Here is a 115,343-nt window from a genome sequence, read left to right as displayed (position 1 = left end):
ACCTTAATGAAAATATTAGCTACACTTCATAATGCAGATACTGGTAAAGTAATGATTTGTGGCTTGGATGTTGAAGAACGTGCAAAAATCCGTGATAAGATAGGATATTTGCCGCAGGATTTTACAATGTATGGAACTATGAGTGTTTATGAAGTTATGGATTATTTAGGTACACTTGCAGGATTAAAAAAGAAAGAAAGAGCTCTTAGAATACCTCAAATGCTTGACAAAGTAAATTTACAGAATAATTATAAAACAAAGGTAAAAGCCATGTCTGGTGGGATGAGAAGAAGGCTGGGCATTGCTCAGGCATTGCTAAATAATCCACAAGTATTAATTGTAGATGAACCTACTGCGGGGTTAGATCCAGAAGAACGTGTGCGTTTTCGTAATCTTCTATGTGAGATAGCAGATCAAAGAATTGTAATTCTATCAACGCATATTGTGGGTGATATTGAGGCCACTTGTGAAAATATTGCAATTTTACATGAGGGAGAATTATGTTTTTCTGGAAAGGTAAGTGAACTACTTAATATAGCGAAAGGAAAAATTTATATTGCAGAGATTTCTAAGTTAGAATTAGAAGAAATGAAAAGTAAATACATAGTAACAGGAATGTTGACTAAGGGAAGTAAAGTTGAAGTACGTTTTGTTTCTGAAGATAATTCTTTTCCTTATGCAAGGTCTGTTGAACCAAATGTGGAAGATGCTTATCTCTATCTGATGAATGGGAAGGAGAAGGTTTAAATGTTTATGAGTTTATTTTTAAAAGAATGTAAGATATGGTGTAAAAGTATATTGTTTTATGCATATATTATAATTCTATTCTTTTTTTATGTTACACAAATGAGATCAGAATCAGCAATAAAGAGACCTAGACCTGGAGAAAAGGAATATGGAATTACATACTCAGAAAACAATTCAGATATAATGAATGGGACACTTAAAGTACTTCTTAATGAATATTATAATAATAAATTTGTGACTTATCCGATGGGGTTTTATAAACCAGTAATACTTTCTGCAAATGAAATAAAACAGGTAGAAAAAAATATTAGCAAATTAACAGGTATTACTGAAAAAGATTGGAAAGAAAAATTAGATCATTATTATGAAAGTAAAAATATAAAATGGTCATTTTATATTACAAAAGATATTGGTTACAATGAATTCTTGTCAATTATGTCTGATTTAGAAAAGGTAATAGGGAAAGGAAGTAAATATAGCGCAAAGGCTCTGAAAGGAAATGCAAAAATAGCAAAGACATATGAACAGGCGCTGAAGGAATATGATGAATTTTTGAAAAAAGATAAAGTGACGAGAGCATATGCGAGAGTATTTAGCGATTATATGGGAATAGTTTTGGCAATTCTACCTGCTTTTTTTGGAGTGGCAAGAGTACTGCAAGATAAGAGAAGCAATGCTTCTGCTGTTATATATTCAAAAAAATGCAGCTCTATTATTATTGTACTTTCAAGATGTTTGGCTATAATAGTTATGTTATTTATACCTGTTTTAATTCTTTCTTGTTTTTCCTTGGTTGAATCTTTATATATTGCAAAAACGATGGGGGCGGCCCCTGATTATTTTGTCTATTTAAAATTTTGTATCGGATGGCTTTTACCGATTCTTATGTTTGTATCCATGTTATCCTATTTTATTACAGAATTAACAAATAGTATATTAGCATTATTAATAAATAGTGGAATTTGGTTTGTTTCAGTATTTTTAGGATTCGATTCCCCATTGATTTCTGTAGGATGGAATCTAGTTCCTCGATTTAATATAATAGGCATGCATGGAATGTTTCAAGAAATATTTCCGCAGCTTGTAAAAAATAGAATTTTATATTCTATACTTGGAGTTTTTATGATATTGATAAGTATTCTTATTTATTCTATAAAAAGAGAAGGGGGTCATAAGTTTTATGGAAAGATATCTCAAAATTTCAATAATCAATCTTAAAATAACTTTTTTACCTCATATATTAGTTATACTATTTATGTGTTTTATAGCACCATTTATTATGGGGGTACAAAATTTGCAGCCAGATCAAGTAGCGAAAATCGTAGAGTCTTATCTTTCCCTTTTTGGTATCATTCTTTTCCTTCCTGTTTTTATACCTGATATGAATAATAATATTAGAGATTTGATTGCTTCCAAAAAAGAGTCAATGATTACTCATCACTGCATTAGAGTAATGGAAGCATTAATATTATTATTTTTAGTTGGAATGCTATTTTTATTTTATTTAAAAAGTGGTGATTGTAGATTTTTAATTGAGAAGATGTCATATTCACTTATAGCAAATTCTATATTTCTTGGAGGAATGGGAATGCTCGTGTTTGCTATTTCAAATCAAGTAGCCTTTGCTTACATGATACCAATTACTTATTATATTATTTGTTATGGTTCAGGAAAAAAATATCTTGGTAACTTCTATCTGTTTACTATGCAGTATGGTAGTTTTCAGGAAAAATACTATATTTTTGTACTAGGACTCATAATGATAACTACAGCAATTATTGTACGAGATGTAAAATTTAATTTAAGAAAATACAAATAGAAAAGTAAAGTTACTATCTTCTATATTCATACTGAGTCTTGCAAATAACTCTAAGTTTGGTATAATAAGAACAGAGTTAGAATGTATAGAGATTGAATCGTGGGAGGTCATTTATATGGCAAAAGAAGATAGGAATACTTATATGATCCAGGAAAACAACTTGGGTGAAGTTCAAATAGCAGATGAAGTAGTAGCAATTATAGCCGGCTTAGCAGCGACAGAGGTAGAAGGCGTAAGTTCCATGGCAGGAAATATAACCAATGAATTAGTTGGAAAACTTGGGATGAAGAATTTATCAAAAGGTGTGAAAGTGGACGTAGTGGATAGTACGATTAATGTTGAACTTGCTTTGAATTTAGACTATGGATACAGTATACCAGCCACATCAGAAAAAGTACAAGAAAGAGTCAAATCTGAAATCGAAAATATGACCGGACTTGAAGTTGCAGATGTTAATATACGCATAGCTGGAGTAGCAATGGAGAAAAAATAGAAAATAAAGCTTTTTTCAAACATAAAAATATAGTATAATATGGATGTCTATGCTTAGACATCCTTTTTTTAAATTGTAGGAATAAAATTAGAATAGAGTATTTTAATCGTTTGAGAAAAAGGAAAATGGGAAAGATAGGGAATAGATGGCTTGTGCGCTCAGCGCGAAAGGGTGGAATTATGACTAGAAGAGAAATTAGAGAACAGATCTTTCAAATGTTATTTCGAATTGAGTTTCATAAAGAAGATGAAATGCCGGAACAACTTCAATTATTTTTTGAAGCAATAGGACAGATAGAAGAGGGCGATCAAAACTATATGGAGCAGAAATACAGTGAGATTGTTAAAAAATTAGAAGAAATAGATGATGGTATTAACCAGATTGCAAAAGGCTGGCAGACATCAAGGATGTCAAAAGTTGATCTGACCATTATACGTTTGGCTGTATATGAGTTGAGATATGAAGAAGAAATACCGGTCGGAGTTGCAATTAATGAGGCTGTTGAGATTGCTAAAAAGTATGGAGGGGAAGATTCTCCTTCATTTATAAATGGAATTTTGGCAAAGTTAGCATAGGAGAATATTTATGCAAAATGTATATTCTGTAGGGCAGGTAAATAAATATATCAAAACTATGTTTGAACAGGATTTTTTTCTAAAACGTATTTATATTAAGGGAGAAGTGTCCAATTGTAAATATCATTCTACAGGTCATATTTATTTTACTTTGAAAGACGAGACCGGTTCAATGGCAGTTGTAATGTTTGCAGGTCAAAGAAAAGGGCTTGCTTTTCGCTTAACTGAAGGACAGAAAATAATAGTTCTGGGAAGTGTCAGTGTATATGAAAGAGATGGGAAGTATCAGTTGTATGCACAGGAAATAGTATTAGATGGTATTGGAGCGTTATATCAGAGGTTTGAACAACTGAAGCAGGAATTAGAAGAAATGGGGATGTTTTCTGTAGAATATAAAAGACCTATTCCAAGATTCATCAAAAAGCTTGGCGTTGTAACAGCACCTACCGGTGCTGTGATTCATGATATTAGTAATGTAGCTTATCGCAGAAATCCTTATATTCAGATTATTTTATATCCGGCATTCGTACAAGGTGAAGGAGCGAAAGAAAGTATAGTAAAAGGGATTCAGAAGTTAGATCAAATGGGGCTTGACTGCATTATTGTCGGTAGAGGCGGCGGTTCTATTGAGGATTTGTGGGCATTTAACGAAGAGTGTGTGGCCAGAGCTATTTTTGAGTGTACGACACCTGTTATATCAGCAGTAGGTCATGAGACAGATGTTACAATTGCGGATTATGTTGCCGATTTAAGAGCACCTACCCCATCTGCAGCTGCAGAATTGGCGGTATATGATTTACAATTATTACAACAGTTTTTAATAGAAAAGTCTTTTGAATTCAAACGCGCATTACAAGATAAGATTAAAATGGAAAGAAAAAGAATAGAAAAATATGAAATGCAATTTAAGCATTTGAGTCCTCAAAGCAAAATTCGAGACAAACGACAATATTTAATGAATCAGGAAGAGAAAATAAATATTTGTTTTCAGAAAATTTTACAAAACAAAAAGCACCGGCTTCAAATTTATATAGAAAAGTTTAAGGGGTTATCACCTCTTGATAAATTACAACAAGGATATTCATTTGTTGAGAATCATGAGCACCATGCAATTTCACGAATTGGGCAGGTTCAGATTGGCGATTCTTTACAAATACATGTATCGGATGGAACAATTAAAACTCAGGTTGAACAGATAGAAGCCGTAAGAAGGGAGCTATAGACGTGAGTAAAAAGAAAATAGAAGAAAAAACGTTAGAAGAAGCATTTGAGGAATTAGACTCTATGATAGAAGAATTGGAAGACAGTGATGTTTCGTTAGAAGATTCTTTTATGATTTATCAAAGAGGTATGAAGCTTTTAAAAGACTGTAATGCGAAGATCGATACCGTAGAAAAGAAAATGCAGGTACTGACTGAAAATGGTGAATTAGAAGATTTTTAAGAATCTCGATAGAAGGTGGAACAGATGGATTTTAAGAAAGAGTTAGAATTAAGAGTTCAAAGAATTGAAGAAATCATAAAAAAGTATCTTCCGAAAGAAGAAGGATATCAGAAAATCGTTATTGAGGCAATGAATTATAGTATTTTAGCCGGTGGAAAGAGACTGCGTCCAATGTTGATGCAGGAAACTTATTTTTTGTTTGGCGGAAAATCTGATGTCATTGAACCATTTATGGCGGCAATGGAAATGATACATACTTATTCCCTTGTTCATGATGATTTACCCGCAATGGACGATGATGATTATAGAAGAGGAAGAAAGACTACTCATCTGGTATTTGGAGAGGCAGTAGGGATTTTGGCAGGAGATGCTTTATTGAATTACGCGTTCGAGACAGCTTTGACAGCATTAGAGAAGGAACCAAATACGGTTACTGTGGGCAAAGCATTAAAAGTATTGGCCTCCAAGGCTGGGATTTATGGTATGATTGGAGGGCAGACAGTAGATGTACAGTCAGTAGATCAGCAGATAGACAAGGAGAAAATAGATTTTATCTACGAATTAAAGACCGGAGCCTTAATTGAAGCCTCTATGCTGATAGGTGCTATATTAGCCGGTGCGACCAAAAATGAACAAATAATTATACGTGAAATTGCGAAAGATATTGGTCTTGCATTTCAAATACAAGATGATATCTTAGATGTAACGAGTACAACAGAAATATTGGGTAAACCAATTGGAAGTGATGAAAAAAACAAAAAAGCAACTTATGTAACATTAATGGGGTTAGCTCAAGCTCAAGATGATGTGAGTGAAATTTCAAAAAGGGCAATCAGAAAAGTGGATTCTCTTGTTGTAAAAAATGAATTTCTGACTGAATTAATAAAAGAATTAGTCAGTAGGGAAAAATAACAGAGGAGTTGGCGGATGATATTAGATAGAATACAAAGAGAGAACGATATAAAAAAGATCGGTGCTGATGATTGGAATCCTCTGGCAGAAGAAATCAGAGAATTCTTAATTAATCATATCAGTACTTCAGGTGGTCATTTAGCATCAAATCTCGGCGTGGTGGAATTGACCATGGCGATGCATTTGGTTTTCGATTTGCCCAAAGACAAATTGATTTGGGATGTTGGACATCAGTCATATACGCACAAATTATTAACAGGAAGAAAAGATAAATTTGACAAACTACGTAAATTTGGAGGCATGAGTGGTTTTCCAAAAAGAAGTGAAAGTCCTTGCGACAGTTTCGATACGGGGCACAGTTCTACGTCCATTTCAGCAGGTCTTGGATATGTAGCAGCCAGAGAACTTTTAGGTGATAAGAACCGTGTTGTTTCAGTAATAGGTGATGGTGCACTTACTGGAGGTATGGCTTATGAAGCTTTGAACAATGCATCACGCTTAAAAAGTAATTTTATTATTGTACTAAATGATAATAATATGTCTATTTCAGAAAATGTTGGAGGAATGTCTCAATATCTAAGTAATATACGCACAGCAGAAGCATATACAGGATTTAAAACAGGTGTTGAAAAGACTTTGTCCAAAATTCCTGTGTATGGAGACAAGGTCATTCATCAACTTAGAAAGACCAAAAGTGGAATCAAACAATTGATGATACCGGGCATGCTTTTTGAAAACATGGATATTACTTATCTCGGGCCGGTGGATGGTCATGATATACCTGGTCTGATTCGAATTTTCAATGAAGCCAAAAAAGTGAATCGTGCAGTCCTGGTTCATGTTTTGACAAAAAAAGGAAAAGGTTATTCTCCAGCAGAGAGACATCCTGCAAGATTTCATGGTGCGGAACCATTTGAAATAGAGACAGGATTACCTAGTAAAAAAAGGACGAAAGCAAATTATTCAGATATATTTTCGACTGTGATGAGAAAATTTGGGGATAGAGACCCCAAAGTAGTTGCTGTTACCGCAGCTATGCCTGATGGAACCGGACTAAAACGTTTTAAAAATATGTTTCCGGAACGATTTTTTGATGTTGGAATTGCAGAAGAACATGCAGTTACATTTGCAGCAGGTCTGGCGGCTGCAGGACTGAAGCCTGTGGTAGCTGTTTATTCTTCGTTTTTACAACGTGCGTATGATCAAATTGTTCATGATGTTTGTATTCAAAATCTACATGTAATCTTTGCGGTTGATCGGGCAGGATTAGTAGGCAGTGATGGAGAGACGCATCAAGGCATATTAGATATATCATTTCTTTCCAGTATTCCCAATATGACATTATTAGCTCCTAAGAATAAATGGGAATTATCTGATATGCTGAAATTTGCGGTCGATTTTAACGGACCAATAGCAATTCGTTATCCCAGAGGAGAAGCTTATGATGGATTAAAAGATTTCCGCGCACCTATAGAATTAGGTAAAAGCGAAATTCTCTATGATGAGTCCGAAATTGTTCTAATAGCTGTTGGCAGTATGGTTAAAATAGCAGAAAATGTAAGAAAAGAACTAAAAGATATTGGTTATCAGTGTTCTCTTGTTAATGCTAGATTTGTCATGCCTTTAGATGAAACGATGGTGAAAACAGCAGCCAAAGAACATAACTTGATCGTGACGTTGGAAGAAAATGTATTAAGTGGGGGATTTGGTGAAAAAGTCTCTGCTTATGTTGCTGCTTGTAATTTTCCGACAAGAGTAATATCCGTTGGAATTCCGAACGAATATGTGGAACATGGAAATGTTGATATTTTACGTAAAGAATTAGGAATTGATGAACCTTCAATAACAAAGAGAATCATTACAGAATATTTAGGAACTCAGGTGTATTAAATGAAAGAAAGATTAGACGTATTACTAGTAAAAAGACAGTTAGTACAATCAAGGGAAAAAGCAAAGGCAATTATAATGTCAGGAAAAGTTTTTGTTAATGGTGAAAGAGAAGACAAAGCAGGTACTTCCTTTGATGAAAAAGTAGAGATAGTAATAAAAGGAAATACGTTGAAATATGTAAGCCGTGGTGGTTTGAAATTAGAAAAGGCCATGAAGTTTTTTGGTGTAGAAGTAGATCGAAAAGTATGTATGGATGTTGGGTCTTCAACAGGCGGATTTACAGATTGTATGCTTCAAAATGGAGCTTTAAAAGTTTATGCTGTAGATGTAGGTCATGGTCAATTGGATTGGAAATTGAGACAGGATGAGAGAGTCGTTTGTAAAGAGAAAACGAATATCCGTTATGTTGTTCCGGAAGATATAGGAGAAAAAATCGAATTTGCTTCCATTGACGTGTCTTTTATTTCATTAACAAAGGTATTACTTCCGGTAAAAAATCTGTTACATGACAATGGACAGATTGTTTGTTTAATTAAACCACAGTTTGAAGCCGGAAGAGAAAAAGTTGGAAAAAAGGGAGTTGTTAGGGATAAGACAGTCCATCAAGAGGTAATTGAGATGGTTGTTTCTTACGCGGTTAGTATAGGATTTGAAATACTTAATCTTGATTTTTCGCCTATTAAAGGACCGGAAGGAAATATAGAATATTTACTAAATTTACAAAATCATTCTGATGAAAAGATATATGAAAATACAGCTGTTTTTATAAGAGAAATCGTTGAAAAAGCGCATAATGCCTTAGATTGAGGTAAAACCTACTTACTAATTGGAGTGTGAAAAATGAATTGTTTTTATATAATTCTCAATACAAATAAAGAAAAAAGTTATGAATTAGGAAAAAGTATTCAACAATATTTAGAACAAAAGGGAAAAACTTGTTTCATACATGAAAAGGGAGAGGATTCTGCCAATAATAAGTTTAAATATACAGATGCAAGCAGAATTCCCAAAGATGTCGAAGCAGTTCTGGTTATTGGTGGAGATGGAACTGTTATTCATGCTGCCAGAGATATAAATCACAGAAATCTTCCATTGATTGGAGTCAACCTTGGTAGAATAGGATATTTATGTGATTTGGAAGAATCAAATATATATTCCGCTTTGGATGCTATGATGGAAGAAAATTATATAATTGAAGAACGTATGATGCTGGAGGGAATTGGTCATAGAGGAGAAGAAGTGTTGGTACACAATGACGCATTGAATGATATTGTCATTCATCGAATGGGGCATTTGCGCATTATGAATTTCATTATTTATGTGAATGGTGAACACCTAAATACATATAGTTCTGATGGAATTATTATTGCAACACCAACAGGTTCAACAGGATATAGTATGTCAGCGGGTGGTCCAATTGTAGAACCCAATGCAAAAATGATAATGATTACACCGATTAGTCCACATGCATTGAATAGAAAAAGTATAATATTAAGTGCGGATGATGAAATTGTTGTTAAGATTGGAAAAAGAAGAAAGGAAGAAATTGAAGAAGCAGAAGTCACTTTTGATGGAGCTGAATCAGTGAAACTTTTTTCAGGTGATTGTATCAAAATAAAACAATCTTCACAGTGTGTTAAATTTTTAAAAACCAGTAAAGTCAGTTTTTTAGAGACATTAAGAAAAAAGATGATGGAATGTAAATAAAAATAATTTGAAAGGAGAAATTGATGAAATTAAAGCGTCATACAAAGATAATTGAATTAATTAACAAATATGACATTGAGACTCAAGAAGAATTGGCAGAAAAACTAAATCAAGAAGGATTTAATGTGACTCAAGCAACTGTTTCAAGAGATATTAGAGAATTAAAATTGACGAAAGTAACGATTGATAAAAAACAGAAGTATGTTATTTTACAAAATCAAGAAGCAGGAATGAGTGAAAAATTTGTTCGTGTACTGAAAGACGGATTTCTTTCTATGGATATGGCTCAGAATATTTTAGTAATTAAAACCGTATCAGGAATGGCGATGGCAGTAGCAGCTGCTTTAGATGCAATGCAATGGAATGAAATTGTTGGATGTATTGCTGGTGATGATACAATTATGTGTGCGATTAGAAGTGTTGATGATACTTTATATGTAATGGAAAAAATCAGAAAGGTTACGGAAGAATAGGAGGAAATTTCAGGACATGTTATTAAATTTGCATGTAAAAAATTTAGCTTTAATTGAAGAAGCAGATGTGTATTTTGATGAAGGACTAAATATTCTAACAGGAGAAACCGGAGCAGGGAAATCAATTATTATCGGTTCAATTAATATAGCCCTGGGAGGAAAAGTACCCAAAGATATTGTTGGAAAGCATGGAGATTCTGCCTTTGTTGAATTGATATTTCAAATAGATAATTCATCTGAAAAAGAGTTACTTCGAAAGATGGAAATTGAGTTAGAGGACGAACAAATCATATTGTCCAGAAAAATAACGAATGGTAGAAGTGTAGCCAAAATTAATGGAGAGAGCGTACCTGCTTCTAAGTTAAAAGAAGTTGCAGAAGTATTAATTGATATACATGGACAACACGATCATCAATCACTCTTACATAAGTCAAAGCATTTGGAGATTCTAGATGAATATGCAAAAAATGATATTGTTAGCATTAAGTCAAAACTACAGCATAAATATGCTTCTTATATAGAGTTAAGGCAAAAGTTAGACAAATTTTCTGTGAATGAAGAAGAACGTATTCGTGAGTTATCTTTCTTAGAATATGAAGTTGAAGAAATTCAAGAAGCCAATCTTTTGCCAGATGAGGATAAACAACTTGAAATTCAATATCAAAAAATGACGTATGGGAAAAAAATTTTAGAAGCGGCAAATACTATTTATAATCAGACAGGATATGATAATCCGCATGCTGCGGGGGATCTTATAGGAAAAGCATTACGAGAGCTGAATAGTATAGTAAATTATGATACGGAATTGGAATCAATGGAAGAGCAGCTTGAAACGATTGAAAGTCTGCTTAATGATTTTAATCGTGATATCGCTGATTATATGAGTAGAATGGAATTTGGGGAACACGATTTTAATGAGACCGAGAAGCGACTAAATCTTATCAATCATTTAAAATCGAAGTATGGAGATAGTATTTCTGAAATTATCCAATCTAAAACTCAAAAAGAAGAACGAATAGAAGAGTTAAAGAACCACGATATATTATTAAAAAAATATCGTGAAGAATTAGAAACACTTCAAGAGGATTTGCAAATAGAATCCGAAAAGTTAACAGAAGTAAGAAAGAGATATGCAAAAAAATTAATGTTAGAAATACAAGATTCTTTAAAAGAACTGAATTTTATCGATATTCAATTTGATACGGTATTTGAAAAAATGGATCATTTCACAAAAAACGGAAATGATATTATGGAATTTATGATCTCTACAAATCCTGGAGAAGATTTAAAACCATTGGCAAAAATAGCTTCTGGTGGTGAAATGTCAAGAGTAATGCTTGCGATAAAATCCGTTCTAGCTGAAAATGATAATATACAGACATTGATTTTTGACGAAATCGATACTGGTATTAGTGGTCGGACAGCACAAATGGTTTCAGAAAAAATGGCGGTATTGGGAAAAGCGCATCAGATTATTTGTATTACGCATCTGCCTCAGATTGCAGCAATGGCAGATACTCATTTTTGTATTGAAAAAGAATCCTTAAATCATATGACAAGTACCAAAATTAAAAAATTAGAAAAAGATCAGGCAGTAAAAGAACTTGCAAGAATTCTTGGAGGAGCAGAGATTACAGAAACGACGATCAGAAGTGCAAAAGAAATGAAAGAATTGGCAGAACGTACAAAAAAAGGCTAGAGTGAAATATAAAATAATTCATATACTAAAAGAGATACATAACATGTATTTCTTTTTTTTATTAGATAATAAGAACGGAAGTGAAGTAAAATGGGAAAATTTCATCTTAAAAAATTAAGTTTTAGCCTTTTTATAATATTACCAACCATAATGATGTTGAGTTATCATCTTATAAAGAGAAGTATACCTGAGTCAATTAAAATTGTTGTAGGCGAAGAAGAAGCGCTGAATTTTGGTCTGCCTATTAATGGTGTTTTTCAAAAATCCATTAAGATACAAGATGACTTTATGGAGAATGAAAAAGTAAAAGAGGTTAATACGAATACGACTGAAAAATTGAATTCGTCTAAAATACATTTAAATTTATCTGCGGTTAAAGTGAAATCAAATCAAGTCGGTTCTTATTCCATGGTATGTAATTTGTTTGGGATTCTACCGCTAAAAGAAGTTAATGTTGAATTCGTCGAATCAAAGCAAGTAATTCCGTGTGGGATACCAATAGGCATTTATGTAGAAACTTCTGGTGTATTAGTTATCGGTACAGGAAAAATACATGGAATAGACGGAATAGAATATGAACCGGGAAAAAATATTGTAAAAAGTGGTGATTATATCGAATCTGTTAATAAAGAAGCAGTAAAAGATAAAAATGATTTGATAAGTAAAATTAATGATTGTGGAAAAAAAGAAGTAGTTTTAGGGATAAGAAGACAAGGAGAAGAAATAAATATTAGAGTAAAGCCAGTTGAAGTAGAAGCATCCAAATATCAATTAGGTATTTGGGTCAGAGATGATACACAGGGAATTGGAACACTAACTTATATAGATGAAGCAAATCGCTTTGGTGCATTAGGTCATGGAATTAATGATGTTGATACAAGTCTGTTAATGGAAATACAAGATGGGACATTATATAATGCCCAAATAACTTCGATTGTGAAAGGTGAAAATGGAAGTCCGGGAGAACTTGCAGGAACTATATTATATCAAAATGCTATGGTCGTTGGTAATATAATAAAAAATACATCGAAAGGTATTTATGGATGTGTGCGCTCCATGCCACAGGAATTAAAATATGCGAAGAAGTTGGAAGTTGCCTATAAACAAGATATAAAATTAGGGAAAGCTACGATTCGATGTGCAGTTAATGGTGTTATTAGAGATTATGAAATAGAAATTATTCATATTAACCATAGTGAAGAAAATACGAGTAAAGGAATTGAATTTAAGGTAACTGATCCGGAACTTATAAAAGAAACAGGAGGAATTGTACAAGGTATGAGCGGAAGTCCTATCATGCAGAATGGTAAAATAATTGGAGCTGTTACTCATGTGTTTGTACAAGATTCTCAAAAAGGTTTTGGTATTTTTATAGAAAATATGCTAGAAGAAACTCAATCTTTAGAGTAATAAAATACAAAAATTGTCGACAAAATCCGCCAATAAATAATAGACTGACTGTGCTATAATTGTAGAAAACTCTGATTCTCAGGAAAAGAACGAAAAATTGACTTGAAAAAGTTTATATATGTCGAAAATATTAGACAAATATGGCTTGATTATGAGAAATATAATCTTTATAATACAAGTAGTTTTTCAGGGGAGCTGAAGAATTATATATCTTAAAAGTATGAAAGAATAAATGGCATTGAAAGGAGACAGAATGGGGTCTATGGAGAAATTGAATATTGCGATTGCTGACGACAATGAAAAAGTATTAGAATTACTAGATGATATTATAAGTACAGATAAGGAACTTGAAGTTGTAGGTAAAGCACGAGATGGGGAGGAGGCATATAATATTATAAAGAGCAAGCAGCCAGATGTTGTACTATTGGATATTATTATGCCAAAATTAGATGGACTAAGTGTGATGGATAAAGTTAATCATGATATGAGCATTCAAAAAGCTCCGGAATTTATCATTATAACTGCAATCGGACAAGAAAAGATTACGGAAGATGCTTTTAATCTGGGAGCTAATTATTACATTATGAAACCATTTGATAATGATATGATATTAAATAGAATCAAAATGGTTCGAGGTAAAATAGGTAAGGCAGCGATAGAAACCAGAAAGATTAAAGCTTATGAGAATAAACAGGATTATCTTGAAAGAAATCTTGAAAATGACGTAACAAATATTATACATGAAATAGGAGTACCTGCTCATATTAAAGGATATCAATATCTAAGAGATGCTATTATGATGTCAGTTAATGATATTGAGATGTTAAATTCCATTACAAAGATCTTATATCCAACCATTGCTAAGAAACATCAGACAACACCAAGTCGTGTAGAACGTGCTATAAGACATGCGATAGAAGTCGCTTGGAGTAGAGGAAAAATGGATACGATCGACGAACTGTTCGGATATACAATTAATAATGGAAAAGGTAAACCAACAAATTCTGAATTTGTTGCATTAATTGCTGATAAGATAAGATTAGAATATAAAATGAGATAGAAAGGTTCTGGTTTTCTGAATTTCTTGAAACATTTAGTCTCATTATGATATAATATCCCTAAAATACGAGCGATAAAAGCTAGGAGGGAATCTTAATGAAGAAAATTTTATTTGTGGCTTCAGAAGCAGTACCATTTATGAAAACAGGTGGTTTGGCAGATGTAGTTGGATCTTTGCCAAAGTGTTTTGATAAAGAGAAGTATGATGTCCGTGTAATGATTCCGAAATATATGTGTATGTCAGATGTTTATAAAAGTCAAATGCAGTATAAAACACATTTTTATATGGATTTGGCATGGCGGAGACAATATGTTGGCGTATTAGAGATGGAATATGATGGTGTCAGATTTTATTTTATAGATAATGAATTTTATTTATCAGGACCAAGACCTTACGAAGCAGTCAATAGAGATATTGAAAAGTTTGCATTTTTTTGTAAGGCATCACTTTCCGCATTACCTAGTTTAAATTTTCAACCCGACATTATTCATTGTCATGACTGGCAGACAGGTTTAATCCCAGTTTATTTAAAAGATGTGTTTCAAAACGATTCGTTTTATAGGAACATAAAGTCCATATTCACGATACACAATTTGAAGTTTCAAGGAATTTGGGACGTTAAAACAGTAAAAGATATAACAGGTTTATCTTCTTACTATTTTGCTCCGGATAAATTAGAAGCTTATGGGGACGCTAATTATCTTAAGGGTGGTATTGTTTATTCTGATATGATTACGACTGTAAGTAATACATATGCTCAAGAGATAAAAATGCCCTTTTATGGTGAAGGACTTGATGGTCTGATTAATGCAAGAGCTGGATATTTAAGAGGAATTGTTAACGGAATTGACTATAAAGAATATAATCCGGAGACTGATTCATTTATAGTTAAAACTTATAATGCAAAAAACTTTAGAAAAGAAAAGATAAAAAATAAAAGAGCTTTACAGGAAGAACTTGGTCTAGAAATTAATGATAAAAAGTTTATGATTGGTATTGTATCACGTTTAACAGAACAAAAAGGTTTTGATTTGGTAGACTGTATCATGGATGAGCTTTGTCAGGAAGATATTCAAATTGTAGTATTAGGAAATGGTGATGAAAAGTATGAAAATATGTTTCGTCATTATAATTGGAAATATCCTAATAAAATATCTGCTAATATTTATTATTCTGAAGCTTTATCACATAAAATTTATGCGTCGGTGGATACATTTCTAATGCCATCTTTGTTTGAACCATGTGGTTTAAGTCAATTAATGAGTTTACGCTATGGAACTGTACCGATTGTACGGGAAACAGGTGGATTAAAGGATACGGTTGAACCATATAATGAATTTGAGAGTACTGGAACAGGTTTTAGCTTTGCTAATTATAATGCTCATGAAATGTTAAGTACGATTCGTTATGCGCGTGATATTTTTGTTAATAAAAAACGTGAATGGAATAAAATTATTGATAGGGCAATGGAAGTGGATTTTTCATGGAATGCATCAGCGCGCAAATATGAAGAGATATATGATTTTTTATAAGAACGGTTAAAATTTGATATAAATATTTGAATAGAAGCCTCCTTGATTGGAATACTAATAAGGTAAAAAATTAGATTCAACAAGGAGGAATTTTCTATGTCTGATTTAACAGAATTAGAATTACAAAATCTTCGTCATTTAATAGTAGGCTATGAATTGACACAAGATAAAATGCAAGATTATGCACAAAGAGCACAAGATCAACAAGTAAAACAATTTTTTCAAAAAGCAGCTCAGTCATCACAGCAAACGAAACAACAATTGATGAGATTTTTGTAGGAGGTCATAAAAATGCAAGAAAAAACAATGGTATCAGATGCACTAATGGGAATTAATAGTGAGTTAAAAATGTTTGGTGATTTTATTCCACAAACAGAAAATGTAGAATTGAAACAAACATTAAAACAAATACGTAATCAATGTGAAAGTTCACAAGAAGAAATTTATCAAATAGCTAGAAGCAAACAATATTATATTCCGGCAGAAAAAGCAACGCAAGAAGATATTGCACATGTACGTTCAATTTTTTCTCAGCCATCAATGATGTAAAATTATTTATGAAGGAGTGGCTAAATGCTATTCCTTCATAAATTTTATATTGACATCTCAAATCTTTATTCAGATAACGAAATTCCATTGATACTAGGTTCGATCGTAAGTGAATAATTGGTATAATAAACAACAAATCCTGGTTTTCCGCCATTAGGTTTTTTAATATTTTTTTTCAAAGAATAATCAATTTCAACTTTAGAATTTTTACGTGCAGATGAATAGTAAGCTGCTAGCTTTCCTGCTTCTTCAAATGTACGGTCAGGAATATCATTTCCATTTGATTTTAAAATAACATGAGAGCCGGGTATTCCTTTTGCATGAAACCACCAATCATTTCCAGAGGCGAATTTAAAGGTGAGTTCATCATTTTGAAAATTATTTTTCCCAACATAAATGTGGAATCCGTCTGAAGATATATAATGAAAAGGCTTGCTTTTCGTTTTTATTTTTTTATTAGAATATTTTCTTCTAATATAGCCTGAATCCATCAGTTCTTCTTTTATTTCTATCAAATCATCTTCAGTAAGTGCGATTTCCAATGAATTACTAATAGTTTCCAAATGATAAATTTCATCCTTTGTATCTGAAATTAAACTTGTCAATGCTTCAAAGGTGCGTTTCATTTTGTTGTATTTATCAAAATATTTCTTTGCATTTTCTTTTGGTGTTAATAGAGGGTCTAATGGTATTTCAATCATTTCATTTGTGTAATAATTTAAAGCTTCAAAATTAGAAGCATTTTCATCTAATTCATAACCATAGGTATTTATTAACTCTCCATATAGTTTAAAAGTATCTCTTTTTTGCGTATCTCTTAATTGCTTTTCCTGTAAAACATATTTTTTTCGACTACGGTCTAATGCTGTACTTACAATTTTTCGAAGATCAGAAGATTTTTGACGAATTCTAGTAATTATGTTTTTTTCAGCATAATATTGTTCCAAGACCTGAGATATTTTTTTGAATTGTTTTGTATGGTATAGGTTGTATTGAGTCAAAGGAATAGCAGAGAATTCTATAGGTTCATTTTCTTTATAAATAATATTGGGCTCAAAAGCTTCATTTTTGACAATTTCCAAGGCCCATTGAAAATGGTTATATAAATGCAGTTTTTCATTATCATCTAATGATTGAGCTGGTTTTTCAGAATCAATAGATGCACGATAACATATTTCTTCAGCGATGACTGGACTTATACCAGTAAAAGAGGTATAAAGAGTTTTTGAAGTTTTCAAAGCCTTTGTATAAACGCATTGAAAAAAAGCATCTTTTGTTATTGTCAAAGGATTTAATTTATTCATTGTATCTGGTATGAAATATGGTCTGCCGGGCAATACTTCACGAACAGAACTCATATTTGCTGAAATATGTTTTATGCTATCAAGAATTAAGCCGTCTTCGTCACAAAATATAATATTACTATGTTTCCCCATAATTTCTACAATAAGAATTTTTTTACATAAGTCACCAAGTTCATTAAAATGCTCAATTTCAAAATTGATAATTCTTTCCATACCGGGTTGATTAATACTAACAATTCTTCCATTAGCAATATGTTTACGTAAAAGCATGCAAAAATTTGGAGCTGATAACGGGCTGGGTTTGTTTTGATCTGTCATATAAATGAGAGGCAGAGATGCACTTGCAGATAAAAGTAAACGAACTTGTCCATTTTTACCTTTGATCGTAAGTAATAATTCATCTGTTTCAGGTTGTGCAATTTTATTTATTCTTCCATTCATTATTTCGTTATTTAATTCGAATACGAGATTAGAAATAACAATTCCATCAAATGCCATAAGTGTTTTCTCCTTCCAGGATTTATTACATTATTATTATAGCGGTTATTAGGGAAATTACAACTGAATTATTTAGAAAGTAAGAAGTGTATATACTCTTAAAGATTGACGAAACGGAATAAATCATCTATAATAATTAAAGACTTTAGTTGAATTTACAAGCGAAGGGAAATATGCCAAAAGGCGTGGACAGAAAATATGATTAAAAGTATGACAGGTTTTGGAAGATGTGAAATTTCAGATGAAAGCAGGAAGTTCTCTGTTGAGATCAAAGCAGTGAATCATCGGTATTTAGATATGAATATTAAAATACCCAAGAAGTTAAGTTATTTTGAATCTTCCATACGGAACTTATTGAAAGAATATATTCAAAGAGGAAAAGTAGACGTTTTTATTACTTATGAAGATTATACAGAAAATAATATTGTGATTAAGTATAATAAAGATCTTGCAGCAGAGTATTATAAACATTTAAAACAGATGGCACAGGATTTTGATTTGGAAGATGATTTGAAAGTTTCCAAATTATCGCGTTATCCTGAGGTTTTTACTTTAGAAGAGCAAAGTGCAGATGAAAAAGAATTGTGGGAAGTTTTAGAGAAAGCACTTCGAGGAGCTGCGGTACAATTACTAGAGACTAGGATTAAAGAAGGAGAGAACCTTAAAAAGGATTTAATAGTTAAATTAGATGAAATGACAGCTTATATTGAATTTATTGAGAAGCGATCTCCTGAAATAATAAAAGAATATCGCCAGAAGTTAGAGGATAAGATTCAAGAATTAATAGAAGACAAGACAATGATAGAAGAAAGCCGTATAGCAACAGAAGTTACTATATTTGCAGATAAAATTTGTGTAGATGAAGAAACGGTACGATTAAAGAGTCATATAGATTCGACCAAGAAAACGTTAGAATCAGATGATGGAATTGGAAGAAAACTTGATTTTATCGCGCAGGAAATGAACCGAGAAGCGAATACCATTCTTTCAAAAGCAAATGATTTAGAGGTATCGAATATTGCGATTGATTTAAAAACAGGAATTGAAAAAGTCCGAGAGCAGATTCAAAATATTGAATAGGAAGTGGAAGAAATTGACTAAGTTAATGAATATTGGTTTTGGAAATATGATAAATACAGATAAAATCATTACAATTATTAATTCAGATTCTTCCCCGGCAAAGAGAATGGTGCAAAAGGCAAAGGAAGAAGAGCGTATAATCGATGCTACGCAGGGTAGAAGAACCAGAGCAGTACTATTGACAGATAGTAATCATATAGTTTTGTCAGCATTACAGCCTGACACGTTAGCAGGAAGATTTAACAGCAAAGAGAGTGTATTAGAAGTGAAAGGTGAAGAAAATGAATGAGCAAGGTGTTCTTGTAATCGTTTCAGGATTTTCAGGTGCAGGGAAAGGTACATTGGTAAAAGAACTAATGAATAAGTATCCTGATCAATATGCGTTATCCATATCTGTAACTACCAGAAGACCTCGCGAAGGAGAACTTCATGGGAATGATTATTTTTTTGTATCTCAAGAAGAATTCCAAGAAATGATTTCTAAAGATGAATTGATAGAATATGCACAATATGTAGATAATTATTATGGTACCCCTAAAAAATATGTTTATGAAAAAATGAAAGAGGGAAAAGATGTTATCTTAGAAATAGAAATTCAAGGTGCATTAAAAGTAAAAGAAAAGTACCAGGATGCAATATTATTATTTGTAACCCCTCCAAATGCAATAGAGTTAAAAAATAGATTGGTTGGAAGAGGAACAGAAGATATGAATACTGTAGTGAAACGCTTTAAAAGAGGGTGTGAAGAAGCAGAAGGTATTGAAAATTATGACTATCTGGTTGTAAATGACAAATTAGAGGATTGTGTTTCAAAAGTTCACAGTATTATACAGAACGAACATAGCAAGGCTTTTAGGAATAAAGAGTATATAAAAAAAATAATAAAAGAATTAAATAATATTTTGGAAGGAGAAATATAAATATGTTACATCCATCTTATACAGACTTAATGAAAGTAGTAAATCGTGAGGTAGAGATAGGCGAGCAGCCCGTAGTCAATAGCAGATATTCAATTGTAATTGCTACTTCGAAAAGAGCGCGTCAGTTAATTGGTGGTGAAGAAGCATTGGTAATGGAAAAAGGAAAAAAACCATTATCAATAGCAATTGAAGAATTAAATTCTTCTAAGGTTAAAATTGTAAGTGATGATGAGCATAAAAAAGAAGAATTATTCGTGAATGAAGATGCTGCTGCTATTCATGATTACGATACTATAGAAGATTAAGAGTTTTAAGAGACTGCATTAGGCAGTCTCTATTTTTATCTTTAACTTATTTAGTTATTCTACAATTGATAGCTACGTATTACCATTTTATTGGTAGTATCTAAAATAAAAAAAGTATCACGAGGAATATTGTATAGATTTATGGTGATATTCTGAAAATATGGGAAATTATAGAGGGGTTTTGTTTGAAATGTCAAAAAAATAGAAAATTTAACGAAAGTTTTGGTGAAATAGATTGAAAGGATAAAAATAATTTGTTATAATGTAAACTACATAATTGAGTGTATAATTTAAAGGACGGAGGATTATTATGAAGAATTCAAACAGTCTAACCAAAGCTAAGTCAAAAAAGGAGGAGCGAGAAAAGCTGAAGTTTGAGAAGAAGAGAAAAAAAGAGGTAAGGGTTAAAAAGAAAGCTGTTGAAGGAAATATAGATAAAAAATTTGGTAAGAAAGATGAGGGTAATTTCCTATCAAAAAGTATTGGAAGAAAGATTAATTTTTTGTTTTTTGGAACTTTTTTGACAATGATGGTACTTATTTTAGTTCTTACAGTAAATGCAATCAGTTATATGACTCAATATAGAGATTTAATTGGTAATCTGTCCAAAATTTCAGATATAAAAGAACAAGTAGAAACGGTGCCAACTTCGATAATAAGTAAAGCAGTTGAAGGAGTATCCCTTGAAGAATCAGGGCTGGAAGATCACTTGAAATTAGTAAAAGATAATCTTGCAAGCATTGAGAGCAATGTTGATTTAGACAAAAATGCAGCTGAAGCGGCACAAAAAGAAATGAAAGAAGAATCAGCAGAAGATTCAATAGCAGAATCTGCAGCAGTGAATGCAACGGATGAATCTGATGCTGCATTTAAGAAGAATATGTCTTCTAAGTTTTTAGAATTAAAACGTTTAGTAGAAACTTATCAAGAATTGGGTAATGCAGTTGTCAGTAGTGTAACAGATGGAACAATCACGACAAAACAACTTTCAGATCTTTCCAAAATGGAAAAGATAGGTAAAAGTATATCGAGTAATATATTAGAATTTACGGATTTCCAATTGGTTCAAAGTACTAAAATTGCAATGGATATTCAATCAAATTTTGTGGCTAGGATTTCTTTAATGATAACAATTATAGTAATTGTTGCAATAGTTGGTATAATATCCGTATATGCCGTTGGAAAGAGTATTACAAAACCAATTAACCGGTTAAAAGGAGGAATCGCAGTTATTGCTAGCGGAGATTTGACAGGAGAAGCGATTCAAGTACAGAGTAATGATGAAATACGAACATTGACGGATTCTTTTAATAATATGAGCCAGAGTTTAAAACGTATCATAAAAAATGTAGTGGAAACGACTTCTAAAATTGATGCTTCCATGAAGATAGTTTCACAAAGTATTGAGGAAAATGCTAAGAACAATGAAGTGATTGCACATGCAGCAGAGCAGATGAATACAAGTATTGTCTTACAAAATGAAGAATCGAAAGAAACAATGGATAAAGTTCTTAAGATGGATTCAATTTCCAAACAGATTACGAATCGTGCAGAACGTATTGAAAAAAGTGCAGAACGTTCCAAAAAAAATGCCGAAGATGGAAATCATAATATTGTATCATATGTTGAACAATTAGACGATGTGAATCAAGTAATGAATAATGTAGCAGCGGTCGCTGAGAACTTAAGTGAACGTACAAAAGAAATGAATGCTATCTTACACTCGATCTCAGAAATTGCATCTCAAACTAATTTACTTTCTTTAAATGCAAGTATAGAAGCTGCAAGAGCCGGTGAGTCAGGTAGAGGATTTGCGGTTGTAGCTTCAGAAATCAGTAAGTTAGCTGGAGATTCTGAAAGTGCAGCACAAAAGATTGGAAATATTATTAGTGAAGTACAAAAAGAAGCAGCAGATATGAGTGCAAAAATGCAGGAAGGTCTAACGCAACTTAGTCATGGAAATGATATGGCTGATCGTACCAAAGATAGTTTTAATATTATTAAAGAAGGCACGATATCTGTAAATAATGAAATTCAAGAGATTATAGCAGATATCGAACATTTATCAAATATAATTTCGGAAGTAACAGAAAGAGTTCGTTCTATTGATGAAGCAAGTGATGTAAATGTAACAGTAACTGGTGAAATTAGTTCTTCTATTACGGAGGAAACAGCAAATTTAGAGGAAATTACTTCTACAATGATGCAGTTGGCAGAGTTAGCGCATGGATTGGAAATTGTAGTGGAAGAGTTTACCATTTAAGGTCTGAATTTTCAAAAGGGTTGCAACAGCAACCCTTTTTGTGTTTTAATAGTAATGTTCAAGGTAATGGAAAACAGTGGAGGTAATTATGAAATTATTATTTATATCGCTAGGTTGTGACAAAAATCTAGTTGATACAGAAGAAATGCTGGGATTATTAGCAAGAGAAAAATTTTCATTTACAGATGATGAGTCTCAGGCTGAAGTTATTGTAATTAATACGTGTTGTTTTATTAATGATGCAAAAGAAGAGAGTGTTAATACAATATTACAAATGGCTGAATATAAAAAATATGGAAGATGTAAAGCATTAATTGTGACCGGCTGCCTGGCACAGAGGTATAAAAAAGAGATTCAAGAAGAGATAAAAGAGGTTGATGCTATTTTAGGAACGAATTCATATGAAAAAATTGCGGAAGTAATTAAGAATGCTTTAAATGGACAAGGAACATGTATTTTCAATGAGTTGGAAGGTTTTCCAATGATACCAAATAGCAAGCGTCAGATAACAACTGGTGGACACTACGCTTATATGAAGATAGCGGAAGGGTGTAATAAACATTGTACGTATTGTATCATACCGCAAATCCGGGGAAAATATCGGAGTGTACCAATTGAAAAATTACTTTTACAAGCAGAGGAACTCGCAGAACAAGGAGTGAAAGAACTGATTTTAGTAGCTCAGGAAACAACATTATATGGGATAGATCTATACGGAGAAAAAACATTGCCCAAACTGTTACATGAACTTGGAAAAGTAAAAGGAATTCGATGGATTCGGATTTTATATTGTTATCCCGAAGAAATAACCGATGAGCTTATCCAGACAATCAAAACGGAGCCTAAAGTCTGTCATTATTTAGATTTGCCGATTCAACATGTAAATGATGAAGTTTTAAAACGAATGGGAAGAAAAACGAATAAGAGTCAAATAATAGAAATCGTTAAGAAATTAAGAGAAGAAATTCCGGATATTTCCATTAGGACTACTTTAATATCGGGTTTTCCAGGTGAAACGGATGAACAACATGAAGAACTAGTAGAGTTTGTTGATGAAATGGAATTTGATCGTTTAGGAGTATTTACCTACTCAGCAGAAGAAAATACACCAGCCGTTGAAATGAATGGTCAGATAAATGAGGATATCAAAGAAACTCGTCGGGATGAAATTATGCAGCTGCAGCAGGAAATCGTCTTCGAAAAAGACCAAGAAATGATAGGAAAAGAACTTTGGGTAATGGTAGAAGGTAAAGTCGCCGATGAGAATGCTTTTGTTGGCAGGACTTACAAGGATGCACCAAATGTTGATGGATATATTTTTGTAAACACTGAGGAAGAACTGGTAACAGGTGATTTTGCAAGAGTGAAAGTTACAGGTGCATTAGAATATGATTTGATAGGAGAGATTATAAATGAATTTACCAAATAAATTAACTGTGATAAGAGTAGTGATGATTCCATTTTTTGTATTATTTATGCTTACAAATTTAGCTGGAGAGGGAAGTAAATTCATAGCTTTAGGGATATTTTGTATTGCTAGTTTTACTGATTTTTTAGATGGATATATAGCAAGAAAAAACAATTTAGTTACTAACTTTGGAAAGTTTATGGATCCATTAGCAGACAAGCTGCTTGTATGTTCTGCAATGATTTGTCTTGTGGAAATTGGAAGACTTCCGGCCTGGATTGTAATAATTATTATCAGCCGAGAATTTATTATTAGCGGTTTCCGTCTCGTAGCTTCTGATAATGGAATTGTAATAGCAGCAAGTTATTGGGGCAAGTTTAAAACTGTGTCTCAAATGTTTATGATAATTGTTCTGATTTTAAATTTAAATCATTCAATATTTGAAACAGTTGAAATTGTATTAATTTATACTTCTTTAGTATTAACAGTACTTTCACTGATTGACTATATAGCAAAAAACAAAAGTGTATTATTTAACGGAAATATTTAGGAGTTCAACTTATAAGGAGAAAAACAATGATAGTAGAATTGATTTCAGTAGGAACAGAAATTTTATTGGGGAATATTGTAAATACCAATGCTGCATATTTATCCGAAAAGTGTGCGGTTCTTGGATTGAGCCAATTTCATCAAAGTGCTGTAGGTGATAATCCAAAACGGTTAGAGGATGCAATTATATTAGCCCTTTCTAGGGCAGATATTCTAATATTATCAGGAGGTTTAGGTCCTACTAAAGATGATTTGACAAAAGAAACGGCAGCAAAAGTAATGAACAAAAACCTAGTACAAGATATACATACAAAAGAGCGTATTCAAGAATATCTTCAAAAAGTCATTCCGAATCATATGGTTACGGAAAACAATTGGAAACAGGCGATGGTTCCGGAAGGTGCAATCATAATAGACAACCTTAATGGAACAGCACCTGGCATCATAATGGAAGATAACGGAAAGCGGATCATACTACTTCCTGGTCCTCCAAATGAATTAATACCTATGTTTCAAGAAGATATTGTACCATATCTTAATAAATTGCAGCCGGAATTAATTTATTCTAAAATGGTGAAAATTTGTGGTCTGGGTGAAAGTTATGTTGAGACCCAAATTATGGATCTAATAGAAGAACAAACGAATCCTACCGTTGCTCCTTATGCAAAAACAGGGGAAGTGCATCTAAGAATAACAGCAAAAGCTCGAAATGAAGAAGACGCTATGAAATTAGTTGCTCCAGTGGTAACAGAATTAAAGAAGAGATTTCAGGATGCTGTTTTTACCACAGAAGAGAGAGTTACTTTAGAAGAAGCTGTCGTAGAGCTATTAAAAGAAAGAGAACTTACAGTTACCACTGTGGAATCCTGTACAGGCGGATTGTTAGCAGGGAAAATTATAAATGTGGCAGGCGTATCAGATTGTTATAAAGAAGGCTATATCACATATTCAAATGAAGCTAAGAAAAGATTGGTGAATGTTTCTGAATCCACATTAGCTGTAGCAGGTGCCGTAAGTGAAGAGTGTGCAAAAGAAATGGCTATTGGTGGCGCTCAATCAGCAAATGCAGATGTATGTATTGCAATAACAGGAATAGCAGGTCCGGATGGTGGGACACAAGAAAAACCGGTAGGACTTGTATATGAGGCTTGTTACTATAAAGGCAATGTAGAGGTTAATAAATTTTTATTTAAAGGAAATAGAGATAAGATACGTGAACAGGCTGTGGTGAAGGCTTTAACATTATTAAGAAAAAATATTATAGAGAATAAATGAGATAAAAATACGCTATCGAATTCCTACATGTAATCTAAGAATTCGATAGCGTATTGATATTTTATAATAATGTCTCAATTTCTAAATTTCTTTCTTTGGCCAAATCTATAAAAGTACTATTACTTTCAATAATAGGATGGCTAAGATCTAAACGGTTGATAAAAACGATTTTTCCAATACGTCCATCATTTAAGCGAACCGTATAGCCGATATAGGTTTGAACTAATTTTTCTATAAAGGTCATTAATATCTGAACGTTGTATTTTGAAAAGCCCTCTTCTTCATATAATTTAATTACTTTGAAGGGGCAAAGGCCTTCACGATAAACACGATTGGCGGTCATAGCTTCATAGGTATCTACGATAGTAATGATTTGAGAAAAGAAAGGAAGGTTTTCTCTTTTTTTTCCTAATGGATAACCGGAGCCATCTGCTTTTTCATGGTGTAATAGAGCACTGGCTTTGATTCGGGGATCAATTTCTTTATCTTTTAACAGGGCATATCCATAAGTAGTATGTTGCTTTATTAAGTCGAATTCTTCGGGTGTCAGCTTCCCGGGTTTTTGAAGAATTTCCTGTGGAATCAATAATTTACCTATATCATGTAATAATCCGCAAGAGGTTAATACTTTTAGGTCTCTTTCTGATAAATGAAGCCATTTTCCAACAATATTTGCAATGATAGAAACATTTAAAGAATGAGCATAAGTGGAATCATCCAAATGACGTATATTAAGCAACAAATCAAATATACCAAAAGTAGTATCTATACTATTTACCAAAGTAATAGGAGTGGTTAATAATGCATCAATATCAATAGACGTAGAAGAGGAATTTACAATGTCATTCAATTGCATTTCAAAGTTTTTCATGTGGTTAAAATACACTTTATGGAATTCAGCAAATTCTTGACTTTCTTTTACTCTTTCTAGATAAGATGTGGGTTCCATGCCTATTTTTATTGGATTTGAAGTAATGTGGTCTGGTCTTTCCGGTACCTCTACAAAAACGGAATCTATTTGATATTGATTAAGTTTTTCTATTAAATAATGACTCAAAATCGTCCCACTATTCATAATAAGTTGTCCGCTTTGTGTACAAACATCACTAAACAGTATCATTCCTTCTGATAAATCTTGAACTCTCAATTTTTCCTTATACATATTGAGTACACTCCTTAATTAGAGATTAAAAAATACTAAAAAACAGTTTTTTAGTAAAGATATATACTATTTTATATAAAGTGTTAAAAGATGTCAATCAATATCGTTATGATACACTTAAAATATAGATAATGAAAGGTTGAATTTGTTGCATAAATTGATTACAATAGAACATGATTTAAGAATGAGAAGGATAAAAACAGGAAAGTGAGGAATCATAATTTGGTTGAAACATGTAATAATTGTGTTCAAAAGGATAAAATCAAAAGAAAGCATAGAGATGAAATAGAAATGAAAGATTTAATTACTCGTTTGAATCGAATCGAAGGACAAGTCAGAGGAGTCAAAAATATGGTGGAAGAGGAACGGTATTGTGTTGATATTTTGACACAGGTTTCTGCAATTCAAGCTGCACTTAATTCGTTCAATAAAAATCTTTTAGCAAATCATATTAAAAGTTGTGTTGTAGAGGATATTAAGTCAGGTAATCATGAAGTTGTGGATGAATTATGTAATACGATTCAAAAACTAATGAAATAATTTAGTAGTAAATGTATATCGCCACATAGTGACTATCGAATCATTATGTGGCGATCTGTATCTGATTTTAATTAATATTAATTGTCATCGTCCTGTTCATCCATTGTGAAAACCTGACGTTTTCTGGCAGTTTCGTCACTTTCAAGATACTCATCATAAGAAGTGATTTTATCAATCATAGAACCGTTTGGAAGTATTTCCATAATACGATTTGAAGTAGTCTGAACAAACTGATGATCATGTGAAGCGAATAAGACAACTCCAGAGAATTTTATCAGACCATTGTTAAGAGCTGTAATTGATTCCATATCTAAGTGATTGGTAGGTTCATCCAAAATTAATACATTGGATCCGGATATCATCATTTTAGACAACAGTACACGAACCTTCTCACCACCGGAAAGTACTCGCATTTTCTTAACTCCGTCTTCTCCGGCAAACAGCATTCTTCCCAAGAAACCTCTTACATAAGTTGCATCTTTAATTTCAGAGAACTGAGTCAGCCAATCTACAATAATTAAGTCGGTGTCAAAAATTTCAGTGTTATCTTTTGGGAAATAAGATTGAGAAGTTGTTATTCCCCATTTATATGAGCCTTCATCGGGTTCCATTTCACCTGCAAGAATTTGAAAAAGAGTAGTTTTAGCAAGTTCATTTCCACCTACAAAAGCAACTTTATCGTCATGCCCTATAATAAAGGATAGGTTATCTAATACTTTTACACCATCAATTGTCTTAGAAAGATTTTCAACAGTCAGTACTTCATTTCCGATTTCTCTGGCAGGACGGAAATCGATGTATGGATATTTACGGCTTGAGGGTTTGATTTCGTCTAATTCAATTTTTTCCAGAGCACGTTTTCTGGAAGTTGCCTGTTTAGATTTAGAAGCGTTTGCACTGAATCGGGATATAAAATCTTGTAATTCTTTGATTTTTTCTTCTTTCTTTTTATTCGCTTCCTTCATCTGTTTGATTAATAATTGACTGGATTCGTACCAGAAATCATAGTTACCGGCATATAACTGGATTTTTGCATAATCAATATCGGCAATATGTGTACATACTTTATTTAAGAAATAACGGTCATGGGATACTACGATAACAGTATTTTCAAAATTAATTAAAAACTCTTCCAGCCATGAAATAGCATCTAAATCTAAATGGTTAGTAGGTTCATCAAGCAGAAGGATATCCGGATTTCCAAATAGTGCCTGAGCCAATAACACTTTTACTTTTTCATTACCATTTAATTCTTTCATGATAGAATAATGTAAGCTGGTGTCTATTCCTAATCCATTTAAGAGCATTGCTGCATCAGATTCAGCTTCCCATCCATTCATATCAGCAAATTCGCCTTCTAATTCACTGGCACGGATTCCATCTTCGTCAGAAAAATCTTCTTTTGCATAGATCGCATCTTTTTCTTTCATAATTTCATAAAGACGTGCATTCCCCATAATAACAGTATCTAATACTGGAAACTCATCATATTTAAAATGGTCCTGCTGCAAAAAAGACAAACGTTGTCCGGGCGTAATAATTACTTCACCGTTGGTTGGTTCGAGTTGTCCGGAGAGTATTTTTAAAAAGGTAGATTTGCCAGCTCCGTTCGCACCTATTAATCCATAACAGTTACCTTCGGTAAATTTTATATTTACTTCTTCAAATAAAGCTTTTTTTCCAATTCGTAATGTAATATTACTTGTACTTATCATCTTTTATACCTTTCTTTATTAAATGTAGATTTGTTATTTTATATCACTTTTATATTTTACAGAAAAATAAATATTTTGCAATAGGTAAATATAGAAGCTTTTCGTGTATAAAAATGTGAACAAAGTAAAAAAATAGAGATATTAACTTGACCTTTTCTCAAGATGTTATATTATAATATTAAGGCAAATAAATAGCTTAGATAAAATAATGTTATTTTATAGGTTCAATTTTGTGCTATTTTAACTATTTTTAAGGAGGAATTAAAGTATGGCAAGAAAAATGAAAACCATGGATGGAAACCATGCAGCAGCACATGCATCTTATGCATTTACTGATGTTGCGGCAATCTATCCAATTACTCCATCATCTGTTATGGCTGAAGCAACAGATGAATGGGCGACGCAAGGAAGAGAGAATATCTTTGGACAACAAGTACAAGTAACCGAAATGCAGTCAGAAGCAGGTGCGGCAGGTACGGTTCATGGTTCTTTGGCAGCGGGAGCTTTAACCACAACTTTTACAGCATCACAAGGTTTACTTCTTATGATTCCAAACTTATATAAAGTTGCAGGTGAACAACTTCCAGGTGTATTTAACGTATCTGCACGTGCGATTGCAAGTCATGCGTTGAGTATTTTTGGAGATCATTCTGATGTTTATGCATGCCGACAGACTGGTGCTGCTATGCTTTGTGAGTCAAGTGTTCAGGAAGTTATGGATTTAACACCTGTTGCACATTGTGCAGCAATTAAAGGAAGAGTTCCTTTTATCAACTTCTTTGATGGATTTAGAACATCTCATGAAGTACAAAAAATTGAAGCTTGGGATTATGAAGATTTAAAAGAAATGGTAGATATGGATGCCATTAATGAATTCCGTAAAAAAGCATTAAATCCAAATCATCCAAGATTAATGGGTTCTGCTCAAAACCCTGATATTTTCTTCCAGGCAAGAGAAGCTTGTAATCCATATTATGAAGCATTACCAGGTCTTGTTCAGGAATACATGGATAAAGTGAATGCTAAAATTGGTACAAACTATAAGTTATTTAATTATTATGGTGCACCGGATGCAGAGCATATTATCGTAGCGATGGGTTCTGTATGTGATACAATTGATGAAACGATTGATTACTTATTGAAGGCTGGCAGAAAAGTTGGTGTTGTAAAAGTTCGTTTATACAGACCATTTTCAGCTGAAGCATTAGTTGAAGCAATACCGGATTCTGTAAAACAAATCTCAGTATTAGATAGAACAAAAGAACCAGGTGCTTTAGGCGAGCCATTATACTTAGATGTTGTGACAGCGTTAAAAGGTACAAAATTTGATCAAATTCCAGTTTTCACAGGTCGTTATGGTCTAGGATCAAAAGATACGACTCCTGGAGCAATTATTTCTGTATTTAATAATAATTCTAAAAAAGTATTTACAGTAGGTATCAATGACGATGTTACAAATCTTTCTTTAGAAATCACAGAAAATCCAGTAACAACACCAGAAGCAACAATCAACTGTAAATTCTGGGGACTTGGAGCTGACGGTACGGTAGGAGCGAATAAGAACTCTATTAAAATTATTGGTGATAATACAGATATGTATGCGCAAGCATATTTTTCATATGATTCAAAGAAATCCGGTGGTGTAACAATTTCCCATTTACGTTTTGGAAAAGATCCAATTCGTTCCACATATTTGATTTCAAAAGCAAATTTTGTTGCTTGCCATAATCCATCCTATGTTGATAAATATAACATGGTTCAAGAACTTGTTGATGGAGGAACTTTCCTTTTGAACTGTTCTTGGGATATGGAAGGTCTAGAAAAACATCTTCCAGGACAAATGAAGCGATACATTGCAGAACATAACATTAAGTTCTACACGATTGATGGTATCAAGATCGGTAAAGAAATTGGACTTGGAGGACGTATCAATACAGTACTTCAATCAGCATTCTTTAAACTTGCAAACATTATTCCTGCTGATAAAGCAAATGAATTGATGAAAGCAGCTGCAAAAGCATCTTATGGTAAAAAAGGTGACAAGATAGTACAAATGAACTATGATGCGATTGATCGTGGAGCAGAAGATATTGTTGAGATTAAAGTTCCGGAAAGCTGGAAAAATTCAGGTGATCAGGACTTAGGCAGAACTGCTGCAGGAAAGAAACAAGATGTTGTTGAGTTTGTTAATAAAATTCAAATTCCAATCAATGCACAAGAAGGTGACAAACTTCCAGTATCAGCATTTAAAGATTATGTAGATGGTTCTACACCATCAGGATCTTCTGCATTTGAAAAACGTGGTATTGCTGTTGATATTCCTGTTTGGGTGCCAGAAAACTGTATTCAATGTAATTTCTGTTCTTATGTATGTCCACATGCAGTAATTCGTCCAGCTGTAATGACAGAAGAAGAAGCAGCAAAGGCTCCGGAAGGAATGAACAAACTTCCTATGACCGGTATGGCGGGACTTCAGTTCGCAATTTCTGTTTCTGCTCTTGATTGTACCGGATGTGGTTCTTGTGCGAATGTTTGTCCAGGTAAAAAGGGTGAAAAAGCTCTTGTTATGAAAAACATGGAAGAGAATGTTAAGTCACAAGAATATTTTGACTTTGGATTAGAACTTCCTGAAAAAGGAGAAGTAATCGATAAATTTAAAGCTACAACTGTAAAAGGAAGCCAATTTAAACAACCATTACTTGAGTTCTCAGGAGCTTGTGCAGGTTGTGGTGAAACTCCATATGCAAAATTGATTACACAATTATTTGGAGATAGAATGTACATTGCAAATGCAACAGGATGTTCTTCTATTTGGGGTAACTCTTCACCATCTACACCATATACAGTAACTTCAGAAGGAAAAGGTCCGGCTTGGTCTAACTCCTTATTTGAAGATGCGGCTGAATTTGGTTATGGAATGTATTTAGCGCAAAAGGCATTAAGACATTCATTAAAAAGTAAAGTAGAAGAATTATCCAAAACTGCAGGAGAAGATGTGAAAGCTGCAGCGAATGAATATTTAGATACATTTGATATAGGAGCTGAAAATTCAGCAGCTACAGATAAACTTGTAAAAGCAATTGAAGCTTGTGGATGCGAAGAAGGAAAAGATATTGTTAAAGATAAAGATTTCTTGGCTAAAAAATCACAATGGATCTTTGGTGGAGACGGATGGGCTTACGACATCGGATTCGGTGGTGTTGACCACGTATTAGCAAGTGGTGAAGATATCAATATTATGGTATTTGATACTGAAGTATATTCTAATACCGGTGGACAATCTTCAAAAGCTACTCCGGTTGGTGCTATTGCTCAATTTGCAGCAGGTGGAAAAGAAGTAAAGAAAAAAGATTTGGCTAGCATTGCTATGAGTTATGGTTATGTATATGTAGCTCAAATTGCTATGGGTGCAGATTACAATCAAACAGTAAAAGCGATTGCTGAAGCAGAAGCATATCCGGGACCATCATTAATCATCGCATATGCTCCATGTATTAACCATGGTATTAAAGCTGGTATGTCAAAAGCTCAAACAGAAGAAAAGAATGCTGTTGAATCAGGTTACTGGCATATGTTTAGATATAATCCAGCTTTAGCGGTTGAAGGTAAAGCTGCATTCACATTAGACAGCAAAGCGCCTACAAAAGATTTCCAAGAGTTTATTAATGGTGAAGTTCGTTATAACGCACTTGCGCGTTTCAATCCGGAAAGAGCAAAAGAATTATTTGCAAAATCTGAGAAAAATGCAAAACAACGTTATGAATATTTACAAAAACTTGTAACATTATATGGTGAATAATAAAAATTAGATTGTTAATAAGATGATTATTAGCCAACATCAATACGGGGCTATCCTAAATTGATGTTGGCTAATTTTTTAAGGAGGTCATGGAATGGAAGTAAGTGCTGCCATTATTTTTTCAGCAGAGATTTTAGGGGTTATTGCATTTGCAGTTTCAGGCGCATTGTTAGCAATTGAAAAGAAATTAGATTTATTTGGAATTATTTTTCTTGGAATTACTCCTGCAGTAGGAGGAGGAGTGATGAGAGATTTACTTTTAGGAGCTGTTCCTCCCTATATGTTCCGAAATCCAATTTATGTATTCGTTGCATTTTTGACAGCGATTTTGGTGTTTTTTATTAAAGTTTATATAAGAAAAAATTCAGATAGAATCCGATTGATAACATATCAAATCATTAATATAATGGACGCAGTAGGTCTTGGAACATTCGTAGTAGTTGGTGCAGATACAGCAATACATGCCGGTTTTGGAAAAAATGGATTTTTAGTAGTTACAGTTGGAGTGATTACGGGTGTTGGTGGTGGAATATTGAGAGATTTGTTTATTGGTCATATACCCCATATTTTTCGAAAGCATGTGTATGCTATTGCCGGATTTGTTGGAGCTTTTTTGTATTATTATATGTATATTCTGGATTTGAATCCGATATTTGCGATGTTTATTGGAATTTCGATTGTAATTTTATTGAGATTGATGGCTACTTATTTCAAGTGGAATCTTCCCAGAGTACCGATTGAAGATGAACGCAGGTAATATATCTAAGAGGATTTTTATATGCAAAAAAGAACAAATTCAAGGAAAAAAAGGTCTATAAGTGGTGAATGCTACGTGAATAAAATAAAAAAAGTAGAGAGGTTCTTTGCATAATGCACAAGAACCTCTTTCTTATTTAAAGATTCAATGATATAATAAGCGGTATGATTATGTAAAAATAAGGATACAATAGTGTGATGGTAAATTATGAAGCTATTTGTATTAAGGAGGGATTATATGGATATCAAAAAAGTAAAAGAATATCAATTACTTGAAGAAAAAACGATTCACGAAATTAATTCAAAGGGATATTTATTAAAACATAATAAAAGTGGAGCAAGAGTAACAATCATATCCAATGATGACATTAATAAAGTGTTTTATATTGGATTTCGAACTCCGCCAGAAGATAGCACAGGAGTAGCGCATATTTTAGAACATTCTGTTTTGTGTGGTTCTAAAAAATTTCCATTAAAAGATCCTTTTGTTGAATTAGCGAAGGGCTCTTTAAATACATTTTTAAATGCGATGACGTATCCGGACAAAACAGTTTATCCTGTAGCAAGTTGTAATGATAAAGATTTCCAGAATTTAATAAGTGTCTATATGGATGCAGTGTTTTATCCGAATATCTATAAAAAAGAAGAGATATTTCAACAAGAAGGCTGGCATTATGAGTTAGAATCTGAAAAAGATCCTCTAAAAATTTCAGGAGTCGTGTACAATGAAATGAAAGGTGCTTTTTCTTCTCCGGAAGGAGTATTAGAAAGAGAAATATTAAATTCACTGTTCCCGGATACATCTTATGCAGTAGAATCAGGTGGAGACCCGGAAGTAATACCAGAATTGACTTATGAACAATTTTTGGATTTTCACAAAAAATACTATCATCCAACCAATAGTTATATTTATTTATATGGAAATATGGATATAGAAGAAAAATTAAAGTGGTTGGATCAAGAATATTTAAGCGAATATGATATTGCAGTTGTAGATTCAGAAATCAAATTACAAAAGCCATTTGAGAAAACAAGTGAGACACAAAAATTATATTCAATAACAAGTACAGAATCAGAAGAAGACAATACCTATCTTTCCTTTAATAAAGTTATTGGAACCAGTTTAGATAAGAAACTTTATCTTGCGTTCCAGATATTGGAATACGCTTTATTAACAGCCCCAGGTGCACCATTAAAGAAAGCATTATTAGACGCCAAAATTGGAAAAGATATTATGGGGTCTTACGATAATGGAGTATATCAACCTATTTTTTCAATTATAGCTAAAAATTCAAACTTAACTGATAAATATAGATTTTTAAGTATTATTGAAGATACTTTAAAAACGCAAGTAAAAAATAAAATTAATCGTAATGCATTAAAGGCTGGAATTAATTACTATGAGTTTAAATATAGAGAAGCTGATTATGGGAACTATCCGAAAGGCTTGATTTATGGTTTAGAGTGTTTTGACAGCTGGCTTTATGATGAGATGAAGCCATTTCTACATTTAGAATCTAAAGAAACATTTGATTTTCTAAAAAACCAATTAGAAACGGATTATTTTGAAAAGTTGATACAAGAGTATTTAATTGATAATACTCATGCCTCTGTTGTTATCGCTAAGCCGGAAAAAGGGCTAACAGCAAAAATGGAACAAGAGTTGGAACTTAAATTAGAGAAATATAAAAGTAGTTTAACGAAAGAGGAAATCAATCAATTAATTGAAGATACGAAAAACTTAAGAGAATATCAAGATGAACCTTCTTCAAAAGAAGATCTTGAAAAGATTCCATTATTAGAGTTAAAAGATATAAGAAAAGAAGCACTACCACTTTCAAATAATGAAGTTGATTTAGATGGAATAAAGGTATTGCATCATAATATTCCCACAAATGGGATCGGGTATATTAAACTATTATTTGATGCCAGAAATATTTCTAAAGAAGATATCCCATATCTGGGTATATTGAAATCTGTTTTAGGATATGTTGATACGAAAAATTATGAATATGCGGAATTATCCAATGAAATAAATATGAATACAGGAGGATTTTCTGTTGGTATCGGAACATTTACGAATGTGAAGGATTTAGGAGATTTTGAATTCAGGCTTGAAGTCAAAGTGAAAGCGTTTTATGAAAAATTGGATGTTGCTTTCAAAATGCTGAAAGAGGTTATATTTACTTCTAAATTAGAGGATGAAAAACGACTATATGAAATAGTAGCACAGTTGAAATCAAGATTACAAATGAGTATGAATACTTCAGGTCATTCAATTGCTTCTGTAAGAGCGATGTCTTATTTTTCAAAAACAGCATTGCTGAATGATATGACTAGTGGTGTGGCCTTTTATCGTGTCATTGAATCCATTGAGAATGATTTTGAAGCAAAGAAAGAAATTCTTATTTCTAAATTAAAAGGTCTGGTAAAACAACTTTTCACGCCTGATAATTTATTGATTAGTTTTACGGCTGAAGAAGAAGGATTCAAACCATTTGAGGCTGAAGTAAAAAGTTTAAAAGATGAATTGTATGAACCATGTGATGATAAAAAACCATTTGAATTACTCTGCAAGCAAGAAAATGAAGGTTTTAAAGCATCTTCGAAAGTACAATATGTTTCTATGGCAGGAAATTTTATACAAGCAGGTTTTTCTTATACTGGTGTCATGAAAGTATTAAAAATTATATTAAGTTATGATTATTTATGGATGAATGTCAGAGTAAAGGGTGGAGCTTATGGATGTATGAGTGGTTTTACCAAGGCAGGAGACAGTTATTTTGCTTCCTATAGAGATCCGAATCTCGAAAAGACGATTGAAACCTTTTTAAATACACCGGAATATTTAAAGAATTTTCAAGTTGGAGAAAGAGATATGTTAAAATATATTATCGGAACGGTTAGTGATTTGGATAATCCACTTAATCCGGCAGCACAAGGAAGTCGTTCTTTATCATCCTACTTAAACAATATTACTTATGAAGATATTCAAAAAGAAAGAGATGAAATACTTGGCACAACGCAGGAAGATATTAGAAAACTTACGGATATCGTAAAAACTGTAATTGAACAAAATAATTTGTGTGTGATAGGAAATGAAGAAAAACTAGAGGAACAAAAATCTTTATTCCAGAAGTTAGAAAACTTGTATACCACATAATAAAAGATAATAAAAACGAAAGAGAGAGAAAAATGGAAGTTTTAGAATTACCAAATTTTGGGTTACTTAGTATAATTCCCCCTTTAGTGGCGATTGTATTGGCATTAGTCAATAAAGAAGTGATATCTTCTTTAATTGTTGGCATATTAGCAGGGGCGTTGATTTATTCAAAAGGAAATATCATAGAAATGATAACGATAACATGTCAAGTTATGGGAGAAAAGATAGGTGGTAATGCTTATATCTTGATATTTTTAGGATTATTGGGAGCAATCGTAATTGTTGTAACAAAAGCTGGAGGCTCAGCGGCATATGGTGATTGGGCAGTTAAGAGAATCACAACAAGAAGAGGGGCATCGTTGGCAACAATAGTTCTAGGGTGTTTGATTTTTATTGATGATTACTTCAATTGTTTAACAGTTGGAACTGTTATGAGACCAGTGACTGATAAACATCGGATTTCAAGGGCCAAATTAGCTTATCTTTTAGACGCGACCGCAGCCCCGGTTTGTATTATTGCACCAATTTCAAGCTGGGGAGCATCGGTTGCTACTTATATGCAGCAATCAGGATGTAAAAATGGAATGATAGCTTTTATTACTACTATACCGTATAATTTGTATGCAATTTTGACAATTGTTATGATAATTATTGTTTGTGTTACAAAGTTAAACTTTGGTCCTATGAAAAAATTTGAAAAAAATGCGATTGAAAATGGGGATGTTTTTTCAAATAAAGAGCAGGCTGAAGAGGAATATAGTAGTTCAAATAATGGAACGAAAGGAAAAGTATATGATTTAGTTATTCCAATTGTTACATTAATTATTGCTACAATTCTGGCTATGATTTATACAGGAGGAGGGTTCACTGGTAAGTGTTCCATTTCAGACTCTTTTGGGAATTGTGATGCGCCTTTATCGTTGGTTCTGGGTAGTTTCATTGCACTAATTATTACCTTCATATTATTTATTCCTCGAAAAATCATAAGTTTTACTGATTTTATGGAAGGGATAACAGAAGGTATTAAATCGATGGTTCCGGCTTTTACTATTTTGATTTTGGCATGGACGATCAGTGGTATCTGCAGTAAGGATTATTTAAATACAGGAGGCTTTCTTGGAAATTTAGTTAACGAATTTTCTTTTCCTGTATTTATTCTTCCTGCATTTATATTTATTGTTGCAGGATTTTTGGGATTTGCAACAGGAACATCTTGGGGAACGATGGCAATACTGATTCCTATTGGAGCTGCTATTACTTCAACATCAAATACAGCTGATTTGTTATATCCGGTATTGGGGGCAATTTTAGCAGGAGCGGTATATGGTGATCATATTTCACCGATATCAGATACTACGATTCTGTCTTCAACAGGGGCCGGATGTAACCACATAGACCATGTATCTACACAAATAGTTTATGCGACAGTTGTAGCGGGCTGTTGTCTGGTTGGATTTTTATTGTCCGGACTTTTATTTAATCCATATGTTTCATTACTTATATCAATTATACTAATGATACTTGTATTATATATTATTCATAAATTTAAAGGAAGTAATAAAGATATTGATTACTCAAAAGTGAATTATTAGAATTAGCACGTACAAAAGGAGAACATATGAATTCAAATTTTAAATCAGGCTTTGTTACATTAATTGGTAGGCCTAATGTAGGAAAATCTACATTAATGAATACGCTGATTGGACAAAAGATAGCTATTACATCAAAAAAGCCTCAAACGACCAGGAACAGAATACAAACCGTCTATACTAGTGAGCAGGGACAAATCGTATTTGTAGATACTCCCGGTATCCATAAAGCGAAGAATAGACTTGGAGAATATATGGTCAATACTGCCGAGAGGACTTTGAATGAAGTTGATGTGATTTTGTGGTTAGTAGAGCCATCTACTTTTATTGGAGCGGGAGAAAAGCATATTATTGAAATGCTTAAGAAAGTAAATACACCGGTTATATTAATTATTAATAAAATAGATACGGTGAAAAAAGATGAGATTTTAGAATTTATTGATACCTATAGAAAAGTCCTTGATTTTCAAGAGATTATTCCGATTTCTGCCTTAAGAAAAGAGAATACGAGTGTAGTTATTGATATGATATTTAAATATTTACCTTATGGACCGCAGTTTTTTGATGAAGATACCATTACGGATCAGCCTGAGAGACAGATTGTAGCAGAAATTGTCCGTGAAAAAGCATTACATGCATTAGATGAAGAAATTCCTCACGGTATAGCTGTATCTGTGGATAAGATGAAAAAACGGAGCAGGGCTAAAATAACGGATATTGAGGCTACAATAGTCTGCGAAAGAGAATCTCATAAAGGAATTATTATTGGAAAAGGCGGAGCAATGCTGAAAAAAATAGGCAGTAATGCTCGTTATGAAATAGAACGTATGCTAGATACTCAAGTGAATCTACAGCTTTGGGTCAAGGTGAAGAAAGATTGGAGAGACAGTGATTTTTTAATTAAAAATTTTGGTTACAATCAAAAGGACATTTAAGATATGGAAAATATTATTCAGTATAGCTCCTCTAATATCGGATAACCTAATTGCATAGGAAAAGATGAAAAAAGATAACAGCAAGTCAAAGTGCAAGGGGGATTCATTATGCAAAAGGACGAATACTGGAAGCAATTTGTGACCACTGGAAAAGTGTTTGATTATCTAAGCTTTAAAGAAAATGAAAAAGAGAGAAATAAATCTCAACGAGGCGATGTAAGTTATGGGACAACCTATAGTTGTGACCGGAATGGTACTATCAGCGATTCCAATCGGGGACTATGATAAGAGAGTTGTATTATTAACAAAAGAAAGAGGTAAAATTACAGCATTTGCAAAAGGAGCACGTAGACAGAATAGTCAGCTTTTGGCGTCTATGAATCCTTTTGCATTTGGTGAATTTGAATTATATGAGGGTAGAACTTCATATAATGTAATGAAATCTGAAATATCTAACTATTTTTTAGATTTATTAAAGGATATTGACAGTGCTTACTATGGGTTTTATTTTTTAGAGTATGCAGATTATTACGGAAGAGAAGGGAATAATGAAATTGAAATGCTCAAATTACTATATCAATCTTTAAGGGCATTAACAAATCAAAATGTGAAAAATGCTCTGGTCAGGAGAATTTTTGAACTGAAAGCATTAGTGATTCAAGGAGAATATCCTGAAGTTTTTCAATGTGTAAATTGTGGAAATAAAGAGCAATTAGATGGGTTTAGCAGCGAGAGGGGCGGAAGAATATGTAATGACTGCATAAAAGAGATAAAAGATTACATAAAGGTAGATAAATCGACTTTTTATACAATGCAATTTATTATTACAACGAAAATCGAATCTTTATATACATTTACTGTCTCAGATGGGGTATTGACGCAATTAGAGGAAATAATGAATCAATTTTGTAAAAAGTATGTCGATAAAACTTTTAAATCATTAGAGCTCATACAAAAAGAATCTCCATTTATTAGTTGAAAAACTAAAAAGACAAAGGTATAATGAATTAGGTTAATAATATTAGGAGGAAGAATGTATGAGGAAAATTATCTCAAGTATGTTATGCATACTATTTGTTTTTGCGCTCTCTTCTTGTGGCCTTTTTTCCGGACCGGATACAAATACTGTTTTTGTTAAAAATGATGGGACCATAATAGGCACGCTTGTAGAAACCTTTGACAAAAAATATTACGATAAAAAAGAATTAGAGAATTATATTAAAGATCAAATAAATGATTATGAAAATTCGGCTGGAAAAAATACAGTAAAATTAAAATCATTTAAAGTAAAAGAAAAAAAGGCGAAAGTGGAGATTCAGTATGAAACAGCTAAAGATTATAAAGAATTTAATCATATAAATTTTTTTGCTGGGACGATTAAAAAAGCACTAGAAGCTGGTTATGCATTCGATAAAGAATTTTTGGAAGTGGTGAACGGAGAAATTGGGGAAGCTGTAAATACAGAGCAAATCAAAGAAGATGAAAAATTAAAAGTAATTATTACAGAAGAGATCGGTGATATTAAGACATCAGGAGATATTATATTTGTAGGCAGTATACATGCAAAAATAAAAGCCAAAGATGTAGTAAGCATCAAAAAAGTGAAAGATTCCAATGAGGAGCCAGATGAAGAAAAAATGCTTACATATATTATTTACAAATAAAGATTGTGAGGAATTGAAATGGAAAAGACAATGGAAAAAGTAGTTGCATTAGCGAAAGCAAGAGGATTTGTATATCCGGGTTCTGAAATATATGGCGGTTTAGCAAATACATGGGATTATGGAAACCTTGGAGTAGAGTTGAAAAATAATGTAAAAAAAGCTTGGTGGAAAAAATTTATTATGGAAAATCCTTACAACGTGGGTGTGGATTGTGCCATTTTAATGAATCCTCAGACATGGGTGGCTTCAGGACATTTAGGAGGATTTTCAGATCCACTTATGGATTGTAAAGAATGTCATGAAAGATTCCGGGCTGATAAGATTATCGAAGATTATGCTGCAGAAAATAATTTTGAATTAGAAAGTTCTATCGATGGATGGACACAAGAACAAATGAAAAGTTACATAGAGGAACATAATATAAGCTGTCCAACATGTGGAAAGCATAATTTTACCGATATCCGCCAATTTAATTTGATGTTCAAAACTTTTCAAGGGGTTACAGAAGATGCCAAGAATACAGTTTATCTAAGACCTGAAACTGCGCAGGGTATCTTTGTAAACTTTAAAAATGTGCAAAGAACTTCAAGAAAGAAAATACCATTTGGGATTGGTCAAATTGGAAAATCATTTAGAAATGAAATAACTCCTGGGAATTTTACTTTCCGTACAAGAGAGTTCGAGCAAATGGAATTAGAGTTTTTCTGTGAACCAGATACAGATTTAGAGTGGTTTGCGTACTGGAAAGAGTTTTGTATCAATTGGTTAAAAGAACTTGGAATGAAAGAAGAAGAAATGAGAGTTCGTGATCATGATGCAGAGGAATTGTCTTTTTATAGTAAAGCTACAACCGATATTGAATTTTTATTCCCATTTGGCTGGGGAGAGTTGTGGGGTATAGCTGATAGAACAGATTATGATTTGACGCAGCATCAAAATACATCTGGTGAAGATATGTCTTATTTTGATGATGTTAAAAAAGAGAAATATGTTCCTTACGTTATTGAACCTTCTTTAGGAGCCGATCGTGTAGTTTTAGCTTTCCTTTGTGGAGCCTATGATGAAGAAGAATTAGAAGGCGGTGATGTCCGTACTGTTCTTCATTTCCATCCTGCATTAGCTCCGGTAAAAATTGGAGTACTTCCATTATCTAAAAAGCTTAATGAAGGTGCAGAAAAAATATTTAATGAATTATCCAAAGAATATAATTGTGAATTTGATGATAGAGGAAATATAGGAAAACGTTACAGAAGACAAGATGAAATCGGAACACCATTCTGTGTTACTTATGATTTTGATTCAGAAGAAGATAATGCAGTTACAGTCAGAGATAGAGATTCTATGGAACAGGAAAGAGTGAAGATTGAGGATTTAAAAGCTTATTTTGCGGAAAAGTTAGCATATTAATTAAAGGATAAAATACTGTCACATTTTTGAATGAGACAGTATTTTTTTGCATTTTTCAAGGAAAAAGAGTACCGCCTGAGGACGATACTCTTTTCTACTGATTACTTATAACATGATATCGATATTTGGTTTAACTACTTTATATACGGGTAAGTATTTAACACCCCAATAAATCGCAGAAATACGAGAAGACATATATATATCAATTGATTTGTTGCGTACTCCTGTATCTTCTGCTACATATGTTTTTCCATTAATTTTAATTTTAGTCCCTAATGGAATTACTTTCGGATCAACTGCTATTGTATGATTTGATTTTGGATAAACGCCGCTTGCTGTAGGATTTCCTGTCCAGCAATATGCAGTAATTTTAAAAGTTCCCAGTTTCTGATAAGAACTCTTTTTTATTTTTTTCAAAAGTTTTTTTGCTTTACTACCAACGATTACAGTATTTTTTTTAACATATCCGGTTTTTTTATCATATTTCACTTTGTACCAGCCATTCTTATTTTTGCTAAGCACCGTACATGATTTATATTGTTTTATTTTACAAATAGTTTTGGAACGTGAGGAAGGTTTTTTCTTTAATCTGCTAGCGGATACAGTAACAGCTGCTCTTTTATAACTCTTTTTTTTCGCTGCCTGTGTATTCATTGGAAAAATTAGTATCATACTCAGGCATAGGAATAATGTTACCAAAATATTTTTTAAAATAATTTTTTTATTATAATTCATAAAATCTCCTTTAATATTTATTTTAAAATTATTACAAAGATATTACGCTTGTTACAAATTTATTATAAACATAAGTAGAAAATATGTCAATAGCTTTTGGAGTAATAAAATTCACAATTCTTGGCAAATCTGTTATAATATAGTGGTTTAATGGAAAAAATTATGTAACCTACAAACATTTGGTTTGAAAAGTGTAATTTTTAAATTTTCATGACCTCTATACAATTTTGAAAAGAAAGAAGGAATAGAATGACTAAGGTTGATATTATTTCAGGATTTTTAGGAGCAGGAAAAACAACATTAATTAAAAAATTAATTCAAGAGGCTTTTAAAGGAGAGAAAATTGTATTAATTGAGAATGAGTTTGGTGAAGTTGGTGTCGATGGAGGATTTTTAAAAGATGCCGGAATCCAAATCACAGAATTAAATGCCGGATGTATTTGTTGTACATTAGTAGGAGATTTTGGAACAGCGTTACAAGACGTATTGGATCAGTTTCATCCTGATCGAATCATTATTGAACCATCAGGGGTAGGGAAACTTACAGATATTGCAAAAGTAGTTATGAAAGTGAAAGAAACGAATGACATTAAATTAAATAGTATGGTAACTGTTGTAGATGGAACAAAGGTAAAAATGTATATGAAAAATTTTGGGGAATTTTATAATAATCAAATCGAACAGGCCGATTCGATTATTATGAGCAGGACTCAAAAGATGAAAGAAGAACGTCTGGAAGAGAGCGTAAATTTAATAAAAGAGCATAATCAGAATGCAACGATCATGACAACTCCGTGGGATCAGATCAGTGGTATAAAGATCTTGGAAGCAATGGAGATGAATCGTTCATTAGAGCAGGAATTACTTGAAGAAGTTTCTTCAAGTTGTAATCATAATCACGAAGAAGAACATGAACACGAGTGTTGCAGCCACCATGAGCATAAGGAGGATGTACATCAGGAGAATAACTGCGGCTGTCATGATCATCATAAAGCGGATGAAATTTTTACGAGTTGGGGAAAAGAGACACCTCGCAAATATAAAGAAGAGGAAATAATTGGTATCTTAAAGACTTTAAGTAACTCAGATGAGCTAGGTACTATTTTAAGAGCGAAAGGCATTGTACAAAGTGATGCAAATAGTTGGATATATTTTGACATGGTACCGCAAGAGTATGAAGTACGTAAGGGAGATGCAGATTATACAGGACGTTTATGTGTAATCGGATCTAAGTTACAGAAAAATAAACTAGATGAATTGTTTCAGCTTTAACAGGCAGAAGGAGTGGAAGTGAAGTGGAAATTCCTATCTATTTATTTACCGGTTTTCTTGAAAGTGGTAAAACAACAGTCATAAAGGAAACACTGAAAGATCCCGAATTTGTTAAGGGGATAAGAACTCTCTTAATTATTTGTGAAGAGGGGGAAGTCGAATACGATAACGAATATTTAAGGGAAAATAATATAGACACCTATTGGATAGAAGAACCTGAACAATTCAACGAAAACTTACTATTTGGTTTAGAACTTAAATATGAACCGGATCAAGTTTTAATTGAGTATAATGGTACTTGGGATTTGGAACCAATATTAGACGCAGCTATGCCAAAAGGATGGGTGATAGGAGAAATTATTTCTCTTATTGATGCCACTACATTTGATATATATCTTAGTAATATGCGATCAATGATATTAGAACAGCTATTTGATTCGGATTTAATTATCATTAACCGATGTAATGAAACTACGCCTAAATCCAAATTTCGTCGCAGCATCAAAGCAATCAACCGAAAAGCACAGATTGTTTATGAATTAGAATCAGGGGAGATTGATAATTCAATGGAAGATATATTACCATTTGAGACGGAAAAAGATTCCCTTGTTATTGATGATGATGATTATGGAATATGGTATTTAGATGCTTTGGATTATCCACAAAAATATATTGGTAAAAAAATAACATTTCGAGCTATTCTATATAAAAAGAAGGAATTAGACGAACGTTCATTTATTCCGGGAAGATTTGTTATGGCTTGTTGTGAAGATGACGTTACATTTTTTGGGTTCCTATGTAAAAGTGAACAAAAAGTTGATTTTCGTCATAGAGACTGGGTTAGAGTTACAGCAGAGTTTCGATATGAATATGTAAAAGAGTATAAAGATAAAGGTCCGGTATTGTATTTACAGAACATAGAATTAGCTGATAAACCAATTGAAAAATTAGTTTATTTGAATTAGTGTAAACGTCATTAAGTTAAGAAATTATAGTTATAATTCTTTAGATATGAGAACATAAGAAGAGAGTGCTACAGTTCGTCTAAAAAAATTAGATTTTATAGTGTAGTACTCTCTTTTTATCTCTAAAAGCTTTTGGAATTTCATTAATTTATTTTACAGCCAAAAATTTTACAACAGTTGAATACGATGTATGTGGAGAATAATCTATGATTGTTACTTTTACTCTCATTCCATGGTCTGCGGCATAAAGAACTTCAGTTTTAGATACTGCTGATGCTGATAAAGCAACAGCAATCATTGCTAGTGTTGCATGTGGACTCGTAAGCCCCAGAAGTCCTTCAATAATTGTAGCAGAAGGACTTGTCACAGCTCTCATTTTTTTCGCCATGTTTGCTACAGCTTTTTTTGACAAATAGTAGGTTCCTAAAACAGTATACGAACTTTTTTTTGTTGTTTTGGTGGTATAGCTACTTGCATATGCAGTTGTTGGTATTAATCCAGTCATACTAATAGAAATAACTAATAATAAACTTACAATTACATTTACCCTTAAGACTTTTTTTAACATAAACGAATCTCCTTTACTTTTTTTCTACATTATACAAATATTTTTTTGGGGGTTCAAGTTATTTTATTTTAATTTTTGCTTAATATATTTTTTTGACATATTGTTAACATTTGCAAAAATGAAAAATAAGAGGATTTGCAATAATAAATAATCTATTGGTATTTAATTAGTTTCCGGAGGCGTTGTTAACAATAAAAATTTGGTAATTTTATATATTGACGAAGATTTCGAAAGATGCTAGTATATTTCTAGAACAAGATACAACATGATGTGGTGGCCAGAATAAAAAACACCAAATATTGTGCTCGTGTATAAGGATAAAAAGTGAATTAGGAAAGAAAGCAGGGATTAGTATGAAAGATAATCAGGTCTATGTCATTAAAAAAGATGGTACAAGAGAAGAATTTAATGTACAAAAAGTAATTGTAGCAGTGAACAAATCAGCTTATCGCGCGTTGGTAAAATTTACTCAAAATGATTTTGATTATATTTGTAAATTTGTAGAAGAAAAAGTCAAAGAAATGAATCTTACAGAAATACAAATTTCTCAAATGCATAATATTGTTGAAGGAGCTTTAGAAAAGGTAAATCCTATTGTAGCGAAGAGTTATAGAGACTATAGAAATTATAAGCAGGATTTTGTTCAAATGCTGGATGAAGTATATAAAAAGAGCCAATCAATTATGTATATCGGAGATAAAGAAAACAGTAATACAGACAGTGCTTTAGTTTCTACTAAGAGAAGTTTGATATTTAATCAATTAAATAAAGAATTATATCAAAAGTTTTTTATGACTACGGAAGAAATACAAGCATGTAGAGATGGTTATATTTATGTACATGATATGTCATCCAGACGTGATACAATGAATTGTTGTTTGTTTGATGTCAAATCTGTTTTGACCGGTGGCTTTGAAATGGGGAACCTTTGGTATAACGAACCAAAAACACTGGAAGTAGCTTTTGATGTAATTGGTGATATTGTTTTAAGTGCAGCCAGTCAGCAGTACGGAGGTTTTACTGTTCCCTGCGCCGATATATTGTTAGAGCCATATGCAGAAAAATCATATGATAAATATATTAAAAAGTATAACGAAATGGGTGTAAGGAAAGAAGTTGCTGAAGAAGAGGCATGGAAAGATGTAAAAAAGGAATTTGAGCAGGGATTTCAAGGCTGGGAATATAAATTTAATACAGTGGCATCCAGCCGGGGTGATTATCCATTTATAACTGTAACGATAGGAACAGGAACAGGGAAGTTTGCCCAAATGGCTTCGATTTGTATGTTGAACGTTAGAAGAAAAGGTCAAGGAAAGAAAGAATGCAAAAAGCCAGTACTATTCCCCAAAATTGTATTTTTATATGATGAGAACCTGCATGGACCAGGAAAAGACTTGGAAGAAGTTTTTGAAGCAGGTGTACAATGTTCCAGTAAATCGATGTATCCGGATTGGTTAAGTCTCACTGGCAAAGGTTATGTTCCAAGTATATATAAAGAATATGGAGAAATAATAAGCCCGATGGGATGTCGTGCATTTTTATCTCCTTGGTTTAGAGAAGGTGGAATGTACCCAAAGGGAAAAGAGGATTGTCCCGTATTTGTAGGAAGATTTAATATTGGTGTTGTAAGTTTACATCTTCCAATGATATATGCCAAAGCGAAGCAGGAGAATAAAGATTTTTATGAAGTATTGGATTATTACTTGAACTTAATTCGACAACTGCATATTAGAACTTATGCATATTTAGGAGAGATGCGCGCTTCTACCAATCCATTAGCGTATTGTGAAGGTGGATTTTATGGGGGACATTTGAGTTTACATGATAAAATAAAACCACTACTGAAATCTGCCACCTCGTCCTTTGGGATTACAGCTTTGAATGAACTACAACAGCTTCATAACCAAAAATCGTTGGTGGAAGACGGGAAATTTGCTCTTGAAGTTTTAGAACATATTAATAAAAAAATAAATGAATTTAAAGAAGAAGACGGTAACCTATATGCTATCTATGCAACACCGGCAGAAAATTTATGTGGATTACAAATAAAACAATTTCGTAAAAAATATGGCATTATTGAGAATGTCTCAGACCGTGAATATGTCAGCAACGGATTCCATTGCCATGTAACAGAAAATATTACACCAATAGAAAAACAAGATTTGGAATATCGTTTCTGGGAACTTTCGAATGGTGGGAAGATACAATATGTAAAATATCCGATTGATTATAATTTAGAAGCAATTCGGACATTAATTCGCAGAGCTATGGATATGGGTTTTTATGAAGGAGTGAATATGTCTTTGGCATATTGTGACGATTGTGGTTACCAACAGTTGGAGATGGATGTATGTCCCAATTGCGGTAGTAAAAATTTAACGAAAATTGATCGAATGAATGGCTATTTATCCTATTCAAGGGTAAAAGGCGACACAAGATTAAATGAAGCTAAAATGGCGGAAATTGCTGAAAGGAAAAGCATGTAAATGAGATACCATAATATAACAAAAGATGATATGCTCAATGGAGAGGGATTACGTGTAGTTTTGTGGGTGGCAGGATGTTCTCATTCCTGTAAGGAATGTCAAAATCCTATCACATGGGATCCCAATGGGGGTTTACCATTTGATGATAATGCAAAAGAAGAATTATTTAAAGAATTAGATAAAGATTATGTTTCGGGCATTACATTAAGTGGAGGAGATCCATTATTTGTTGAAAATAGAAATAAAATTACAGATTTAGTAAAAGAAATAAAAAGGTGTTATCCAAATAAAACAATATGGATGTATACCGGATTTCTTTGGGAAGAAATTTCGGATTTAGAAATAATGAATTATATTGATATTTTGGTAGACGGTAAATATGAGTGTGATAAGAGAGATACACAATTACATTGGAGGGGAAGTACCAATCAGAGAGTCATTGATGTTCCCAAATCGATTCAAAATCATAAGAAGGTTTGTTCTACGAAAGCTTGACATGCGAAATCAGGTTTTGTAAGATAATAGTCAGATAGAGTGTACGAATAAATAAGCAATGAAAAAGGAGATAAAATGAAACGAATTGCAAGATTTCATAAAGTAAGTTTTCAACAATTTAAAAATGCATGGATTGATACTTTTGGAGCTGAAAGTGAAGAACAGGTACAAAAAATATATGATCAAATTCAATGTCCGAAAAGAGCAACGTCAGGCTCTGCGGGTTATGATTTTTATGCACCCGTTGCATTTACTATAGTCTCAGGTGATACAATTAAAATTCCAACAGGTATAAGGGTTGAGATGGAGACCGGATGGGTACTGAAATGTTATCCAAGAAGTGGTCTGGGTTTTAAATACAGATTGCAATTAAATAATACAGTTGGTATTATAGATAGTGACTACTTTTATTCAGATAATGAAGGTCATATTTATGCAAAATTAACGAATGATTCTAATGAAGACAAAATTTTGGAAATAAAGACTGGAGAAGGATTTATGCAGGGAATTTTTGTAGAATATGGAATTACGATTGACGACGATGTGACAACAGAACGCAATGGCGGGTTTGGAAGCACTACAAAGAAGTAGTTGAAAAAAAGCAAAGGAAAAGGAGAAGGAAAATGAAAGATCAAAACTGTGCTTATTGTATGGAAGGGGAATTAGTAGCAAAATTTGGAATTAAAATATGTGATTTAGATTCCAGTAAGTTGTATTTATTCAAAGAACAAAGTCATAAAGGAAGAGTGATTTTAGCTGCAAAAGACCATCATGCAGATATTACCAAACTTTCTGATGAAGAAAGAAATGGATATTTCGCAGATATGAATAAGGTTTCAAATGCACTGCAAAAGGCTTTTCATCCGGATAAGATCAACATTGGAGCTTATGGAGATACAGCAGGTCATATGCATTTTCATTTGGTTCCCAAATACAAAGATGAGTTTGAATGGGGAGTTACATTTGCAATGAATCCGGATAAAGTATACTTAAGTGATGAAGAGTATACTCAAGTTATTCAAACAATTAAAGAAAATATATAGAAAATGAAAATAATGAAAACTCTTTGTATCTACAATTGTTAGAGCAAAGAGTTTTTCAATACTTGTATATGTATAAGTGAGAGAAATTCGGCAAAGTGGTTGACAAAATTGAAAATTAGTCATATACTTTGAAAGGAAAAAAATAGTTTGATAATCAAAATAATTGGAGCGAATATGAAAACAAGAATAATAGGAACAGGAAGTTGTCTTCCTCAGAAAATAGTTACAAATACTTATTTGGAAACAATTATGGATACGAGCGATGAATGGATTCGTTCAAGAACAGGTATTGGAGAGCGAAGAGTTGCAGTTGAAGAGACTACAACGACTATGGCTGTAGAGGCTTCTAGGCTGGCATTGAAAAATGCTGATATTTTGCCGGAAGAGATAGATCTTATTATAGTAGCAACAGTATCTGCTGATATGCTAATACAGAGTACAGCATGTCAGGTACAATGTGAAATAGGTGCTGTTAATGCTACTGCTTTTGATATTAATGCAGCATGTTCAGGATTTGTATTTGCACTTAATACGGCAAATTTATATATACAGAGCGGAATCTATCAAACCGCATTGATTGTAGGGGTAGAGACATTGTCAAAACTTTCGGATTGGAATGATCGATCAACTTGTGTGTTGTTTGGAGATGGTGGTGCTGCCACTGTTGTACGAAAAGATGAAGTAGGAATTTTACAATGTGTTCAAGGATCTGAAGGAGCAAAAGGAGAGGTATTGACTTGTAAAAGCCGTCCTGTTGAGAATCTTTTTTTGAAAAGTTCTGAAAAGATTGATTATATCAAAATGGATGGGCAGGAAGTGTTTAAATTTGCAGTAAAAAAAGTACCTCAAATTATTCTTGAGGTTTTAGAAAAAGAAGGATTACGTGTTGAGGACATTGATTGGTTTGTTTTGCATCAGGCGAATATAAGGATTATACAATCAATCATGAAGCGTTTAAATATTCCGGAAGAAAAAATACCGGTCAATGTAGATAGGTGTGGAAATACTTCGGCAGCAAGTATTCCGATCGTATTAGATGAAATGAACCAAAAAGGTATGTTAAAACCTGGACAAAAAATAGTAATGGCAGGTTTCGGTGCAGGTTTGACATGGGGGGCAACTCTGTTGGAGTGGTAATCATTGAAAAAAGAATAAATAAGTGATAAGATAAAAAGAAAAATCCAGGAGGTTTAGGATGAAGGATTATGTTATTACTACGGATACAAATGCTGATTTACCTAATTATTATATAGAAGAAAATGAGATTGGTATTTTATCTTTATCGTATACAATTGATGGAGTGACATATGATAAAGATCATGAGCTTCCATATGAAGAATTTTATTCTAAGATGAGAAATGGGTCCATGCCAACGACCTCTCAGGTCAATCCCCAAGCAGCAAAAACAATTTTTGAAAATATAATAAATGAGAAAAATGTTGATATTTTGCATATCGCTTTTTCTTCGGGATTAAGTGGTAGTTATAACAGCGCTAGATTAGCAGCAGAAGAGGTAATGGATGAAAATTCAAATAGTAAGATTATAGTAATAGATTCTCTTTCTGCTTCTTTGGGACAAGGTCTACTGGTTCATAAAGCATTAGAGCATAAAAAACAGGGACGGACAATAGAGGAAACAACGGATTGGATAAAAGCTAACATAAGACATATATGTCATAATTTTACAGTCGATGATCTGCAGCATTTATATCGTGGCGGAAGAGTTTCTAAAGTACAAGCTGTTTTAGGAACCATGGCGAATGTTAAACCAATCTTATATGTGAATGATGAGGGACATCTAGTACCAAGTGGCAAAGTACGAGGAAGAAAAAAATCTCTGATCACCCTTGTAGATAGCATGGAGAAACAGATAGGCAGCTATCAAGACAAGAATGATATCGTATTTATCAGCCATGGTGATGCCGAAGAGGATGCTCAATATGTGGCTGATATGGTAAGAGAAAGATTTGGAATTAGTTCCTTTTTAATTAATTATGTAGGCCCTTCTATAGGAGCGCATTCAGGACCTGGTACGATTGCATTGTTTTATATGGGCGAATCCCGTTAGCAAATTTATAGAGGAAAGAAATAAAAAACTGGTGTATACCTATTCATAGGTTTACATCAGTTTTTTTATTGAAGATTTTGATGAATTCAGGATATTAAAATAGTGCACAATATTAAATATAATTTTTTGTTTAAAGAGAGGTGAAATATACGGAGAAGTTTACCGAAAGATTGCTAGAAGAACTTAATAGTGAAACCGTATTTACAATTCCTGTATTTAATGGAATTTCTATTTCTGAATCTGTAGTAGTAACTTGGATTATTATGGTAATGTTGATACTTATATCAATACTTATAGTAAAGAATTTAAATATACAAAATATTAGTAAAAGGCAGATTATATTAGAAGAAGTAATAAATAGGATTAATGAATTTTTGTATGGAATTTTAGGAGATGCTGGGAAACAATATATTCCTTATTTAGTTATCATTCTATTTTATTTAGTATTTGCTAATACAATTGGAATATTAGGATTTAAGCCGCCCACAAAAGATTTGAATGTAACAGCAGCATTATCATTGATGAGCATTATTCTGGTCGAGTATGCTGGAATACGAAAAAAGGGAGGTAAGAAATGGATAAAATCGTTTACAAATCCAATTGCAATTATAACACCTTTTAATATTTTGGAAATATTTATTCGACCATTATCACTTTGTATGCGGCTTTTTGGTAATATATTAGGTTCGTTTGTTGTAATGGAATTAATTAAAATTTTAATACCGGTCGTTATTCCGGTTCCATTTAGTTTATTTTTTGATATCTTTGATGGAGTAATTCAGGCTTATGTATTTGTATTTTTAACTTCGTTATTTATAAAAGAGGCTATTGAGTAAAATGAAAAGGAGAAAATTTATGGGTTCAACATTAATCGCAATTGGAGCAGGTATCGCTGTATTGACAGGAGCTGGAGCAGGAGTTGGTATTGGGATTGCTACATCTAAGGCTGCTGAAGCTATTGCAAGGCAGCCAGAAGCGGAAGGAAAGATTAGTAGAAATCTTTTATTAGGCTGTGCACTGGCAGAAGCTACAGCGATTTATGGATTCGTCATTGCTGTATTGATCATTGTGTTTCTACAATAAAGGAGTTTATAAGGTAAAAAAGTTAGAAAGGATAGATAAAGAAAGTGATAAGATTAGATTATTCAAATGTAATTTTTACCATAATAAATTTATTGACCCTTTATTTTTTGATGAAAAAATTTCTATATAGTCCCGTTATGTCTATTATAGAAAAGAGAAAAGAGTTAATTAATCAGCAAATTGAAAATGCAGAATTAGTTGAAAAACAAGCTTTACAAATGAAAGGTGAATATGAAGAAAAATTAAAGTCTTTAAAAGATGAATCAATTGTAATATTAGATAATGCAAAGGCGAAAGCAGAAAAAGAATATAAATTTATAATAGAGAAAGCTAATATTGAGTCAGACAAAATTATTGAAGAAGCAAAAAGTATGGCTAATATTGAACATAAAAAAATATTGAAAGAGGCAGAAGCAGACATAACCAAACTTGCTATGCTGGCAGCAGCAAAAATAATTGGAGAACAATTCCATGAGCAGGAAAATCAAGCACTTTATGATCAATTTATAGTAAAAGCAGGTGAATTAAATGACAAAAACAACAATTGATTATGCAAAAACACTGTATGGATTATCTGTTCCCAAAGAAATGATTCAGCAAACAATTGACATTTTAGAAGCAGTTCCTCAAATAAAAGAAAATTTCATAAATAATGATATTCCTATTGAGAAAAAACATAATATTATTGATAAAGTGTTCCCAAAGAATATGAGAGATTATTTAAAGATACTCTGTGATAATCAAAATATGGATATTTTTGATGATATTATTAAAGTATACGAAGGAATGAAAGAAAAAGACAGTAGTAAATTAATAGCGACTATTTATTATACGGTTTATCCAAATATAGAACAAATAAATAAAGTGAAAGAATTTTTATGTAAAAAATTTCAAAAAGAATCAATAGAAATGAAGTTCATTGAAGATAAAAGTCTTATTGGTGGATTTAAAATCCGTATTGGTAATCAAGAGTACGACTGGAGTATGATAGGTCGCCTGAAAAGTATGGAACAAAAACTTACTTCAAAAGGGAGTTCGTTGAATAGTTCGGATGAGATTATTACAATACTAAAAAGTGAAATTGCAGCAACAGAGTTTGATCTAAAGAAACATGAAATAGGAATTGTCAAATGGATCGGTGATGGGATTGCTGTTGTTGATGGATTGGATCATGTAATGTATGGGGAAATTGTTATCTTTGATACTGGAGTAAAGGGTATGGTCCAAGATATCAGAAGAGAGGAAATTGGATGTATTTTGTTTGGAAGAGTTATAGGGATGAAAGAAGGGACTCGAGTCATTCGTACTGGGAAAATGGCTGGAATCCCAGTAGGGGAGAATTTTATCGGCAGAGTAGTAGATGCCCAAGGAGCGCCTATTGATGGGAAAGGTGAAATAACTGCTGCTGACTATCGATTCATAGAAAACGAGGCTCCGGGGATAGTGGAACGAAAGTCTGTCAGTGTTCCATTAGCAACTGGTATTTTATCTATTGATGCGATGTTTCCAATTGGACGAGGCCAAAGAGAGCTAATAATAGGTGACCGTCAAACTGGAAAATCTTCAATTACAATAGATACAATTATAAATCAAAAAGGGAAAGATGTTATTTGTATTTATGTTGCAATTGGACAAAAGAAATCAACTATTTCAAAAACTGTTTCTACATTAAAAAAATATGGAGCTATGAATTATAGTATTGTTGTATCCTCTACTGCCAGCGAACCGGCATCCCTACAATATATTGCACCTTATTCAGGTACTGCTCTGGCTGAGTATTTTATGTACAAGGGGAAAGACGTGTTGATTGTTTATGATGATTTATCAAAACATGCAGTTGCTTATCGTGCATTGTCATTATTATTAGAGCGGTCTCCTGGCCGTGAAGCCTATCCGGGCGATGTGTTTTATTTACATTCCAGATTATTGGAACGCTCAAGTTGCTTGAGTGAGGAGTATGGGGGAGGTTCCATTACAGCTCTGCCGATTGTGGAGACTCAGGCAGGAGATGTATCTTCATATATTCCTACAAATGTTATTTCTATCACAGATGGACAGATTTTTTTAGAAAGTAATTTGTTTTTTTCTGGTATGCGTCCTGCGGTTAATGTTGGCTTGTCAGTTTCACGTGTAGGAGGTGCAGCACAGACTAAGGCTATGAAAAAAGTTTCAGGCAGTATCCGCATTGATTTGGCTCAATATCGAGAGATGGAGATATTTACTCAATTCAGTGCAGATTTAGATACAGTCACACAAGAACAATTGCAATATGGAAGAGGATTAGTGGAACTATTGAAACAACCATTATATCAGCCTTTAGAACTACATCAACAGGTCATTACTTTGTGCGCTGCGAATAAAAGATTATTTGTAGATATTGAAATAAGCAAACTAAAGGAGTTCTTGAAGGATATCTTGGTTTATTTTGATACCATGTATCCTGAAGTTGGAAAAGAAATTGAAGAAAAAAAAGAATTAACGGATGAACAAATTCAAAAAATATTAGAAATCATAATAGAATATAAAAGCAGGTACTGATTATGGCAAGTTCAAAAGAAATAAAAGACAGAATAGGCAGTATACAAGATACTATGAAAATTACAAATGCCATGTATTTGATTTCTTCTTCAAAAATGAAAAAAGCGAAGAAAAATCTTGCTGATACAGAGCCTTATTTTTTTGGAATTCAAGATGTGGCAAAAAGAATTTTGAGGCATGCTCCTGATTTAGAGAATATTTATTTTGATCAGCGAATGAATATAAGAGATGAAGAAAGAAAGATCGGGTATATTGTAATAACAGCAGATAAAGGTTTAGCAGGTTCCTATAATCATAATGTAATTAAGACAGTTCTTGAACAGTATAAAATCCGGAAAACAAAAAAGAACTCGTTATTTGTATTAGGAGAATATGGAAGACATTATTTTGAAAAGAAAGGATATATTATAGATCATTTATTTCATTATACCGTACAAAGTCCAACGATGCATCGAGCAAGGGTCATTGCGGAAAAAATGGTGGATTTATATTTAAATTATAATTTAGATGAAATCTATTTAATTTTTACTAAAATGATAAATGCATTACATTCAGAAACGCAGGTATTGCCATTACTTCCGCAAAAAAAATATAGTTTTAGTGAAGAATCTACAGATAATCTTAGGGAAGAGTCATTTTTTTATCCAAATCCTGATAGTGTAATGAATAGTATTATTCCTGACTATATTTCAGGTGTTATTTTTGGTGCATTGGTAGAAGCTTATACAAGTGAACAAAATGCAAGAATGATAGCGATGGAAGCAGCAACTAGAAATGCAAATGAAATGTTAAAAGAATTGTCCATCAAGTATAATAGAGCGCGGCAGGCTGCAATCACTCAGGAAGTTACGGAAGTAGTCAGTGGTGCGAAGACAAAGAATCGCAAGAAGTAATAAAGTAGAGAGGAGGGCTCTCACAATAGTGAGTTTATCATTATGAATACTGGAAAAATAGTACAAGTTTTAGGATCGGTTGTGGATGTCGAATTTGATAGCAATGTTCTTCCCTATATCAATGATGCGTTAGTTGTTGACAATGGCAAAAAACGTAGTGTTATGGAGGTCTCACATCATATAGGGCATAATACAGTGAGATGTATTATGCTGGATTCCAGTGAGGGTCTTGGTAAAGATATAGAAGTATCCACTGTTGGATCTGGTATTAGAGTGCCGGTAGGTAAGTGTACTCTAGGACGAATATTCAATGTAATTGGAGAAACCATTGATGGTGGGGAACCATTAGAAGCAAAAGAGTTGTGGAATATTCATAGAGAGGCACCTTCATTTGAAGAACAGAGTTCTAAAGTAGAGATGTTAGAAACCGGAATCAAAGTGATCGATTTACTTGCTCCTTATGTAAAAGGTGGAAAGATTGGTTTATTTGGTGGAGCAGGTGTTGGAAAAACAGTATTGATTCAAGAGTTGATTCGCAATATTGCTACAGAACATGGTGGTTATTCAATTTTCACCGGAGTAGGAGAACGTTCGAGAGAAGGAAATGATTTATGGAAGGAGATGAAAGATTCTGGAGTTTTAGAAAAAACAGCATTAGTATTTGGGCAAATGAATGAACCGCCGGGAGCACGTATGAGAGTTGCTGAAACCGGTTTGACCATGGCAGAGTATTTTCGCGATATACAAAAGCAGGATGTATTATTATTTATTGATAATATTTTTCGGTATGTACAAGCAGGTTCTGAAGTTTCTGCTCTATTAGGACGTATGCCTTCGTCAGTTGGATATCAACCAACTTTGGCTACGGAAATAGGTGAATTGCAAGAACGTATTGCCTCTACTAAAAATGGTTCTGTCACTTCAGTTCAAGCGGTATATGTACCAGCAGATGATTTAACAGATCCGGCGCCTGCGACTACATTTGCACATCTGGATGCAATTACTGTATTGTCTAGAAAGATTGTCGAGCAGGGAATATATCCTGCAGTAGATCCGTTAGAATCCAATTCAAGAATCTTAGAAGAAGATATTGTAGGTAAGGAGCATTATGAAACAGCTAGAAAAGTACAAGAGACTTTGCAAAGATATAAAGAACTTCAAGATATTATTGCAATACTGGGCATGGAGGAAATTTCAGAAGAAGATAAATTGGCTGTCTATCGTGCCAGAAAGATACAAAGGTTTTTGTCGCAGCCTTTTTATGTGGCGGAAAATTTTATTGGTACTCCAGGAAAATATGTGCCGATAGAAGAATCAATTCGTGGTTTTAAAGCCATTGTAGAAGGAGAGATGGATGAATATCCAGAAGCTGCTTTTTTTATGGTCGGAACACTTGATGACGTTTTTCATAAGGCTAAAAGTATCCATTCTATAGATGAATAAGGAAGGAAATAATCGTGATTTCATTCAGTTTAAAAGTAATAGCAAGTGATAAAGTTTTTTTTGATGGAAAATGCGATATACTAATCGTACCGGCAATAGATGGAGAAATGACTGTGATGGCAAATCATGAAAATATGGTGATAGCTTTGGATACAGGTGAAATAAGAATTATGAAAGAGGATGAAACTTGGATACATGCAGTCATAGGAATTGGTTTTGCTGAAATAGAAGATAATATTACTACTATAATTGTAGATACAGCAGAATATCCGGAAGAGATAGATGTAAAGAGAGCGTTGGCTGCGAAAGAAAGAGCAGAGGAGCAGTTACGTCAAAAAATGAGTACACAACAGTATAAGCATTCCAAAGCTTCTTTGGCTCGTGCAATGTCTAGATTGAGGATTACTAAAAATTTATAATATCTGTGATGGTAAGAAATAAAAAATACACGTGCATGACGTGTATTTTTTGGTGTGTGAACTATATAAATTATCTTGAGGCCTTAATTAGTAAATATTTGAGTCCAGTAGTAGTAGCCATCCTTTGTTTTTGCAATTCCCACTCCAATTTTTGAATAAGAATCACTTAACATATTTTCACGGTGGCCGGTGGACTGATACCAGTCATTGACAACTTCTTTAGCGGTAAATTGATAACACGCAATATTCTCACCTAATATTCGATAATCAATATTATTTGCTCTAACTAAACTACCTACTGTAGTACCATTTGGTCTGGTGTGAGACAGGTCATTGGTTTTTGCCATTTCTAAAGAACGGTAGGATGCAATGTAAGTAAGATTTGAATTGAGTTTAAGTTTGGCTTTTCCATTTTTAACACGATATTGATTCGTGTATTTTAAAACATCATGAATAAAATTATTATAGGAATCGATATTGTTATCAATCTTTCTTTCGAAAGAAGATTTCGAAGCTTTCTTCTTTTTAGCTGCTTTTTTTACTGTGATTTTGCATTTGGCTTTATAACGTCCGGCTTTTACTGTTATAGTTGTTTTGCCAACAGCTTTTGCTGTGATTTTTCCTTTACTATTTACAGTAGCTACTGATTTTTTAGAAGAGTACCATTTAACTTTCCTATTAGTTTTATTAACAGCAAGCTTTAAAGTTGCTTTCTTTCCTTTTGTTAAAGAAAGTGTTTTTTTCTTCAGTTTTAACTTTCTGGAGTTAACTACCGTTTTTTTTGTAGATGCAGCATAAGTTGTAATATCTGGTAACGAAGTACCAGTAATTAAAATCAGAGTTAAAACAACAAAAAATAATCGTTTAAACCGTTTCATTTCGATTCCTCCATTCTATTTGATGGCCAATCATTGGGTTCAAACGAGTTGTTTAAACACCGAAGAATTGGCAACCGGCTGTCATACCTTATGGCTTAGACCCTATGGCTTTGTGTCCCTGCTTTTCAACAGGTTTACCTTTTCATTCTTACATTTTATTTATAAACAAAGAAAAAAATCCTGTCAGCATTTGCCAAAGGACTTCGGAATACGACTAAATAAAATAAATAGAAGGCAACCGGCTGTCATACTATTGAGATAGTTTAGACCCTTGGCTTTGCGTCCTTGCTTTTCAACAAGTTTGCTAAATCTTTATTTAGTACTATAATATACTTAATTCATTAGAAAAGCAATAGCCAAAACCAAATTAGTACTATTTTCCTATTGAATCTTATCAATTAGTAAAATTTTTCTCTATAATTAATAATTGGAAAAATAATATTAAGAAAAGGTTTACATTATATTTTATAAATGTTATATTATTTACGGATAGTATTCCGAAAAGAAACTATACCTTAATAATAGTAATTAGATTAATGTAGACAGCTCATATCCAGTTGGAATGAGACTCATAATCCCTCCGGACATAGGAGGTGATCGGTTGAATATAAGTAAAAAGATAGGATTTATTGGAGCTGGAAAAGTAGGATTTTCTTTAGGCAGATATTTAGTGGAAAATCACGAAGGCGTTATGGGATATTATAGCAAGAATCCGGATTCAGCCAAAGAAGCAGCAGAATTTACAGATACAATTGTATATAAAGAAGTGGAACATATTGTGGAGGATTGTGATATACTCTTTCTTACCGTTCCAGACGGAATCATTACAAAAGTATGGGAAGAAATGAAATTGCTGTCTATAGAAGGGAAAATTATTTGTCATTGTAGTGGTTCTTATGCATCAACCATCTTTTCGGAAATTAGTCAATGTAAGGCATTCGGCTATTCGATCCACCCGCTCTTTGCTATTCATAGCAAACGTAATTCTTACAAAGAGCTTTCTCAGGCACTATTTACAATTGAAGGCAGTAGTACATATTTGAATTATTTTGAACAGATGTTTCAAAGGTTAGGAAATCAAGTACAAATAATTCAGGCACATGATAAGGCGAAATACCATGCTGCAGCAGTATTTATGAGTAATTTCGTAGTTGCATTGGCTTCATGTGGACAGAATCTGTTGCAGCAATGTGGTTTTGAAAAAGAACAGGCTCTTAGTGCGTTAGCACCTTTAATGAAGAACAATGTGGAGCATATTATCGAAAATGGAGTGATTTCTTCACTGACCGGTCCTGTTGAGAGGAATGATGTTGAAACGATCCGTAAACATCTTCAGGTGCTGGAAGGAGAAGAAAAAGAAATTTATAAAAGATTATCGACCATTTTGATTAAAGTAGGAATGGAAAAGAATGCTCAATTGAATTATGAAGAAATGGAAAATGAGTTAGCATGAAACCTGGCATTACGAGATATTTTTTTGTGAGTGAAAGGAGTATATGATGAAGAATACAATTACAACAATTCAAGAACAAAAAAGAAAGAAAGACAAAATATCAATGCTTACCGCATATGATTATTCAATGGCAAAATTAATTGATAGTGCAGGAATCAATATGATTCTAGTTGGAGATTCTTTAGGGAATGTTATGCTAGGATATGAAAATACAATAGCGGTCACAGTAGAAGATATGATATACCATACCAAGTCCGTAGTTAGAGGAGTGAAAGATGCTATGGTAGTGACAGATATGCCATTTATGTCATATCAGGCTTCCGTTTATGATGCTGTTGTGAATGCAGGTCGTATTATGAAGGAAGGTGGAGCAGCAGCAGTGAAGCTTGAAGGAGGAATAGATATAGTGCCTCAAATTAAAGCCATTGTGAAAGCATCCATTCCAGTCGTGGCACATATTGGTCTGACACCACAGTCTGTTCATGCGTTTGGTGGCTATAAAGTACAGGGAAAAGAAGAAAAAGATGCGAAGAGGTTAATAGAAGATGCAAAGGCAGTGGAGGAAGCAGGTGCATTTTGCGTTGTCCTAGAATGTGTTCCTGCTAAATTAGCGAAATTGATATCGGAATCCTTAACAATTCCTACAATAGGAATAGGTGCTGGAGCTGGATGTGACGGTCAGGTATTGGTATATCATGATATGTTAGGAATGTTCTCTGACTATAAACCTAAATTTGTTAAGAATTTTGGAGATGTTGGTAAAGTTATGAAAGAAGCATTTCATAAATATATTCAAGAAGTCAAAGATGAAGTATTTCCTGGGGCAGAACATGAGTATGCAATAGCAGATGAAGTGATCGATAAATTGTATTGATAATTGAAAAGCGAGGAAAAATAATGGAAGTTGTATCAACGATCGACCAAGTGCGGGAAAGAATAAAGCAATGGGGAAACGAAGGAAAAACAATAGGATTTGTACCGACTATGGGATATTTACATGAAGGTCATGGGAGCCTGATTCAAAAAGCGGGAGAAAATGATAAGGTCGTAGTTAGTATTTTTGTAAATCCCATGCAATTTGGACCTAATGAAGATTTAGCAAATTATCCAAGAGATTTTGAAAAAGATAAAATATATTGTGAGTCATTAGGTGTAGATTTAATTTTTCATCCGGATCCAAAAGAAATGTATAGTGAGCGTTTTTGCACTTATGTAGATATGTCAATACTGACGGAAGAATTATGCGGTAAAAGCAGACCGGTTCATTTTCGTGGGGTATGTACAGTAGTTTCCAAATTATTTCATATTGTACAACCGGACAGAGCTTATTTCGGTCAAAAGGATGCACAGCAGTTAGCAATTATAAAACAAATGGTAGAAGACCTAAATATAGATGTTGAAGTAATAGGATGTCCAATTATTAGAGAGCGTGATGGTCTGGCAAAAAGTTCGAGAAATACTTACTTAAATAAAGAAGAAAGAGTAGCTGCCTTAGTATTGAGTCAAGCTGTTAAAATAGGAGAAGAGTTAGTTCTGAATGGAGAGAAGGACGCAACTCTTATAAAAGAGACGATGATAGCCAAAATTGAATCAGAACCATTAGCAAAAATAGACTATGTAAAGATTGTAGATGGATTAACGATGCAGCCTGTAGAAAGAATTGAAAAGACTGTATTGGCAGCGCTAGCTGTCTATATAGGTAAAACCAGATTAATTGATAATTTTATCTTTGAAATATAGTGAGAGGAGATTTCGTTGTGCAATTTACAATGTTAAAAGGAAAAATTCATAGAGCAACAGTAGTTCAAGCAGAATTAGATTATGTAGGCAGCATTACAATAGATGAAGATTTATTGGACGCAGCCGGAATTTTAGAATATGAACAGGTGCAGATTGTTGATATTAACAATGGCAGCCGGTTTGAAACATATACCATCGCAGGAGAACGTGGAAGCGGATTGATTTGTTTAAATGGAGCAGCAGCCCGCTGTGTTTCAGTAAATGACAAAATTATAATTATGTGTTATGCCAATGTTGATCAGGAAGAAGCAAAAACATTAAAACCTAATGTGGTCTTTGTAGATGATAAAAATCATATTGTTCGTGTTACAAATTATGAGAAGCACGGATTATTGAAAGACTTGTAATACCAGCAAAAGGGAGTGGATAAATGTTAAGAGATAAAACGATAGTACTTGGTGTTACCGGAAGTATTGCAGCTTATAAATCTGCAAATTTAGTAAGTCTTTTAATTAAGATGCAGGCACAGGTACATGTTATAATGACACAAAATGCAACACAATTTATTAATCCAATTACGTTTGAAACACTTACGAATCATAAATGCCTTGTAGATACTTTTGATCGCAATTTTGAATTTCATGTCAATCATGTAGGATTGGCCAAGAAAGCTGATCTAGTTATAATAGCTCCAGCATCAGCTAATGTAATTGGAAAATTAGCTTTTGGTATAGCAGATGACATGTTGACGACAACTGTTATGGCATGCAATTGCAAAAAACTGATAGCACCGGCAATGAATACGAATATGTATGAAAATCCTATTGTTCAAGATAATATAAAAAAATTGCAGGATTACGGATATGGAGTAATAGATTCTCAAATAGGCTTGTTGGCCTGCAGGGATATTGGAAAAGGAAAAATGGCAGAACCGGAAGACTTAGTTGAAGCTATTTTAAAGGAAATAGCTTTTGAAAAAGATTTTAAAGGTAAGAATGTATTAATTACTGCAGGACCTACGCAAGAGGCTATTGACCCGGTAAGGTTTATCAGTAATTATTCAACCGGAAAAATGGGATATGCAATTGCTAAAATGGCGATGTTGAGAGGAGCGAATGTTACTTTAATTAGTGGACCGACATCAATACAGACTCCTCCTTACGTAAAAGTGATTCCAATAAAATCTGCGCAGGATATGTTTCAGGCTGTGAAAGCAGAGTCCGATAATCAGGATATCATTATCAAAGCAGCAGCAGTTGCTGATTACCGACCTAGTCATGTCAGTCAAGAGAAGACGAAAAAAACAGATATTGATATGGAACTCCAATTAGAAAGAACACAAGATATTTTATTACAATTAGGAAAAGAAAAAAAGAAACATCAATTCTTATGTGGTTTTTCTATGGAAACAGAAAATATGCTCGAAAATTCCAGACAGAAATTGGTCAAAAAGAATTTGGATATGATTGTAGCCAATAATCTGAAAGAACAGGGTGCAGGATTTGGAACAGATACGAATAAAGTGACCTTAGTTGCAAACGATATGGAAAAGGAACTTCCGCTTCTATCAAAGGAAGAAGTAGCAAATCAGATTCTGACCGAAATTATTAACAGATTAAATTAAGGATAACAATCTTCGATGGCTCCTTCATCATGAAGGGGTTCATTTATTTATAGGAGTAGAATAATGAAAACATTAGTAATAGCAGAAAAGCCCTCAGTGGGCAGAGATATAGCAAGAGTATTAAATTGTACTAAGAAACAAAATGGATGTATCGAAGGGAATCGATATGTTGTCACATGGGGATTAGGACATTTAGTAACTTTGGCAGCGCCTGAAAATTATGATAAGAAATATAAAGTATGGAAAATGGAAGATATTCCGATTATGCCAAATAAATTTGAGATTGAAGTTATCAAACAGACTGCCAAGCAATATGGAGTAGTGAAACAATTAATACATCGAAAAGATATTGAGAATATAGTCATCGCTACAGATGCAGGTCGTGAGGGTGAACTTGTTGCAAGATGGATCCTTGAAAAAGCAAAGAATCAAAAACCTTGTAAGCGTCTATGGATATCATCAGTAACCGATAAAGCGATAAAAGAAGGTTTTTCTAAACTAAAAAGTGCGAAAGAATATGAGAATTTATATTATGCTGCGGTTGCAAGGGCAGAAGCTGACTGGCTGGTAGGTTTGAATGCTACGCGTGCATTGACATGTAAATACAATGCACAATTATCTTGTGGAAGAGTTCAGACGCCGACTCTCTCTATGATTGCTAAAAGAGAAAACGAGATTAAAAATTTTAAACCTGAAACATATTATGGGATAACTGTTCAATCAAATGGAATTGTGTTTACCTGGCGAGATGAAAAAAGCGGAAGTTATCGTTCATTTTCAAAAGAGAGAATGGAAGAGATTTTAAATAAGATAAAAGAGGATTCTATAAATATTATTAAAGTAGATAAAAAAGATAAAAAAAGTTATGCACCGTTACTTTATGATTTAACAGAACTTCAGCGCGAGGCAAATAAACGGTTTGGATATTCGGCTAAAGAAACTTTAAATATTCTTCAGCGCCTTTATGAAAATCATAAAGTTTTAACTTATCCCCGAACAGATTCCAGATATATTACAACAGATATAGTGGAAACATTAGAAGAAAGGATAAGAGCTTGTGCCATCGGGCCTTATAAAAAAATGGCAGGTAATTTACTTAAAAGTCGACCAATAGAAGGTAAAAAAGCATTTGTTAACAATAGTAAAGTATCGGACCATCATGCAATTATACCAACAGAACAATATCCTGAATTTATCCATATGACAAATGAAGAGAAAAAACTATATGATCTTGTAGTAAAACGTTTTTTAGCTGTATTGTATCCTCCATGTGAGTATGTAGAGACCGTTTTGATAGGTGTAATTTGTGGAGAAAAATTTTATGCGAAAGGAAATGTTATTATAAAAAATGGATGGAAAGAAGTTTATCATAGTATTGAAGACGATGAGATAGAAGAACCGAAAGGATTAAAAGAACAGAAACTCCCTTTGGTAGAAGAGGGGCAAACCTTGAAAGAAGTAAAAGTTAAATTGTCGGAAGGTCAAACGAAACCACCGGCTAAATTTAATGAAGCTACATTGCTTTCTGCTATGGAAAATCCCATTAAATATATGGAATGCAAGGATCAACAAATGGCTAAAACATTAGGTGAGACGGGCGGTTTAGGAACAGTAGCCACCAGAGCTGATATTATTGATAAATTATTTTCTAGCTTTTTTATAGAAAAAAAGGGTGAAGAGATCAGCGTGACTTCAAAAGGAAAACAATTACTTGATTTAGTACCGGAAGATTTGAAAAAGCCAGAACTAACAGCAAAGTGGGAAATGAATTTTTCTCAAATTGCAAAAGGACAATTAAAGAGTTCTATTTTTATGAATGAAATAAGAACATATACTTTAAATATTATTGAGCAGATAAAGTTTGCAGAAGGTATTTTTAGACATGATAATTTAACAAATAAAATCTGTCCTCAATGCGGAAAACGTTTGTTAAAAGTAAATGGTAAAAATTCTAAAATGTTAGTTTGTCAAGATAGAAATTGTGGGTACAGAGAGACGATATCAAGAATAACAAATGCCAGATGTCCGGTCTGCCATAAAAAAATGGAGATGGTAGGAAACAAAGATGAAGGATTATTTGTATGTGTGTGTGGTCATAAAGAACGTCTATCCAAATTTCAAGAGAGGCGAAAGAAAGAAGGCGCTGGTGTATCGAAAAAGGATGTAAAACGATATCTAAATAAGCAAAAAGATGAGCCTATTAATAATGCATTTGCGGATGCTTTAAAAAGGATGAAATAGGAATAATTATCTAATATATGAACGAAAGAAAGTGTGGAAAAAACAATGAGTAACCTTGAAAACAATTTATCAGAAGGAAATGTAGTCAAACAGTTATTTTGGTTTTCTTTTCCGTTTTTGATATCAAATTTAATACAATCACTTTATAATGTGGCAGATATGCTGATTGTAGGAAATTTTAGTGGAACCAATAGTCTGTCAGGAGTTACAATAGGAGGACAGATTACTTTTATTTTGACAAATATAATTGCAGGTCTTTGTACAGGAGGTACTGTTTTAGTAGCTCAATATTTAGGTGCCAAAGACAGAGAAGCAGTGAAAGAAAGCATAGCTACTTTACTTACGACATTATTATTAGCTGCTGTTGGAATTACGATTATTATGTTGCTGTTGAAAGAACCTATTTTAAATCTTTTACAGACACCATCAGAATCTTATCAGGAAAGCAATCGATATTTATTAGTTACTGTTATTGGAATTGTTTTTATATTCGGCTATAATGCTTTAAGTGCGATTATGCGTGGTATGGGAGATAGTAAAAGGCCGTTCTATTTTGTTTTAATAGCATGTATTACAAATATAATATTAGATATAGTATTTGTTGCTGTCTTTCATATGGCGGCCTTAGGGGCAGCGATTGCTACTGTTATTTCACAAGCATTAAGTATGATATTATGTATTATATATTTAATAAAGAATAAATTCCTATTTGATTTTAAAATAAAATCTTTTCGTCTGTATAAAGACAGAATGATTAAATTAATAAAAGTCGGTTTACCTAATGCGATACAAAATGGAATTGTTGGTGTATCATTTTTATTTTTAACAGCATTAGTAAACATCATTGGAGGTGTCAATGCTTCAGCAGCAGTTGGAGTAGTTGCTAAGATTAATGGATTTGCAATACTGCCCGCTATAGCCATGAGTTCTTCTATTTCTGCGATGTGTGCACAGAATATTGGAGCAAACCGATGGGATAGGGTTGAGAAAACATTTAAAGTTGGAACGTTGATTGCAATAGGTATAAGCTGGGTTATTTTTGCTGTTGTAATGATTTTTCCAGAACCGATTCTAAAGATTTTTGATAGAGACAATCAAGCAATGATAGACTGCGGTGTTACATATATACGTACTTATAGTTTTGATTATATATTTGTACCAATCATTTTTGGATTAAATGGTTTATTTATTGGTGCTGGACATACGACATTTTCACTGATTAACAGTATCTTATCGTCAGTCGGTTTACGTATACCCGCATGCATTATATTTGGTCTCTTATTTCAAATGGGATTAAGCGGTGTAGGACTGGGAGCGCCTGTTGCTTCCTTTGGGGCAATGCTGTTGACACTCTGGTATTATTTTTCAAATAAGTGGAGAAAATCAACAGTAATTGACTCTTTGAATGAAGAATAATGTTGCAAACATTAGAAAAAAAGGCTATAATTTAGTTGCTGTGAAAATTATAACAAAATGAATGTTTAGATAAAGGAGTAAAAAAATGAGTAAAAGACCAACTGTTTTAATGATTCTAGATGGATATGGATTGAATTCGAAAAAAGAAGGAAATGCCATTGCATTGGCTAAGAAACCAGTTATGGATAAGCTGATGGAGGAATATCCCTGGGTTAAAGGAAATGCATCCGGACTTTCCGTAGGATTACCGGAAGGACAAATGGGTAATTCTGAAGTAGGACATTTAAATATGGGTGCCGGTAGAATTGTATATCAAGAATTGACAAGAATTACAAAGTCAATTAGTGATGGAGATTTTTTTGAAAATGAAGCTTTATTGACTGCTGTGAATAATGCAAAAGCAAACAAATCTGCGCTTCATCTTTATGGTTTAGTATCAAATGGCGGTGTTCATAGTCATAATACTCATATTTATGGATTATTGGAACTTGCAAAACGGAATAATTTAGATAAAGTATATGTACATTGTTTCTTAGACGGTCGTGATACAGCACCTCAGTCAGGAAAGGACTTTGTTCAGGAATTAATTGATAAAATGAATGAAATCGGCGTAGGGGAAGTTGCATCTGTAGCTGGTCGTTACTATGCTATGGATAGAGATAATCGTTGGGATAGAGTCGAGAAGGCATATCATGCTTTAGTGGATGGAGAAGGAGTGAAAGCTTCTGATGCAGTGGATGCAATCCAAAAATCTTATGATAACGAAGTATATGATGAGTTTGTACTTCCAACAGTCATTGAAAAAGATGGTAAACCTGTTGCGACTATTAAAGAAAATGATTCAATCATATTCTTTAACTTCAGACCTGACAGAGCAAGAGAAATTACAAGAGCATTTTGTGATGATAATTTTGAAGGCTTCAAAAGAGAACAAAGATTAAAGCTTACATATGTATGCTTTACAGAATATGATATCAGTATAACAAATAAATATGTAGCTTTTCATAAAGTAGAGATTAAGAATACACTTGGAGAATTCCTTGCTGCCCATGGATTAAAACAAGCCAGAATTGCAGAAACAGAAAAATATGCACATGTTACATTCTTCTTTAATGGTGGAATAGAAGAACCAAATAAAGGAGAAACTCGTATTCTGGTCAAATCTCCTAAAGTTGCGACCTATGATTTACAACCGGAAATGAGTGCATGTGAAGTAGCAGACAAAACGATTGAAGCAATGAAATCAAAAGAATATGATGTTATTATTGTTAATTTTGCGAACCCTGATATGGTAGGACATACAGGGATTGAAGCGGCAGCTATTGCAGCGATTGAAGCAGTTGATAATTGTTTAGGCAGAGTGATGGATGCATTAAAAGAAGTAGATGGTCAAATGTTTATCTGTGCAGATCATGGAAATGCAGAACAGTTAGTAGATTATGATACAGCAGAACCGTTTACTGCACATACAACGAATCAGGTACCTTTTATTTTAGTAAATTATGACAAAGAGTATAAACTTAGAGAAGACGGTTGTTTAGCAGATATTGCACCTACTATGATTGAAATGATGGGAATGGAACAACCAAAAGAAATGACTGGAAAATCTTTGTTAATGAAGACGGTTTAAAATATTGAATGATATTCCAAATATTCCTACCAATAATTTAGTATAAGATAATTAGTTATATCAAATAATAATTGCGTACAAAAGATAAAGAAAACAGAGGTAATGAAGGCTTTCATGTCTTCATTACCTCATTGTTTTTTTTAGGAGGAAAAACATGAATTTATTTGATATTGTAGGTCCTGTTATGGTTGGACCATCAAGTTCACATACAGCAGGAGCAGTTAAAATTGGTTATATTTCATACCGGCTTTTAGGTGAGGATATTAAAAAAGTGAATGTTCTATTCCATGGTTCTTTTGCATTGACCGGAAAAGGTCATGGTACAGATCGTGCAATTATAGCTGGATTATTAGGCATGCAGCCTGATGATGAACGTATACCTTATAGTTTTGAGATAGCAAGAGAAAATGAGATTGAGATTTTTTTTGGTACAATTGTCTTAAATCAGATGCATCCTAATACAGTAAAGTTAGAATTAGAAGGAAAGACTGGAAAGAGGTTGGATATTGTAGCTTCCTCAACAGGTGGCGGTCGAATAAAAATATGTCAAATTGATGGAATAGAAACTAATTTTGGAGGTAATTATCCTACATTAATTGTTCATAATATAGATCAGCCAGGACATGTAACTGAAGTAACTTCAATGCTTGGACATAAATCTGTAAATATTGCTACGATGCAGTTGTTTCGAGAGTCAAGAGGAGGAAAAGCTGTTATGGTAATTGAATGTGATCAAGAAATTCCAATAGAATCTGTTAAATGGTTAGAACATTTGGAAGGTATCATCAAAGTAAGTTATTTGAGTTTGGAGGAATAATATGAGTTATCATTCACTTGAAGAAATAATAGAAAAAGCACAAAGAGAAAAGAAAAAGTTTTGGGAAATCATTTTGGAAGATGATATGAATGAAAGACAAGTAACAAAAGAAAAGTCAATGAATAAAATGAAAAAAATGCTTGTTGCAATGAGAGAAGCTCATGAAAATTATGACAAAGATTTGATCTCGTCTAGTAAGCTGGTAGGCGGAGATGGGCATAGAGTGAAAGAAGCCAGAGAAAAGGGAATGTTAATTTGTGGGGATTTTATTGGAGCTGTTATGGAAAAAGCTATTAAAATGGGAGAATCTAATGCATGTATGCGTCGAGTGGTAGCAGCTCCAACAGCAGGTTCTTGTGGAGTGATACCAGCAGTGCTTTTAAGTTATGATGAATTTTATCTAGTAGAGGAAGAAAAATTAATTGAGGCATTATACGTAACAGCCGGAATAGGTCAAGTAATAGCTAAAAGAGCCTTTATAGCAGGGGCCATGGGCGGATGTCAGGCAGAAATTGGATCAGCCAGTGCAATGGTAGCCGGTGCTGTTGTATACTTAAGAGATGGTTCATTAGAACAAATAGCAAACGCAAGTGCGATAGCATTGAAAAATTTGTTAGGACTTGTTTGTGATCCTATAGGAGGATTGGTTGAGGTTCCATGTGTAAAAAGGAATGTAATAGGAGCAGTTAATGCATTAACTAGTGCCGATTTATCATTAGCAGGAGTTGTAAGCAAAGTACCAGCAGATCAAGTAATCGATGCGATGGGAGACATTGGTTCCAGAATGCCCGCTTCTCTGAAGGAAACCAGTGAAGGGGGGCTTGCCATAACTCCCACTGGGCTTGAAGTTGCAAAAAGATTAGAAGAGGCATAATATCGTAAAATTTTGGTAAACATATAGGTGAATGAAAGCTAGAAAAGAAAAGGAGAATCTATATGTATCAATCATTATCTATTACGAAAGTACACGCAAGAGAAATATTAGATTCAAGAGGAAATCCAACAGTAGAAGTAGAAGTTGTTTTAGAGGATTTGATTTCTGCTATTGCATCAGTTCCTTCAGGAGCATCGACTGGTAAGTTTGAAGCTGTTGAATTAAGAGACGGTAAAAAAAGATACCTTGGGCTTGGTGTACAAAAAGCAGTTGAAAATGTAAATAAAAAATTAGCAGATATATTAAATGGAAAAGATGCTTTGAAACAGATTGAAATAGATCAACTGATAATTAAAGCAGATGGAACGGAAAATAAAGAAAATCTGGGTGCAAACGCTATGCTTGGCACTTCAATGGCTGTTGCAAAAGCGGCGGCGAAAGCATTATCGATACCATTATATCAATATTTAGGTGGAATAGGTGCAAGACAGCTTCCGGTACCTATGATGAATATTTTAAATGGAGGAAGGCATGCAGATAATACAGTTGATTTACAGGAATTTATGATTATGCCGATTGGCGCTAAAGATTACAAGTCCTGCCTGCAAATGGGTGTGGAAGTCTATCACAATTTAAAAACAATTCTGAAAAAACAGAATCATTTTACTGCAGTTGGAGATGAAGGAGGATTTGCTCCCAATTTAGCGGATTCAAAAGAGACACTTTCAATTATTATGGAAGCGATTGTGGCGGCAGGATATGAACCGGGTAAAGATATTGTGATTGCACTTGATGCAGCTGCAAGTGAATTGTATCAAGAAGATAAAAACCAATATTATTTCCCAGGCGAGAGTCAGGTTCAGGGAAGTGAAGTTGTTAGGAGCTCGGAAGAGATGATTCAATATTATCAAGAGTTAGTTAATTCTTTTCCTATTGTATCTATTGAAGATGGATTGCATGAAAATGATTGGGATGGCTGGAAAGAATTGACCAATCGCTTAGGAGCAAAGGTTCAATTGGTTGGAGATGATTTATTTGTTACAAATGTAAAACGTTTAAAATATGGTATTGAGAGACAGGTCGCCAATGCAATTTTGGTTAAAGTAAATCAGATAGGGACATTAACAGAGGCTTTTGATACAGTTGAAACTGCGCATAAAGCAGGTTATCGGTGTGTTATTTCACATCGTTCAGGAGAAACAGAAGATTCAACTATTTCTGATATTGCAATTGCAGTTAATTCGGGACAAATAAAAACCGGTGCCCCATGTCGAGGTGAAAGAACAGCAAAATATAATCAGTTATTACGAATTGAGGAAGAATTAAATGGAATAGACCGTTTTGTAAATCCATTTGCAAAATAAATTGCATTTGCTAGGAAAAAAGTAGTAAATCCAGAAAATAATAGTTGAAAAAGAGTACCTGCTGTGTTACAATACAGTTTGTATTGTAATAACCGTAGGAGGTGTGATATGGGCGTTTTAAGAACAATTTTGACTGTATTATTTGCGATAGATTGTATCGCGTTAACTATTATTGTATTACTTCAAGAAGGTAAATCAGCAGGACTTGGAGTTATTAGCGGAGCAGCAGAAACTTATTGGAGCAAGAATAAAGGGCGTTCAATGGAAGGTGCACTTGTTAAAATAACTAGAATTTTAGCAGTTGTTTTTATTGTATTAGCAGCTGTGCTTAATATTTCCAGTCTCAAATAGTTTGAACGAAAAGCAGAGTTCAGACTTTTTATAGAGTATTATTATATATAATACATTGCAGATTAAAACACTCTTGAATAAGAGTGTTTTTCTTCTATTATAATATAAGAAGCTTGGTCGTGTGATTCTGAAAAGTAGAATCTTTGAAAAGAAAGGTGGTATCAGGTATGACACCAGAAGTTCTTAAAAGCAGAAAAAAAATAATATATGATTTTATCTGTGATGATCTTTATGTACCGATGAAAATTAAAGAAATGGCAATATTGTTAAATGTCTCCAAAGAAGAAAGAGATAATTTGAAAATTATTCTGGATGAATTAATAGCTGAAGGGAAAATAGAACTTTCTAAAAGGGGAAAATATTCAAAAGCTTCTAAAAAATATGTAGAAGGAACATTTATCGGACATCCAAAAGGATTTGGTTTTGTAGAAGTGGAAGGTCAGGATGAAGATATCTTTATTTCAGAATCTCAAGTGAATGGTGCACTTCATCATGATAAGGTGCAGGTGACATTATTACCGGTCACAGGAGGAAAAAGAAGAGAAGGAACTATTGTAAAAATAATATCTCATGAAATAAAAGAGGTTGTTGGTACCTTTGAAAAAAGCCAAAATTTCGGATTTGTCCGCCCTGATAATCTACGTTTTACGAAAGATATTTTTATTCCTATGGAACGTTCTAAAGGAGCTGTTACTGGACATAAAGTAGTTGTAGAACTTACATCTTATGGAGATAACGATAAAAAACCGGAAGGAAAAGTAGTAGAAATTATTGGTCACATTAATGATCCGGGAACGGATATTATGTCTATTGTAAGAGCTTATGAATTACCGGTAGAATTTTCTGAAAAAGTAATGAATCAGGTAGAGCGGGTATCCAATGAAGTCAGTGAAGTAGATAGAGTAGGACGTATGGATTTACGTGACTGGCAGACAGTAACGATTGATGGTGAAGATGCAAAAGACTTAGATGATGCGATTACCATTACGAAAGAAGGAGATAACTTCATTTTAGGTGTTCATATTGCGGATGTGACAAATTATGTACAGGAAAACAGTGCCTTGGATCGAGAGGCTTTGAAACGAGGTACCAGTGTTTATCTTGTGGATCGAGTAATTCCTATGCTTCCACACAAACTTTCTAATGGAATCTGTTCTTTAAATGCCGGAACGGACCGTTTAAGTTTGAGTTGTATTATGACAGTAGATTTGAAAGGAAATGTAATCGACCATAGAATTGCCGAAACTGTAATTTGTGTAGATCAAAGGATGTCTTATACCGAAGTTAGAAAAATACTACATGACAAGGATGAAGAAAGTATTGAGCGCTACAAAGATTATGTTCCAATGTTCGAACGGATGGAGGAACTTGCCGGTATTTTAAGAGAAAAGCGCTGGAAACGAGGTTCGATTGATTTTGATTTTCCGGAAACTAAAATTATTTTGGATAAAATGGGAAAACCAATTGAAATTAAACCTTATGAAAGAAACGTGGCAACTAGAATCATTGAAGATTTTATGCTTTTGGCAAATGAAACGGTAGCTCAGGATTATTTTTGGCAGGAAATACCTTTTGTTTATCGAACGCATGATAAGCCGGATTCTGAAAAAATAATGAAATTGAGTACTTTTATCAACAACTTCGGTCATGTAATTCATATATCACAAGATGAAATACATCCCAAAGAATTACAAAAGTTGTTAAAAAAAATCGAGGATACACCGGAAGAAGCATTAATCAGCCGATTAACATTACGTTCAATGAAGCAGGCGAAGTATACCGTAGAAAGCACAGGACATTTTGGTTTAGCGACACCATACTATTGTCATTTTACTTCACCAATCCGACGTTATCCGGATTTGCAGATTCATAGAATTATAAAAGATCAACTCCGTGGAAGAATGAATGAAAATACAATCAGCCATTATGAAAAAATACTTCCCGAAGTTGCGAAGCATTCAAGCGCAATGGAACGCCGTGCCGATGAAGCGGAAAGGGAAACAGAGAAGCTTAAAAAAGTTGAATATATGTCAGAACATATTGGGGAAAGTTTTGAAGGTGTCATTTCTGGTATTATGAACTGGGGCTTGTATGTAGAATTACCAAATACGATAGAAGGTTTAATTCATATAACAAATTTAAAAGATGATTATTACTATTATAATGAAGGAACTTATGAAATGGTAGGGGAACGTACCCGAAGGGTATTTAAACTTGGAGAACAGGTAGTGGTAAGAGTGCTAGGAGTAGATAAGTATCAAAGAACCATTGATTTTGAGTTAGACGATGAAACTCAAGGACTTGAAGTGAAAGAAAGCATAGAAAATTGAGGTGGGGAATATGGCGAAGGATAGTATTAAATTAGTTGCGAATAATAAAAAGGCCAGACATGATTATTTTATTGAGGATACCTTTGAAGCAGGAGTTTCTCTTCATGGCACAGAAGTGAAATCGCTAAGAATGGGTAAGTGCAGCATTAAAGAGTCTTATGTAAGAATTGAGAATAATGAAATGATTATTTACGGTCTTCACATCAGTCCTTACGAAAAAGGAAATATTTTCAATAAAGATCCATTAAGACCAAAAAAATTACTTTTGCATCGATTTGAAATCAATAAAATTGCAGGAAAACTTGCTACGCAGGGATATACGATTGTACCTTTACAAGTGTATTTTAAAGGAAGTCTTGTTAAAATAGAAATTGCTCTGGCAAAAGGTAAGAAACTTTACGACAAACGACAGGATATTGCAAAGAAGGACCAAAAGAGAGAGGCGGAAAGAGATTTCAAAATTAAAAATCTTTAAAAAATTATCTTGACTTTTCTTTGTCCGTCTCTTATAATTATCTTCACGAGTGTACCACTGATATATAATATTAGGGGTTGTACTGGTTTCGACGGGGATTTTGCAATTACGGAAGCCATTCGCGGGCCCAGACCGCGTCAGTAAATGGGAAAATAAATATAAACGCAGAAGATAATTTAGCGTACGCTGCCTAGTGGCAGCAGTCGGCCTTAAGTCACTCGCTGCTTAAGAGTCCGGCTTCGAACTTGCGAGGCACTTTATTTTCAAAGCTTTGAGGAAATAAAAGAACTGATGAAGCTACTGAAACTTAAAGCCTGTCATTAGGCGTTAAGTAGAGGGAATGATAAAATAATGACTGTAATGGGAGATGCTGTAATGAATGGATTTTCGGACAGGGGTTCGATTCCCCTCAGCTCCATTTGAGTTAGAGGAAAATATCAAAGTGTAGAAGTGCTTGAAACCACTGTAATACAAGGGTTCAGGCATTTTTTGATTGATTCAACTTCGAGATGTAAAAAGATCAAAATAAATCGTTATGCGTTATGGCTATTAACTTTAGCACATTGCCAGAAATGTTTCTCTATAAATACTGATTATAGAGAATATTATTTTAAACTTTATGAAGAATTAGGATTAAATAGCATCTCATTTTTAAATGAATATAAAAATAAATTTTTAATATAGGTGGTGTAAAATTGAAACTTACATATTTTTTACAAGGTTTTTTATTTGGTATAGCATATGTTGCACCAATAGGAATGCAAAATGCATATGTTATTGATACAGCTATTCATAAAAGTAGAAGCATTACTTTAAAAACAGCTCTAATTACTATTTTTTTTGATATTACATTAGCATTAGCATGTTTTTTTGGAGTTGGCTTTTTCCTGGAAAAATCTATACTTTTAAAAAATATTATACTTGCTTTAGGTTCTATTTCTGTTATATATATAGGGATATCACTAATTAAATCTGTTCCTGATGACTTAAATGAAACCCAAATAAATGAATCTATTTCAAAAATAATAATACAATGTTTAATTGTAACATGGTTTAATCCACAAGCTATAATTGATGGGACTCTGCTACTAGGAGGAATACGGGCAACATTAGTTAATAATATCTCAAACTTTTTTATATTTGGAACAGCTCTTGCATCTACTGCATGGTTTTTATCACTTTCAACAATTGTTTCTTTTAATAAAAATAGATTTAATAAAAAGATATTAAGAATTATAAATTTAATATGTGGTACTATTATATTATTATATGGAGTGAAGTTAGCATATAGCTTATTTAAACAATTTTTTTAAAAAACAATATTTTACGATATATGTATGAGGGGATATGGGATGAATGACAGATTTTTGAAACAGATTAATATAGATTGGGAAAAAATTGAGTGTGGTAATTATTTACGAGAAATTTCGTCTTTGAATAGTGTTGATACAGTTTCATTTGATAGCAATATTACATTTTTTGTTGGTGAAAATGGAACTGGAAAATCTACTTTATTGGAAGGCATAGCAGTAGCTTATGGATTTAACCCAGAAGGTGGAAATAAAAATTACAATTTTTCAACATATGACTCACATTCTGGGTTGCATGATGCTATTTCGCTGGTAAGAGGTGTGAAAAGACCTAAAAGTAGTTATTTTTTAAGAGCTGAAAGTTTTTATAATGTAGCAAGTAAAGCAGAAGATTATCGTGGTGGTGATTCAATTGAGGCATTTTATGAAAGATATGGTGGTAAATCTTTGCATCAACAATCTCATGGAGAAAGTTTTTTAGCATTAATTCAAGGGAATTTTAATGAGCAGGGCTTTTATATTTTAGATGAACCTGAAGCTGCATTATCACCTCAAAGACAATTAACTTTATTGATTGAAATGGATCGATTAGCAAAGAAAGGAGCTCAATTTATTGTTGCGAGTCATTCGCCAATATTATTGGGAATACCTGATGCAATCCTATTATCTTTCGATAATGGAAAAATACATCCGTGTCAGTATGTAGATACAGAAAGTTATCAAGTGATGGAGATGTTTATAAATAATAGAGAATATTTTCTCAGTCATTTATTATCGAAGGATTATATAAATTAAATACGAAAAGAAATATTTGTATAAAGTGTTCATGACACAAATTAGCTGAACGCATAGGGGCTGTTGTTAAACTAACGAATATTGTTAGTGCTTCTACAGTCTTACTTCTATATATAAAAATCTAAACTAGAAAAAAAATTATACTTTATGACGAATCAGAAGGAAAATATTTAATATCGTACAATTCTAATGTCGATAATAAGAAGTTGTAAAAACTGAGATACTGTTTTATTATATTTTATGGAAAATTATATTAAATTAATAAAATAGAAGGAGGAGACATATAAGGGGAAAGAGACAAGATATGGGTAAGTACATAAAAAAATTAATAATGGAGGAATTTATAGTGAAAAGATTTAAAATTTTTTTTATACTATTAGTATCAACACTTTTATTTTCAAGTATGTCAGTTTTTGCATCAGAAGGTAACAATGAATTTTCTTCTAATAAGCAATATAAAATAATAAATGAAAATACAGGTCTTTGTCTAGATTCAAATGATTTTGAGCCATATTTTTATCCTGTAAATGGAATTTATCCTAATATTTATTGTTTAAAATCTAAATATGTGTCTAAAGAATCTCAAAAATGGAGGTTGGAATCCCAATCTGATGGTTCTTACTACATAGTGAATGAAGGAAATAAGAAATTTATTAATAATGCTGGTGTACTATCTAATGGATATGATTATATCTACGGGAATTCTACAGGTTCTTTAAAATTTAAATTAGAAAAGCAAAAAGATGGAACATATTTAATAGCTAAGAGTATGGATCAAACGGTGCTTGGATATACAAATGTGTTGCATGATAATAAACAGACAAAATATATTAAATTTCTGAATAGGAATTATGGAAGTGGAACAGAGTTAAAATGGAAGATAGAATCAGTTTCTGGTTTTGAAGAGGAATTTAATGATAATTCACTAGTAGAAAACCTTTATTTGGGTGGTTATAAGTGGGATATACAAAATGGTGTAGCAAGAGGCACAGTTAGTAACGGAAAACCCAATATTTATTATTATAGTAATGTAAATATGAATGGTTCTTATTCTGATTTTGAATTTGCAACAAGAATGAAACTGTTCAATACAGATATATATATGTATTTAAGAGGTAATACGATTAAATTAACGGAGGCAACATTTTCTAATGGTAATAAAGGTCTTTTAATAGAAACAGCAAATGGACAATATTTAACGGATGAGATTAGAGATTTTAATGATTCTAATAACTTTTTTAAACTAGCTGTAAAAGTTATAGGCAAAAAGATGGACGTAATTGTAAATGATAAAGTTGTTAAAAGCATAGACAATGTTCCTCTTGGAACAGGGGATATTCGTATGATTCCTGTTTTAAAACATGATGGATTTATAGAGATTGATTATATTCATATATATTAAAAGAATATGTAAAAAATACTTACTACCATATTAAAATATATGGTAGTATTTTAAGTTCAACTAAATATTTTGAATTTTACAATTATTATGTTACAATAAAAAAATATAAACGAAGGAGGATGAAATGCGAAAAATAAGTAAAGTATTAGTTTTTGTATCAATAGCATTTATTTTGACAGGATGTTCTAAGGAGAAAGAAAAAAATGATACAAACATTCCGGAAACGATAAAAGAAATTTATGAAGCCAAGAATCCACATATTGGTGATAATAGTGCTGATAGCAAATTGGTAGAGTTATTGATGAATTACTATAAAATTAATGATAAATATACAATTGAGTTAATAACGGATAAAAGACCATATATTTTAATTTTACATTTCGATTCTGAACCGGATAAAATTAAAATGTTGGACATATCATCATGTTTATTAGCTTTAGTTGATAATTGTAATGAAGTTAGATGGGATTATGAAAAGAATAAAGAGTTAAACACTGAATACGTTAAAGTTAAAGAAAGCGATGTAAATAAAAATTTAGATATGAAAAGTGTTAAAGAGTATAGTCAGTCTCTAGAGAAATTTAATTTATTATTAGAAAAATTAGAAGATAATTAACTATATTAATTTACATATAAGCTATAAAAAAATAAGGGAAGCCCCGAGTTTTTCAACTCGGGACTGTGTAAAGTATGTATAGTCATATAATGACTATGTGCATTATTAGTATACATTAAAATGTTAATTATGTAAAGGGAAAAATAAAATTTATTTTATAAATAATTTTAAAAATCTTATTGTGCTTTGAGTAATAAAAAGTTGATTAGTAATAACTAAATGTTTATTATTAATCAACTTTCTTTTTGTCTTTTCGGTCTGCATTTTTGAATTGGCACTGATATTAAGGGTGGTTTGCAAAAAATATCTGAATTCATAAAATATTAAGTATTCATGTATTGCACATACAATTATGTAACCCTATACTTAATATAATATTAACTGTAAACTTTTAATTCTATGTAAGATAAGAAAGTAGGTGAACTATAAAGAAAAGCAGATAACTTTGTTAACAGATTATAAGGATGAAGAGGTGCAAAATGAAGAAAGATATATTAATAAAAATAGTTTTATCTATGTTGGTGTGTTCTCTTATTACACCTTTAACAGCTAATGCTGCTGAAATTAATAAAACAGATTATCAAGAAAACAGGAATGTTATAATCGATAGCAATTCAGAAAACTCAAAAGTAATATGTAATGAATGTAATGGATTAAAAAACCCCGCAATAGATAATCTTAAATCAATACCTGGGAAATGGATACAAGCATCCGATGGGAGATGGTGGTACAAACATAATGATGGCACTTATACCACAAATGGCTGGGAATATATTGATGGTAAATGGTATTATTTTAATGCGGAAGGATGGATGAAAACTGGCTGGGTTAAAGTGAAAAATGAATGGTATTATTTAGAAAGTAACGGAGCAATGCGATTGACAGATTTATTCCAAAATGGCAGTACATATACTTTTTCAACTTCAGGCTCTCTTAATTCTACGATTTTAGGAGTTGAGCGTCAACGGCAGGAAAAAGATAATTGGTGTTGGGCAGCATCTGCAGTGATGGTAGGCAGATATGACCTACCGGCAGAGAAACAGACAGTGAATCAAACTAAAGTAGTATTAGAGGTAAAAGGAGAGGTTGTAAATGAAGGAGGATCAGGGGAAGAAGAAGCAAGAGGTATCAATATTTCTTCACGAAACACGAAAAATGCAACAGCAATAAATTCTGCGCTATCTTTTAATGACATATTGAATACAATAGATAACAGGCATCCTTTTATAGTTAGAATGAAATGGAATTCTGGTGGTGGACATGCTATTGTATGTGGTGGCTATAGAATCTCTGATAATAATATTTGGATAACTGATCCATGGGACCAAACAGCAAGTCAATATTATTCTTATAGTGGTATGACTCAGGGAATGACGATTGCTACAGGTACTGGAAGATATACAGGTTCTGTAACTTACTAAATACCAATTCATTGAAAGAAGGGACAAATAGTGAAGAAAAAATTATGCAGTATAATCGGCTTAACAGTAATAACCTTTTTTATAACGGCATTCATGTCAAAGCCCGTATATGCTTATTCAATAGAAACTTTAAATGATAGTTCGGATTTTCATGAAATAAAAAAAATGGAAGACGAAATAATGAAAAATGCAAGGGGTTTTTTCGCTGATGAAGCAGAGAATATAGATTTTACAGTAGATTATTCTCATGCTGTAAAAATATATGTAGATACTAATATTTTTGAAAATAATACAATAACACAAGATATTGTAAGTAATACAATTAAACAGGCTGTATATATTTGGGAAATACCGGTTAAAGTTGCAGAAGATGAATATGTAATTTGTACAGTAAGTCGAAAACCCCCAATAGAAAATGAGGTAAAGCAAGAATTATTAAATAATGGTACTTATACAGAGGAAGAAATACAGGAAGCAGAAGCAAAAGTTGGACAATGGATGATAGCGGCTTCCTCTTATGATAAAACAAAGAAGGATTATATAAGTGAGATAGAAAAGGTATTAGGAGAGTCTTTTAATAAAGAAGATAAGAAACATCTCTATCTTCTAGGTGGAACACCTAATATGAGAATGCCATTTGGCTTGTTAGAATCAAATCAAAAGTATAGCATTATGACACTGGATTTAATAAAACCAGATACAGATTCAAGTTCTAATGCGCGTAATTTGAAGGAAGATTTACAGACCAATACAATATACAATTTTATTAAAGTGAAAAAATGGGTTTCTAATTTGCCACCAGAAAATGCAGGAGATAGTGGATATGCAAAACAGATAACAAAAAAATACTTTGCTATTCAAGATACAAAATCATCAAAAATTCCTATAATAATGGGATTAGTGCTTATGATAATTGTAGTAATCATAATCTTTTTATATCTTAAACAAAAATTAATACATAGCAAAAGGTAATTTTTAAATAGTTTTAATAGATAGAATTAAAAAAATGATTTGAGAAGTCATCAATAGTAAAAAAATGAGGCTTCTCAATTTGTTTATCTAAAAAGCAAATTGAGAGAATAGCATTAGGTAGTGGTTTTAAGAAAAAGCGACAGTTTTGTTTTGTATTACCTTCAAACACAGAAATGTTTTCTTTATCTATTTGGATTGAAAAAGAATCTAATGGAATACTTAACCCTTTTCCTTTGAATTTTATGTAACTTTCTTTTAAAGTCCATAATTTATAGAAAGATTCTTTTCGGAGTAGATCTGGTTGATTTTTTAGATATTGGTTCTCTATCTCTGTAAAAAAATGTTCTGCAATGTCTTCATCAACATGAGAAATTTTCTCTACATCAATACCAACTTCATAATCAGAAACTGCACATGCGATCCAATTACCTGAATGGGAAGCATTAAAATGTATATTTGGAAACATTAAAAATGGTTTTCCATAATCATTTTGATAAAAATGTAAGTGTGAATTCGGAATATCTATTTTTTGATTAACAGCATATCTAACAAGAAGATCAGCTAATAGAGATCTTTCCATATCAGCATAATTTCTATACTTCATAATTCGCTTCTTTTTTTCTTCCGATATAAAATTATATAAAAATACATACTCATTCGTATCAAGTAGTCTGTTTCGTTCTATCACATAAATCTTTAACATTTAGGTCTCCTTTAATCTGTAATTGAAATTATATTTATATTAACCGATTGCGGATAGTGTTTCAACTCTATTTCTTATATAATTATGTTATTTGTTAGTTTGAACTAATAACCTGAATTTGATATAACAAATAGTACTAATATATAGAACGAATTTATTCCTAACATCTGCATATAATATAAAGCGTATTATATTAAACTTATAGAGGTGTTTATTATGGGAATTATAAGTTGGATTATTATTGGAGCATTAGCTGGTTGGCTTGCTAGTATAATCACTGGAAATAATAAAAATATGGGGGCAGGTAAAAATATACTTGTTGGAATTGTAGGAGCATTTATTGGAGGTTTTTTATTAAATCTGGTTGGAGGTATTGGAATAACTGGATTTAATCTTTGGAGCCTTTTTGTATCCGTGATTGGATCTGTGATTTTATTAGTAATCATTAATGCACTAACAAACAAAAGTAAGATTTAATAGTAAAAGAGAGTTTCAGATGAGGCTCTCTTTTTTAAGCTTAACAATTAATGATTTTTTTGTTATAATATAGCGATAAGTGTAAAATTTGTAAAATACTAAATGCAAAAGGGGATATTATGAAAGAAAAGATTAAGATTCTATTTGTAATTTATTATTTAGGAAGCGGTGGTGCTGAAAAAGCATTAATAAATCTGCTTGATATGATAGATTACGAACGATACCAAGTTGATGTTTTGTTATTTAAACAGGAAGGTCTATATTTAGATCAATTGAATCCTAAAGCAAATTTACTACCAATTATTCCTGAGTTTGAAAAAATAGACTCCAATAAAAAGTATATAAAATGGGCTTTAAAGAATGGAAAGCCTATTAGTGCTTTAAAAAAAGTTTATTATTTTTATTGTTGGAAAAAAGGAAAAAATATTGACAGACAAGAATGGGAATTATGTTGGAGTAAAATACCGTCTCTCAAAAAAGAGTATGATGTTGCTGTAGGTTATATGCAGGGACTACCAATACGCTATGTTGCAGGAATTGTTAAAGCTAAAGTTAAATTTGGCTGGATTCATAGTGAATATGAAAAGATTTCTAAAAATATTAATTTTGATCGATATTTTTTTCAAAGGTTAAATTATATTATTAGTGTATCAGATAAGTGTACCAATAGTATTTGTAAGTGTCTTCCTGAGTTTAAAGATAAAACATTTACGTTACTGAATTTGATGTCTTCAAAATTAATTAATGAGAAAGCAAACGTAGGAGAAGGGGATACAGACAAATTTGATGGAATTAGATTATTATCTATTGGCAGATTAGAAAAAGTTAAGGGATATGAAATGGCAATCGAAGCATGTAGTATTCTAAAACAAAAGGGACATAAAATACGATGGAATGTTATAGGGATTGGAGGACTGAAGAATGAACTATTAACTCTTATCCGTCAGTTTAACATAGAAGATTGCTTTATTTTAATTGGAGAAAGAAGTAATCCATATCCATTTATAAAACAAGCGGATATTTATGTGCAGACATCTCTATTTGAAGGGAAATCAGTAGCAATTGATGAAGCTAAAATATTACGAAAAGCAATATGTGTAACAAATTTTAATTCCGTATATGATCAACTTGAACATGAAAAAACTGCAGAAATCGTAGAGAAAAACCCACAAGCAATCGCAGCAGGTATAGAAAAACTTATAAAAAATCCAGATTATAGAGAATTATTAAGTCAAAATCTTGCAATGGAAAGAGATAATTCGAACGAAGAATTGTTGAAACATTATGAATTGTTTGAAAGAGATTTGTAATGATTTTTATATTTCAAATTTATATGGATAAACCATTAATTATTTTTGACAAAATGTGGAAAAGTAGATAGAATAGTAGAGGTATGTCTAATATGAATATAAAAAAGGAGAAAATAATAAATTAAATTAAGAAGAAAAATTACTTATTGAAGAAAAGGATGGAATATGTTATGGGGTGTATTAATATAAGTGAATTAAGAAATGACTTTAGGTATTTTCGTAGAAAACTAGAGAGAAAGATAGCTCCAATTGCTACTTTAAAATATGATTTTAACAAATGCATGAAAAAAGATTTAGGAAAATTAGATTTAAGTAATGTAAGATCGTTTTCAGAAAAGATTAATTGGATAAAAGTATATGATAATAATCCGTTGTATGTAGAATGTACTGATAAATACAAAGTGAGAAATTATGTGAAAAAATGTGGTTTAGAAGAAATTTTAAACGATTTATATGAAGTTTATGACTGTGTAGATGAAATCAATTTAGATAAATTGCCGGATAAATTTGTTTTAAAAGCAAACCATGGGTGCGGCTGGAATATTATTTGTTCAGACAAAAAACAACTTGATTGGAGTTTGGCAAAAAAGAAATTAAAAAAGTGGATGAAAATGGATTATTATAATGTACAAGGTGAAAAATGGTATAGTCAAATTCAAAGAAAAATAGTATGTGAACAATATCTAGAAGACAAGAAATATAAAGATTTAAAAGATTATAAAATTTTTTGTTTTCATGGAAAACCGCATGTTATTCAGGTAGATATTGATCGATATATTGGACATAAAAGAAATTTTTATGATACAGATTGGAATCTAAGAGATATTTATTGTGAACATGATAAATATGAACCAGGGGTAGAACGCCCTAAGAAATTAGAACAGATGCTGGAATATGCACATATTTTATCAGAACCATTTATTTTGGCACGTGTAGATTTTTATGTAGTAAATGATAAAATCTATTTTGGAGAAATAACATTTGCACCAGGAAGTGGTGTAGTACCTTTTGAACCTGTAGACTTTTTATATGAAATGGGAAATTTGATGCATTTACCTGAAATAAAAACTACATAAAGTATAAGATATTTTTATAAAAAACTGTTACAATCGTATCTAAAGTTTGATTGTAACAGTTTTTATGTAAAAACTTCAAGTTGCCCAAAGTTTAAGATTTAATAAAAAGCTGTAATACACTTTCAATAAGTATTTCAGGAGCCAGGTGGTTATTGTAATAGGTAATATTTAAATCTGACATTTTTTTTCTTAATGAAGGATAATTAAGGAGTTGTTCAATAGCTTTTACACATGTCTTACTATCATGAAAGCTTAAATAATTCTCGTTTTCATTAAATTTACCAGGAAGTTCATATAAAAGGGGTTCTGAAACAATTGCTTTTCCTGCTGCAACATATTCAGCAAACTTCCATCCAATAGAATCGTATAACCCTGTTGTAGTCACGCAAATTGTAGAAGACTGTACCAAATTTAAATAATTGTTCTTTTTAGTAATGTTCTGGTCTAATATAAGTTCAGGGCATAATTTTTGGGCTAATGGAGAATTAATAAAACCACATATCATAGGAGTATCTTTAAAGGTGGAGCGAAGTGCCTGAACGCAGTTGATTCGCATTGTATTTTCAATATCATGATTATCCCAAAGTCTTGTTATAAATAAAATTTGTTCTTTGTCAGGAGGATTTTTAGCTAATAGCTCAAAGCGGTTTTTGTAAAAATTAGAATAAGAAACATTTGTTTTCGGGATATAGCGTACTAATTTTTTTAAGGAGTCTTTCAGGGGCAGCCGCCCCCATCCGGGTTTATTCAACGGATTATCTTTGCAAGTGACGTAATAATTTAATCCTAGAGGATATATTTTACTTTGATTTCTTAAATCGGTGTGGTAAGAACTACGAAAACTTCTTTTAAAATAATAATCTAAGTTATCAAGACAGTTATCAAAGTCTTCCAATGAAGCAATGTTGTAGCCATCGTCGGTATCAATAATAATACGTTTATCGCCTAGTAGTATTTCCAAAATATTTTTGTTATTATGAAACTCATTGAGAAGTTCTGGCTTATATTGATAACGAAGAGTATAATCATATTTGTCTTTATTTAGAATAAAACCTGTAATTATCTGAGACGAATGTTCAGAATTGTAATACGGATAATTTATCTTAATGATCATGGAAAATTTCTCCTTTTTGTAATATTAGTTAATGTACAGTATAGTATAACCTAGGATAAATGTAAATTGAAATAAAATGATTATATAATATTTTAAAAAAAGTGCAATACATAGTATGGTAAACTGTCAGAAAATATGTTAATATTTTAAATTATTAATTAAATAGTATGAAAAAAATCGTGCTAATAAATTAATTTGAATAACTATAGATATGGATAAATTAAGAAGTATTTGTTAAAATAGTATAAGGATGCAAAGGATGCGGTAGTTATTATGAAAAAACAAGAATATGAAATAAATGGATTTATTTTTAAAACAGAAAGGGAAGCAAGACTTGCAAAAAAAGAAGTTGAGGGAATTCATTATGTTAAAAGTAAAGTAGATTTAAATAATCCGGATACAGTATTAGAGTTATATCGTAAAGTAATTGAACAAGAACTTTTTCAAACCCCTGTTGGTATTAGTTTTTTAAAAGAAATGCAAGAGTATCTTGAAGCTGAACCTTATATTCGTACAAGTGAAATTCCTCCTATTCCTATTCGTCAAGAAGTGATTATAGAAGAAACCTTATCAGAAAAAATAGGAAAGAAGAAATTAAAATTAAATAAAATATATGAAATAAATTATAAAAAACGTTATTTTTATTCAGTTACGCTAAATGTTATATTAGTTTTTGCTTTAGTTGCAATGTTTTTTATTATTAATACAAGTGGAAATGTAAATATAATAAATTATGAAAACCGTTTAGTAGATAAATATGAAGAATGGGTTCAAGAACTGGAACAACGGGAAAAGGCTATTGAATTGAGAGAAAAAGAATTAGGTATTAAGTGAAGGAGGTTATGATAGATATGGAAAAATTAAGAGTACTTGTAGTAGATGACGAAAGCCGAATGCGTAAACTTGTTAAAGATTTTTTAGTGAAGAATAACTATGATGTCATAGAGGCAGCGGATGGTGTAGAAGCTCTTGATATATTTTTTGAAATTAAAGATATAGCACTTATTATTTTAGATATTATGATGGCTAAAATGGATGGGTTTCAAGTTTGTAAGGAAATTAGGGAATATTCCAAAGTGCCGATAATTATGTTGACAGCCAAGGGAGACGAAAGGGATGAACTTTTAGGATTTGAGCTGGGAGTTGATGAATATATTTCAAAGCCATTTAGTCCTAAAATACTTGTTGCACGAGTGGAAGCTCTTTTAAGAAGAAGTAACGCTATACAAACGGAAGAAGTGACGGAAATAGGAGGAATTGAAATTGATAAAGTTGCTCATATTGTAATGGTAGATGGTGAACGTGTGGAGCTTAGCTATAAGGAATTTGAATTATTAGGTTATTTTATAGAAAATACTGGGATTGCGTTATCAAGAGAAAAAATTTTGAATAATGTTTGGAATTATGATTATTTTGGGGATGCCAGAACGATAGATACTCATGTTAAAAAATTAAGGAACAAGCTGGGTAATAAAGGAGAATATATAAAAACTATATGGGGAATGGGATATAAATTTGAAGTAGAATCTTAAAAATAGCTACATTGACCAGATAATGAGTACATGATAAAATAATAATATAAGAGTATAAAAAGTACAAGGAGAATCTATATGAAAAAATTCGGAGTAGTACTAATTATAATGAATATGTTTTTAACAGGTTGCGCGTCAACATACAATTTAACGGAAAAACAAAGTGATATTATTTCTACATATGCAGCTCAGGTAGTTTTGAAACATGATAAAAATTATGACGATACATTAGTAAATGTTCCTGAGAATTCAGAAAGTAATAAGAATACACAAGAAGACAAGACTGAAGTAAAAGAGAATATACAAGATAATAAAGAAGGTGTTAAAACTGAAGAAGAAAAAATATCACTATCAAAAGCATTAGGAATGCAGGACATTCAAATTGATTATGTAAATTATGAGTTAAATAGAACCTATGCAGAAGAAAATGCATTGGCAAAAAGCTCATCCGGAAAAAAAAGTCTGTTAATTATGCATTTTAATTTAAAAAATATCACTTCTGAGGAAAAATTATGTGATATTTTATCTTTAAATCCTGAATTTCATGTTATTATTAATAAAGATTATACAATTAAGGTTCAACCGTCTATTTTATTATCAGATCTTGGGACATATAAGCAGTCAATAGGCACAGGAGAAACAAAAGGAGCTGTATTAATCTCAGAGGCAGAAACAAAGAAATTTGAGAATATTAAATCATTAGAGTTGAAAGTAACAATTAAAGGAACGACATTTTATGTCAAATTATAAGCAATATTGGATTTTTTAAGTAAAAATTACCACTTTATGTCTTTACATATTAAATTTATGGTGGTATAATCTGTGATTGTAGAAGATTAACATTGGACTTGTATCTTTGAGGGGATGCAAGTCCATATTAAATTGATAAGAGATAAGTGGGTGTGATTTTCTTTTAAATCCAAATAAAGAGTTAAAGGTAGTTTTATTATATAAATAATATAAGCCATATCATTATAGCTTTTTATTTTGGTCATTTATCTATGCAGTCGCAACAACAAATTCAGCAATTATGACAGGAAAACTAAAAGCTATCTTGATTGGTACATAATTATTTGACTTTTAATAAAATGTGTATAATTTCCGGTGGATTATATACTCGAGGTATAAAATTTGAATTTCCGAGTCCACGATTAACGATTAAAGTGGTTTGATTTTCAGTAAAAATACCACTGTCATATTTTGGTAATAATGTTGCATCGTTGTTGATTAAACCTCCAAAATAGGGTAATCGGATAATACCTCCATGAGTGTGGCCGCTTAATACAAGGGAATAATTAGATTTTGAAAAATATGAAAGCATATCACTTCTATGGTTTAATAAAATACCAAATGTATTATTTTCTAAATGAGGTGTGTTTTTTTCAACATAGTAAGAAGTGCATTTATAACTCATTGATCCCCAATGTTTTAATCCAGCAATTTGGATTTTAGAATTCCCTCTTGAAATTTGGGTGCTTTTATTATCTAACAGAGTGATACCATAAGTAAGATATAGTGTATTCATTTTATTATAAATAGTATCAGATTCTAGTTCATGGTTACCACTAATAGCATAAACAGGAGCTAGTTGGACTAACTTTTCAAAAAGGATAGAAACACTGTTATAATCCGTATTTTTGCGATCAATCATATCACCTGTAAGAAGAATTAAATCAGGTTTTGATTTTGATACAGCATCAATCAATTCATCTTGTTCTTTACCGAAATAGCTGGAATGTAAATCAGATATCTGAACGATGGAATAATTATTAAAATTTTCAGGAATTTTATTGCTTTTATATTCGTATGTGGTAATACCTAATTGATTTTCGAATATACCAATGATAAGAAATAGAGAAATGCTGATTAGGGGCATTGCTATAAGCAAAAAAATGATTTTTTTAAATTTGAATTGTTTTTTCATAAGTATGTCCTCTCAATATAAAATTGTAATTATTATAGTTACAATAATATAAAGAAAATCTAATGTCAAGTAAGAGAAAAAGCAAAAAGGAGGTAAAAAAATTAATATATTAAGTTAAAAAATGTTTAATATGAGGTTTTTAACAATGGATTTCTTCATTGTGGGTTGACATAACAATTTATTCGTTTATTATAGATTGTTAGAATGGTTTTACAAATGAAAGGAGAAAAAAATTATGATGTATTACATTCGATTATTTATTAGAACACTATATATTAGTGCTGGAGTAGCAGCAATTGTTGCTATGAGTTATGGAGTTTATAATTTAGCATTTGGACATCAAGAATACAAGTCTACAGCAAGTATTTTGATTAATGAGGATGTTAATTCCCCTTATATTGAATGGGCAAAAAAAGAAAGTTATGCACAAAATGGAAATGGTGCGGTAACAGATGTTAATTTTGTTACAAATTTAGTAAACGCAACGGTACGTTATATATCTAGTAACGAATACCAGAAAGCTGCTATTGAAAAGTTGAAAGGAAAAGTTCCAAATATAGAAAAATATAATTTTGGAAATGTAAAAACTAATACTTTTACAGGCTCTAGTATTGTTACAGTAACAGCTTCATATGAGGATAATAAAGAATATCCTGCATTGATTGCAAATGCTTTGTGTGAATCATACAAAGAAATATCAGCGAAACGTTTTAATGCAGATTATTGCATCTTATTTGCAAAAGCAGTACCGAGTACTGTACCTGAAAATATGCCGATAACTACAGGAATGATTTTATCTGGAGCAGGTTCACTTATTCTGACATTTGCACTAATTCTTGTTGTTGACACATTAGCCAGAAGTGAAGGTAATGAGTTATCATGGAAGCTTTTTGGGAGAAAAGGCTCCAATACAAGAAATAGGAGATGATTAAATGTTCACAGAACAAAAAGAATATAACTTAAATTCTAACAAAATAAATAGATTAGTTATTAGTGGAGTTGTTTTTGCTGCACTTCTGTTAACTTTTATATTTACAAATTATTTATCCTTTAATATTCTTTTCATATTTGGTGGAGCTTTAGTCGTATTATCAATATTTATTGAAAGACCAAAATTTGGATTATATGTATTTTTAATGATTTTACCTGTATCTTGGACACAATTTTTGGACAAACCCCTAATGGATATATCAGGGCTTAAATTACCAGTAGTAATACCGTTTTTTGGATTTTTGTTTTTAGCTCTTACAGTACAAGCAAGAAAATTGTTACGTTCAGATAAGATATTTATGTTTGTTTGGGTAGTTTTTTATACTATAACGGTTGCAAGAGGTTATGGCTATTTAAGTGATAAAGCTGCATTAGAAGGTGGTCCTATTACCGTATCAGGATATATTGCTTCGACGTATTTAAGGGCATTACTATTGTTTTTAATAATGTATTTTATTGCAGCTTATATACAGAATATGAAAGAAATAAAGATGGTGTTGATTATTCTTTTTATTAGTCTTGTAATTGCTACAGGTGTTATGGTTTATATCTATTCTACAGCTCCTAATTTAACTGATTTTGAAGAGATTCGTAATTATGCTGGAGATATTGTCGGTATGCATATAGGTTATTATGCAAATTACTTTGTGTTTTTAGTACCGATAACACTATTGTTGGCATTGAATACAAAATGGAAGATATGCTATTTATTATATTTTATGGAGATTGGAGCTATATTATCCACTTTTTCAAGGGCATCATACATGGTAACCACAATTTTTACAGTTTTAATTTTAGTTATTAGTAAACGCTGGAAGACTATTATTGCTATTGTTGTAAGTGCGCCATTTGCAGTTGTAGCAATACCGGATATGGTAATTAACAGAGCATTGACTGGGCTTGAGAATAAAGATCTTGGAAAAATTTCGGCAGGAAGAGTTCAAGTGATTTGGACACCGATTATTAAAGAATTGGTTTCAGATTTTAAATTCTTACTTATTGGTAATGGCAAGTATGGTATTTTTAATACAAAAGCTTTTCGTACTGGTGGGACTTTAAATGTTAATAATGCCCATAATATTTTTTTGGATTCAATTTGTGATGGTGGTATCATTTTAGCAGTTTTTTTTATTTGTTTTTTTGCATTTTTTATTGTTAAATTTTTAAAAACTTATAGAAAATCAGATAATGAATTTTCAAAAAGTATATTATTAGGAACCTGTTTTGCGATAGCGGGATTTATAATGAAAGGTTTTACAGATGGTGTATTTTGGGCAGAATCAAGTAATGCAATTATTTATGTTTTATTAGGTTTGTGTCTGGCTGTTATATATTGGGAAAACAGGGGGCAATTAGAATGAAAAGAGTAATGTTTTTAATGGGAACTTTACAAAGTGGAGGGGCAGAGAAGAGTTTGGTTTCTCTGCTTTCTGCCATGGATTTATCAAAATATAAAGTAGATTTAATGCTTTTTGAAAAAAAGGGTATATTTGTAGATTCGATACCAGAAGGTGTTAATGTGCTTGAAGCACCGCCCATTGTAAGAGGATTATCTAAAGAAAAAAATTTGAAATTTTTCTTTTCGAAAGAAATGTCTTTAAAAGCGTTATATTTAAGGACAATGGGATCTTTATATACCAAAATTAAGGGATTGAAATTTAAAATAAATCAAAAAAATAATTCACAGTTTATTTGGAAATACTGGAATAAAGCAGTTCCAGTTATTGAAAAAAATTATGATGTAGCGATAGCATATTTACAAGGATTTCCAGTATATTATATACTTGAAAAATCAGATGCAAAAGTGAAAATAGGATGGATTCATACAGATTATGTTGAAGGTGGATATTTTAAAGATTTAGATCGTCCCTATTTTGAGAGATTGGATTATATTGTAACAGTTTCTGAGAAATGTAAGAACACTTTTGTGAAAGTTTTCCCGGAATTTAGTCATAAAATAATAGTGATTGAGAATATTGTTTCAGAGAAAAGTATAGGTTTAATGGCTCAAAAAAAATCGTCAGTAATTCTAGATAAGACTAAGAAATGCATTATCGGAGTAGGGCGATTAAGTAAAGAAAAAGGTATGGATTTGGCAGTAGAAGCATGCAAAAGGCTTGTAGAGGATGGTTATCCAATAAAATGGTATATTATTGGAAAAGGTCCGGAAGAAAAAAAATTGCGTGAATTAATAGAAAATTATGGATTGGGAGAATATTTTATTTTATTAGGCGAGCAAACTAATCCATATAATATTGTTAAACAAGCAGATATTTATGTGCAGCCATCTAGGTTTGAAGGGAAATCGATTGCATTAGAAGAGGCTAAGGTTTTAGAAAAGCCTATCGTAGTCACAAATTATCCTACAGTTGGAGACCAAATTGTAGATGGTTATACAGGTATGGTTGCAGATATATCATCAGAAAGTATTTATAGAAAAGTAAAAGAGTTATTAGATAATGAACAACAATGCGACATTTTAAAAGCAAACTTGCAGAAGGAGAAGACTACAAATGACGATGAAGTTGAAAAGTTATATAAATTAATAAATTAAATATCGGGAGGAAAGTTATGAAAAAGTTTATTATAACGGTTGATACAGAAGGAGATAATCTGTGGAGCCCGGGAGATATTATTACTACAAAAAATGCAAAATTTGTAGAGCGCTTTCAAAGGATTTGTGAAAAATATTGCTTTATTCCTACGTATCTAGTAAATTACGAAATGGCTATGGATCAGGAATTTGTAGAGTATATAAAAAGTAAATCCAATGAAAAAAAGTGTGAGGTCGGTATGCATCTTCATGCGTGGAACAATCCTCCTATTGTAACGTTGCAAAATGGCAATGGAAAAGGGCGTGCATATTTAATTGAGTTTTCAATTGATATAATGAAACAAAAAATACAGTATATAACTGAATTGCTTCAAAAGAAATTTGATTGTAAAATTCACAGTCATAGAGCAGGACGTTGGGCTATTAATAAAGATTATATGAAACTATTGAAGGAAGAGGGGTATTTAGTTGATTGTTCTGTGACACCCTTTACTAATTGGAAAAGATCATATGGACATGATGAAAAATTTGGTGGGGTAGATTTTAGAAAATTTCCTTGTGATGCTTATGAAATGTCTTTTGATGATATAAGAAAAACAGGTGAAACTGGATTTTTTGAAGTTCCTATGACCATTGCTAAATGTATTCCATTTCAAAAGGGAAAAACAATATCTGAAAATATAAAAGGAGTTGTTAAGTGTTTAAAAGGTAATAATAATCGCTGGCTAAGGCCTGATGGGACGAATCTACAATCTATGTTAGAAATTATAGATAATAAATATAAAGGTAATACTGATTATATCGAATTTATGATTCATTCTTCAGAACTTATGCCTGCTGGAAGTCCAACGTTTGATACAGAAGAGAAAATTGAAAAACTTTATGAAGATTTAGAAATATTATTTAGTAAAATTTGTTTGAATTTTGAAGGGATTGGATTAACCGATTATGCCAAAAGATTAATGAAAGGTTGAGAAAATGAGGGACAAGAAAAAAAATGGTAAAATTAAAATATGTTTTGTATTACCGGGTACTTATCAACTTTTTAATAGAGTTGAATTTATGGCCCATGGTGGAGCAGAACTGAATATGTATTATTTATCAAAGATGTTTGCAGAGGATGAAAGGTTTGAAGTAGCTTTTATTACGGAAGACCAGAATCAAAAACATATTGAATATTATGATAATGTAAAAGTAATTAAATTAGGCGGTTTAAAATGGGGAGCTACTGTGATTTCTGGTAATCCATTAAAAAAAATTTTATGTAGGTTTCAGGTTGAATTATCCGCTGCTCGGGAAATGCTTTTTTCAGATTATGATGTTGTTATAACTACTACAGCAAACATAATGATAGCACGGCTAGTATTTTGGGGTAAGATGTTTACGAAAAAGAAAGCTATTTTCCGTCTTGCTAATGATACAGATGCTGATCCGCATTATTTTGCATCTACTGGTGGTTCAAAATTAAAAGATAAATTATACTGGTGGGGAGTCACCCATGCAGATGAATTGATTTTTCAAACAAAACAACAGATGAAAATATTTAATGAAACGGAAGATAGAACCGGAACTATTATAGAAAATGGCTTTTATATACAAAATCCTGAAATAAATTTAAGGAAAAAAGATATTCTTTGGGTTTCCAGAGCAGATGAAGTAAAAAGACCACATTTATTATTAGAAATGGCAAAACGATTGCCGGAAGAACATTTTGTAATGGTTATGCCAGGAAAGAATGAGTTGAGTAAAAAGATTCAAAAGGATTTAGAGAACATTTCAAATATAGAGTTTATTGAATATGTACCATTCGAAGAAATAATGGAATTGTTTTATAAAGCAAAGTTATTTGTGAATACTGCGACTTTTGAAGGCTTTCCTAATACGTTTATTCAATCGGCGATGGCACAAACTCCAATATTGTCATATTGTATAAATCCTGATGGTATTTTGGATGAATATAATATGGGGTATGTATGTCAGGAATCCGTAGATAAGGCTGTAGAATTTATTCGTAATATGGATGAAAGTAAAAGAAAAGAAATGGGTGATAATGCTTTCTCTTATGTAAAACAGAAACATGATATACATAATACCCGAGCAGCATATGAAAAATTAATACTAAAACTTTATAATCAAAAGGGTAAATAGCTTATGAACAATTATGAATCATATTATAATAAAATTTACAGGGTATTACATATTAAATGGATTTCAGCTGTGATAGCTTTTGGATTATGTATAAGTATTTCATTAGCTGAGAGAGTTTTGTTTTTGGGATATCAAAGAAAAGAACAAATACAAGGAATGTTTAATTGTGATGAAAGCATGAAATATCTTCAAACTTTTGAAGAGTATAAGAAAGAGTTTCCTGTTATTTCATTAAATGAACCGGGGAAACTTGATTTAACAGTAATTGTACCTTGTTATAATGTTGAAGATTTTGTAATTGAATGCATTGAATCTATTTTACGTCAACAGACAGAATATGAATTTGAGATAATAATAATTGATGATGGTTCTACAGATAGAACTACGGAACTATTGGAAAAGTTCAAAGAAGAAAAAAGAGTAAATATAATTTGGAAAGAAAACGCCGGTATTGGAGCTGCAAGAAATACGGGATTAAGAAATGCAAAAGGCCGCTACATTATGTTTGTAGATTCGGATGATATCTTGTTACCAAATACATTACAACGCCTATTAGAAGAATCAAAAAATGGAACATATGATATTGTGGGTGGAAATTATCAGCTTTTGTTTGAAAATGGAAGAACCAGTGATGTAAGATATTTGAGCAATAAAGAGCATACAATTGATTTGAAAGAGAATCCTGATTACATTTTAAAATTAGATGGTGTTCCTTGGATAAAGATTTATAAACGTGAACTTTGGAATCACATATTATTTCCTGAGAATATATATTTTGAAGATACAGTTCTTCGTATGACTGTTTTTAGAAAAGCAAGGTATTATCGACATATTCCTTTTAAAGGGTATCTGTATCGCAAACAAGGCCATTCTATCACATATCGATTAAGAAATGATTATAGGAGCATACATGCATTATATGTGGTTGATTATTTAATAGAATTAAATAAAAGAAATAATATCAAAAATGATGAAACTTTTTATAAAATTGTATTGGTACAATTAGGAAAATTCTGTTATCCTAGAATGAAAGGGTCAAATGAACAAATACAAAGGGCAGTATTAAAGGCAGCAAAAGGAATACTTATTGAATTAAATAAATGCAGACCGAAGAATCTTTCTTTTGAATTAAGGGTTTTAGAACAAGCGATATTTAAGGAAGATCTAAAAGTATGGAGAAGAATCAGTTCCATTATGTAATATGAGTAGCACATTTCGTGAAAGGAATTGATAGAGAGGGGTTAAGATTCCATGAAAGTATTGAATATAAATAAATTTTTTTATATTAAAGGAGGGGCAGAGACTTATTATTTTGAGCTGAATCATATGCTGGAAAAACATGGACATCAAGTTATGCATTTTTCTATGAAGCATGAAAATAATGTATCATCAGCCTATAATGAGTATTTTATAAATAATATTGATTATTATAAGCAGACCCGATTTTTCCAGAAAGTTAAAAATGCTGGAAAAATTGTATATTCAATTGAAGCTGCCAAAAAATTAGAGCAGTTAATTAAAAAAGAAAAACCAGATATAGCGCATTTACAGAACTTTCATCATCAGCTTTCAGGCTCTATACTTAGAGTATTAAAAAAGTATGGGATTCCAGTTGTTTATACAGCACATGATTTGAAATTAATATGTGGTAATTACAAAATGTTAGCACATAATGAAATATGTGAGGCATGTAAAGGTGGAAAACATATTCAATGTTATAAAAGGAAATGCGTAAAAGATTCAAGAGCAGGAAGTTTGGTAAATACAATAGAAATGTATTTGGCTGACTGGATGAAGATGAATGAATGCATTGATAAAATAATTACACCTAGTCGTTTTTATTTGGACAAGATGGTTGAATTTGGAATTGCAAAAGAGAAAGTAGAATACATACCTAATTTTATTAATGCTTCAAAATTTGAACCAAAGTTTATGCCAGGAGAATATTTTGTTTATTTTGGACGTCTTGCAGAAGAAAAGGGATTATATACCTTGTTAGAAGCGATGGAAAAAGTAGAAAAAACTATGCTCTATATTATTGGAACAGGTCCAATTGAAGAAAATGTTACAAAAATGTTACAAAATAAAGGTTTAAATTCTAAAGTAAAAATGTTAGGATATAAATCAGGGAAAGAACTTACGTCTATTTTAGAAAATTCAATATCCAACATTTTGCCGTCAGAATGGTATGAAAACGGTCCTTATTCTGTGTTAGAGATGATGTGTATGGGTAAACCGACCATTGCAGCAAACATAGGAGGATTACCAGATATGGTAGTTAATGAAAAAACTGGTCTACTATTTGAATTTAAAAATGCTGATGATTTAGCATATAAGATTCAACGGCTCTCAGATGACAAAGAAGAAGCAATCCGAATGGGGAAGAATGCTAGGGCCCTAGTAGAGAAGGTACATTCGGAGGAAGCTTATTATACAAAGCTTATACAAGTATATGAACAAGTCATGTAGGAGAACTGAAATGAGGAAAGGAAAAAAGATGAAAATTTCTATGATTGGACAAAAGGGAATCCCTATTGCCTCGGGTGGAATAGAAAAGCATGTGGAGGAAATTGGACTGCTTTTAGCTCAAAATGACATGGATGTTGTTGTATACAACCGATCTGGTTATGTAATGAGAAAACAAAAAAATTACAATGGTATCAAGATTGTAACTGTACCAACACTTAAGATAAAAGGGATAGAAGCTGTAGTTTATTCTTTTTTTGCGAGTATTCATGCAGCATTTTCAGATACTGATATTGTGCACTATCATGCATTAGGACCAAGTGCAATGTGCTGGATTCCCAAAATTTTTAGGAAAAAGGTTGTAGTAACTGTACATGGACTGGATTGGCAAAGAGAAAAATGGGGTAAGTTTGGAAAACTTTTTTTAAAAAAAGGTGAAAAAAGAGCTGCAAGATATGCCGATGAAATAATAGTAGTTGGTAAAAAGTTAGTTCAATATTTTAAAGAAAAATATAATAGAGACACAATTTTTATTCCGAATGGAATTCGTGATATGCAAACCTTAGAAAATCATGAACTAGAGAAATGGGATTTAAAGGATAAAAAATATATTTTGTTTTTGGCGAGAGTAGTGCCGGAAAAAGGATGTCATTATTTATTAGAAGCTTTTAAAAACCTTTCGCAAGAAGATGTCGTCTTGGTTGTTGCAGGTGGAAGTGGACAAACAGATGCATATTATAATAATTTAAAAGAGAAGTTCTCTTCAGATAAGATACTTTTCATTGGAGAAGTCAGTGGAAAGAGTATTGGAGAACTTTATAGTAATGCATTATTATATGTTTTGCCGTCTGATATTGAAGGTTTACCAATAAGTTTATTAGAGGCAATGAGTTGTGGTACTTGTTGTTTGGTAAGTGATATTCAAGAGAATATGGATGTTATTGAACTTTCAGGTAAATTTGGATTTTGTTTCAAAGCAGGCAACAGTGTTGATTTAAAAAATCAGATGGAAGCTTTATTGCATGATGAAAATAGTTTAAGAGAGATTGGACAAAAAGCCCGCAAACATGTATTGCAGTCTTATAAATGGGAAAGTGTGGTTTTGAGTTTGAGTGAGGTTTATGGGGGGATATCATGATTAAAATTAACGAAAGAGTAAAACATGGATTGAGATTAGTAGATATTTATTATGCAAAAAGTAATTACGATCATAATGAATACGACGTAGTATTTTATGTTCAAAACAAATCACCTATAAAAGGGGCAAATGAGTTTCATACAATTCTATTAGATTTGGAAAAGTCCGAAGAAGAAATTTTTGCTGCATTTGGGAAACATTTAAGGAGAGGAATCCGAAAAATGGAAAAGTCAGATGAGGTAGAGTACTTTACTTATTTAAATCCTTCAGATGAGCAAATAGAATCATTTATTAAGTACTTTGATGATTTTTCTAAAAATAGGGGAATTTATAAATGTAACAGACAAAATCTATATCAACTAAGAGACGCCGGCTGCCTTGCAATTGAAGGAGCAATAGAGAAACAAACTGGTGATATACTTGTATATCATACATATACATATGACGAGATTAGAAGCAGAATGCAGTATTCAGCCTCACTAAATTATAAATACCCTGATGATAATAAAAAGAGAAACATGATCTGCAATGTAAATCGAACACTCATTTTTAAAGGAATCAAATTATTCAAAGAAAAAGGATTAAAAGAGTTTGATTTTGGTGGGGTAACGTTAGATTGTAATAATAAGACCATGGAAGGCATTGATCACTTTAAAATGGAATTTGGTGGACAAATTGTAACAGAATATAATTATTATTGTGCTAAAAATTCTAAAGGAAGGATGTTTTTATCTCTTAAAACAATGCAGGAAAAAATAAGGAGATCAGATAAATAATGATAGAATACAGCGGAGGGGAAAGATGCGGACCAAAAAGGCAATAATAAATATGATAACAGGAGTTTTGGGTAAATTCTCCAATGTTATCCTTCAATTTGTTTCCAGAACAATTTTTATAAATATCTTAGGAAGTACTTATTTAGGTGTATATGGGTTGTTTAGTGAAGTACTTATGGTACTTTCATTGGCTGAATTAGGAATAGGAACTGCAATTGTATTTAATTTGTATAAACCTATTGCGGAAAATGATGAACCTAAAATGAAGGCTTTGATGAATTTATATGGAAAGGTTTATAAGGCAGTCGGAGCATTTATATTAATAGTTGGAATCTTATGTACTCCATTGATACCATTAATGGATAGAAAAAGTAATATACCTGATTTGATGATTATATACGTACTATATGTTATTAGTTCAGCATCATCCTATTTATTTGTTTACAAAAGTGCATTTTTAGTAGCCAATCAAAAGGAATATATTTATACGACCATTCGTGTTGTATTTAATTTTATTCAAGTAGCAGCTCAGTTAGCTGTTTTGGCGATAACAAAAAGTTTTATTTTTTATTTAGTTGCTCAAATTTTGGTAGATTTAATTAAAAATATTTACGTTTCCTATAAGGTAGAACGAATGTATCCATTTTTGAAAAACCTAAAAGGTCATACTTTGCCAAAAGAACATATTAGCAATATATGGAAAGACGTAAAGGCATTAATTATTTATAAGTTTTCAAATGTAATGGTTAATTCAACTGATAATATTCTTATTACAATGTTTGTAGGTATTGTGCAAACCGGTTTATATAGTAATTATTCTACTATTCTTACACACGTAGTACATATTATAGATACGATTGTTTACTCGTTCGATGCAGGGATTGGAAATTATAATGCTACAGAGAGTGACGAAAACAAATATAAGATGTTTAAAAATTTTAATTTTTTTATGAATTGGATTTTTGGATTTTCTGTTATCTGTTTGTTTGTATTATTTAATCCTTTTATACATCTTTGGATAGGTGATTCTTATCTTTTTACTTGGCCTATTGTTGCAGTTATATGTTTGAATTTTTACGTTACAGGTACGCAGAAGATTATTTGGAGTTTCAGACAGGCGATGGGACTATTTGTTTATGGAAAATATAAGCCACTTGTTTCTGTTGTAGTAAATCTTGTATCCTCTGTTATTTTGGCAAAACAGTATGGGTTAATAGGAGTATTTATAGGAACTAGTATTACAAGAATTTTTGTAGATATTTGGTTTGACCCTTATATCGTACATAAATATGGATTTAAATTAAGCGTTATTAATTATTATCTTGATTATATTCGTACAGTGGCTGTTATAATAGTAGCAGCATTAGCAACTTTATTTGCAAGTCAAATTTTTAATGGTGATGGATTTCTAATTTTTGGTTGGAAATTTTTGTGTTGTATTAGTATACCAAATGTTATTTTTTGGATTTGTTATCACAAAAGGGATGAAATGGGCTATTTGAAAATGAAATGTAACAATATTATACAGAAAATCAAAAAATAAAAAAAGGGGAGCGTGGAAATGAAGAAAAAAGTTTTCGGAATTGTTCTAGTATTATTTATTATTTTCAATCAATTTAATGTATTAAATGTACAAGCAGGAAGTAGTTTGAAAAAGCATAAATTGTATTATGCATCATCTCCGGCAGATAATCCGTTAAAGGGCTTTGTGGGATTTCGTGGAACAGGTAGTTATACGGATTATCCATATAGTATGGAATACTTAGTAATAAAGTTGTCAGATATTGTTGTTGGAGAAAACAAATATGATTGGTCTGTCTTGGAAAATCAATTAAAAGAGGTAGCTTCTTATGGTAGACATAGTATTGTTTCCTTTCATATGGATATGCCGGGTTATTCATATGGAGAATCTGGTATACCTAAATATTTATTAAATTCAGGATTAAAGGTAAATTATTATTCGCAGTCTGGAGGTGGATATTCACCGGACTATACAGATGCAAGATTATGGAAGATGATTTATAATTTTGTTAATGCGTTTGGGCGAAAGTACGATGGAGATAAGAGGATAGCACAGGTTGAATCTTCAATTGTTGGTTTCTGGGGCGAATGGCATACATATCCTTATAAAAATTTTGGATTAAAAGATGCGGATTTGAGTAAATTGGCAAGGACTTATGATAATGCATTTAATAAAACACAAGTATCAGTACGTTATCCAAAACCGGGAACAAGCAGAATGAGAGTAGGTTATTCAGATTATTCATTTTGCTATGAAACATTAACTGATGATTGGTCTCAATATAAAAGGTTAAAGCAATTTGGAGCCACCAATTATTGGAAAAAGAATATGGGTGGAGGTGAACTTTATCCTTCGTATTATAATAGGATATTTGTAACAAAAGGATGGTGTGTTCGAAGTGGCGAGAGTTTTAATGCATGTGTTAAAGCACTTCATCCATCTTGGATGCTTTACGGTGCTGGTCATAGACTTACAGGAGCCAATCGTGAAAACTCAATAAATGCCGCTAAAAGACTGGGATATAATTTTACTGTAACTGCAGCTTATTTTAAAAATAAAATATCTACAAAAAAACAATCATTTCCCATAAAAATACATATAAAAAATATTGGTGTTGCTCCATTTTATTATAAGTGGAAGATGCAGCTTGCAATATTTAATAGCAAAGGAAAACGGGTAAAAACGATAAATACTAAATGGGATATTCGAAAGATAGCTGCAGATAGAAAAATAGATAAATTAAGTGCAAAAATTAAAAATGTCAAACTGAAAAAAGGAGTTTATACCATGGCAATGAGGGTTCAAAATCCTTTAACTAATGGTAATAAACTAAAGTTTGCCAATAAGTCACAAAAAGCTAACGGATGGCTTGAATTAGGAAGATTCAGAGTTGGTAAGGCAAAGATAAAAAAAGTCAAAAATAATAAAGATACAACAAGTACTTCTAGAAGTTATAAAATAACAAAAGCATATTATAAAGAAACTATTAAAGCTGGAAGAATGTTCAATATAGGGGCTCGAATTCGAAATTATGGTATTAACAGGTATACAGGTAATGACACTGTTCAAATCTTATTCTATAAAAATAAAAAACTTGTAAGAAAAATCATCACAGATTGGAAGATAAGAAACGTCTGGGCAAATACTAATGCTTATTTCAATTATAATATAAAAGGATTAAGCACTGGAACCTATAGTCTGAAGATTAAACTACATGCAAGAGGAATACCAGTAGAAATTGGTGATTTATATGTAAAAAAATAATATAATTATTTGCAAGAAAGGGATTATAGCATAGATGAAGAAAAAAATTCTTTTTTGGCTTGCAGTGGTGATCATAATTTTAGGTACTATAATTACATTATATTTAATAGACAAAGAAAAATCATTAATTGATGATAAGAGTAAAGTAAAAGCAAGTGATGATTCTCAAGTTCATTTGTTAAAATATGCAGAATCTCCAGCAGATAATCCATTGAAAGGATTTGCAGGTTATCAAGGTACTGGAAGTTATTCTGATTTTCCTTCAAGTTTAGAATTTATATCAATTCCTTTGTCTGAAATAGTGATAGGGGAAAATAAATACAATTGGAAAAATTTAGATAATTATTTAAATGAAGTTGCTTCTTATGGAAGACAGAGTATTGTTTCTTTTTATATGGATATGCCCGGACATGATATCTGCATTCCTCAATATCTACGTGATCGTGGTTTGAAAATTTATAAATATTCATTAGTATCACCAACAAAGAATCAAAAAGAAATAGGTTATTCTCCTGATTATTCAAATCAGGAGTTATGGAAAATGGTGTATTCCTTTGTTAGAGAATTTGGAAACCATTATGATGGTGATGTGAGAATTGCACAAATTGAAGCTTCTATCGTTGGCATATGGGGTGAATGGCATACATCTACATTTAAATATGGATTGGAAGATGAACAATTAGGACAATTGGCTAAGGTTTATGACCAATCATTTAATAAAACACAGATTTCCTGTCGTTATCCAAAAGCTGGAACAAATAATTATGAAGTAGGTTATTCGGATTATTCGTTTTGCTACGAGTCAATAGTGGATGGGTGGTCGCAATGGAATCGATTAAAGAGTTTTACATTAACGGATTATTGGACACGTAATATGGGTGGTGGTGAATTAATGCCACAATATGTTAAGAAAATTTTTGAAACCCAAGATTGGTGTTTGAAAAAGGGAGAATCATATAAAGAGTGTCTTAATGCATTACATCCGTCTTGGCTGCTGGTAGGAAGTCTTACGGATTTTGCTCCCATTGAAAGGGAAAATGCCATAGAAGCAGCAAGTCAGTTGGGATATGATTTTACTGTTACACAAGCCCGTTATATGAAACAACTTGATAAGGGAACAACACAAATGGAACTAGGGATTTCTGTAAAAAATATAGGAATCGCTCCGTTCTATTATAATTGGGACAGTAAAATAATACTTGTAGATGAATATGGTAAGGAAGTTTATCAAGAAAAGACTGGATGGGATTTAACAAAAATTCAACCTGATAAAAAAGAATATGAATTTTCACATAATATTTCTGTACCCCAATTGGCAGAGGGCTCATATACTATATTATATCAGGTAATAAATCCTCTTAAGGGAGGATATAGTTTGCGCTTTGCTAATCAGACTCAGTTAAAAAATGGTAAACTTGTTTTAGGGGAATTTTCAATAGGAAATCCTATGCCCAAAAAATCAATTGTTAATAATGATAATGAACAGAATTTAATTAAACAGTATAATCTTCAAGTAACAAGTAAATATGTTAATGATGAAATTAAAATTAATGAAAATTATTTATTAGGTGTTCGGATACGAAATTTGAGTTCTCAATATATTAAGAATATCAATGGAATTTTAATTAATGTTTATTATGATGATAATCTTATTAATTCTATTTCAACGGATTGGAAGGTAACAAAGATAAAACCTAATAATAATTCATTTTTTGCTTGGAACTTACGTTTTGATAGAAAAGGAATATATAATTTGAAGCTACGATTTTTACCTGAAACGGAAGAAGTAGAAATTGGTTCTGTTCATGTTCAGTAAATTCAATAGTACTAAAGTACTATTGACAAAAATATGCAGATAATTTAATCTATATATAGAGATATTATAAACTTTTTATACGAAAAGGCAAACTTACCGAAAGATAAGGACGCAAAGCTATAGGGCCTGAAAATGGCAGCCAGTTATCGAAATAGAAAGTTTTTTTATTTTAAATTGCACTGCAATCCCTTTAAAATAGGATACTTTGTTTTTATAATATTCTCGAAAAAGGCAAACTTGTTGAAAAGCAAGGACGCAAAGCTATAGGGCCTGAAATGGCAGCCAGTTGCCGAAAGGAGATTATAATATGAAAATAAGAACGTCATATTTTCTTAAAAAAAATAGTAAAAAGTGGATAGCTAAGTTTTTAACATTTCTGTTGATTTTTAGCAGTTTTGAAATACTTGGAGATATGAGTCATGTAAAGGCAAATGGTGAAAATAATATTCGTACATTAAATTATGCTGATTCACCAGCTGATAATCCAATAAAAGGTTTTGCAGGATTTAGGGGTACCGGTGCGTATTCTGATTTTCCGTCAAGTATTGAATATATTACTATGCCGGTATCTGATATTGTAGTAGGAGAAGGCCAATATAATTGGAATGTTTTAGAAAGTTATCTAAATGAAATAGCTTCTTATGGAAGGCAAAGTATCGTTTCCTTTTTTTTAGACAGTCCTGGAACTGAAATTGGAGTTAATGCAATCCCGAAATATTTATTAGATAGTGGTTTAAAAGTTACAGAATATACAATGGGTTCCGCAACTTCCTCTGATATAGATATAGGTTATAGTCCTGATTATAGTAATCGTAAGTTATGGGAAATGGCTTACAATTTTGTTGATGCACTTGGCAGGAAATATGATGGTGATGCAAGGATTGCTTCCATTGAAGCATCTATAGTAGGAATTTGGGCAGAATGGCATACTTCGCCTTATGATTTTGGGCTAGAAGATAGTGATTTAATTCAATTAGCAAAAAAATATGATAATGCATTTAATAAAACACTAATAACGATACGTTACCCTAAATCTGGTACAAATCAGTTAGATGTTGGATATTCAGACTATTCATTTTGTTATGAATCTATTGTTGATCCATGGTCACAATTAAATAGATTAATTGAATATAATGCAACAGAATATTGGAAAACAAATATTGGTGGAGGAGAATTATTTCCTTCCTATGTAAATACAATATTTGAAACACCGAATTGGTCATTAAAAGATGGGGAATCTTATGGAGAGTGTTTACAAGCACTGCATCCATCCTGGCTGCTAGTTGGAAGTGTTCATACATTTACTGGAAACGAAAGAAATGAAGCGATAAAAGCTTCTAGAAAATTAGGTTATGATTTAACAGTTACACAGGCTGAATTTGCCCAAAATATTACATCATCAACAAATAACTTAGATTTAAGTTTAAAAATAAAAAATATTGGAGTAGCACCTTTTTATTATAACTGGAAAGTTAAAGTTGGGATTTTAAATGAAGAGGGTGAATTAATTAAAAAATATTCAAGTAATTGGGATATTACCAAGATAGCAGCTAATGCTAATGAATATGAATACTCTGGAAGATTATCTAATTTAGCTTTACAAAAAGGTCTATACTCATTAGCAATATATGTAGAAAATCCTATGTTGAATGGAAAAAAATTCAGATTTGCAAATGAGACCCAACGTGCAGACGGTTGGATGGTTTTAGGAGATTTTTCGGTTGATGGATATGAAGGCAGTGGTACAAATCCTCCGGAAAACCTGCCAACAGCTTATGATAAATATCGTCTCGATGTTTCTGCTACAGATTTCCCGGAAATCAAGATAAAAAGTGGCGAACCAGTAAAAGTAGGTCTTCGTATCCGTAATTACGGAACGAGTAAATATAATGGAACAGATACTCCGGTATTAAGTTTTTATAAAGATGGAACATTAGTAAAACAAATTAATACAGATTGGAATTTGTCAAAAATAAATCCTGATAGTAATAATTATTATGCTTGGTTTGTAAACGGACTTGGTATTGGTAAATATGATATAAAAATTAAAATAACTTCAGATACCAGAAGTATTTTATTGGGAAGAATGAATATTGTAAATTCATTAGATGACTTAATTCAGCCAGAAGAACCGTTGTCTGATTCAGGATCTTCAACTGTACCTACAGCAAAAGAAAAGTATAATTTAGATGTAACCCAAACCGATGTACCGTCTGAAGCTGTAATATCCGATACAGGAACAAAAGTTGGAGTTAGAATCTGCAACTATGCATCTAGTAACTACGCAGGAACAGAACGTCCAATTATGAATATTTATAACGGTGAAAAATTAGTTAAACAAATCATAACGAATTGGGATTTAACTAAAATTAATACAAATGAGAAATATTATTTTAGCTGGTATGTAAAAGGACTTGCAGCTGGAACCTATACTGTAAAGTTACGAATTACTTCTGATACACAAGAGATAACTTTAGGTAATATGAAATTAATAAGTTATCCTACAGCAAAAGACAAATATAATTTAGATGTTACCCAAATTGATCTACCTAAAGAAGATGAAATTTCTGATACAGGTACAAAAGTCGGAGTTAGAATCTGTAACTATGCATCTACTAATTATGCAGGTACAGAACACCCAATTATTAAAATTTACAAAAACGGAATATTTGTTAAACAATCAAAAACGAATTGGGATTTAACCAAGATTAATACAAATGTTAATTATTATTTTAGTTGGTATATAAAAGGACTTGTAGCTGGAACCTATACCGTAAAATTGCAGATTACTTCAGATACCCAAGAAATTTTCTTGGGTAATATGAAATTGACAAGCTTACCTACGGCAAAAGAAAAATATCAATTAGATATAACACAAATTGAAGTTCCAGCAGAATCTGCAGTTACAAATCAGTATGTAAAAGTCGGAGTTAGAATTTGTAATTATGCATCTAGTAATTATGCAGGAACAGACCATCCGATTTTGAGTTTTTATAAAGATGGTGTCATATTTAAGCAGATCATCACAAACTGGGATTTAACTAAAATCAATACTAACCAAAAATATTATTTCTGCTGGTATGTAAAAGGACTAACTGTGGGATCATATACAGTAAAAATGCAAATTACTACCGATACCCAAGTAATTACATTAGGTAATATGAATATTATTGCTGCTAAATCAAGTTCAGGTAGTAATGAAAACCAGGCTTCATTTAATATTGCTAAGGAGATCCCTATAAAAAACTGTAATATTAAAATAAAAGCAGGAAAAACTAAAAATTTAAATATTGGTAGTATAGCACAAAATGTTAATTGGAAAAGTAGTAATAAATCCTATGCTACAATAAATAATTCAGGTATTCTTAAAGCTAAAAAAGCAAGTAATGGAAAGAGTATTATAATTACAGCAACTAATAAGAATACAAATAAGAAGGTAGCAGTTTATAACGTCATAATTAAAAAGAATTTAATTCAAAAAATCAAAGTAAGGGCATTAAAGTCACAAAGGGCTGGAAAAAAGGTTAAAATAAAGATTTCATATAAACCATCTTCCTATATTTATAAAAAGTGTTCTTTCAAGTCAAGCAATAAAAAATATGCAACGGTTAATAAAAAAGGAATCGTTAAATTAAAAAAGGCAGGAAAAGGTAAGATAGTTAAAATTACTGTGAAAACTCTAGATGGAAGTAAAATAAAAAAAGTTATTAAAATAAAAATTCTATAAAACCTCTTAATGATTATTTGAATAAAGAAATTCATAAATTACTTGAAATCATAATAAGGTATGATATAATTGATTTTGTTTATCTTGTATCAATAAAGCACTTCTATGGAGGTGCTTTTTGATAAACAATTTCATTTTCTAGGAGACCCGTAGGGGAAAAGCAGAAATTTATTATTTCCATTAGAAGGGAGTGAAAGTTGTGATCAAGGTAAACGACAGAATAAAGAAAGGTATAAAAATTTTGGATATTTACTATGCCAAGGAAAACTCTGGGTATAGAGGTTATGATATCATCCAGTTTTTTCAGAATCAGCAGTATTATCCAGGTGCTAAGACTTTTAAAACAATCATTATAGATTTATTAAAGAATGAAGATTCCTTATTTAAGGAGTTTAATAAAAGTCTGAGAAGGGCAATTAGACGAGTAGAAGAACAAGATAGAATAGATTTTTTCTGCTACTTGGAACCATCAAATGAGCAGATTCATGAATATGTTCAATATTTTAATGAGTTTGCAGAAGCAAAAAATATCTATACCTGTGATGAACCATTATTAAATAGTCTAGCTGAAATAGGATGTTTAAGAATAGTGGGAGCACGTTCAAAAGAATCTGGAGAGGTATTAGTTTATAATACATTTATTCAAGATAAAATTCGTGCGCGAGGACAATTTTCTGCATCTTTGTCTTATAAATATTCAGACAATAAGGAAAAAAGAAATTTTATTGCTGATGCCAATAAAGCATTAGAATGGTATACGATTAAGATGTATAAGAATGATGGTTACAAAGAATATGATTTAGGTGGTGTTACTTTAGACCCTGACAGGCCTGAGATGAATGGAATAGATCAATATAAAATGCAGTTTGGCGGCAAGGTAGTGGAAGAATATAATTATACCTGTACTTTTACATTTAAAGGCAAGATAGCATTTTTTTTAAAAGAGTTGAAAAATAAGATAATTAAACACTAAAAGATTGTATAGGAATTTGAATTTGAGGGTTAGAGTAAATGGGAACAAAAAGAAATAGTTTTATTAATGTACTTAAGGGGATTATAAGTTTTATGGTAGTGTTGGGGCATCGAGGGTTACCGGGCGATTTTGGAGTCATAGCTGATGCCATGGGGAGATTCGCCGTCCCTATTTTCTTAATGATATCTGGATATTTTATATGGAATGTTGATAAAGAGATAGTAAAAAAGAAATCAAAGATCCAAATGTTAAAAATTTTAAAATTAATGATATGGGCTAATCTTATTTATATAATTTGGGGATTGATAAGTACTGAATTATATGGCTATAATGTAAAACTTTGGTTTATAGATATTTTTAGTTTAGTCAATATTTTAAAATTTTTAGTTTTAAATGTTTCAAAAGCTGGCATTCATTTATGGTTTATTGGAGCACTTTTTTACTGTTATGCCATTTTGTATTATATTAATAAAAAGGATATGTATAAAGTTTTGTATTGCAGTATACCAATATTATTAGTATTAAATTTAATAATTAGTGAAGTTGTTCCTAGCCAGGGAATTCTATTACCCATATCTTTAACTCGAAATTTCTTATTGTTTGGTCTGCCATATTTTGCTTTGGGAAACTTTATACATAAATATCAAGTGAAAATTCTTAATTTGTTTTCAAATAAAATTTGTATTATTGCAATTGTTTCTTCATGCTTATTAAGCTGCTTTGAAAGATTATTTATTGCTAGAAGTGATATGTATGTTGGGTCAATTATAACTGCATTTTCTTTGTTTGTTTTAGCAGTGAAGAATCCTGATTTTGGATCAAATTCTATAATTGAAAGAATAGGTATCTATTATTCACTGCCAGTTTACATATTTCATATGATTCCTCTTAATATTGTTTCTATCATTGGTGAATATAATGATATAGTACAGAATAAATTGTTTATTTGGATAGCTCCTTTTTTAATATGGTGTGTTACAATGTTTGGAATCTGGAGTTTTTATCAAATGAAAAGATTTATAATAAAAAACCCCTCAAAGATTGAGGGGGAAGGCACTTAATTGGGTTATAATTTTAAGTATCGGAATTAAGATTCCAAAGTTCTATTGCGTATTCTTTAAGTTTGAACTTTTGTACTTTTCCACTTTCAGTCGTAGGAAATTCAGAAACAAAAGCTATGTATTTTGGCCTTTTGTATGAAGCTAGATTTGTTTTAACATATTCTTTAATAAAGGAGGCATCCATTTCATTTCCATCATTGGTAATGATAAATGCTGCTATTTCATCAACAAAAGTAGAATCAGGTACAGCAATGATTTGTACATCTTTAACATTATCAAGTGTTAGAATTGTTTTTTCTACTTCTCCGGGAGATATGTTTTCTCCACCACGGATAATAATATCTTTGTATCGTCCAACGATTTTATAAAAGCCATTTTCATCGACTGTCGCAATATCACCGGTACGGAACCAACCGTCTTTGGTAAAGGCATTTTGATTTTCTTCAGGTTTATTATAATATCCATTCATTACATTATACCCCTTTACAAGAAGTTCGCCCTGTGTGTTCACAGGTACTTCGTTTAAAGTGATAGGATCAACGATTTTGATTTGGATTCCGGGAATGGCTTTACCTACAGTATGGAATTTATAATATTGTGCTTCTGTAATTTCGGTCAGTGTACATAAAGATGCGGTTTCTGATAAACCATACCCTATGCTGATGTTTTCCAATTGAAATGCATTTGAAATTTGTTCCATTATAGAAACCGGGCAGAGTGACCCACCTAATCCGCATGTATCTAAGCTGGTAAAGTCAAATTCATGAAAGCTAGGATGATTCAGCATTGCAATAAACATGGTAGGTACCCCTACAACTACAGTGCACTTTTCATTTTGTATTGTATTCATTACTTTTAATGGAGTAAAGTTATCGATATAAACAATTGGGCATGCTAATATAATACCAGCCATAATAGTTAGTATATTACCAAAGCAATGAGAAAATGGAAGTGGTACACAGCATATATCTGTAGAGTTTAAATGGAGTATGTCAGCACAGGCTTTACTTGTATTTAAAGCCCCAAATTGAGTTAACATGGCACCTTTAGGAAGCGATGTCGTACCAGAAGTATATTGAATACTATATAAATCGTCTGGTTTTATAAGTGATGCATAGTCTTTCAATTCTTCATCACTAACATTGGAAGCTAAATTTAGAAAGTCGTTCCAATCTCCAAATAAATGATTAGGATTTTCATCTATATAATATACGTTTTTTAATGAAGGATAAGTTGATTTATCAATTTCATTTTTATTATTAAGAAATTTTTTTGTAATTAATTCACAATCTGTTTCACGAAACTGAGTCATTGAAAAAAGAAATTCGATTTCAGATTGATTTACAATATATTGTAATTCCTTAAATTTATAACTGGTAATTAATGGAACTATTACCGCACCGATTTTTGTAGCACCAAATAGTAAAAGCATCCAATTAGAAGTATTTGGTCCCCAAATTCCAATATGTGCTCCCTTATTTATACCTAGTGCAATTAAGGCTTTTGCAACAATATTTGATTTTTCTTCTATTTCCTTATATGTCATTCTTAAGGATTCAGCAGGAAAAATTGCCCCGGCTTTATTGGGATACTGAACAGCTGTATTTTTTAATTGTTGGCCTATTGTTAGATTGATACATTGATTCATTTATTTGTCTCCCTTCAATCAACATACATTTTTTTGCATATTTTTCATTTTATCAAGTTATAGAGGGCTTGTAAAGAATTTGTCAAAAAACAGGAAAGAAATTTCCAAGATTTTGCTGACAAGATTAAAATGTTATGTTAATATTGTAAACAGGCTGAAGGGAGCATCACTATTTTAGAGTTATAGTGTGTTATATTATCTATTATTAAGAGAACTGTTAAGATAATAAGTTTTAGTATATAGAATTTTAAATAATTGTTTTAGAGAAACAAAAGAGTGTAAGGAGATGATAATTATATGGGAAAATTCAGTAAAGGTGTTACAATTAGTTTGATGCGCATTAGTGGGGATGTTGTAATGTGCTTGCTTTCATTATTTTTAACAATGATATTCATGCAGATGTCAATGGTTGAGAAGGAGCATATTTATATACAATGTGTATTTTGTGTTATATATATTTTAGCTAGTAAGAGTTATCAATTATATTATGTAACAACCTTTTATTATATAGATAGAGTGATTATTTTAGTTTCAAAATCTTTTATTATTGCCACTGGTATTACATCAATAGCAATTTTTGCAGTAGGTAAAACAAATATAGAAAATAGATATTATGTTGTGAGTTTGGCAGTTAATTACTTTTTATTACTTGCAGCTGCATTATTTTTAAGAAAATTTATGAAAGCACTAAGTGGAATTGTTGCACCAAGAACTGCATTAATAGGTAATATTGAACAGTTTAAGAAGTTCCATCATTTTATGAATCAAAGTAGTGCCTCAATAAATGAAATTGGCTATATTTCTGTTACAGAAAACCCTGGTGAGCAGTATTTGGGATGTATAAATGAATTAGAAGAAATTGTACATAAACATGCAATAGATCAAATTTATATTTTGCAAAGAAGTGTTAAATGGAAGGTAATGAAAAATATTATTCAGGAATGTATGGAAATGGGAGTTACTGCAAATGTATTGTTACATTGTAATCATTTAGAGGGAGTACATATGTATACTTCCAGTTGTGGTACATATCCAGTAGTAACCTATCATACGGTATCCTTGAATAAATATGAATCTATTATAAAACGAATTTTAGATATTGTAGGAAGTCTTGTAGGAATAGTATTATCTTCTCCGATTATGCTTGTGACTGCAATTATTATTCGCTCTACTTCTAAAGGACCTGCAATTTTTAAACAGGTAAGAGTTGGTCAAAACGGAAGACAATTTAAAATATATAAATTTAGGAGTATGTATTTAGATGCGGAAGAAAAGAAGAAAGAACTTATATCTAAGAATAAGTTAGAATCAAATCATATGTTTAAATTGGAAAATGATCCTAGAATCACTAAGGTAGGAAAATTTATTCGTAAAACAAGTATAGATGAACTTCCACAGTTTTTTAATGTTTTAAAAGGCGATATGAGTTTGGTTGGTACAAGACCACCTACAATGGATGAAATCGAATATTATGAACGTTGGCATTGGAAGCGTATGAGCATTAAACCAGGAATTACAGGTTTATGGCAAGTTAATGGTAGAAGTCAGATTACTGATTTTCAAAAGATTGTTGAAATGGATATTGAATATATTACTAAATGGAATGTATTACTTGATATTAAAATATTGTTTAAGACCATTTATGTTATTTTTCATCATACGGATGCATTTTAAAACCAGAAATTAGTAAGTATATTACAAAGAATAGTGTTAACACGTATAGAGTGCTTTGATATACTCTTTCGTGCTGACACTTTTTTTCAATGAAGAGATCATTGGTTTTTATAGATAAAAATTAAAACAATACTTATGGAAAATAAGATTATAATTAAAAGAAGTCTCTATGAGTTATCCTAAGAAACTCAATGAGAATAATATATAAAGTAGTACATTGAAATAAATCAAAAAAAGTATTGACATTATATTTGTATAATGATATTATAGAATTCCGCCGCGAAAAGCGACAAAGATTGACTAAAAATAAAAAAATAAAAAAGAAGTTGACAAGGACTTACAGATATGATATTCTATATGAGTTGCTGGTCAACACAGCAACAAAGAAGAACATTGATAATTAAACAGTGAAAACAACCTTGAAAGATTCAAAAGAGATTTCAAAGAGAACAAGTGTTACAGTTAAAAAATAACTATAACGCGACCTAAAAAACAGTAAAGACTGGAAACAGTCGACGGAAGAATTAGCCAAGCTAAATTCTGAAGGAAAAAACTTTATTTGAGAGTTTGATCCTGGCTCAGGATGAACGCT

Annotated in this window: 103 protein-coding genes, 1 other RNA gene and 4 riboswitches (1 of these 108 running past the window's edge); of the genes, 94 read left to right on the top strand and 10 right to left on the bottom strand. The window is 32.0% G+C overall.

The window, feature by feature from the left end; genetic code table 11:
* The 18 genes from DWV06_RS02540 to DWV06_RS02455 form a co-directional block, all read left to right on the top strand.
* On the top strand, positions 1-747 hold the 3' portion of the coding sequence (locus tag DWV06_RS02540) for an ABC transporter ATP-binding protein (RefSeq protein WP_115480619.1). It extends 129 nt beyond the left edge of the window; the window shows 747 of its 876 coding nt (coding positions 130-876); the start codon falls outside the window, past its left edge; its stop codon occupies positions 745-747.
* Positions 748-1,965, top strand: a complete 1,218-nt coding sequence (locus tag DWV06_RS02535) for an ABC-2 family transporter permease (RefSeq protein ID WP_115480618.1) — start codon at positions 748-750, stop codon at positions 1,963-1,965.
* Positions 1,928-2,566, top strand: coding sequence for a hypothetical protein (locus DWV06_RS02530; RefSeq protein WP_115480617.1), 639 nt, complete (start codon positions 1,928-1,930; stop codon positions 2,564-2,566). The genes DWV06_RS02535 and DWV06_RS02530 overlap by 38 nt, the downstream gene beginning before the upstream one ends.
* A gap of 115 nt (positions 2,567-2,681) precedes the next feature.
* Positions 2,682-3,059 (top strand): Asp23/Gls24 family envelope stress response protein, encoded by a 378-nt coding sequence (locus DWV06_RS02525; RefSeq protein WP_115480616.1) that lies wholly within the window; start codon positions 2,682-2,684, stop codon positions 3,057-3,059.
* Positions 3,060-3,238: 179 nt separating this feature from the next.
* A complete protein-coding gene (nusB, locus tag DWV06_RS02520; protein WP_115480632.1) occupies positions 3,239-3,634 on the top strand; it encodes a transcription antitermination factor NusB in 396 nt (131 codons plus the stop codon).
* Positions 3,635-3,644: 10 nt separating this feature from the next.
* Positions 3,645-4,856 carry an exodeoxyribonuclease VII large subunit gene (gene xseA, locus DWV06_RS02515; protein WP_115480615.1) on the top strand — a complete coding sequence of 404 codons (1,212 nt, stop codon included), beginning with the start codon at positions 3,645-3,647 and terminating at the stop codon, positions 4,854-4,856.
* 2 nt (positions 4,857-4,858) lie between these two features.
* The gene (gene xseB, locus DWV06_RS02510) at positions 4,859-5,077 is read left to right on the top strand and encodes an exodeoxyribonuclease VII small subunit (protein WP_115480614.1); all 219 of its coding nucleotides are present in this window, start codon (positions 4,859-4,861) and stop codon (positions 5,075-5,077) included.
* Between the two features lie 24 nt (positions 5,078-5,101).
* A complete protein-coding gene (locus DWV06_RS02505; protein WP_115480613.1) occupies positions 5,102-5,989 on the top strand; it encodes a polyprenyl synthetase family protein in 888 nt (295 codons plus the stop codon).
* A 15-nt stretch (positions 5,990-6,004) separates the two neighbouring features.
* Positions 6,005-7,879 (top strand): 1-deoxy-D-xylulose-5-phosphate synthase, encoded by a 1,875-nt coding sequence (gene dxs, locus DWV06_RS02500; protein WP_115480612.1) that lies wholly within the window; start codon positions 6,005-6,007, stop codon positions 7,877-7,879.
* The gene (locus DWV06_RS02495; RefSeq protein ID WP_115480611.1) at positions 7,880-8,686 is read left to right on the top strand and encodes a TlyA family RNA methyltransferase; all 807 of its coding nucleotides are present in this window, start codon (positions 7,880-7,882) and stop codon (positions 8,684-8,686) included. It abuts the gene before it with no gap.
* 33 nt (positions 8,687-8,719) lie between these two features.
* The gene (locus tag DWV06_RS02490) at positions 8,720-9,586 is read left to right on the top strand and encodes an NAD(+)/NADH kinase (RefSeq protein WP_115480610.1); all 867 of its coding nucleotides are present in this window, start codon (positions 8,720-8,722) and stop codon (positions 9,584-9,586) included.
* Positions 9,587-9,609: 23 nt separating this feature from the next.
* Entirely contained in the window at positions 9,610-10,059 is a 450-nt protein-coding gene (gene argR / locus DWV06_RS02485) for an arginine repressor (RefSeq protein WP_115480609.1), read from the top strand.
* A 16-nt stretch (positions 10,060-10,075) separates the two neighbouring features.
* On the top strand, positions 10,076-11,758 hold the full coding sequence (gene recN / locus DWV06_RS02480) for a DNA repair protein RecN (RefSeq protein WP_115480608.1): 1,683 nt from the start codon (positions 10,076-10,078) through the stop codon (positions 11,756-11,758).
* Positions 11,759-11,848: 90 nt separating this feature from the next.
* Positions 11,849-13,168 carry a SpoIVB peptidase gene (gene spoIVB, locus DWV06_RS02475; protein ID WP_115480607.1) on the top strand — a complete coding sequence of 440 codons (1,320 nt, stop codon included), beginning with the start codon at positions 11,849-11,851 and terminating at the stop codon, positions 13,166-13,168.
* A 262-nt stretch (positions 13,169-13,430) separates the two neighbouring features.
* Positions 13,431-14,228, top strand: a complete 798-nt coding sequence (gene spo0A, locus DWV06_RS02470; protein WP_115480631.1) for a sporulation transcription factor Spo0A — start codon at positions 13,431-13,433, stop codon at positions 14,226-14,228.
* 95 nt (positions 14,229-14,323) lie between these two features.
* The gene (glgA, locus tag DWV06_RS02465) at positions 14,324-15,760 is read left to right on the top strand and encodes a glycogen synthase GlgA (RefSeq protein ID WP_115480606.1); all 1,437 of its coding nucleotides are present in this window, start codon (positions 14,324-14,326) and stop codon (positions 15,758-15,760) included.
* 96 nt (positions 15,761-15,856) lie between these two features.
* Positions 15,857-16,039, top strand: coding sequence for a hypothetical protein (locus tag DWV06_RS02460; RefSeq protein WP_115480605.1), 183 nt, complete (start codon positions 15,857-15,859; stop codon positions 16,037-16,039).
* A gap of 12 nt (positions 16,040-16,051) precedes the next feature.
* On the top strand, positions 16,052-16,309 hold the full coding sequence (locus tag DWV06_RS02455; RefSeq protein ID WP_115480604.1) for a spore coat protein: 258 nt from the start codon (positions 16,052-16,054) through the stop codon (positions 16,307-16,309).
* 65 nt (positions 16,310-16,374) lie between these two features.
* Here DWV06_RS02455 and DWV06_RS02450 read toward each other — a convergent pair whose 3' ends face one another.
* Entirely contained in the window at positions 16,375-18,111 is a 1,737-nt protein-coding gene (locus DWV06_RS02450) for an Rqc2 family fibronectin-binding protein (protein ID WP_115480603.1), read from the bottom strand.
* Positions 18,112-18,309: 198 nt separating this feature from the next.
* Here DWV06_RS02450 and DWV06_RS02445 point away from each other — a divergent pair, with 198 nt between their 5' ends.
* The 8 genes from DWV06_RS02445 to DWV06_RS02410 all read left to right on the top strand — a co-directional run bounded on the left by DWV06_RS02445 (position 18,310) and on the right by DWV06_RS02410 (position 25,911).
* Positions 18,310-19,191, top strand: a complete 882-nt coding sequence (locus DWV06_RS02445) for a YicC/YloC family endoribonuclease (RefSeq protein ID WP_115480602.1) — start codon at positions 18,310-18,312, stop codon at positions 19,189-19,191.
* Positions 19,192-19,204: 13 nt separating this feature from the next.
* Complete coding sequence (locus DWV06_RS02440) at positions 19,205-19,480, top strand: DUF370 domain-containing protein (RefSeq protein WP_328587637.1); 276 nt, start codon at positions 19,205-19,207, stop codon at positions 19,478-19,480.
* Positions 19,473-20,111: a guanylate kinase gene (gmk, locus tag DWV06_RS02435; RefSeq protein ID WP_115480601.1), complete on the top strand. Its 639-nt coding sequence runs from the start codon at positions 19,473-19,475 to the stop codon at positions 20,109-20,111. The genes DWV06_RS02440 and gmk overlap by 8 nt, the downstream gene beginning before the upstream one ends.
* A gap of 2 nt (positions 20,112-20,113) precedes the next feature.
* Complete coding sequence (rpoZ, locus tag DWV06_RS02430; RefSeq protein WP_115480600.1) at positions 20,114-20,416, top strand: DNA-directed RNA polymerase subunit omega; 303 nt, start codon at positions 20,114-20,116, stop codon at positions 20,414-20,416.
* Positions 20,417-20,726: 310 nt separating this feature from the next.
* Complete coding sequence (locus DWV06_RS02425) at positions 20,727-22,679, top strand: methyl-accepting chemotaxis protein (RefSeq protein ID WP_115480599.1); 1,953 nt, start codon at positions 20,727-20,729, stop codon at positions 22,677-22,679.
* 88 nt (positions 22,680-22,767) lie between these two features.
* Positions 22,768-24,108: a 30S ribosomal protein S12 methylthiotransferase RimO gene (rimO, locus tag DWV06_RS02420; RefSeq protein WP_115480598.1), complete on the top strand. Its 1,341-nt coding sequence runs from the start codon at positions 22,768-22,770 to the stop codon at positions 24,106-24,108.
* Positions 24,092-24,637, top strand: a complete 546-nt coding sequence (gene pgsA / locus DWV06_RS02415; RefSeq protein ID WP_115480597.1) for a CDP-diacylglycerol--glycerol-3-phosphate 3-phosphatidyltransferase — start codon at positions 24,092-24,094, stop codon at positions 24,635-24,637. The genes rimO and pgsA overlap by 17 nt, the downstream gene beginning before the upstream one ends.
* Positions 24,638-24,663: 26 nt before the next feature.
* Positions 24,664-25,911, top strand: a complete 1,248-nt coding sequence (locus DWV06_RS02410) for a competence/damage-inducible protein A (protein WP_115480596.1) — start codon at positions 24,664-24,666, stop codon at positions 25,909-25,911.
* A gap of 61 nt (positions 25,912-25,972) precedes the next feature.
* On the opposite strand, the gene DWV06_RS02405 is transcribed toward DWV06_RS02410, so the two are convergent.
* Positions 25,973-27,073 carry an HD-GYP domain-containing protein gene (locus DWV06_RS02405; protein ID WP_115480595.1) on the bottom strand — a complete coding sequence of 367 codons (1,101 nt, stop codon included), beginning with the start codon at positions 27,071-27,073 and terminating at the stop codon, positions 25,973-25,975.
* Positions 27,074-27,364: 291 nt separating this feature from the next.
* Here DWV06_RS02405 and DWV06_RS02400 point away from each other — a divergent pair, with 291 nt between their 5' ends.
* Positions 27,365-27,613, top strand: coding sequence for a metal-sensing transcriptional repressor (locus tag DWV06_RS02400; RefSeq protein ID WP_115480629.1), 249 nt, complete (start codon positions 27,365-27,367; stop codon positions 27,611-27,613).
* A 77-nt stretch (positions 27,614-27,690) separates the two neighbouring features.
* Here the strand turns inward: DWV06_RS02400 and DWV06_RS02395 are convergent, their stop codons facing one another.
* Positions 27,691-29,328 (bottom strand): ABC-F family ATP-binding cassette domain-containing protein, encoded by a 1,638-nt coding sequence (locus DWV06_RS02395; protein WP_115480594.1) that lies wholly within the window; start codon positions 29,326-29,328, stop codon positions 27,691-27,693.
* Positions 29,329-29,596: 268 nt separating this feature from the next.
* Here DWV06_RS02395 and nifJ point away from each other — a divergent pair, with 268 nt between their 5' ends.
* The 9 genes from nifJ to DWV06_RS02355 all read left to right on the top strand — a co-directional run bounded on the left by nifJ (position 29,597) and on the right by DWV06_RS02355 (position 42,641).
* Complete coding sequence (gene nifJ, locus DWV06_RS02390; RefSeq protein WP_115480593.1) at positions 29,597-33,127, top strand: pyruvate:ferredoxin (flavodoxin) oxidoreductase; 3,531 nt, start codon at positions 29,597-29,599, stop codon at positions 33,125-33,127.
* A 94-nt stretch (positions 33,128-33,221) separates the two neighbouring features.
* Entirely contained in the window at positions 33,222-33,884 is a 663-nt protein-coding gene (locus DWV06_RS02385) for a trimeric intracellular cation channel family protein (protein WP_115480592.1), read from the top strand.
* 237 nt (positions 33,885-34,121) lie between these two features.
* Entirely contained in the window at positions 34,122-37,046 is a 2,925-nt protein-coding gene (locus tag DWV06_RS02380) for an insulinase family protein (RefSeq protein WP_115480591.1), read from the top strand.
* A 32-nt stretch (positions 37,047-37,078) separates the two neighbouring features.
* Positions 37,079-38,638, top strand: coding sequence for a Na+/H+ antiporter NhaC family protein (locus tag DWV06_RS02375; protein ID WP_115480590.1), 1,560 nt, complete (start codon positions 37,079-37,081; stop codon positions 38,636-38,638).
* A 26-nt stretch (positions 38,639-38,664) separates the two neighbouring features.
* Positions 38,665-39,570, top strand: a complete 906-nt coding sequence (era, locus tag DWV06_RS02370) for a GTPase Era (RefSeq protein ID WP_115480589.1) — start codon at positions 38,665-38,667, stop codon at positions 39,568-39,570.
* A 108-nt stretch (positions 39,571-39,678) separates the two neighbouring features.
* Positions 39,679-39,855 (top strand): hypothetical protein, encoded by a 177-nt coding sequence (locus tag DWV06_RS18505; RefSeq protein ID WP_162300552.1) that lies wholly within the window; start codon positions 39,679-39,681, stop codon positions 39,853-39,855.
* On the top strand, positions 39,794-40,549 hold the full coding sequence (gene recO / locus DWV06_RS02365) for a DNA repair protein RecO (RefSeq protein ID WP_115480588.1): 756 nt from the start codon (positions 39,794-39,796) through the stop codon (positions 40,547-40,549). Before DWV06_RS18505 ends, recO begins: the two co-directional genes overlap by 62 nt.
* Positions 40,550-40,607: 58 nt before the next feature.
* Complete coding sequence (locus DWV06_RS02360) at positions 40,608-41,234, top strand: LptM family lipoprotein (protein WP_115480587.1); 627 nt, start codon at positions 40,608-40,610, stop codon at positions 41,232-41,234.
* Positions 41,235-41,252: 18 nt separating this feature from the next.
* The gene (locus tag DWV06_RS02355) at positions 41,253-42,641 is read left to right on the top strand and encodes a glycine--tRNA ligase (protein WP_115480586.1); all 1,389 of its coding nucleotides are present in this window, start codon (positions 41,253-41,255) and stop codon (positions 42,639-42,641) included.
* Between the two features lie 105 nt (positions 42,642-42,746).
* On the opposite strand, the gene DWV06_RS02350 is transcribed toward DWV06_RS02355, so the two are convergent.
* Positions 42,747-43,376 (bottom strand): 3D domain-containing protein, encoded by a 630-nt coding sequence (locus DWV06_RS02350; RefSeq protein ID WP_115480585.1) that lies wholly within the window; start codon positions 43,374-43,376, stop codon positions 42,747-42,749.
* A gap of 249 nt (positions 43,377-43,625) precedes the next feature.
* On the opposite strand from DWV06_RS02350, the gene DWV06_RS02345 reads away from it, so the two are divergent.
* Both DWV06_RS02345 and DWV06_RS02340 read left to right on the top strand, forming a co-directional pair.
* Positions 43,626-44,648, top strand: a complete 1,023-nt coding sequence (locus tag DWV06_RS02345) for a CobW family GTP-binding protein (protein ID WP_115480584.1) — start codon at positions 43,626-43,628, stop codon at positions 44,646-44,648.
* Positions 44,649-44,671: 23 nt separating this feature from the next.
* Entirely contained in the window at positions 44,672-45,613 is a 942-nt protein-coding gene (locus tag DWV06_RS02340) for a TIGR03943 family putative permease subunit (protein WP_115480583.1), read from the top strand.
* A 148-nt stretch (positions 45,614-45,761) separates the two neighbouring features.
* Here the strand turns inward: DWV06_RS02340 and DWV06_RS02335 are convergent, their stop codons facing one another.
* On the bottom strand, positions 45,762-46,181 hold the full coding sequence (locus tag DWV06_RS02335; RefSeq protein ID WP_115480582.1) for a hypothetical protein: 420 nt from the start codon (positions 46,179-46,181) through the stop codon (positions 45,762-45,764).
* A gap of 353 nt (positions 46,182-46,534) precedes the next feature.
* Between DWV06_RS02335 and nrdD the strand changes: the two genes are divergently transcribed.
* The 13 genes from nrdD (at position 46,535) to atpC (ending at position 58,649) form a co-directional block, all read left to right on the top strand.
* On the top strand, positions 46,535-48,667 hold the full coding sequence (nrdD, locus tag DWV06_RS02330) for an anaerobic ribonucleoside-triphosphate reductase (RefSeq protein ID WP_115480581.1): 2,133 nt from the start codon (positions 46,535-46,537) through the stop codon (positions 48,665-48,667).
* Positions 48,668-49,162, top strand: a complete 495-nt coding sequence (gene nrdG / locus DWV06_RS02325; protein ID WP_115480580.1) for an anaerobic ribonucleoside-triphosphate reductase activating protein — start codon at positions 48,668-48,670, stop codon at positions 49,160-49,162.
* A gap of 75 nt (positions 49,163-49,237) precedes the next feature.
* Positions 49,238-49,753, top strand: a complete 516-nt coding sequence (locus DWV06_RS02320; RefSeq protein WP_115480579.1) for a dCTP deaminase/dUTPase family protein — start codon at positions 49,238-49,240, stop codon at positions 49,751-49,753.
* A gap of 32 nt (positions 49,754-49,785) precedes the next feature.
* On the top strand, positions 49,786-50,205 hold the full coding sequence (locus tag DWV06_RS02315; protein WP_115480578.1) for an HIT family protein: 420 nt from the start codon (positions 49,786-49,788) through the stop codon (positions 50,203-50,205).
* A 174-nt stretch (positions 50,206-50,379) separates the two neighbouring features.
* Positions 50,380-51,342, top strand: coding sequence for a beta-ketoacyl-ACP synthase III (locus tag DWV06_RS02310; RefSeq protein WP_115480628.1), 963 nt, complete (start codon positions 50,380-50,382; stop codon positions 51,340-51,342).
* Between the two features lie 58 nt (positions 51,343-51,400).
* Positions 51,401-52,273, top strand: a complete 873-nt coding sequence (locus DWV06_RS02305; RefSeq protein ID WP_115480577.1) for a DegV family protein — start codon at positions 51,401-51,403, stop codon at positions 52,271-52,273.
* Between the two features lie 140 nt (positions 52,274-52,413).
* Positions 52,414-53,109, top strand: a complete 696-nt coding sequence (locus DWV06_RS02300) for a F0F1 ATP synthase subunit A (protein ID WP_115480576.1) — start codon at positions 52,414-52,416, stop codon at positions 53,107-53,109.
* Positions 53,110-53,128: 19 nt separating this feature from the next.
* Positions 53,129-53,356, top strand: a complete 228-nt coding sequence (gene atpE, locus DWV06_RS02295) for an ATP synthase F0 subunit C (RefSeq protein WP_115480575.1) — start codon at positions 53,129-53,131, stop codon at positions 53,354-53,356.
* Positions 53,357-53,400: 44 nt separating this feature from the next.
* On the top strand, positions 53,401-53,904 hold the full coding sequence (gene atpF, locus DWV06_RS02290) for a F0F1 ATP synthase subunit B (RefSeq protein WP_115480574.1): 504 nt from the start codon (positions 53,401-53,403) through the stop codon (positions 53,902-53,904).
* Positions 53,885-55,894 carry a F0F1 ATP synthase subunit alpha gene (gene atpA, locus DWV06_RS02285; RefSeq protein ID WP_115480573.1) on the top strand — a complete coding sequence of 670 codons (2,010 nt, stop codon included), beginning with the start codon at positions 53,885-53,887 and terminating at the stop codon, positions 55,892-55,894. Before atpF ends, atpA begins: the two co-directional genes overlap by 20 nt.
* A 2-nt stretch (positions 55,895-55,896) precedes the next feature.
* Positions 55,897-56,787: an ATP synthase F1 subunit gamma gene (atpG, locus tag DWV06_RS02280; protein ID WP_115480572.1), complete on the top strand. Its 891-nt coding sequence runs from the start codon at positions 55,897-55,899 to the stop codon at positions 56,785-56,787.
* A gap of 42 nt (positions 56,788-56,829) precedes the next feature.
* Positions 56,830-58,230: a F0F1 ATP synthase subunit beta gene (atpD, locus tag DWV06_RS02275; protein WP_115480571.1), complete on the top strand. Its 1,401-nt coding sequence runs from the start codon at positions 56,830-56,832 to the stop codon at positions 58,228-58,230.
* 14 nt (positions 58,231-58,244) lie between these two features.
* Positions 58,245-58,649 carry an ATP synthase F1 subunit epsilon gene (gene atpC, locus DWV06_RS02270; RefSeq protein WP_115480570.1) on the top strand — a complete coding sequence of 135 codons (405 nt, stop codon included), beginning with the start codon at positions 58,245-58,247 and terminating at the stop codon, positions 58,647-58,649.
* 83 nt (positions 58,650-58,732) lie between these two features.
* Here the strand turns inward: atpC and DWV06_RS02265 are convergent, their stop codons facing one another.
* A complete protein-coding gene (locus DWV06_RS02265) occupies positions 58,733-59,527 on the bottom strand; it encodes a CAP domain-containing protein (protein ID WP_115480569.1) in 795 nt (264 codons plus the stop codon).
* A 66-nt stretch (positions 59,528-59,593) separates the two neighbouring features.
* Positions 59,594-59,676: riboswitch (cyclic di-GMP riboswitch) on the bottom strand.
* An 81-nt stretch (positions 59,677-59,757) separates the two neighbouring features.
* Positions 59,758-59,843, bottom strand: a riboswitch (cyclic di-GMP riboswitch).
* A gap of 285 nt (positions 59,844-60,128) precedes the next feature.
* Here DWV06_RS02265 and DWV06_RS02260 point away from each other — a divergent pair.
* The 21 genes from DWV06_RS02260 (at position 60,129) to DWV06_RS02160 (ending at position 82,358) form a co-directional block, all read left to right on the top strand.
* Positions 60,129-60,980, top strand: a complete 852-nt coding sequence (locus tag DWV06_RS02260) for a Rossmann-like and DUF2520 domain-containing protein (protein ID WP_235828881.1) — start codon at positions 60,129-60,131, stop codon at positions 60,978-60,980.
* A gap of 46 nt (positions 60,981-61,026) precedes the next feature.
* On the top strand, positions 61,027-61,854 hold the full coding sequence (gene panB, locus DWV06_RS02255; protein WP_115480567.1) for a 3-methyl-2-oxobutanoate hydroxymethyltransferase: 828 nt from the start codon (positions 61,027-61,029) through the stop codon (positions 61,852-61,854).
* A 23-nt stretch (positions 61,855-61,877) separates the two neighbouring features.
* A complete protein-coding gene (gene panC, locus DWV06_RS02250) occupies positions 61,878-62,720 on the top strand; it encodes a pantoate--beta-alanine ligase (protein WP_115480566.1) in 843 nt (280 codons plus the stop codon).
* A 17-nt stretch (positions 62,721-62,737) separates the two neighbouring features.
* The gene (panD, locus tag DWV06_RS02245; protein WP_115480565.1) at positions 62,738-63,127 is read left to right on the top strand and encodes an aspartate 1-decarboxylase; all 390 of its coding nucleotides are present in this window, start codon (positions 62,738-62,740) and stop codon (positions 63,125-63,127) included.
* A 23-nt stretch (positions 63,128-63,150) separates the two neighbouring features.
* On the top strand, positions 63,151-64,344 hold the full coding sequence (gene coaBC / locus DWV06_RS02240; protein ID WP_115480564.1) for a bifunctional phosphopantothenoylcysteine decarboxylase/phosphopantothenate--cysteine ligase CoaBC: 1,194 nt from the start codon (positions 63,151-63,153) through the stop codon (positions 64,342-64,344).
* Positions 64,345-64,407: 63 nt separating this feature from the next.
* Positions 64,408-66,585 carry a DNA topoisomerase III gene (locus DWV06_RS02235; protein ID WP_115480563.1) on the top strand — a complete coding sequence of 726 codons (2,178 nt, stop codon included), beginning with the start codon at positions 64,408-64,410 and terminating at the stop codon, positions 66,583-66,585.
* Between the two features lie 45 nt (positions 66,586-66,630).
* A complete protein-coding gene (locus DWV06_RS02230) occupies positions 66,631-68,001 on the top strand; it encodes an MATE family efflux transporter (RefSeq protein ID WP_115480562.1) in 1,371 nt (456 codons plus the stop codon).
* A gap of 85 nt (positions 68,002-68,086) precedes the next feature.
* Entirely contained in the window at positions 68,087-69,631 is a 1,545-nt protein-coding gene (gene gpmI / locus DWV06_RS02225) for a 2,3-bisphosphoglycerate-independent phosphoglycerate mutase (RefSeq protein ID WP_115480561.1), read from the top strand.
* 154 nt (positions 69,632-69,785) lie between these two features.
* The gene (gene sdaAB / locus DWV06_RS02220; protein ID WP_115480560.1) at positions 69,786-70,448 is read left to right on the top strand and encodes an L-serine ammonia-lyase, iron-sulfur-dependent subunit beta; all 663 of its coding nucleotides are present in this window, start codon (positions 69,786-69,788) and stop codon (positions 70,446-70,448) included.
* A 1-nt stretch (position 70,449) separates the two neighbouring features.
* Positions 70,450-71,322, top strand: coding sequence for an L-serine ammonia-lyase, iron-sulfur-dependent, subunit alpha (gene sdaAA, locus DWV06_RS02215; RefSeq protein WP_115480559.1), 873 nt, complete (start codon positions 70,450-70,452; stop codon positions 71,320-71,322).
* 62 nt (positions 71,323-71,384) lie between these two features.
* A complete protein-coding gene (gene eno / locus DWV06_RS02210) occupies positions 71,385-72,686 on the top strand; it encodes a phosphopyruvate hydratase (RefSeq protein ID WP_115480558.1) in 1,302 nt (433 codons plus the stop codon).
* Between the two features lie 108 nt (positions 72,687-72,794).
* The gene (gene secG, locus DWV06_RS02205; protein WP_115480557.1) at positions 72,795-73,037 is read left to right on the top strand and encodes a preprotein translocase subunit SecG; all 243 of its coding nucleotides are present in this window, start codon (positions 72,795-72,797) and stop codon (positions 73,035-73,037) included.
* A gap of 167 nt (positions 73,038-73,204) precedes the next feature.
* Positions 73,205-75,367 (top strand): ribonuclease R, encoded by a 2,163-nt coding sequence (gene rnr, locus DWV06_RS02200; protein ID WP_115480556.1) that lies wholly within the window; start codon positions 73,205-73,207, stop codon positions 75,365-75,367.
* A gap of 10 nt (positions 75,368-75,377) precedes the next feature.
* Complete coding sequence (smpB, locus tag DWV06_RS02195; protein ID WP_115480555.1) at positions 75,378-75,842, top strand: SsrA-binding protein SmpB; 465 nt, start codon at positions 75,378-75,380, stop codon at positions 75,840-75,842.
* 73 nt (positions 75,843-75,915) lie between these two features.
* Positions 75,916-76,263, top strand: a transfer-messenger RNA (tmRNA) gene (gene ssrA, locus DWV06_RS02190).
* A 274-nt stretch (positions 76,264-76,537) separates the two neighbouring features.
* Positions 76,538-77,155, top strand: a complete 618-nt coding sequence (locus DWV06_RS02185; protein WP_115480554.1) for a LysE/ArgO family amino acid transporter — start codon at positions 76,538-76,540, stop codon at positions 77,153-77,155.
* Between the two features lie 39 nt (positions 77,156-77,194).
* Positions 77,195-77,947 carry an AAA family ATPase gene (locus DWV06_RS02180; RefSeq protein ID WP_115480553.1) on the top strand — a complete coding sequence of 251 codons (753 nt, stop codon included), beginning with the start codon at positions 77,195-77,197 and terminating at the stop codon, positions 77,945-77,947.
* Positions 77,948-78,293: 346 nt separating this feature from the next.
* Positions 78,294-79,349, top strand: a complete 1,056-nt coding sequence (locus DWV06_RS02175; protein WP_162300551.1) for an RICIN domain-containing protein — start codon at positions 78,294-78,296, stop codon at positions 79,347-79,349.
* A 124-nt stretch (positions 79,350-79,473) separates the two neighbouring features.
* Complete coding sequence (locus tag DWV06_RS02170; protein ID WP_115480551.1) at positions 79,474-79,965, top strand: DUF4825 domain-containing protein; 492 nt, start codon at positions 79,474-79,476, stop codon at positions 79,963-79,965.
* A gap of 479 nt (positions 79,966-80,444) precedes the next feature.
* On the top strand, positions 80,445-81,386 hold the full coding sequence (locus DWV06_RS02165) for a papain-like cysteine protease family protein (protein ID WP_115480550.1): 942 nt from the start codon (positions 80,445-80,447) through the stop codon (positions 81,384-81,386).
* A gap of 30 nt (positions 81,387-81,416) precedes the next feature.
* Positions 81,417-82,358 carry a hypothetical protein gene (locus DWV06_RS02160; protein ID WP_115480549.1) on the top strand — a complete coding sequence of 314 codons (942 nt, stop codon included), beginning with the start codon at positions 81,417-81,419 and terminating at the stop codon, positions 82,356-82,358.
* A gap of 13 nt (positions 82,359-82,371) precedes the next feature.
* Here DWV06_RS02160 and DWV06_RS02155 read toward each other — a convergent pair whose 3' ends face one another.
* Complete coding sequence (locus DWV06_RS02155; protein WP_115480548.1) at positions 82,372-83,061, bottom strand: 4'-phosphopantetheinyl transferase family protein; 690 nt, start codon at positions 83,059-83,061, stop codon at positions 82,372-82,374.
* Between the two features lie 216 nt (positions 83,062-83,277).
* On the opposite strand from DWV06_RS02155, the gene DWV06_RS02150 reads away from it, so the two are divergent.
* The 3 genes from DWV06_RS02150 (at position 83,278) to DWV06_RS02140 (ending at position 85,924) form a co-directional block, all read left to right on the top strand.
* The gene (locus DWV06_RS02150) at positions 83,278-83,538 is read left to right on the top strand and encodes a GlsB/YeaQ/YmgE family stress response membrane protein (RefSeq protein ID WP_115480547.1); all 261 of its coding nucleotides are present in this window, start codon (positions 83,278-83,280) and stop codon (positions 83,536-83,538) included.
* Positions 83,539-83,657: 119 nt separating this feature from the next.
* Positions 83,658-84,848 carry a glycosyltransferase gene (locus DWV06_RS02145; protein ID WP_115480546.1) on the top strand — a complete coding sequence of 397 codons (1,191 nt, stop codon included), beginning with the start codon at positions 83,658-83,660 and terminating at the stop codon, positions 84,846-84,848.
* Between the two features lie 170 nt (positions 84,849-85,018).
* Positions 85,019-85,924, top strand: coding sequence for an ATP-grasp fold amidoligase family protein (locus DWV06_RS02140; RefSeq protein ID WP_162300550.1), 906 nt, complete (start codon positions 85,019-85,021; stop codon positions 85,922-85,924).
* 91 nt (positions 85,925-86,015) lie between these two features.
* On the opposite strand, the gene DWV06_RS02135 is transcribed toward DWV06_RS02140, so the two are convergent.
* The gene (locus tag DWV06_RS02135; protein WP_115480544.1) at positions 86,016-87,038 is read right to left on the bottom strand and encodes a glycosyltransferase; all 1,023 of its coding nucleotides are present in this window, start codon (positions 87,036-87,038) and stop codon (positions 86,016-86,018) included.
* 273 nt (positions 87,039-87,311) lie between these two features.
* On the opposite strand from DWV06_RS02135, the gene DWV06_RS02130 reads away from it, so the two are divergent.
* The 3 genes from DWV06_RS02130 (at position 87,312) to DWV06_RS02120 (ending at position 89,320) form a co-directional block, all read left to right on the top strand.
* On the top strand, positions 87,312-87,872 hold the full coding sequence (locus tag DWV06_RS02130; protein ID WP_115480543.1) for a hypothetical protein: 561 nt from the start codon (positions 87,312-87,314) through the stop codon (positions 87,870-87,872).
* A gap of 17 nt (positions 87,873-87,889) precedes the next feature.
* The gene (locus DWV06_RS02125; RefSeq protein ID WP_115480542.1) at positions 87,890-88,570 is read left to right on the top strand and encodes a response regulator transcription factor; all 681 of its coding nucleotides are present in this window, start codon (positions 87,890-87,892) and stop codon (positions 88,568-88,570) included.
* A gap of 78 nt (positions 88,571-88,648) precedes the next feature.
* Positions 88,649-89,320, top strand: coding sequence for a hypothetical protein (locus DWV06_RS02120; RefSeq protein WP_115480541.1), 672 nt, complete (start codon positions 88,649-88,651; stop codon positions 89,318-89,320).
* Positions 89,321-89,639: 319 nt separating this feature from the next.
* Here the strand turns inward: DWV06_RS02120 and DWV06_RS02115 are convergent, their stop codons facing one another.
* Entirely contained in the window at positions 89,640-90,494 is an 855-nt protein-coding gene (locus DWV06_RS02115; RefSeq protein WP_115480540.1) for a metallophosphoesterase, read from the bottom strand.
* A gap of 235 nt (positions 90,495-90,729) precedes the next feature.
* Here DWV06_RS02115 and DWV06_RS02110 point away from each other — a divergent pair, with 235 nt between their 5' ends.
* The 15 genes from DWV06_RS02110 (at position 90,730) to DWV06_RS02040 (ending at position 111,429) form a co-directional block, all read left to right on the top strand.
* Complete coding sequence (locus DWV06_RS02110) at positions 90,730-91,422, top strand: GumC domain-containing protein (RefSeq protein ID WP_115480539.1); 693 nt, start codon at positions 90,730-90,732, stop codon at positions 91,420-91,422.
* 4 nt (positions 91,423-91,426) lie between these two features.
* Complete coding sequence (locus tag DWV06_RS02105; protein WP_115480538.1) at positions 91,427-92,845, top strand: O-antigen ligase family protein; 1,419 nt, start codon at positions 91,427-91,429, stop codon at positions 92,843-92,845.
* The gene (locus DWV06_RS02100) at positions 92,842-94,038 is read left to right on the top strand and encodes a glycosyltransferase (RefSeq protein ID WP_115480537.1); all 1,197 of its coding nucleotides are present in this window, start codon (positions 92,842-92,844) and stop codon (positions 94,036-94,038) included. The genes DWV06_RS02105 and DWV06_RS02100 overlap by 4 nt, the downstream gene beginning before the upstream one ends.
* 17 nt (positions 94,039-94,055) lie before the next feature.
* The gene (locus tag DWV06_RS02095; RefSeq protein ID WP_115480536.1) at positions 94,056-95,012 is read left to right on the top strand and encodes a polysaccharide deacetylase family protein; all 957 of its coding nucleotides are present in this window, start codon (positions 94,056-94,058) and stop codon (positions 95,010-95,012) included.
* A gap of 4 nt (positions 95,013-95,016) precedes the next feature.
* Positions 95,017-96,186 (top strand): glycosyltransferase family 4 protein, encoded by a 1,170-nt coding sequence (locus tag DWV06_RS02090; protein ID WP_115480535.1) that lies wholly within the window; start codon positions 95,017-95,019, stop codon positions 96,184-96,186.
* Positions 96,187-96,189: 3 nt separating this feature from the next.
* Positions 96,190-97,386: a glycosyltransferase family 2 protein gene (locus DWV06_RS02085; RefSeq protein ID WP_115480534.1), complete on the top strand. Its 1,197-nt coding sequence runs from the start codon at positions 96,190-96,192 to the stop codon at positions 97,384-97,386.
* 51 nt (positions 97,387-97,437) lie between these two features.
* Positions 97,438-98,655, top strand: coding sequence for a glycosyltransferase family 4 protein (locus tag DWV06_RS02080; protein WP_115480533.1), 1,218 nt, complete (start codon positions 97,438-97,440; stop codon positions 98,653-98,655).
* 10 nt (positions 98,656-98,665) lie between these two features.
* On the top strand, positions 98,666-99,790 hold the full coding sequence (locus tag DWV06_RS02075) for a glycosyltransferase family 4 protein (protein ID WP_162300549.1): 1,125 nt from the start codon (positions 98,666-98,668) through the stop codon (positions 99,788-99,790).
* Positions 99,787-100,566, top strand: coding sequence for a hypothetical protein (locus DWV06_RS02070; RefSeq protein WP_115480531.1), 780 nt, complete (start codon positions 99,787-99,789; stop codon positions 100,564-100,566). The genes DWV06_RS02075 and DWV06_RS02070 overlap by 4 nt, the downstream gene beginning before the upstream one ends.
* A gap of 25 nt (positions 100,567-100,591) precedes the next feature.
* Positions 100,592-102,109, top strand: coding sequence for a lipopolysaccharide biosynthesis protein (locus DWV06_RS02065; RefSeq protein ID WP_115480530.1), 1,518 nt, complete (start codon positions 100,592-100,594; stop codon positions 102,107-102,109).
* An 18-nt stretch (positions 102,110-102,127) separates the two neighbouring features.
* Entirely contained in the window at positions 102,128-103,852 is a 1,725-nt protein-coding gene (locus DWV06_RS02060) for a DUF4832 domain-containing protein (RefSeq protein WP_115480529.1), read from the top strand.
* 34 nt (positions 103,853-103,886) lie between these two features.
* A complete protein-coding gene (locus DWV06_RS02055) occupies positions 103,887-105,668 on the top strand; it encodes a DUF4832 domain-containing protein (protein WP_115480528.1) in 1,782 nt (593 codons plus the stop codon).
* A 76-nt stretch (positions 105,669-105,744) separates the two neighbouring features.
* A riboswitch (cyclic di-GMP riboswitch) is annotated at positions 105,745-105,819 on the top strand.
* 69 nt (positions 105,820-105,888) lie between these two features.
* Positions 105,889-105,962: riboswitch (cyclic di-GMP riboswitch) on the top strand.
* A gap of 13 nt (positions 105,963-105,975) precedes the next feature.
* A complete protein-coding gene (locus DWV06_RS02050; protein ID WP_115480527.1) occupies positions 105,976-109,395 on the top strand; it encodes a DUF4832 domain-containing protein in 3,420 nt (1,139 codons plus the stop codon).
* A 199-nt stretch (positions 109,396-109,594) separates the two neighbouring features.
* Positions 109,595-110,368, top strand: a complete 774-nt coding sequence (locus tag DWV06_RS02045; protein ID WP_115480526.1) for a peptidoglycan bridge formation glycyltransferase FemA/FemB family protein — start codon at positions 109,595-109,597, stop codon at positions 110,366-110,368.
* A gap of 38 nt (positions 110,369-110,406) precedes the next feature.
* Positions 110,407-111,429, top strand: coding sequence for an acyltransferase family protein (locus DWV06_RS02040; protein WP_115480525.1), 1,023 nt, complete (start codon positions 110,407-110,409; stop codon positions 111,427-111,429).
* Between the two features lie 13 nt (positions 111,430-111,442).
* Here DWV06_RS02040 and DWV06_RS02035 read toward each other — a convergent pair whose 3' ends face one another.
* Positions 111,443-113,077 carry an AMP-binding protein gene (locus DWV06_RS02035; RefSeq protein ID WP_115480524.1) on the bottom strand — a complete coding sequence of 545 codons (1,635 nt, stop codon included), beginning with the start codon at positions 113,075-113,077 and terminating at the stop codon, positions 111,443-111,445.
* A gap of 297 nt (positions 113,078-113,374) precedes the next feature.
* Between DWV06_RS02035 and DWV06_RS02030 the strand changes: the two genes are divergently transcribed.
* On the top strand, positions 113,375-114,751 hold the full coding sequence (locus DWV06_RS02030; RefSeq protein WP_115480523.1) for a sugar transferase: 1,377 nt from the start codon (positions 113,375-113,377) through the stop codon (positions 114,749-114,751).
* Positions 114,752-115,343 lie beyond the last annotated feature (592 nt).

The sequence above is a fragment of the Anaerosacchariphilus polymeriproducens genome (assembly GCF_003363435.1).
In the GTDB taxonomy this organism is placed as follows: Bacteria; Bacillota; Clostridia; order Lachnospirales; family Lachnospiraceae; genus Anaerosacchariphilus; species Anaerosacchariphilus polymeriproducens.
Note: the sequence above shows the minus strand (reverse complement) of the source record. Positions and strands in the feature narration are given on the sequence as shown.

Excerpts from the sequence above, each read along its gene's own strand:
- DWV06_RS02450 (WP_115480603.1), bottom strand. The coding sequence starts at position 18,111 with ATGGCATTTGATGGAATTGTTATTTCTAATCTCGTATTCGAATTAAAT.
- DWV06_RS02400 (WP_115480629.1), top strand. The coding sequence starts at position 27,365 with ATGAAAGATTTAATTACTCGTTTGAATCGAATCGAAGGACAAGTCAGA.
- DWV06_RS02505 (WP_115480613.1), top strand. The coding sequence starts at position 5,102 with ATGGATTTTAAGAAAGAGTTAGAATTAAGAGTTCAAAGAATTGAAGAA.
- DWV06_RS02030 (WP_115480523.1), top strand. The coding sequence starts at position 113,375 with ATGGGAAAATTCAGTAAAGGTGTTACAATTAGTTTGATGCGCATTAGT.
- DWV06_RS02265 (WP_115480569.1), bottom strand. The coding sequence starts at position 59,527 with ATGAAACGGTTTAAACGATTATTTTTTGTTGTTTTAACTCTGATTTTA.
- DWV06_RS02110 (WP_115480539.1), top strand. The coding sequence starts at position 90,730 with ATGATGTATTACATTCGATTATTTATTAGAACACTATATATTAGTGCT.
- DWV06_RS02355 (WP_115480586.1), top strand. The coding sequence starts at position 41,253 with ATGGAAAAGACAATGGAAAAAGTAGTTGCATTAGCGAAAGCAAGAGGA.
- DWV06_RS02100 (WP_115480537.1), top strand. The coding sequence starts at position 92,842 with ATGAAAAGAGTAATGTTTTTAATGGGAACTTTACAAAGTGGAGGGGCA.
- nrdG (WP_115480580.1), top strand. The coding sequence starts at position 48,668 with ATGAGATACCATAATATAACAAAAGATGATATGCTCAATGGAGAGGGA.
- rpoZ (WP_115480600.1), top strand. The coding sequence starts at position 20,114 with ATGTTACATCCATCTTATACAGACTTAATGAAAGTAGTAAATCGTGAG.
- atpD (WP_115480571.1), top strand. The coding sequence starts at position 56,830 with ATGAATACTGGAAAAATAGTACAAGTTTTAGGATCGGTTGTGGATGTC.
- spo0A (WP_115480631.1), top strand. The coding sequence starts at position 13,431 with ATGGAGAAATTGAATATTGCGATTGCTGACGACAATGAAAAAGTATTA.
- DWV06_RS02530 (WP_115480617.1), top strand. The coding sequence starts at position 1,928 with ATGGAAAGATATCTCAAAATTTCAATAATCAATCTTAAAATAACTTTT.
- DWV06_RS02170 (WP_115480551.1), top strand. The coding sequence starts at position 79,474 with ATGCGAAAAATAAGTAAAGTATTAGTTTTTGTATCAATAGCATTTATT.
- glgA (WP_115480606.1), top strand. The coding sequence starts at position 14,324 with ATGAAGAAAATTTTATTTGTGGCTTCAGAAGCAGTACCATTTATGAAA.
- DWV06_RS02410 (WP_115480596.1), top strand. The coding sequence starts at position 24,664 with ATGATAGTAGAATTGATTTCAGTAGGAACAGAAATTTTATTGGGGAAT.
- sdaAB (WP_115480560.1), top strand. The coding sequence starts at position 69,786 with ATGAATTTATTTGATATTGTAGGTCCTGTTATGGTTGGACCATCAAGT.
- DWV06_RS02360 (WP_115480587.1), top strand. The coding sequence starts at position 40,608 with ATGAGGAAAATTATCTCAAGTATGTTATGCATACTATTTGTTTTTGCG.
- DWV06_RS02490 (WP_115480610.1), top strand. The coding sequence starts at position 8,720 with ATGAATTGTTTTTATATAATTCTCAATACAAATAAAGAAAAAAGTTAT.
- DWV06_RS02150 (WP_115480547.1), top strand. The coding sequence starts at position 83,278 with ATGGGAATTATAAGTTGGATTATTATTGGAGCATTAGCTGGTTGGCTT.
- panC (WP_115480566.1), top strand. The coding sequence starts at position 61,878 with ATGGAAGTTGTATCAACGATCGACCAAGTGCGGGAAAGAATAAAGCAA.
- DWV06_RS18505 (WP_162300552.1), top strand. The coding sequence starts at position 39,679 with ATGCAAAAGGACGAATACTGGAAGCAATTTGTGACCACTGGAAAAGTG.
- DWV06_RS02115 (WP_115480540.1), bottom strand. The coding sequence starts at position 90,494 with ATGAAAAAACAATTCAAATTTAAAAAAATCATTTTTTTGCTTATAGCA.
- nusB (WP_115480632.1), top strand. The coding sequence starts at position 3,239 with ATGACTAGAAGAGAAATTAGAGAACAGATCTTTCAAATGTTATTTCGA.
- DWV06_RS02525 (WP_115480616.1), top strand. The coding sequence starts at position 2,682 with ATGGCAAAAGAAGATAGGAATACTTATATGATCCAGGAAAACAACTTG.
- DWV06_RS02405 (WP_115480595.1), bottom strand. The coding sequence starts at position 27,073 with ATGTATAAGGAAAAATTGAGAGTTCAAGATTTATCAGAAGGAATGATA.
- DWV06_RS02130 (WP_115480543.1), top strand. The coding sequence starts at position 87,312 with ATGAAAAAACAAGAATATGAAATAAATGGATTTATTTTTAAAACAGAA.
- DWV06_RS02165 (WP_115480550.1), top strand. The coding sequence starts at position 80,445 with ATGAAGAAAGATATATTAATAAAAATAGTTTTATCTATGTTGGTGTGT.
- DWV06_RS02080 (WP_115480533.1), top strand. The coding sequence starts at position 97,438 with ATGAAAGTATTGAATATAAATAAATTTTTTTATATTAAAGGAGGGGCA.
- xseA (WP_115480615.1), top strand. The coding sequence starts at position 3,645 with ATGCAAAATGTATATTCTGTAGGGCAGGTAAATAAATATATCAAAACT.
- DWV06_RS02380 (WP_115480591.1), top strand. The coding sequence starts at position 34,122 with ATGGATATCAAAAAAGTAAAAGAATATCAATTACTTGAAGAAAAAACG.
- atpA (WP_115480573.1), top strand. The coding sequence starts at position 53,885 with ATGACAAAAACAACAATTGATTATGCAAAAACACTGTATGGATTATCT.
- gmk (WP_115480601.1), top strand. The coding sequence starts at position 19,473 with ATGAATGAGCAAGGTGTTCTTGTAATCGTTTCAGGATTTTCAGGTGCA.
- DWV06_RS02060 (WP_115480529.1), top strand. The coding sequence starts at position 102,128 with ATGAAGAAAAAAGTTTTCGGAATTGTTCTAGTATTATTTATTATTTTC.
- DWV06_RS02310 (WP_115480628.1), top strand. The coding sequence starts at position 50,380 with ATGAAAACAAGAATAATAGGAACAGGAAGTTGTCTTCCTCAGAAAATA.
- DWV06_RS02085 (WP_115480534.1), top strand. The coding sequence starts at position 96,190 with ATGAACAATTATGAATCATATTATAATAAAATTTACAGGGTATTACAT.
- DWV06_RS02125 (WP_115480542.1), top strand. The coding sequence starts at position 87,890 with ATGGAAAAATTAAGAGTACTTGTAGTAGATGACGAAAGCCGAATGCGT.
- sdaAA (WP_115480559.1), top strand. The coding sequence starts at position 70,450 with ATGAGTTATCATTCACTTGAAGAAATAATAGAAAAAGCACAAAGAGAA.
- DWV06_RS02105 (WP_115480538.1), top strand. The coding sequence starts at position 91,427 with ATGTTCACAGAACAAAAAGAATATAACTTAAATTCTAACAAAATAAAT.
- panB (WP_115480567.1), top strand. The coding sequence starts at position 61,027 with ATGAAGAATACAATTACAACAATTCAAGAACAAAAAAGAAAGAAAGAC.
- smpB (WP_115480555.1), top strand. The coding sequence starts at position 75,378 with ATGGCGAAGGATAGTATTAAATTAGTTGCGAATAATAAAAAGGCCAGA.
- recN (WP_115480608.1), top strand. The coding sequence starts at position 10,076 with ATGTTATTAAATTTGCATGTAAAAAATTTAGCTTTAATTGAAGAAGCA.
- DWV06_RS02095 (WP_115480536.1), top strand. The coding sequence starts at position 94,056 with ATGAAAAAGTTTATTATAACGGTTGATACAGAAGGAGATAATCTGTGG.
- rnr (WP_115480556.1), top strand. The coding sequence starts at position 73,205 with ATGACACCAGAAGTTCTTAAAAGCAGAAAAAAAATAATATATGATTTT.
- DWV06_RS02090 (WP_115480535.1), top strand. The coding sequence starts at position 95,017 with ATGAGGGACAAGAAAAAAAATGGTAAAATTAAAATATGTTTTGTATTA.
- era (WP_115480589.1), top strand. The coding sequence starts at position 38,665 with ATGAATTCAAATTTTAAATCAGGCTTTGTTACATTAATTGGTAGGCCT.
- eno (WP_115480558.1), top strand. The coding sequence starts at position 71,385 with ATGTATCAATCATTATCTATTACGAAAGTACACGCAAGAGAAATATTA.
- DWV06_RS02320 (WP_115480579.1), top strand. The coding sequence starts at position 49,238 with ATGAAACGAATTGCAAGATTTCATAAAGTAAGTTTTCAACAATTTAAA.
- DWV06_RS02235 (WP_115480563.1), top strand. The coding sequence starts at position 64,408 with ATGAAAACATTAGTAATAGCAGAAAAGCCCTCAGTGGGCAGAGATATA.
- DWV06_RS02155 (WP_115480548.1), bottom strand. The coding sequence starts at position 83,061 with ATGTTAAAGATTTATGTGATAGAACGAAACAGACTACTTGATACGAAT.
- DWV06_RS02455 (WP_115480604.1), top strand. The coding sequence starts at position 16,052 with ATGCAAGAAAAAACAATGGTATCAGATGCACTAATGGGAATTAATAGT.
- atpG (WP_115480572.1), top strand. The coding sequence starts at position 55,897 with ATGGCAAGTTCAAAAGAAATAAAAGACAGAATAGGCAGTATACAAGAT.
- coaBC (WP_115480564.1), top strand. The coding sequence starts at position 63,151 with ATGTTAAGAGATAAAACGATAGTACTTGGTGTTACCGGAAGTATTGCA.
- pgsA (WP_115480597.1), top strand. The coding sequence starts at position 24,092 with ATGAATTTACCAAATAAATTAACTGTGATAAGAGTAGTGATGATTCCA.
- DWV06_RS02230 (WP_115480562.1), top strand. The coding sequence starts at position 66,631 with ATGAGTAACCTTGAAAACAATTTATCAGAAGGAAATGTAGTCAAACAG.
- DWV06_RS02075 (WP_162300549.1), top strand. The coding sequence starts at position 98,666 with ATGAGGAAAGGAAAAAAGATGAAAATTTCTATGATTGGACAAAAGGGA.
- DWV06_RS02395 (WP_115480594.1), bottom strand. The coding sequence starts at position 29,328 with ATGATAAGTACAAGTAATATTACATTACGAATTGGAAAAAAAGCTTTA.
- DWV06_RS02120 (WP_115480541.1), top strand. The coding sequence starts at position 88,649 with ATGAAAAAATTCGGAGTAGTACTAATTATAATGAATATGTTTTTAACA.
- DWV06_RS02065 (WP_115480530.1), top strand. The coding sequence starts at position 100,592 with ATGCGGACCAAAAAGGCAATAATAAATATGATAACAGGAGTTTTGGGT.
- DWV06_RS02345 (WP_115480584.1), top strand. The coding sequence starts at position 43,626 with ATGACTAAGGTTGATATTATTTCAGGATTTTTAGGAGCAGGAAAAACA.
- DWV06_RS02040 (WP_115480525.1), top strand. The coding sequence starts at position 110,407 with ATGGGAACAAAAAGAAATAGTTTTATTAATGTACTTAAGGGGATTATA.
- DWV06_RS02050 (WP_115480527.1), top strand. The coding sequence starts at position 105,976 with ATGAAAATAAGAACGTCATATTTTCTTAAAAAAAATAGTAAAAAGTGG.
- DWV06_RS02070 (WP_115480531.1), top strand. The coding sequence starts at position 99,787 with ATGATTAAAATTAACGAAAGAGTAAAACATGGATTGAGATTAGTAGAT.
- DWV06_RS02445 (WP_115480602.1), top strand. The coding sequence starts at position 18,310 with ATGATTAAAAGTATGACAGGTTTTGGAAGATGTGAAATTTCAGATGAA.
- DWV06_RS02335 (WP_115480582.1), bottom strand. The coding sequence starts at position 46,181 with ATGTTAAAAAAAGTCTTAAGGGTAAATGTAATTGTAAGTTTATTATTA.
- DWV06_RS02535 (WP_115480618.1), top strand. The coding sequence starts at position 748 with ATGTTTATGAGTTTATTTTTAAAAGAATGTAAGATATGGTGTAAAAGT.
- DWV06_RS02135 (WP_115480544.1), bottom strand. The coding sequence starts at position 87,038 with ATGATCATTAAGATAAATTATCCGTATTACAATTCTGAACATTCGTCT.
- DWV06_RS02350 (WP_115480585.1), bottom strand. The coding sequence starts at position 43,376 with ATGAATTATAATAAAAAAATTATTTTAAAAAATATTTTGGTAACATTA.
- DWV06_RS02035 (WP_115480524.1), bottom strand. The coding sequence starts at position 113,077 with ATGAATCAATGTATCAATCTAACAATAGGCCAACAATTAAAAAATACA.
- nrdD (WP_115480581.1), top strand. The coding sequence starts at position 46,535 with ATGAAAGATAATCAGGTCTATGTCATTAAAAAAGATGGTACAAGAGAA.
- DWV06_RS02305 (WP_115480577.1), top strand. The coding sequence starts at position 51,401 with ATGAAGGATTATGTTATTACTACGGATACAAATGCTGATTTACCTAAT.
- recO (WP_115480588.1), top strand. The coding sequence starts at position 39,794 with ATGGGACAACCTATAGTTGTGACCGGAATGGTACTATCAGCGATTCCA.
- DWV06_RS02180 (WP_115480553.1), top strand. The coding sequence starts at position 77,195 with ATGAATGACAGATTTTTGAAACAGATTAATATAGATTGGGAAAAAATT.
- DWV06_RS02145 (WP_115480546.1), top strand. The coding sequence starts at position 83,658 with ATGAAAGAAAAGATTAAGATTCTATTTGTAATTTATTATTTAGGAAGC.
- dxs (WP_115480612.1), top strand. The coding sequence starts at position 6,005 with ATGATATTAGATAGAATACAAAGAGAGAACGATATAAAAAAGATCGGT.
- DWV06_RS02385 (WP_115480592.1), top strand. The coding sequence starts at position 33,222 with ATGGAAGTAAGTGCTGCCATTATTTTTTCAGCAGAGATTTTAGGGGTT.
- DWV06_RS02055 (WP_115480528.1), top strand. The coding sequence starts at position 103,887 with ATGAAGAAAAAAATTCTTTTTTGGCTTGCAGTGGTGATCATAATTTTA.
- DWV06_RS02425 (WP_115480599.1), top strand. The coding sequence starts at position 20,727 with ATGAAGAATTCAAACAGTCTAACCAAAGCTAAGTCAAAAAAGGAGGAG.
- gpmI (WP_115480561.1), top strand. The coding sequence starts at position 68,087 with ATGAGTAAAAGACCAACTGTTTTAATGATTCTAGATGGATATGGATTG.
- atpE (WP_115480575.1), top strand. The coding sequence starts at position 53,129 with ATGGGTTCAACATTAATCGCAATTGGAGCAGGTATCGCTGTATTGACA.
- secG (WP_115480557.1), top strand. The coding sequence starts at position 72,795 with ATGGGCGTTTTAAGAACAATTTTGACTGTATTATTTGCGATAGATTGT.
- DWV06_RS02460 (WP_115480605.1), top strand. The coding sequence starts at position 15,857 with ATGTCTGATTTAACAGAATTAGAATTACAAAATCTTCGTCATTTAATA.
- spoIVB (WP_115480607.1), top strand. The coding sequence starts at position 11,849 with ATGGGAAAATTTCATCTTAAAAAATTAAGTTTTAGCCTTTTTATAATA.
- rimO (WP_115480598.1), top strand. The coding sequence starts at position 22,768 with ATGAAATTATTATTTATATCGCTAGGTTGTGACAAAAATCTAGTTGAT.
- DWV06_RS02495 (WP_115480611.1), top strand. The coding sequence starts at position 7,880 with ATGAAAGAAAGATTAGACGTATTACTAGTAAAAAGACAGTTAGTACAA.
- DWV06_RS02315 (WP_115480578.1), top strand. The coding sequence starts at position 49,786 with ATGAAAGATCAAAACTGTGCTTATTGTATGGAAGGGGAATTAGTAGCA.
- DWV06_RS02140 (WP_162300550.1), top strand. The coding sequence starts at position 85,019 with ATGGGGTGTATTAATATAAGTGAATTAAGAAATGACTTTAGGTATTTT.
- nifJ (WP_115480593.1), top strand. The coding sequence starts at position 29,597 with ATGGCAAGAAAAATGAAAACCATGGATGGAAACCATGCAGCAGCACAT.
- DWV06_RS02375 (WP_115480590.1), top strand. The coding sequence starts at position 37,079 with ATGGAAGTTTTAGAATTACCAAATTTTGGGTTACTTAGTATAATTCCC.
- argR (WP_115480609.1), top strand. The coding sequence starts at position 9,610 with ATGAAATTAAAGCGTCATACAAAGATAATTGAATTAATTAACAAATAT.